General features: G+C 52.0%; 91 protein-coding genes and 1 pseudogene (1 of these 92 running past the window's edge). 50 read left to right on the top strand and 42 right to left on the bottom strand.

Annotation, left to right across the window (positions count from 1 at the left end):
* On the bottom strand, positions 1-729 hold the 5' portion of the coding sequence (locus tag KVT28_RS08425) for a LacI family DNA-binding transcriptional regulator (RefSeq protein WP_217547673.1). 285 nt of this gene lie to the left of the window's left edge; only the first 729 of its 1014 coding nucleotides appear in the window; it begins with the start codon at positions 727-729; the stop codon falls past the left edge of the window.
* 405 nt (positions 730-1134) lie between these two features.
* Between KVT28_RS08425 and KVT28_RS08420 the strand changes: the two genes are divergently transcribed.
* The 3 genes from KVT28_RS08420 (at position 1135) to KVT28_RS08410 (ending at position 3704) form a co-directional block, all read left to right on the top strand.
* A complete protein-coding gene (locus tag KVT28_RS08420; RefSeq protein ID WP_101761123.1) occupies positions 1135-2313 on the top strand; it encodes a Gfo/Idh/MocA family protein in 1179 nt (392 codons plus the stop codon).
* A gap of 8 nt (positions 2314-2321) precedes the next feature.
* Complete coding sequence (locus tag KVT28_RS08415) at positions 2322-3263, top strand: sugar phosphate isomerase/epimerase (protein ID WP_101761122.1); 942 nt, start codon at positions 2322-2324, stop codon at positions 3261-3263.
* Positions 3264-3359: 96 nt separating this feature from the next.
* Complete coding sequence (locus tag KVT28_RS08410; protein WP_101761121.1) at positions 3360-3704, top strand: helix-turn-helix transcriptional regulator; 345 nt, start codon at positions 3360-3362, stop codon at positions 3702-3704.
* Here the strand turns inward: KVT28_RS08410 and KVT28_RS08405 are convergent.
* The 3 genes from KVT28_RS08405 to KVT28_RS08395 form a co-directional block, all read right to left on the bottom strand.
* The gene (locus KVT28_RS08405) at positions 3697-4887 is read right to left on the bottom strand and encodes an MFS transporter (RefSeq protein ID WP_101761120.1); all 1191 of its coding nucleotides are present in this window, start codon (positions 4885-4887) and stop codon (positions 3697-3699) included. The genes KVT28_RS08410 and KVT28_RS08405 overlap by 8 nt on opposite strands.
* A 131-nt stretch (positions 4888-5018) precedes the next feature.
* A complete protein-coding gene (locus KVT28_RS08400) occupies positions 5019-5327 on the bottom strand; it encodes a CcdB family protein (RefSeq protein ID WP_137387189.1) in 309 nt (102 codons plus the stop codon).
* Positions 5328-5329: 2 nt separating this feature from the next.
* On the bottom strand, positions 5330-5569 hold the full coding sequence (locus tag KVT28_RS08395) for a type II toxin-antitoxin system CcdA family antitoxin (RefSeq protein ID WP_101761118.1): 240 nt from the start codon (positions 5567-5569) through the stop codon (positions 5330-5332).
* Between the two features lie 185 nt (positions 5570-5754).
* Between KVT28_RS08395 and KVT28_RS08390 the strand changes: the two genes are divergently transcribed.
* Positions 5755-6288 (top strand): sterol desaturase family protein, encoded by a 534-nt coding sequence (locus KVT28_RS08390; protein ID WP_101761117.1) that lies wholly within the window; start codon positions 5755-5757, stop codon positions 6286-6288.
* On the opposite strand, the gene crtB is transcribed toward KVT28_RS08390, so the two are convergent.
* From crtB to KVT28_RS08365, 5 genes are read right to left on the bottom strand one after another with little or no spacing between them, the layout of a single operon-like run.
* Entirely contained in the window at positions 6227-7156 is a 930-nt protein-coding gene (gene crtB / locus KVT28_RS08385) for a 15-cis-phytoene synthase CrtB (RefSeq protein WP_217547671.1), read from the bottom strand. The two genes, KVT28_RS08390 and crtB, sit on opposite strands and share 62 nt — an antisense overlap.
* Complete coding sequence (locus KVT28_RS08380; protein ID WP_217547669.1) at positions 7153-8634, bottom strand: phytoene desaturase; 1482 nt, start codon at positions 8632-8634, stop codon at positions 7153-7155. Before KVT28_RS08380 ends, crtB begins: the two co-directional genes overlap by 4 nt.
* On the bottom strand, positions 8631-9797 hold the full coding sequence (crtY, locus tag KVT28_RS08375; protein WP_217547666.1) for a lycopene beta-cyclase CrtY: 1167 nt from the start codon (positions 9795-9797) through the stop codon (positions 8631-8633). Before crtY ends, KVT28_RS08380 begins: the two co-directional genes overlap by 4 nt.
* Positions 9797-11074: a glycosyltransferase gene (locus KVT28_RS08370; RefSeq protein WP_217547664.1), complete on the bottom strand. Its 1278-nt coding sequence runs from the start codon at positions 11072-11074 to the stop codon at positions 9797-9799. The genes crtY and KVT28_RS08370 overlap by 1 nt, the downstream gene beginning before the upstream one ends.
* A 14-nt stretch (positions 11075-11088) precedes the next feature.
* On the bottom strand, positions 11089-11994 hold the full coding sequence (locus KVT28_RS08365; RefSeq protein WP_217547662.1) for a polyprenyl synthetase family protein: 906 nt from the start codon (positions 11992-11994) through the stop codon (positions 11089-11091).
* Positions 11995-12226: 232 nt separating this feature from the next.
* Between KVT28_RS08365 and KVT28_RS08360 the strand changes: the two genes are divergently transcribed.
* Both KVT28_RS08360 and KVT28_RS08355 read left to right on the top strand, forming a co-directional pair.
* Positions 12227-13168: a 2-hydroxyacid dehydrogenase gene (locus tag KVT28_RS08360; protein WP_217547660.1), complete on the top strand. Its 942-nt coding sequence runs from the start codon at positions 12227-12229 to the stop codon at positions 13166-13168.
* Positions 13169-13286: 118 nt separating this feature from the next.
* Positions 13287-14468 (top strand): FAD-binding oxidoreductase, encoded by a 1182-nt coding sequence (locus tag KVT28_RS08355; protein ID WP_192235485.1) that lies wholly within the window; start codon positions 13287-13289, stop codon positions 14466-14468.
* A gap of 40 nt (positions 14469-14508) precedes the next feature.
* Here the strand turns inward: KVT28_RS08355 and KVT28_RS08350 are convergent, their stop codons facing one another.
* Entirely contained in the window at positions 14509-15936 is a 1428-nt protein-coding gene (locus KVT28_RS08350; RefSeq protein ID WP_225608264.1) for a trehalose-6-phosphate synthase, read from the bottom strand.
* 441 nt (positions 15937-16377) lie between these two features.
* Here KVT28_RS08350 and KVT28_RS08345 point away from each other — a divergent pair, with 441 nt between their 5' ends.
* Positions 16378-16869 carry a GNAT family N-acetyltransferase gene (locus KVT28_RS08345; RefSeq protein WP_110867007.1) on the top strand — a complete coding sequence of 164 codons (492 nt, stop codon included), beginning with the start codon at positions 16378-16380 and terminating at the stop codon, positions 16867-16869.
* Positions 16870-16971: 102 nt separating this feature from the next.
* Here KVT28_RS08345 and KVT28_RS08340 read toward each other — a convergent pair whose 3' ends face one another.
* Entirely contained in the window at positions 16972-17679 is a 708-nt protein-coding gene (locus tag KVT28_RS08340; RefSeq protein WP_217548509.1) for a phage antirepressor KilAC domain-containing protein, read from the bottom strand.
* A 337-nt stretch (positions 17680-18016) separates the two neighbouring features.
* On the opposite strand from KVT28_RS08340, the gene KVT28_RS08335 reads away from it, so the two are divergent.
* Complete coding sequence (locus KVT28_RS08335; RefSeq protein ID WP_217547657.1) at positions 18017-19009, top strand: glycosyltransferase family 32 protein; 993 nt, start codon at positions 18017-18019, stop codon at positions 19007-19009.
* A 4-nt stretch (positions 19010-19013) separates the two neighbouring features.
* On the opposite strand, the gene KVT28_RS08330 is transcribed toward KVT28_RS08335, so the two are convergent.
* Positions 19014-19868 (bottom strand): helix-turn-helix transcriptional regulator, encoded by an 855-nt coding sequence (locus KVT28_RS08330; protein WP_137387201.1) that lies wholly within the window; start codon positions 19866-19868, stop codon positions 19014-19016.
* Between the two features lie 115 nt (positions 19869-19983).
* Between KVT28_RS08330 and KVT28_RS08325 the strand changes: the two genes are divergently transcribed.
* The gene (locus tag KVT28_RS08325) at positions 19984-21393 is read left to right on the top strand and encodes an MFS transporter (RefSeq protein ID WP_110867003.1); all 1410 of its coding nucleotides are present in this window, start codon (positions 19984-19986) and stop codon (positions 21391-21393) included.
* Between the two features lie 214 nt (positions 21394-21607).
* A complete protein-coding gene (bamA, locus tag KVT28_RS08320; protein ID WP_217547655.1) occupies positions 21608-24040 on the top strand; it encodes an outer membrane protein assembly factor BamA in 2433 nt (810 codons plus the stop codon).
* 407 nt (positions 24041-24447) lie between these two features.
* Here bamA and KVT28_RS08315 read toward each other — a convergent pair whose 3' ends face one another.
* The 5 genes from KVT28_RS08315 to KVT28_RS08295 are packed head-to-tail and all read right to left on the bottom strand — an operon-like array spanning position 24448 to position 29475.
* Positions 24448-25533 (bottom strand): ABC transporter ATP-binding protein, encoded by a 1086-nt coding sequence (locus tag KVT28_RS08315; RefSeq protein WP_217547653.1) that lies wholly within the window; start codon positions 25531-25533, stop codon positions 24448-24450.
* Between the two features lie 3 nt (positions 25534-25536).
* Entirely contained in the window at positions 25537-26481 is a 945-nt protein-coding gene (locus KVT28_RS08310; protein ID WP_137387440.1) for a carbohydrate kinase family protein, read from the bottom strand.
* On the bottom strand, positions 26481-27320 hold the full coding sequence (locus tag KVT28_RS08305; protein WP_064739810.1) for a carbohydrate ABC transporter permease: 840 nt from the start codon (positions 27318-27320) through the stop codon (positions 26481-26483). Before KVT28_RS08305 ends, KVT28_RS08310 begins: the two co-directional genes overlap by 1 nt.
* On the bottom strand, positions 27310-28218 hold the full coding sequence (locus tag KVT28_RS08300; RefSeq protein ID WP_064739811.1) for a carbohydrate ABC transporter permease: 909 nt from the start codon (positions 28216-28218) through the stop codon (positions 27310-27312). Before KVT28_RS08300 ends, KVT28_RS08305 begins: the two co-directional genes overlap by 11 nt.
* A gap of 9 nt (positions 28219-28227) precedes the next feature.
* Positions 28228-29475, bottom strand: coding sequence for an extracellular solute-binding protein (locus KVT28_RS08295; RefSeq protein ID WP_137387206.1), 1248 nt, complete (start codon positions 29473-29475; stop codon positions 28228-28230).
* 797 nt (positions 29476-30272) lie between these two features.
* Here KVT28_RS08295 and KVT28_RS08290 point away from each other — a divergent pair.
* On the top strand, positions 30273-30710 hold the full coding sequence (locus KVT28_RS08290) for a VOC family protein (protein WP_217547650.1): 438 nt from the start codon (positions 30273-30275) through the stop codon (positions 30708-30710).
* 182 nt (positions 30711-30892) lie between these two features.
* On the opposite strand, the gene KVT28_RS08285 is transcribed toward KVT28_RS08290, so the two are convergent.
* A complete protein-coding gene (locus KVT28_RS08285) occupies positions 30893-31909 on the bottom strand; it encodes a CitMHS family transporter (RefSeq protein ID WP_368734925.1) in 1017 nt (338 codons plus the stop codon).
* 559 nt (positions 31910-32468) lie between these two features.
* Between KVT28_RS08285 and KVT28_RS08280 the strand changes: the two genes are divergently transcribed.
* From KVT28_RS08280 to KVT28_RS08260, 5 genes are read left to right on the top strand one after another with little or no spacing between them, the layout of a single operon-like run.
* Positions 32469-33755 carry an MFS transporter gene (locus KVT28_RS08280; RefSeq protein WP_217548504.1) on the top strand — a complete coding sequence of 429 codons (1287 nt, stop codon included), beginning with the start codon at positions 32469-32471 and terminating at the stop codon, positions 33753-33755.
* Between the two features lie 17 nt (positions 33756-33772).
* Complete coding sequence (locus KVT28_RS08275; RefSeq protein WP_217547648.1) at positions 33773-34936, top strand: mandelate racemase/muconate lactonizing enzyme family protein; 1164 nt, start codon at positions 33773-33775, stop codon at positions 34934-34936.
* Positions 34930-35826, top strand: a complete 897-nt coding sequence (locus KVT28_RS08270) for a dihydrodipicolinate synthase family protein (RefSeq protein WP_217547645.1) — start codon at positions 34930-34932, stop codon at positions 35824-35826. Before KVT28_RS08275 ends, KVT28_RS08270 begins: the two co-directional genes overlap by 7 nt.
* A complete protein-coding gene (locus tag KVT28_RS08265; protein ID WP_101761097.1) occupies positions 35823-36719 on the top strand; it encodes a 2-dehydro-3-deoxygalactonokinase in 897 nt (298 codons plus the stop codon). Before KVT28_RS08270 ends, KVT28_RS08265 begins: the two co-directional genes overlap by 4 nt.
* Entirely contained in the window at positions 36709-37305 is a 597-nt protein-coding gene (locus KVT28_RS08260; protein WP_101761096.1) for a 2-dehydro-3-deoxyphosphogluconate aldolase, read from the top strand. The genes KVT28_RS08265 and KVT28_RS08260 overlap by 11 nt, the downstream gene beginning before the upstream one ends.
* Here the strand turns inward: KVT28_RS08260 and KVT28_RS08255 are convergent.
* Positions 37282-37977 (bottom strand): helix-turn-helix domain-containing protein, encoded by a 696-nt coding sequence (locus tag KVT28_RS08255; RefSeq protein WP_101761095.1) that lies wholly within the window; start codon positions 37975-37977, stop codon positions 37282-37284. The two genes, KVT28_RS08260 and KVT28_RS08255, sit on opposite strands and share 24 nt — an antisense overlap.
* Positions 37978-38499: 522 nt before the next feature.
* Entirely contained in the window at positions 38500-39156 is a 657-nt protein-coding gene (locus tag KVT28_RS08250; RefSeq protein ID WP_101761094.1) for a hypothetical protein, read from the bottom strand.
* 298 nt (positions 39157-39454) lie between these two features.
* Between KVT28_RS08250 and KVT28_RS08245 the strand changes: the two genes are divergently transcribed.
* Positions 39455-39895, top strand: a complete 441-nt coding sequence (locus KVT28_RS08245) for a GNAT family N-acetyltransferase (RefSeq protein ID WP_101761092.1) — start codon at positions 39455-39457, stop codon at positions 39893-39895.
* Between the two features lie 194 nt (positions 39896-40089).
* Here the strand turns inward: KVT28_RS08245 and KVT28_RS08240 are convergent, their stop codons facing one another.
* Positions 40090-40491, bottom strand: coding sequence for a helix-turn-helix domain-containing protein (locus tag KVT28_RS08240; RefSeq protein ID WP_101761091.1), 402 nt, complete (start codon positions 40489-40491; stop codon positions 40090-40092).
* 85 nt (positions 40492-40576) lie between these two features.
* Between KVT28_RS08240 and KVT28_RS08235 the strand changes: the two genes are divergently transcribed.
* Positions 40577-41512 (top strand): aromatic alcohol reductase, encoded by a 936-nt coding sequence (locus KVT28_RS08235; protein ID WP_101761090.1) that lies wholly within the window; start codon positions 40577-40579, stop codon positions 41510-41512.
* A 343-nt stretch (positions 41513-41855) separates the two neighbouring features.
* On the opposite strand, the gene KVT28_RS08230 is transcribed toward KVT28_RS08235, so the two are convergent.
* Entirely contained in the window at positions 41856-42782 is a 927-nt protein-coding gene (locus tag KVT28_RS08230) for a LysR family transcriptional regulator (protein ID WP_101761089.1), read from the bottom strand.
* 182 nt (positions 42783-42964) lie between these two features.
* On the opposite strand from KVT28_RS08230, the gene KVT28_RS08225 reads away from it, so the two are divergent.
* From KVT28_RS08225 to KVT28_RS27755, 5 genes and pseudogenes are all read left to right on the top strand, one after another.
* Positions 42965-44128 (top strand): mandelate racemase/muconate lactonizing enzyme family protein, encoded by a 1164-nt coding sequence (locus KVT28_RS08225; RefSeq protein ID WP_217547643.1) that lies wholly within the window; start codon positions 42965-42967, stop codon positions 44126-44128.
* A 79-nt stretch (positions 44129-44207) separates the two neighbouring features.
* Complete coding sequence (locus KVT28_RS08220) at positions 44208-45053, top strand: fumarylacetoacetate hydrolase family protein (protein WP_217547640.1); 846 nt, start codon at positions 44208-44210, stop codon at positions 45051-45053.
* 84 nt (positions 45054-45137) lie between these two features.
* Positions 45138-46481, top strand: a complete 1344-nt coding sequence (locus KVT28_RS08215) for an MFS transporter (RefSeq protein ID WP_217547637.1) — start codon at positions 45138-45140, stop codon at positions 46479-46481.
* 377 nt (positions 46482-46858) lie between these two features.
* Entirely contained in the window at positions 46859-47392 is a 534-nt protein-coding gene (locus tag KVT28_RS08210; RefSeq protein ID WP_217547635.1) for a hypothetical protein, read from the top strand.
* A gap of 299 nt (positions 47393-47691) precedes the next feature.
* Positions 47692-47883, top strand: a pseudogene (locus tag KVT28_RS27755) (barstar family protein); the annotation flags it as partial.
* Positions 47884-48189: 306 nt separating this feature from the next.
* On the opposite strand, the gene KVT28_RS08200 reads toward KVT28_RS27755, so the two are convergent.
* Genes KVT28_RS08200 through budA form a run of 3 tightly spaced genes read right to left on the bottom strand, consistent with a single transcriptional unit; the run spans position 48190 to position 51456 of the window.
* Complete coding sequence (locus tag KVT28_RS08200; RefSeq protein WP_217548502.1) at positions 48190-48963, bottom strand: (S)-acetoin forming diacetyl reductase; 774 nt, start codon at positions 48961-48963, stop codon at positions 48190-48192.
* Between the two features lie 16 nt (positions 48964-48979).
* The gene (gene alsS, locus KVT28_RS08195) at positions 48980-50659 is read right to left on the bottom strand and encodes an acetolactate synthase AlsS (protein WP_217547633.1); all 1680 of its coding nucleotides are present in this window, start codon (positions 50657-50659) and stop codon (positions 48980-48982) included.
* Between the two features lie 14 nt (positions 50660-50673).
* Entirely contained in the window at positions 50674-51456 is a 783-nt protein-coding gene (gene budA, locus KVT28_RS08190) for an acetolactate decarboxylase (RefSeq protein WP_110868381.1), read from the bottom strand.
* Positions 51457-51560: 104 nt separating this feature from the next.
* Between budA and KVT28_RS08185 the strand changes: the two genes are divergently transcribed.
* Positions 51561-52439 carry a LysR family transcriptional regulator gene (locus KVT28_RS08185; RefSeq protein WP_217547631.1) on the top strand — a complete coding sequence of 293 codons (879 nt, stop codon included), beginning with the start codon at positions 51561-51563 and terminating at the stop codon, positions 52437-52439.
* A gap of 64 nt (positions 52440-52503) precedes the next feature.
* Here the strand turns inward: KVT28_RS08185 and KVT28_RS08180 are convergent, their stop codons facing one another.
* Complete coding sequence (locus KVT28_RS08180) at positions 52504-52743, bottom strand: transcriptional regulator (protein ID WP_137387215.1); 240 nt, start codon at positions 52741-52743, stop codon at positions 52504-52506.
* A 346-nt stretch (positions 52744-53089) separates the two neighbouring features.
* Between KVT28_RS08180 and KVT28_RS08175 the strand changes: the two genes are divergently transcribed.
* The 6 genes from KVT28_RS08175 (at position 53090) to KVT28_RS08150 (ending at position 60639) form a co-directional block, all read left to right on the top strand.
* Entirely contained in the window at positions 53090-53296 is a 207-nt protein-coding gene (locus tag KVT28_RS08175; RefSeq protein WP_192413387.1) for a DUF3606 domain-containing protein, read from the top strand.
* A gap of 644 nt (positions 53297-53940) precedes the next feature.
* A complete protein-coding gene (locus KVT28_RS08170) occupies positions 53941-56250 on the top strand; it encodes an FdhF/YdeP family oxidoreductase (RefSeq protein ID WP_101761077.1) in 2310 nt (769 codons plus the stop codon).
* 352 nt (positions 56251-56602) lie between these two features.
* Positions 56603-57646: a catalase family peroxidase gene (locus tag KVT28_RS08165; protein WP_217548500.1), complete on the top strand. Its 1044-nt coding sequence runs from the start codon at positions 56603-56605 to the stop codon at positions 57644-57646.
* Positions 57646-58227, top strand: a complete 582-nt coding sequence (locus KVT28_RS08160; RefSeq protein WP_101761075.1) for a cytochrome b — start codon at positions 57646-57648, stop codon at positions 58225-58227. Before KVT28_RS08165 ends, KVT28_RS08160 begins: the two co-directional genes overlap by 1 nt.
* Positions 58228-58281: 54 nt before the next feature.
* A complete protein-coding gene (locus KVT28_RS08155) occupies positions 58282-58872 on the top strand; it encodes a TetR/AcrR family transcriptional regulator (RefSeq protein WP_101761074.1) in 591 nt (196 codons plus the stop codon).
* A 1200-nt stretch (positions 58873-60072) separates the two neighbouring features.
* Positions 60073-60639, top strand: coding sequence for a DUF308 domain-containing protein (locus tag KVT28_RS08150; RefSeq protein ID WP_101761761.1), 567 nt, complete (start codon positions 60073-60075; stop codon positions 60637-60639).
* A gap of 89 nt (positions 60640-60728) precedes the next feature.
* On the opposite strand, the gene KVT28_RS08145 is transcribed toward KVT28_RS08150, so the two are convergent.
* On the bottom strand, positions 60729-61589 hold the full coding sequence (locus tag KVT28_RS08145; protein WP_217547628.1) for a LysR family transcriptional regulator: 861 nt from the start codon (positions 61587-61589) through the stop codon (positions 60729-60731).
* 128 nt (positions 61590-61717) lie between these two features.
* Here KVT28_RS08145 and KVT28_RS08140 point away from each other — a divergent pair, with 128 nt between their 5' ends.
* The 6 genes from KVT28_RS08140 (at position 61718) to KVT28_RS08115 (ending at position 69905) form a co-directional block, all read left to right on the top strand.
* Complete coding sequence (locus KVT28_RS08140; protein WP_217547626.1) at positions 61718-62464, top strand: SDR family NAD(P)-dependent oxidoreductase; 747 nt, start codon at positions 61718-61720, stop codon at positions 62462-62464.
* 117 nt (positions 62465-62581) lie between these two features.
* Complete coding sequence (locus KVT28_RS08135) at positions 62582-64039, top strand: MFS transporter (RefSeq protein WP_217547624.1); 1458 nt, start codon at positions 62582-62584, stop codon at positions 64037-64039.
* Positions 64040-64401: 362 nt separating this feature from the next.
* The gene (locus KVT28_RS08130; RefSeq protein ID WP_101761070.1) at positions 64402-64785 is read left to right on the top strand and encodes a Rid family hydrolase; all 384 of its coding nucleotides are present in this window, start codon (positions 64402-64404) and stop codon (positions 64783-64785) included.
* A gap of 133 nt (positions 64786-64918) precedes the next feature.
* Positions 64919-66079 (top strand): IS30 family transposase, encoded by a 1161-nt coding sequence (locus KVT28_RS08125; protein ID WP_101761069.1) that lies wholly within the window; start codon positions 64919-64921, stop codon positions 66077-66079.
* Positions 66080-66556: 477 nt separating this feature from the next.
* Positions 66557-67810, top strand: coding sequence for a sensor domain-containing diguanylate cyclase (locus KVT28_RS08120; RefSeq protein WP_217547621.1), 1254 nt, complete (start codon positions 66557-66559; stop codon positions 67808-67810).
* A 550-nt stretch (positions 67811-68360) separates the two neighbouring features.
* Positions 68361-69905, top strand: coding sequence for a methyl-accepting chemotaxis protein (locus KVT28_RS08115; protein ID WP_110866706.1), 1545 nt, complete (start codon positions 68361-68363; stop codon positions 69903-69905).
* A 361-nt stretch (positions 69906-70266) separates the two neighbouring features.
* On the opposite strand, the gene KVT28_RS08110 is transcribed toward KVT28_RS08115, so the two are convergent.
* Complete coding sequence (locus KVT28_RS08110) at positions 70267-73383, bottom strand: multidrug efflux RND transporter permease subunit (protein WP_217547619.1); 3117 nt, start codon at positions 73381-73383, stop codon at positions 70267-70269.
* 46 nt (positions 73384-73429) lie between these two features.
* Complete coding sequence (locus KVT28_RS08105) at positions 73430-74320, bottom strand: ABC transporter six-transmembrane domain-containing protein (RefSeq protein WP_110866708.1); 891 nt, start codon at positions 74318-74320, stop codon at positions 73430-73432.
* A gap of 86 nt (positions 74321-74406) precedes the next feature.
* Here KVT28_RS08105 and KVT28_RS08100 point away from each other — a divergent pair, with 86 nt between their 5' ends.
* Positions 74407-74988 carry a TetR/AcrR family transcriptional regulator gene (locus KVT28_RS08100; RefSeq protein WP_217547616.1) on the top strand — a complete coding sequence of 194 codons (582 nt, stop codon included), beginning with the start codon at positions 74407-74409 and terminating at the stop codon, positions 74986-74988.
* 463 nt (positions 74989-75451) lie between these two features.
* Entirely contained in the window at positions 75452-76621 is a 1170-nt protein-coding gene (locus tag KVT28_RS08095) for an ROK family transcriptional regulator (RefSeq protein WP_137387222.1), read from the top strand.
* Positions 76622-76629: 8 nt separating this feature from the next.
* Here the strand turns inward: KVT28_RS08095 and KVT28_RS08090 are convergent, their stop codons facing one another.
* Entirely contained in the window at positions 76630-78057 is a 1428-nt protein-coding gene (locus KVT28_RS08090) for an amino acid permease (RefSeq protein WP_277975105.1), read from the bottom strand.
* A 492-nt stretch (positions 78058-78549) separates the two neighbouring features.
* Here KVT28_RS08090 and KVT28_RS08085 point away from each other — a divergent pair, with 492 nt between their 5' ends.
* Positions 78550-79824 (top strand): Glu/Leu/Phe/Val dehydrogenase, encoded by a 1275-nt coding sequence (locus KVT28_RS08085; protein WP_217547614.1) that lies wholly within the window; start codon positions 78550-78552, stop codon positions 79822-79824.
* A gap of 75 nt (positions 79825-79899) precedes the next feature.
* Here KVT28_RS08085 and KVT28_RS08080 read toward each other — a convergent pair whose 3' ends face one another.
* On the bottom strand, positions 79900-80190 hold the full coding sequence (locus tag KVT28_RS08080; RefSeq protein ID WP_101761060.1) for a hypothetical protein: 291 nt from the start codon (positions 80188-80190) through the stop codon (positions 79900-79902).
* A gap of 362 nt (positions 80191-80552) precedes the next feature.
* Between KVT28_RS08080 and KVT28_RS08075 the strand changes: the two genes are divergently transcribed.
* Both KVT28_RS08075 and KVT28_RS08070 read left to right on the top strand, forming a co-directional pair.
* Positions 80553-80765: a hypothetical protein gene (locus KVT28_RS08075; protein ID WP_101761059.1), complete on the top strand. Its 213-nt coding sequence runs from the start codon at positions 80553-80555 to the stop codon at positions 80763-80765.
* Positions 80766-80900: 135 nt separating this feature from the next.
* On the top strand, positions 80901-81293 hold the full coding sequence (locus KVT28_RS08070; protein WP_254633486.1) for a tautomerase family protein: 393 nt from the start codon (positions 80901-80903) through the stop codon (positions 81291-81293).
* Between the two features lie 101 nt (positions 81294-81394).
* On the opposite strand, the gene KVT28_RS08065 is transcribed toward KVT28_RS08070, so the two are convergent.
* Genes KVT28_RS08065 through KVT28_RS08055 form a run of 3 tightly spaced genes read right to left on the bottom strand, consistent with a single transcriptional unit; the run spans position 81395 to position 85781 of the window.
* Positions 81395-83197: an ABC transporter ATP-binding protein gene (locus tag KVT28_RS08065; RefSeq protein ID WP_217547611.1), complete on the bottom strand. Its 1803-nt coding sequence runs from the start codon at positions 83195-83197 to the stop codon at positions 81395-81397.
* Entirely contained in the window at positions 83194-84636 is a 1443-nt protein-coding gene (locus KVT28_RS08060; RefSeq protein ID WP_101761057.1) for a M81 family metallopeptidase, read from the bottom strand. The genes KVT28_RS08065 and KVT28_RS08060 overlap by 4 nt, the downstream gene beginning before the upstream one ends.
* A gap of 11 nt (positions 84637-84647) precedes the next feature.
* The gene (locus KVT28_RS08055; RefSeq protein WP_101761056.1) at positions 84648-85781 is read right to left on the bottom strand and encodes an ROK family transcriptional regulator; all 1134 of its coding nucleotides are present in this window, start codon (positions 85779-85781) and stop codon (positions 84648-84650) included.
* Between the two features lie 201 nt (positions 85782-85982).
* Between KVT28_RS08055 and KVT28_RS08050 the strand changes: the two genes are divergently transcribed.
* From KVT28_RS08050 to KVT28_RS08030, 5 genes are all read left to right on the top strand, one after another.
* A complete protein-coding gene (locus KVT28_RS08050; RefSeq protein WP_101761055.1) occupies positions 85983-87518 on the top strand; it encodes an ABC transporter substrate-binding protein in 1536 nt (511 codons plus the stop codon).
* Between the two features lie 18 nt (positions 87519-87536).
* A complete protein-coding gene (locus KVT28_RS08045; RefSeq protein ID WP_101761054.1) occupies positions 87537-88457 on the top strand; it encodes an ABC transporter permease in 921 nt (306 codons plus the stop codon).
* The gene (locus KVT28_RS08040; RefSeq protein WP_101761053.1) at positions 88457-89323 is read left to right on the top strand and encodes an ABC transporter permease; all 867 of its coding nucleotides are present in this window, start codon (positions 88457-88459) and stop codon (positions 89321-89323) included. Before KVT28_RS08045 ends, KVT28_RS08040 begins: the two co-directional genes overlap by 1 nt.
* Positions 89320-90264 carry an ROK family protein gene (locus tag KVT28_RS08035; RefSeq protein WP_101761052.1) on the top strand — a complete coding sequence of 315 codons (945 nt, stop codon included), beginning with the start codon at positions 89320-89322 and terminating at the stop codon, positions 90262-90264. The genes KVT28_RS08040 and KVT28_RS08035 overlap by 4 nt, the downstream gene beginning before the upstream one ends.
* A 148-nt stretch (positions 90265-90412) precedes the next feature.
* The gene (locus tag KVT28_RS08030) at positions 90413-91645 is read left to right on the top strand and encodes an MFS transporter (RefSeq protein WP_101761051.1); all 1233 of its coding nucleotides are present in this window, start codon (positions 90413-90415) and stop codon (positions 91643-91645) included.
* 103 nt (positions 91646-91748) lie between these two features.
* On the opposite strand, the gene KVT28_RS08025 is transcribed toward KVT28_RS08030, so the two are convergent.
* The gene (locus tag KVT28_RS08025; RefSeq protein ID WP_101761050.1) at positions 91749-92624 is read right to left on the bottom strand and encodes a LysR family transcriptional regulator; all 876 of its coding nucleotides are present in this window, start codon (positions 92622-92624) and stop codon (positions 91749-91751) included.
* Positions 92625-92747: 123 nt separating this feature from the next.
* Here KVT28_RS08025 and KVT28_RS08020 point away from each other — a divergent pair, with 123 nt between their 5' ends.
* Complete coding sequence (locus KVT28_RS08020) at positions 92748-93473, top strand: pirin family protein (protein ID WP_101761049.1); 726 nt, start codon at positions 92748-92750, stop codon at positions 93471-93473.
* Positions 93474-93698: 225 nt separating this feature from the next.
* Here KVT28_RS08020 and KVT28_RS08015 read toward each other — a convergent pair whose 3' ends face one another.
* Complete coding sequence (locus KVT28_RS08015) at positions 93699-97937, bottom strand: Ig-like domain-containing protein (RefSeq protein WP_217547608.1); 4239 nt, start codon at positions 97935-97937, stop codon at positions 93699-93701.
* A 137-nt stretch (positions 97938-98074) separates the two neighbouring features.
* Between KVT28_RS08015 and KVT28_RS08010 the strand changes: the two genes are divergently transcribed.
* Positions 98075-98710 (top strand): response regulator transcription factor, encoded by a 636-nt coding sequence (locus KVT28_RS08010; protein ID WP_101761047.1) that lies wholly within the window; start codon positions 98075-98077, stop codon positions 98708-98710.
* On the top strand, positions 98703-102284 hold the full coding sequence (locus tag KVT28_RS08005) for a transporter substrate-binding domain-containing protein (protein ID WP_254633485.1): 3582 nt from the start codon (positions 98703-98705) through the stop codon (positions 102282-102284). The genes KVT28_RS08010 and KVT28_RS08005 overlap by 8 nt, the downstream gene beginning before the upstream one ends.
* 69 nt (positions 102285-102353) lie before the next feature.
* On the opposite strand, the gene KVT28_RS08000 is transcribed toward KVT28_RS08005, so the two are convergent.
* Entirely contained in the window at positions 102354-102977 is a 624-nt protein-coding gene (locus KVT28_RS08000; protein WP_101761046.1) for a response regulator transcription factor, read from the bottom strand.
* A gap of 120 nt (positions 102978-103097) precedes the next feature.
* The gene (locus KVT28_RS07995) at positions 103098-106646 is read right to left on the bottom strand and encodes a transporter substrate-binding domain-containing protein (RefSeq protein WP_217547606.1); all 3549 of its coding nucleotides are present in this window, start codon (positions 106644-106646) and stop codon (positions 103098-103100) included.
* Between the two features lie 325 nt (positions 106647-106971).
* Here KVT28_RS07995 and KVT28_RS07990 point away from each other — a divergent pair, with 325 nt between their 5' ends.
* Positions 106972-107673 carry a response regulator transcription factor gene (locus tag KVT28_RS07990; RefSeq protein ID WP_101761044.1) on the top strand — a complete coding sequence of 234 codons (702 nt, stop codon included), beginning with the start codon at positions 106972-106974 and terminating at the stop codon, positions 107671-107673.
* A gap of 39 nt (positions 107674-107712) precedes the next feature.
* Here the strand turns inward: KVT28_RS07990 and KVT28_RS07985 are convergent, their stop codons facing one another.
* The 4 genes from KVT28_RS07985 to KVT28_RS07970 form a co-directional block, all read right to left on the bottom strand.
* Positions 107713-108975, bottom strand: a complete 1263-nt coding sequence (locus tag KVT28_RS07985; protein WP_217547603.1) for a hypothetical protein — start codon at positions 108973-108975, stop codon at positions 107713-107715.
* 142 nt (positions 108976-109117) lie between these two features.
* Positions 109118-109342 carry a hypothetical protein gene (locus KVT28_RS07980; protein ID WP_146001280.1) on the bottom strand — a complete coding sequence of 75 codons (225 nt, stop codon included), beginning with the start codon at positions 109340-109342 and terminating at the stop codon, positions 109118-109120.
* 178 nt (positions 109343-109520) lie between these two features.
* Positions 109521-113303 carry an Ig-like domain-containing protein gene (locus tag KVT28_RS07975; protein WP_217547601.1) on the bottom strand — a complete coding sequence of 1261 codons (3783 nt, stop codon included), beginning with the start codon at positions 113301-113303 and terminating at the stop codon, positions 109521-109523.
* A 187-nt stretch (positions 113304-113490) separates the two neighbouring features.
* Positions 113491-115343, bottom strand: a 1853-nt coding sequence (locus KVT28_RS07970) for an Ig-like domain-containing protein (RefSeq protein ID WP_254633484.1), incomplete at its 5' end; no start/stop codon positions are given.

The raw sequence follows: 115343 nt of genomic DNA, 5'->3' as shown, positions 1-115343 counted from the left end.
GTGCGCGTTGAGATACTCAGTCAACGCCGCGTAGCTGCGTTCGCGGGCGTATTCACCGGCGGTGAGCAGCACTTCCAGCGCCAGGCCAGCTTGGTTCAGCGCAAGTTGCAGACCTTCCAAACGCAACGTGTGATGGCTGCTGGTGGCCGGGCCCATCATGTACCCGATGCGCGTATAACCTTGCGCCAGCAGCAGTTCGCCCAGCTGTTTGCCCGCCTGCAAGCCATCGATATTGACCACTTCAATATCCGGCTCGTCATTGTTACGGCACACCTGCACCAGCGGAATGTGGTGCATTTCACGCGCCACGGCGACCAGCTCATCACTCAGCACCGTGCCGAGAAACAGCATGCCATCGACCTGCAGCTGATCGGCCAGCGACAGCACCGCGCGGTAGTTTTCACCGCTACCAATATTCAGCAGCAGCGCCATGTAGCCGCGCTGCTGTAGCTGGCGGGTGACGGTGTCGAGCATCAGCATCGAGTGCGGATTTTTCAGCTCGTCGATCACCACGCCAATAATCTGTGTCTTCTTCTGCGACAGGCTGCGGGCCAGCAGGTTAGGGCGATAACCCAGCTCGGTGGCAATCGCGATTACGCGTTCGCGCGCTTTCTCGGAAATTGACGCGCCGGGCGTAAAGGCACGCGATACCGTCCATTTCGAGACGCCAGCCAGTCTTGCCACATCGCTGGCGGTGGCTTTGTGAGATTTTGCGGTTGGTTTACTCATAGCACCTGCATAGGGGAAAAAGCGGAGACCCCCAGCATTGAACGTGAAACCCAACGGAAAATAAACACCTAAGCGCACGCAATTGGCGTAAAGCGCGACAAATAACCCTATTTTTAGGATGTTGCGATTATGTTTGATCTTTGCACCCGATTGCAACGTTTTTTGCAATCGGGTGCATTTCATTAACTTTTTGTGATCGATTTCGCTGATTTGCACTTTGCCAGATTGACTAAAAAGTCGTCTTAGCTGACATTTTGCTCACCACTACAAAGCAAATCTCATTTTTATCTAACGTGTGTCGCTTAATTTGCACCCGGTAGCAAATAGTAAAACAGCTAAAATTTAATCTCTGACCTCTTACCTCAAACCATTTTGCACCCGAGTGCAAAATAAACAGGAGTTGTTATGCTCATCGGTGAAAAGAGTATTCCACGCCCACTGCGCTGGGCCATGATCGGTGGCGGCCGTCTCAGCCAGGTGGGTTATAAACACCGTTGCGGTGCGCTGCGTGATAACACGGCGTATCAGATGGTGGCCAGCGCCTTTGATATCGATGCCGAGCGTGGCCGCGATTTCGGTGTCAACTTAGGGCTCGATGCGGATCGCTGCTACGCCACTTATCAGCAGCTGCTGGCCGAAGAGGCGAAGCGTGAAGATGGCGTTGAAGTGGTGTCCATTGCCACGCCAAACGGCACCCATTTTGAGATCACCAAAGCGGCATTAAATGCCGGTATTCACGTCATTTGTGAAAAGCCGCTGTTCTTCACTACCGCCGAAGCGCTGGAAATTAAAGCATTAGCGGCGAAAAAAGGGCTGATCGTTGGCGTGACCTACGGTTTCTCCGGCCATCCGCTGCTGATGCAGATGCGGGCGATGATCGCCAACGGCGAAATTGGTGATGTGCGCATGGTGGAGCTGCAATACACCCACGGCTTCAGCGCCAATGACAGCGCCGACAAATTTAGCGAAGCGCAAAAATGGCGCGTCGATCCTAAGATTGCCGGTCCGTCTTTTGTGCTCGGCGATATCTCGACGCACACCTTCTACATCTCCCAGCTGGTGTTGCCAGAACTGAAAGTGAAATCGCTGCTGTGCGATCGCCAAAGCTTCATTCCGTCGCGCGCGCCGTTGGAAGATAACGCCATGGTGCTGATGCATTACGACAACGGCGCGGTAGGGCGCATGTGGGCCTCATCAATTAATGCCGGTTCGATGGACAGCCAAAGTATTCGCGTGATTGGTTCGCGCGCAAGCCTGGAGTGGAGCGACTACAACCCAGGCGAGCTGAAATATGAAGTGCAAGGCCAGCCGAATCAGATTATGCATCACGGCATGCCGTACCTGCATGAAAGCGCCCTGGCCGATGAACGCCTGGGCGCGCTGCACACTGAAGGCCTGGCGGAATCCTGGGCCAATATCTATCTGAAATTTGCTATCGCCATCCACGCCACCCAACAGGGCGACCAAACCACGCTTGATAACCTGATCTATCCCGATATTAACGCCGGAATTGAAGGTGTGCGCTGGATTGAAAACTGCGTGCGTTCTGCGGACAACGGCGCGAGCTGGGTTAACTACGAATAAGGATTGCCATGAAACTTTCGTTTTGTACCGATAGCCTGGGTCATCTGCCGTTTGAACAGATGCTGGATAAGTTGCTGGAGCTAGGTGTTTACGGCGTTGAGATGACGACCGGCGGCTGGTCACCAGCGCCGCATCTGCGTACCGAAGCGTTGCTTGGCAGCGCCACGCAGCGTCAACAGTTGTTGCAGGCGCTGGAGAGCCGCGGCATGTCGATTGCGGCGCTGAATGTGTCGGGTAATCCGCTCGATCCAGGCGAATTAGGCAACAAACATAAGCGCGATACGGAAAACGCGCTGGCGCTGGCCGGAGAACTGGGGGTGAAGAAAATCGTCATGATGAGCGGCTTGCCGCCCGCCAGCCCGCACGACACCATTCCAAACTGGATCACTTACACCGTAAGCTGGCCGCCGACGCTGAAAAACTGCCTCGATTATCAGTGGAATGAAGTGGCGATCCCTTACTGGCTAGGGCTGGTGCAACGCGCTAAAGAGAGCGGTGTGGAGAAATTCGCGCTGGAGAATTTCAGTTCGATGCTGGTGTGGAATCCGGAAACCTTGTTCCGTCTGCGCGACGCGGTGGGTGAGATGGTGGGACTCAACCTCGATCCCAGCCATCTGCTGTGGATGGGCGCGGACCCGATTGCAGCAGCACGCGCGCTCGGCCCGGCAATTCATCACTGTCACGGCAAAGATGTGCGTCTGGAGCGCGGGCTGGTGGATATCAATGGTCTGTTGGAAACCAAACCGGTAGAAGATGTCGCCAATCGCGCCTGGAACTATGTTGCCGTTGGTTGCGGCCAGGATCTGCAGTGGTGGAAAGAGTTCTTCTCGGTGGTACGCATGATGGGCTACAACGACTGGGTATCGCTGGAAATGGAAGATCTCACCATGTCGGTGGAAGCGGGCGTAACCTCCTCAATTGCGGCACTCAAGCAAACCCTTAGCCAGTAATGTCAAATTCACGGCGGGCAACCGCTCGCCGTGTTCTGTACATCGAGCCTTGCCTGCCTGATAATCCGTGGTTCACCCACTATTAAGAGGCACGCCATGCTGGAAAACCATCCACAGCGCGACGAAATCAGGCTGGAGAATGTGCTGGCGGCGTTGGGCAACCCGATGCGCATGACGGTAATCAGCATTCTGGCGGACGGCGGCGAACATACTTGCGGATCGCTGCTGAAAGGCGTCTCCAAATCCACGTTGACCCATCACTGGCGCGTACTGCGCGAGGGCGGCATTATCTGGCAGAAACCCTCTGGACGTGAAAACCTGCTGTCGTTGCGACGCGACGATCTCGATGCCCGTTTTCCGGGTCTGCTCGATTCGCTGTTAAGCGCCACCCAGCAAGATCCCCTGACCCGCACCACGCTGGATGATTTCCAGATTAAATAACCCGCGCACGCCCAGCCAGCGTAGCCACAATCATCTGCAACCCCGCAATCACCAACAGCAGCATCAGCGGCCACTGCCAGTTGCCGCTGACATCATGCAGCAGGCCAAAACAGAGCGGGCCCAGCGCCGCTAATCCGTAACCGACGCACTGTGCCATGCCCGACAATTTCGAAGCCTGCAAATGATCATGGGTGCGCAGATTAAACAGCGACAGGCAAATCACCATTGATGCACCGGCGCCCAGTCCCGCCAGAATCAGCCACGGCAGTGCGTATTGCGGTGCCATTAACAGTCCCGCGACGGCGATAAAAATCGATAGCGATGCGAGAAAACCAATCATCCGCTGGTCGTGCATTTTTTTCAGTGCGCTCATGCAGGCCAGGTTCGAAACGATGGCCACAATCTGATAGACAAACAGCATGCCACCCGCTTCCAGCTGGCTAATGCCGCTGTCTTGCGCAAAAGGCGTAAACCAGCCGATCAAGGTGTAGAACACCAACGACTGGCAGGCCATAAACAGCGAAACCTGCCAGCCTAAGGCCGCGCGCCACGGTGAGCGCGTTGATGCGCCGTTGGCGCTGTTTTTGGTCTGAGGCGCAGGTTTTTTCAGGTACGGCAGCCAGGCCAACAGAGCGATAATCGCCGGAATCAGCCACACCGCTAATGAGAGTCGCCAACCCGCGCGACTCAGCTCTGCCAGCGGCACCACCACGCCCGATGCAATGCTGGCGGTGATCGCCATGGTCATCGCGTACAAGCCAACATATCGCGCGGTGTGTTCGGTGAAATCACGCTTAATCAGCGGCGGCAGCAGCACGTTGGCCGCCGCAATCCCCGAGCTCAGGATGATCGTTCCCACCCACAACGCATTTTCACTGCCGCTGATACGCAGAATCGATCCCAGCGTGATGAGCAGCAATGCGCCCCATAAACTGCGCTCAAGACCAAAACGGTTGCCGAACCATGCTGCGGGTGGCGCTAAGGTAGCGAACATCAATAGCGGCAAGAAGTTGATCACGCCCGCCGCACTGGCGCTCAAGCCAAACGTCAGACGGATGTTTTCCAGCACCGGGCCAACCGCGGTAATAGGCGTGCGCAAGTTGGCCGCTGTCAGCAGCAGTAAGAACAGGAAAAAACCAGAACGACGCAGAGCAGGATTCGCAGATAAAACGGTATGGGTCATATTTTCGCACCATAGCAATGAGGCAGAGCGAGTCTGCTTATGGTGCGTTGGTTGACGTTAACGCTTACGCAGCGGCGATTAACTGCTGAAAGGAGGGCAATACTAACGAGGGGCTTTTAGGATGTAAAGTATCAAAACCCATCAAAGACAAAATCAACCGAGTCTTTAATCCGCTGGCGATACACACGTGCATCCATCACCTGATCGCCTAGAAGCGACACGCGCACACTGGCCATTTCGTGAGTCATGACCAGAAATTCCTCGCCTTCAACCTTGATTACCGGATTAAGTCGTTCAACTTGCTTTTTTTTAAACTGGTTTAGAGGGTAGAGCGGGATAACGATTCGTGACGCCAGTTCGCCGATAATCTCACTTTGAACGTCTACCAGATAAGGGTACTCGCTGTTCCTATTGGTATTGCGATAAATAAAATATTGCATGTCTAAAACGTCCTGTATTCATCCGACAATAAACCGTGTTCTTCGGTTATGCGATTGAGTTCCTGCAAACCTTCACTGTTTTCACGCTTCCATCTTTCCGCTTCGGTTATGCGAATTTCATGTTGCAAAGCTTTAGATAGGATGGCGGATAAATTGAGCCCTGCTTCTCTAGCCTGCTCGAGTAATGCAGGTTCAAGTGTCACACTGACAGTTTTTTTTTGTCTTACGGCTGTAGAAGGCATAAATCCCCCGTGTAGTTAACACGTGTATAAATCAGTGTGTTGAGTATGGGTGAAATCTGCGCTCTCTGCAATGCAGCTTTCTTAACGTGCTATGGACTTTTAAAATTTCTAAACATGGTAAACCTTGCGCCATCGCTCATCCGCGTCCACCTTTAGTATTTCCCTTTTCCACAAATGGACGAACAATGATCTGGTTATGGAACGTGCTTATCTTGCTGGCAACCGTGGTGGTGATGGAAATCGTCGCGGCGCTGTCGCATAAATACATCATGCACGGCTGGGGTTGGGGCTGGCATTTGTCGCATCACGAACCGCACAGCGGCAAGTTTGAACTTAACGATTTGTATGCGGTGGTGTTTGCGGTGCTGGCGATCGTGCTGATCTATGTCGGCGTGCAAGGCATGTGGCCGCTGCAGTGGATTGGTGCCGGGATGACGACCTACGGCGCGCTTTACTTCATGGTGCACGATGGCCTGGTGCATCAACGCTGGCCGTTTCGCTATATCCCGCGCAAAGGCTATCTCAAGCGCTTATACATGGCGCACCGCATGCATCATGCAGTGCGCGGGCGTGAAGGCTGCGTGTCGTTTGGTTTCCTCTACGCGCCACCGCTCAATAAGCTGCAAGCCACGCTGCGTCAGCGCCACGGGAGAAAAATCAACGAGGACGCTGCCACAGACCAGCCGGACGTGGCGCCGGACGAGCCACACGCGAAGTGATCGCCAGGCCGGCCCCTTTCACCAGCAGCGCCAGTTTTTCGCTGCGGCTGGTGCGCTGTCGTGAATCCCAGGCGTGAACACCGGCGTGCTGAACTTTCACCCCGATTTCGCGATAAACACCGCGTGCCGTCGCGATGGCCCACGCCGAGCGCAGCGGCAAACCCGGCAAGCCGAACCGCGCCGAGTGATAATAGGGTTCCGCTTCCGTCACTAAACGCGCAGCCAGCGTGGCCAGCGCCGCACGATGTTGCGGTGCTGTCAGCGTATCGGCGCGTAATCCCGCCTGATCGAGCCAGGCTTGCGGCAGATAGCAGCGACCATTTTCGGCATCTTCGACGATATCGCGCGCAATGTTAGTAAGCTGGAACGCCAGCCCTAAATCGCAGGCGTGATCGAGCACCGCTTCGTCGCGCACGCCCATTACGCGCGCCATCATCAAACCGACTACGCCCGCGACGTGATAGCAGTAACGCAGCGTGTCGTCGAAACTCGTATAGTGTTCGTCGCGCGCATCCATGGCGAAGCCTTCCAGATGATCAAACGCCAGCTGTTGCGGCAGTTGATGAATAAGCGCCACTTCCTGAAACGCCCTAAACGCCGGTTCATCCATGTGCGCGCCGCTGTAGGCGCGGCGGGTTTCAATCTGCAGATGCTGCATGCGTGCCTGTGCATCTTCGACGGCATGCTGCGTGCCGCCTTCGCCCAGCGTTTGCCCATCAATCACATCATCGCAATGACGACACCATGCATACAGCATCAGCGTGCTGCGGCGTGTCGGTGCATCAAACAGCCTGGCGGCGGTGGCGAAACTCTTCGAGCCCACCGCCATGGTTTGTGTCACTTGCTCGAGTAAAGGCTGTCGATTCATTCGGCGCGATCCTCCAGCATCAGCTGAGCGGTGGCCTTGGCGGAACCAATTACGCCGGGCACGCCCGCGCCTGGATGCGTACCCGCACCCACCAGATAGAGATTGCTGATATCGGCATCGCGGTTATGCGGTCGGAACCAGGCGCTTTGCGTCAAAATTGGCTCCAGCGAAAATGCCGAGCCGTGATGAGCATGCAGCGTGTCGCGAAAATCAAACGGCGTAAACATTCTGTGTGTTACTAATTGCTGACGTAATCCCGGCATGTAGTGCTGCTCCAGATAAGCAAAAATTCGATCGCGCAAGCGCGGTCCTTCCTGTTGCCAGTCGATGTCAGCGGTGCCGAGATGCGGCACCGGCGCTAACACATAAAAGCTGCCGCAGCCGGGTGGTGCCAGTGACGGATCGCTGCTGCAGGGCGCGTGCAGGTAGAGTGAAAAATCCTCCGCCAGTTGGCTGCTATTAAAAATCTCATCAATCAATTCGCGATAGCGCGGACCAAAACAGACGGTATGATGCGCGAGCTGTTCATGCGGCTGATTGAGGCCAAAATAGAGCACAAACAGAGAGTTGCTCATGCGCTTACGCTTCAGCGATGTCGCACGTTTCATTGCTAGAGGATGATGGCGCAGAAGTTTGTTGTAGGTATGCACCACGTCGGCATTGGAGGCTACGGCTGCGGCATCGAAGCGTCGTCCATCCTTTAACTGGACGCCGCTAATACGATTTTCATTGGTTTCCAGCTGGCTCACTTCGGCATTCAGTAACAGCTCGCCACCCAGATCCTCAAACAGTCGCGCCATGCCCTTCACCAGCGCGCCGGTGCCGCCGCGCGGAAACCATACGCCCCATTCACGTTCCAGCGCATGAATTAAGGTATAGATTGATGACGTTGCAAAAGGATTACCGCCCACCAGCAATGAGTGGAAGGAAAACGCCTGCCGCAGGTGATCGTCCTGAATAAATTTCGCCACCATGCTGTAGACGCTGCGCCACGCCTGCAAACGTCCCAGCTGCGGTGCAACACGCAGCATGTCCCGCACCTGCAGAAACGGCACCGTGCCGAGTTTCAGATAACCCTCTTTGAATACCTCGCGCGAATAAGCGAGGAACTGACGATAGCCCGCGACGTCCTGTGGATTGAAGGTAGCGATCTGCTGCTCCAGCAGCGGCTGATTGTTGTCGTAGTCGAGCTGTTTGCCATCTTCCCAACACAGGCGATAGAAGGGCGTGACCGGCATCAGCTCGACGTAATCGCTTAGCGATTTTCCCGCCAGCGTGAACAACTCTTCGATAGCGCTGGGATCGGTGATCACCGTGGGCCCGGCATCAAAGGTAAAGCCGCTATCTTCAAACACATAGGCGCGTCCGCCCGGTTTGTCGCGCTGCTCGAGTAAGGTGGTTGGTATGCCCGCCGCTTGCAGGCGAATCGCCAGCGCCAGGCCGCCAAAGCCTGCGCCAATCACATAAGTGCGTTTCATTTTTTCTTCCCTGGTTCGACAGAATTCAACAGCGCGTGCAGCGCTTCACCGATGGGCACCGGCGGCTTGCCGCACAGAATCCGCGCTTTATCATGCAGACGAAGTTGTCCGGCGTAAAAACGGCTGATTAACCCGGCATTGAGCCGGTAAAAACGTTGCATTACACGCCAGCGCTGCTGCGGCTTACCGGCCAAAAACAGCATGCGGTTCAGCAGGCGGAAAAATCGCTGCTCGCGCCACTGCTGACGGGCAAAGCGTTCGATGTGTTGACTGAGCGTGCGGGCATCGGTGGGCAACAGCGTGGCTACCAACTCCGCCAGCGCCACGGCGGACGGCAAAGAATAACCGGTTGTCGCATGAAACAGTCCGGCGCGCAGGCCGCTGCATGGCTGGCCGCGCTGCTGTTGCCAGAATCGATCAATATTGCCGCTCAGGGTAATCGGTAATATGCCGTGCTCTTCACGCAGCAGTGTGCCAGGCCGCCAACCTTGCTGTTTGGCGTAGTCAGCGATGTGCTGACGAGCGGAGTTCTCCGCCAGCGTAGGTTGATTAACGTAATGCGTATCTTCAATCAGTAACCGATCGGCGCTGAGCGGCAGCGTGTAAACAAAACGATAGCCCGCTTGTTGATCGACGGTGGCATCCATCAGAATCGGCTGCTGCAGGCCGTGCGGCTGCGCCAGCTGCCACTCTTGTCCAAGAAACACCTGATAACCCAGTTGCAGATGCGGCGTTGGCTGCAGGCCGCGGCCATCAATCACCACCTGCGCATCAAGTTCACGCCCATCCGCCAGCGTCACCTGTGTGGGTTTTACCTGTTTAACGGCAGCATCTGTCCACAGATCGTCACCCATCGCCGCGAGTAGATGCCGGGCAAAATCGCCTGACGCGATGGAACAATAATCCCCGTCCAGGTTGCGGCGCAACGCGGGAAAACGCACCTGATAGCCAGGCCAACGCGCCGTGATCAGCGGCTGCAGCCAGCGCAGCTGATCGGCGCTAAGATCGCTCTGATGAAATGACCAGGTATGATTGCCTGCCGGATGTGCGTCGCTCTCCAGCAACAGGCATTTGAGCTGCGGCTTCAGTTGGCGCAGACGTAGCGCAATCAAACCGTTTGCCAGTCCGGCACCGACCAGAATCACATCGTAGTGCGCACGCATCAGGTGGCCTCCGCCAGCACAACTTGTTGCTGGCACAGCGCTTGTTCGACGATGTCGGCCGCACGCTGGCAACCGCCTGCGCGCTGCAACTGTGCCTGTATCGCTGACATCCGTAACGCGTAGCGATCGTCGGTAAGTAATTGTCGCAGATGCTGCTCCAGTTGATGAATGCGGTTAAAGCGCGATGCGCGCCGTCCAATGCCATGCCACTCAATGCGCGCTGCCACGCCGGGTTGATCAAAGGCAATGGGCAGCGCCAGCATCGGCGTACCGCATTCCAGCGCTTCCAGCGCGCTGTTTAATCCGGCATGAGTAATAAAAAGCTGCGCGTGTTGCAGGGCGGCACGTTGATCGACAAAATCCGTCACCCACGCCGCACCAGCCAGTTGCAACTTGTGCACCTGATCGGCGTTCAATCCCCCACAATGAGCGATCACCAGCGAAAGTTGCTGGCGGCGGCACGCCTGTGCCAGATGCAAAAACAGGCGGAAGCGATGGCCTTGCAGCGTACCCAGCGAGGCGTAAACCACCGGCTGGCGCAGCGCCGGCCAGGGCGCATTGAGCGGCGCTGCCGCAAGCGGCGCACGCAGTTGTCCGACGGCGTGATAGCAGGCCGGCAGTTGCTGACGCGGAAAATCAAAGGCGGGCACCATCTGGCTGATTTGTGCCAGCGGCGAAAGGCACTGATGCAATCCGCGCCGCTCCGTCAAATTGAACGCCCGCGCGTGTTTGAGGATGACGTCGCCGTGGCGACGCATGATGCGATCATAGATATCGCTGCTGGCCTGAAAACGTTTCAGCGCTTTTTCATCCTGAGCATAACGGAAGGGCATCACCGCCAGCGGAATGCCGGCTTCACGGTTGACCGGTAGGGCGCAGGCCACCGAAACAAACGGCAGATGCAGCGCTTCAGCGACTAATCCGCCTGCTGCTTCCATTTCATCAGCGATCACACCATCAATGTTCAACGATTTCAGTACCGCTGGCAGTTCTCGGCACAGCATATCGGTGCAGGAGGCGAGATCGTTGATTACGCGAAACAGCGACAGGCCGCCCGGCGAAGCCAGCCGATGCAGCACGGGCGCCAGCGAACCGGCCGGATGCGTTTGCTGGCCTACTGCAACGAAATTAATGCGTTCGTCGCTGAGCAAAGTGCGGGCGTCGGCTTGCTGGATGAAGGTGATGCGATGGCCACGCGCCAGCAGCGTTTGTGCTAACGCCTGCAACGCGTGAAAGTGGCTGTAAAGCGGCGGCGCGATCACCGCAAAGTGGCCCAACGGCTTAGCCGCGCTCAGTTGAACATCGCTAGCTGTTGATTAAACAGCGCGTGCATGTATTGGCGAGTGGCGATGCCGCGATGGCAGGCGCAGGCAAGGTGTGCATCGGCACTGCGCAGATGATCGCGCAGACGACGTTCTGCGCCGTCAGCCCCGAGCATCTGTACCAGCGTGGATTTACCCTGATCCTGATGCACATCTTTGCCGGTGTGTTTGCAGCTGTCGGCGAGGTCGTCGAGCAGCTGAAACGCCTGGCCCAGATCCTGAGCAAAGAAGCTAAGACGTTGCCGCACCTGCGGTGAAGCGTCAGCGGCAATCGCCGCCATTTGCAGCGTGGCGCGAAACAGCACGCTGGTTTTCAGTTCATTGGTCAAGGCGATCGCTTCCGGACTGCGGCTCTGGGTGCCGTCGTGCAGATCCTGAAACTGCCCTTGCACTAATCCCTGCAGGCCCACGGCGGCGGAGAGTTCGGCAATCGCTTCAGATTTGTGCACCGCAGGCAAATCGGGTGCGATGGCAATCACTTCAAATGCGCGGCTCAGCAGCGCGACGGCGGCGAGAATCGCCACGTTTTCACCAAACTCGCGATGCACGGTGGGACGACCACGGCGCATTTGCGCGTTATCCATTGACGGGATGTCATCCAAAATCAGCGATGCCGCGTGCACCATTTCCACGGCACAGGCGAGATCGAGAATGCCATTTTGCGTCAGCTCGCAACCCATATCGCGCGCTGCCAGCATCAGTAATAAAGGACGGATGCGCTTGCCCTGCGCCAGCGTACCGGCACGCATCGCGGCACGCACGCGATCGCTTTGCTGTCCTGCAGGCAGTAAATGTTCGAGATGCGCCTGTAAAATTTGCTGCAGCTGAAGCAGTTCGCTTGTCTGATGCGCTGTGCTATCGACATGGGTGGTCATAATGGCTATCCATGGTTGATGAAATTATTATGCTTTTTGATTAACCGTAGACTGCGTAAGGTAAGTTTGCCAGCGAGGGCCTTGACTTTGTAGCGTGCGCCTTCATACGCACCAGGTAAACATCGTAATAATACTATGCGTGATCTTATCAGCGAAAAAAGTAACAGCAACGCCGTAACATAAATAACTCCGTTAGGCTGGTGGTCAATAAATACCGCTAATGGAACATAAAATGACGAATACCAAACCTGCCGTGCTGATTATTCAGCCGCTAATGCCGCAGTTAGATGAAAAGCTCACGCAACATTTCCATTGCCATCGTTTATATGAGCAGCATGACGCAATGCTATTTATCCAGCAGCATGGCAAAGCGATCAATGCCATCGTTACGCGCGGCGATGTCGGGGTGGAAACGGCACTGCTGGAGCAACTGCCGGAGTGTAAAGTCATTGCTGTATTCGGTGTCGGCACCGATCGTATTGACCTGAAATACACTGCCGAAAACGATATTCAGGTCAGCATCACCCGCGACATTTTGACTGACGATGTTGCCGATTTGGCAATGACAATGACGCTGGCGTTCTCGCGTAATTTGGTCGCTTACCATCAGTTTGCGAAATCCGGGGCATGGGAAAATAACGGCGTCGAACTCTCCAGCCGCGCCAGCGGAAAAAGAATTGGCATCGCCGGGTTAGGCGCGATTGGCTTAGCCATCGCGCGCCGTGCCGAAGCCTTTGGTATGGAAGTGGCGTATACCGCGCGTTCGGCGAAAGACGTCAGCTATAAGCGCTGCGATACGATCGAACAACTCGCCACCTTTAGCGATTTTCTGGTGCTGGCACTGCCGGGCAGCAAAGAGAATGTGCAACTGGTCAACGCGAAGGTGCTGGCGGCGCTCGGCAAAGAGGGCGTAGTGATCAATATTGCGCGTGGCACAGTAATCAATGAACCCGATCTGATCGTTGCACTGCAGCAGGGAATCATTAAAGGGGCGGCGCTGGATGTTTATCCGGATGAGCCAAAAATTAATCCCGCGCTGCGTAAACTAAATAATGTGCTATTAACGCCGCATATTGCCAGCGCAACTCACGAAACGCGTGCGCAAATGACCAATAATGTGCTGGAGAATTTACGGGCCTATTTTGCCGATGGGAAGATTCTGACATCGGTATAATTTAAGCATCCGGATTAAGACGAAATTCTTATATCCTGCGTAATAATCCCTATTTAGCGATAGCAATTTTCGTTCAGCCAGGCTGTTATGATATCGGCACTTAATTCAGGAGCCCATTATGACAGCACAGAAAATTGCAATTATTGGCGGCGGCGTTATCGGATTAGCGGTGGCGCGCGCCTTAGCGCTGCAGGGCGTTGAAGTCACCGTTTTCGAACAGCAGCACATTGGCGCGGGCACCAGCAGCACGACGTTTGCCTGGGTAAACTCCAATGGCAAACAGCCGCGCAGTTATCACCTGCTTAATGCGCTCTCGATGGAAGAGCACCTCAAACTGCAGCAAGCGCAGCCGAACGGATTGCGCTGGCTGGAAACTGGCGGTACATGGGAGTGGGCCGCCGAGGGCGATGCGCAGCAACGTTTGCTGCAGCGTGCCACGTCGTTGCAATCGGCGGGTTATGCGGCACGTGAAGTGTCGCCAGCAGATGTGCTGCGCGATATTCCGGAGCTGCGGGCGCAGGCCATCAGCGGCAGCGTGTGGCATTTCCCGACAGAATCGGTGCTGCATCCGGCGCTCTATCTGGCGCGCTTATGGTCAGAAGCCAAAGCGCGCGGTGCGGTGCTGTACCAGCATCAGCGTATCAATAGCATCAGTGAAAGTGCCGATCGGGTTACGCTGCAGCTGGAAAATGGCGAGCAGTGGCAGGGCGATCGTATTGTGTTAGCCACCGGACGCTGGGCCAATCAGCTGCTAAATTCACTGGGACTCAATCTGGCGTTGCTGGATACCAGCAAACCGAACGCGGTGGCTTGTAGTTTCCTGGTGCGCACCGCGCCGCAGCCGTTATCGCTCAATGCCAATCTCATCTCTCCGCAACTTAACGTACGCCCGGACGGCGGCGGACGTTTGCTGCTGCAAGCCTTAGAGTTGGATCACCTGGCCGATTCTGCTGCGCCACCCTCAATCACCAGCGATATCGCCGCGCAGTTCCGCGAGCGTTATCACGCGCTGTTTGCGGATGCGGGCGAGTTGCAGATTGAACAGATTGTGGTGGGGCAACGCGCACGACCTGCCGATGGTTTACCGGCGCTGGGCTATGTCACCGCGCATCATCGCGTGTATGTGGCGGTGACACACAGCGGTATCACCCTTTCGCCATTGATTGGCAAGCTGGTGGCTGAAGAGCTGATCGGTGATGTGGCAAGTGAGCTGCTGAGCGATTTCCGTCCGCAGCGTCTGCTGGGCAAAAGCGTGGAAGCGTTTGCGCCCATTAAGCGTAATTTCCCGGCGGCGCAATAACGCGATGATTGCCGTTCGCAGGCGGCCTCATCCATTTGCATCAATAACGCAGTCGCCCACTGAAACCATTCGAAATTATCGCACCTGATTTCAGGGTTAAATCGCATTCCTGTTCTCGCGGCTGCAGCGCGTTAATGAAGCTATCGGCCCATTTGTGGCAATCATGCAGATGCAGGTTTTTTAGCAGGCTGGCGTGACGTTCGCGACGCACCGAAAGCGGCATGATAAGCGCGGTATGAATGGCATCGGCGATGGCATCGGGATCGTAAGGATTGACCAACAGTGCGCCCTGCATCTGTTCGGCGGCGCCGGCAAACTGCGACAGAATCAGCACGCCGGGATTAGCGTGATCCTGCACCGCCACATAGGTTTTCGCCATCAAACTCATCCCGGCTATCAGCGGTGTGACCAACGCCACACGCGCTGCACGGTAAAATCCGCACAGTTCTTCATGTGAATAATGGTTGCTCAAATAACGCACCGGATACCAGTTCAGCTCGCCATGCACGCCGTTCATTTCGCCACAGCGGGTTTCCAAATCGCGCGATAACTCTTTAATGCGATGGCTGTAACCTGACGCCGCTGAAGCCAGTTGCACCATGGAAAACTTGTGGTGATACTCCTCGTGTTGACGCAGTAAAACTTCTATGGCGCTGATGCGGTAGGGCGTGCCGGTGCTGTCGTCAAAATGGCCACCGCTGAGGATCAGATTCTCCGGTAAGGTTGCGCGACATTGCTGCTCCATATACTGGCAGCTGTTGCTTTCAGCTAGCGCGCTGGTTTCCACGGTATCAATGCCTACCGGGAATACGCCTACGCGAATCTGACGGCCGTGGATACGCAGCGTGTAAGGCGTTAGACGCTCGCAACGGAAGCGGGATTCAATCCAGGCGGTGAAATTGTTCATGTCTTGGGTGGTCTGAAAGCCAATTAAGTCGGCGCACAATAATGCATCGGCCAGATAGCGCCAGTTCGGCACCGATTCAAAAGATTGTCCTGCTGGGAAAGGCTGATGGAAAAAGAAGCCGATACGATTTATCAGGCCGGCATCGCGCAGCATTTTAATGCTGGGAATCAGGTGATAATCCTGCAACCAAATATCATCATCGGGCATGGCATATTCACTGATGGCGCGCGTATAGGTTTCATTCAGTTTCATATAACCGATTTGGCTGCTGGTGGAAAAACGCGCCATGTCGGGGCGCTGATGAAATACCGGCCACAATCCCTGATGAATATATTGATGATAACCTTCTTCATATTCTGCTTTGGTTAAGCGAAATGTCAGCGTGTCGAATGCTTTGCCGCTAGTAAAATTCAGCTCACGATGAGGTTCAGTGGTAAATGATTCAAACTCGCCACTCCATTTCACCCACATGCCACCGCGACGCGTCAATATGCTTTCATAAATGTTAGAAAGCGTTGAGTGATTATTTTGATTGTGTGATACCAAAATCAAGCCTGACATAGTTTTGACCCGTTGCTTAATCTGCCCATGAATCATTGGCAGAGAATTTAAAAAAGGTTGGCGCAGTATAAATTGCAGCATGCCGCTCATGATTTACGCTCACAGGCGTTAATGGACCGGTGCGTGTTGACCGCTGACGTTATGCGGATGAACCGCTATTAGTGAGTTCGATACTTTTCATCTCGCGCTACCTCTCCGAATCCTTCAGGGCTGTCGATGAAATTAATCTAACCGACCAACCCGTAAAAATGTCGTAAAAAAGACGCTGAGAGTTATAAAAATTTAATAGATTTTATTTACAACCAGGATAAATGTTGGCGTTAATTTTTTTGATCACTTTAGATGGCGACTTTAATGGTTTGAGGGGAGTACTTATGCGCAAAGACACATTCGGCCTGTTAGAATGACCGCCGTTCATAGAGGAATCTAAGAGGTTTAATCGTGTCAACGTTAGTATTTAGAGAAGCCAGGCTGGCAGATGTGGATCGCTGTTACGCGATTGAAATTGAGGCTTACGAAGGTGATGAAGCCGCCACGCGTGAAAAAATTGCTACCCGCATTGCGCAGTATCCACAGGGATTTTTATGTCTGGAAACCGATGGCAAGGTGATTGGTTTTATCAACGCCGGTTGTGCGTGGGAGGTGGTGATGTCGGATGAAGCGTTCAAAGAGTTAATCGGCCACGATCCGGCAGCACCCAACGCCGTGATTATGTCGGTGGTGCTTGATCCCGCTTATCAGGGCAAAGGTTATGCGTCGCTGCTGATGCGCCAGTTTATCGAGCTGATGAAGAAAATGGACAAGCGAACCATTCATCTGATGTGCAAAACCCAGCACGTTGAGCTGTATAAAAAATGGGGCTATCAGTACATCAAACCGTCTGAGTCAGACCACGGTGGCATGGCGTGGCATGAGATGCTGATGAAACTGTAATTCAACAGGTAAATATAACGCTAAGCATTCAATGATCGCACATTCCCTGGCGGCGCGATTTATCGCGCAATAAATTACGCCGCTAGGACACCTGCGCACACTTTATGCAGCCACACCTTTCGGCTGAGCCGACAGATGTCCCGCCCATAAACTGGCCACCCATTTCACGCCTTTGGCGGTGAAACGCGCTTGGGAGAAAGCATGCTGATTCTCGCCACGTCCGGAGCGCAGGGTGAAATATCCCGCCTGTATATGGTGCTGCTGCGGTGCCAGCGTGCCTTTTTCGCGATACATGATGTTGCGTTCTAACAAAAACTCACGAAACTCAGTTTCCTTTACCTTCAACATCTTGCACAGCTGACGAAAGCCGAGCGAATCTTCGATCTCGACAAAGCGATCAAAAAATTCAGCCTTAGGGGCCGACAACGCAAGTTGCTGCTCAGCCGCACGGCGCTGCTCAAATTGCTCCGCCCAGGCGCGGGCCGCTTCCGCCGGATTGGTGAAATCAGGCAGATGAGTAAACTGTTCACGCTGCTGCCAGAGATCGAGTAATTCCGCAGTGAAGCCAGGCGAAAGCCGGGCAACGGCAAGTAATGAATCGCGCTTGTTAAGATGAAACTCCTGACGCACTTCACCCTGATGCTCATAGAGAGTAACCGTCAAAGGCTGGGAAAGACGCTGTGCGGTTTCCAAGCTTTTCACCAGGCGCTTCACTTCGCCGTGCGTAATGCCCGTGACATGGGCAATTTCGCGGCTGCTCATCATCATTGATGCATTCAAAGCAGACAGACTTTCCGTTGAGATCATCATCATTATCACCTCTTGCAGACTTACTCAGCCTCGTGGCTGTTGAATAAGTATACGCAACACTGTTTATATATCCAGTATTATTTTTAACCGTTCACTTAAGATGTTCGGCTTTGCGTAACGTTTCACAAAGCCAGATCCCGCACACCCGGCGTTCTACGTATTCTCTTAAAGTGAGGTTTTAGCGGTTTATTAAATTGTCGCGCTGAGTGCTGTTTGATAATTTTGAGCCAATTTTCCGGGCTTTTGTCGGCTTTCTGCAGCATTAGGTGCAGGGCTGATGTGTGCCTTTTTTAACAGCAATAAGTAGTTAACTGGCGGCTGTGCTGCTGGAGAAACGATGAAAAAGAATAAATTTAAAACCCATTTGGTTTCACTAGGTTTACTGGCGGAAAAAAAGCTGACCAAACGCAGAACGCTGCCCGATTACAATCCTGCCGCAGAGCAGGATATCAATTTAGTTGCACGCCAGACCGCGCCCGCTGCCATTCCGCGTCAGATTTGGATGTACTGGGAAAGTGAAACGCTACCGGAAGAAGTGCAGATTTTTGTCGATAAAATCGTGCGCGAAAACCCCGGCTATCAGGTAATCGTCATCAATAACCTGAATATTCAGCACTATCTGCCCGATCTGCACTTCGTGCATCAGGATATGCGTCCTTCACATAAAAGTGACGTAATCCGGCTGGAACTGCTGTATCGCTATGGCGGAATCTGGATGGATGCCACCATCATTCTCAACCGCACGATGGACGAATTGTTAGCGTTGAATGTTAACGATGGTTATGACTTGATCGCCTTTTATCGCGACAGTTCGACGCTGGATAAAGCCTATCCGGTGATTGAATCCTGGTTCCTGGCCGCGCCAAAAAATAACGCCTTTATTGCGCGCTGGTTGCACTTTTTCCGCCCGATTGTTGAAGTGGGCGCCGACGAGTTTTTCCGTCGTTTGCTCGCGCTGCCCAATTACGAAACTATTGTTCAGGGCATCACGCCACCAGATTATTTGGTGGTGTATATCGCGCAGCAGCAGGCGCTGCGTGAGAACAATCAGTACAACTTCTATTTGCGTAAATGCGAAGCCAGCGCGTTGCTATATCAAAGCCTGGTGGAGTGGCGTCCGGTGAAGCTGAGCCGCATGCTGATGGTCGATCGTCTGCCGGCCGTCTTGCCGCCGCTGACCAAACTGACGGGATTTGATCGTAAATATCTCGACACCAACCTGAAATATGGCGTGGTGAACAAAGACAGCTTGTTGGGTCAGATTCTGTTAAACAGCCAGAAGGGCGCCCGCCCGCAGACACCGGTTCCGGCACTGACGGGCAAGGCATAACGCATCACGGATTGATCAACTGCTGGAGTGCCGCGGCGCTGATTTCATCGTCCGGCACATACACCAGCAGGCGATCGCCGTTGCGTGACGCGGACCACCAGTTATTTTGCCGCAGCGTCATTTCACCCACTTCGTCGCGGTAAAAACGTTTTACGCGATTTTCCACCTGGCCCAATTCATAACGCTGCCAGGTGTGCGCAAACTCATCTGAACTGTTTAGCAAGCGGGCAAGAAAGCTTTCCCAGTGTGGATCGCCAAGGTGCTCGCCCATCTGCCCGCGAAACATCGCCACCATCTGCGGCATCACTTCATCCCAGTCATTCAGCGCTTTGCGCCAGGTTGGGTGGTTGAAGGCCAGCCAGATGCAGTTGCGATCTTCAGGCGCGATCTCGGCTAGATCCACGCCCATCAAGGCACACCACGCAGCGTTGTAACCGAGAATATCAAAGCGCGGCGTCTCAATAATCGCCGGTAACTGGATCGCATCGAGCATCTGCTGATTGTGCGCGGCAATTTTGCAGCAGGCGGCTACCACGCGCACCGAGGGCAATGCGTGCCCGGCGAGCGAAAACAGGTGCTGCGTTTCCACATCGTTGCACTGCAACGCGCTAGCGATCGCCGTCAGGGTTTTCGGCGAGGCTTTGATATCGCGTCCCTGTTCCAGCCACGTATACCAGGTCACGCCAACATCCGCTAACTGCGCGACTTCTTCACGGCGTAAACCCGGCGTGCGACGATGGCGCATGCGGGGTAAACCGAGTCGATTGGGATCGAGATTTTCCCGGCGCGTGCGCAGAAAGGTGCCGAGTAATTTACGGTTGTTTTGTTCGGTGGTAACAGGCGCGGATGCCAGGCTCATAAGCAGATCCTTCGACAAGACGGGTAGTGTTTATACCATGATAATCAAGAACTGGTACCCGTTTAACGGTTAGGTGATGCTATGCCGTACTGACAGCAAAAACAAGGTAAAACCGATGCAGACATCGCAACTTCAACGCACAGGATTGATGGTCCTGCTTGCCGGGCAACTGCTGCCCATGATTGATTTTTCTATCGTTAACGTAGCGTTAGACGCGATGGCCCACACGCTGCAGGCCACGGCGATTGAGCTGGCGCTGATCGTCGCGGTCTACGGCATTGCCTTTGCCATCTGCCTGGCGATGGGCGGACGGCTCGGCGATAACTACGGTCGCCGTCGCGTGTTCCTTGCCGGAGTAGGGATCTTCGGTATTGCATCTTTATTATGCGGCATCGCCAACAGCGTTGGCCTGTTGATGTTTGCCCGCGCGCTGCAAGGCGTGGGCGCGGCCTTTATCGTGCCGCAAATCCTCGCCACGCTGCACATCACGCTGAAGGGCAGAGCGCATGCGCGCGCCATCGGTTTGTATGGCGGCATTGGCGGGCTGGCCTTTATCATCGGTCAGGTGTTGGGCGGATTTCTCATCAAAGCGGATATCGGCGGCTACGGCTGGCGCAGCGTTTTCCTGATTAACCTGCCAATTTGCCTGTTTGTGCTGATCACCGCGCGCCGCTTTGTGCCGGAGACGCAGAACACGCAGCGCGTACCGGTGGATATTAGCGGAACCTTGCTGCTGGCGGGCGCGATTGGTTGCCTGATGCTGGCACTGGCGCTTGGTCCGCTGCTGCATTGGTCGTGGCCGTGCATCTTGCTGCTGGTGCTGTTCCCGCTGTTTCTGCATCGTCTGCGCCAGAGTTCGCTGCGTTTGGAAGCGGCCAACGGCGCGCCGCTGTTGCCGCCTTCACTACTGCGTCTGCCGAGCGTGCGTTTTGGCCTGACGCTGGCGGTGCTGTTCTTCTCCTGCTGGAGCGGCTTTATGTTCTCTGTGGCACTGACGCTGCAGGCCGGTTTAGGGCTGACGGCGTTTCAATCCGGGAATGCGTTTATCGCGCTTGGCGTGGCCTATTTTATCGGGGCGATGCAATCCACGCGCATCGTCGAGCGTTTAGGTAAGCGCGGCGCCTTATTGATGGGCTGCGGTATTCAGATGGTTGGATTGGTGGCCCTTATCGCCACGCTGCAACTCGCCTGGCCGCAGGTCGGTATTTTCACCCTAATTCCCGCCACGGTGCTGATTGGCTTTGGTCAGTCGTTTATCGTCAGCACCTTCTACCGCATTGGCATGAGCGGCGTGCCGCATCATCAGGCGGGCGCGGGCAGCGCGGTGCTGTCGACGGTTCAGCAATCGGCGTTAGGTTTAGGCCCGATGCTGCTGGGCGGTGTATTCACGCAGATTTATACGCACGGCAATCATCTGGCGGCAATCACCGGTACGCTCGGCGTTGAGTTGGTGATGATGGCATTGCTGGTGATCTTCACCAGCCTCAATCGCCGTACGTTTCAGCCGGTAACGGCAGAAGGGTAATTCTTATGCGGGGATTTTGGCAGGAGCGATGCAGCTTATTGTAAAACAACCGAAAATCCGCGGGTCGCGATGAATTTACCTTTGGCTCAGCGGTCTTTTTTCCGGAACATATCGCCGCAGTTAACGGGCTGAACCTCGTGTTCAGCCCGTTTTTATGTGGTGCGGAAGCAAGGCGCTTGAATCAGGCACAGGAAAAACGGCAGGCTCACAACAGATGAAGAAGATGTTAACCGGGTTACTTTTAATGGTAACCACCACTGCCTTTGGTGCAGATGATTTCACCCTAAAGGATATTCACTTTGCTGGGCTTCAGCGCGTCGCACCCGGCGCGGCGTTGCTGCATATGCCGCTGCGTGTTGGCGATCGCGTCAATGATGATGATATTCGCCACAGCATCCGCGCGCTGTTCGCCACCGGCAATTTTGACGATGTGCAGGTGCTGCGTGACGGGGATGCGCTGCTTGTCAAAGTCAAAGAGCGCCCGGCGATTGCCAGCATCTCATTCTCTGGTAACAAAGCGATTAAAGAGGATCAGCTCAAGCAAAACCTTGATGCCTCGGGCGTGCGCGTGGGTGAAGCGCTGGACCGCACCACGCTATCGGATATGGAAAAAGGGCTGGAAGATTTCTACTTCAGCGCCGGGAAATATACCGCCAGCGTCAAAGCGGTCGTCACGCCGTTGCCGCGCAACCGTGTCGATCTGAAGTTCATTTTCACCGAAGGCGTGTCGGCGAAAATTCAGCAGATCAACATTGTCGGCAACCACGCTTTTTCCGCTGATGAACTGATCTCGCATTTCCAGCTGCGCGACGATGTGCCGTGGTGGAATTTGATCGCCGATCAGAAATACCAGAAACAGAAACTCTCAGGCGATTTAGAGACGCTACGCAGTTATTATCTCGATCGCGGTTACGCACGCTTTAACCTCGATTCCACACAAGTCAGTTTAACGCCGGATAAAAAGCATATTTACGTCACGATAAATATTCATGAAGGCGATGTTTATCATGTTAGCGGCGTAACGCTGAGCGGAAATATGGCCGGCTATTCCGCCGAAATTGAAAAACTGGCGCACATGCCGGCGGGCAGCTTATACAGCGGGGCAAAAATCAGCCAAAACGAAGAGGCGATTAAAAGCCTGCTCGGTCGTTACGGCTATGCGTTCCCGCAGGTGAATACGCAATCGGAAATAGACGACAGCGATAAAACCGTGCAGCTACACGTGAATGTCGATGCCGGGCGGCGCTTCTCAGTGCGACAGGTGCGTTTCTCGGGCAATGACACCTCGAAAGATGCGGTGCTGCGTCGTGAAATGCGTCAGATGGAAGGCGCATGGCTGGCGAGCAATCAGGTGGAGCAGGGCAAGGCGCGCCTTAATCGTACCGGTTATTTCGAAAGCGTAGATGTTGATACGCAGCGCGTGCCGGGCAGCCCGGATCAGGTGGACGTGGTGTACAAAGTGAAGGAGCGCAATACCGGCACCTTCAACGTTGGACTGGGTTACGGCACCGACAGCGGCATCAGTTATCAGCTTGGTGTCAGCCAGGATAACTGGATGGGTACCGGCAATACCGTGAGTTTTAGCGGCACGAAAAACAGCTATCAAACCTATGTCGAAATCGCCGCTACCGATCCCTATTTCACCGTGGATGGCGTGAGTCTTGGCGGCAAACTGTTCTACAACGATTACAGCGCGGAAGATAACGATCTTTCCGAATACACGCTGAAAAGCTTCGGCGCGAGTAGCACGTTAAGCTTCCCAATCGGCGAAAACAGCAGCGTGAACAGCGGGCTGGATTACGTCTATAACCGCGTCAGCAATATGGCACCGCAGGTAGCAATGTGGCGCTATCTGGGTTCGCAGGGCATTCATCCAAAAGTCATCACCAGCGATGACGACGATGACGACGCCACCGTGGCGGACAAATTTACCGCCAACGATTTCTTCTGGAACATAGGCTGGAGCTACAACTCGCTGGATCGCGGCTTCTTCCCTACCTCGGGCGTGAGCGCAGGTTTCAACACCAAAGTGACCATTCCAGGTTCCACCAACAGTTATTACAAAAGCACGTTGACCGCAAACGGCTACGTGCCGCTGAGCAGCGACCATCGCTGGGTGCTAATGGGCCGCAGTAAAGCCGGTTACGCCGACGGTTTAGGCGGCAAAGAAGTGCCGTTCTACGATAACTTCTATGCCGGCGGCTCCAGTTCGGTACGCGGATTCTCCTCCAACACCATCGGGCCAAAAGCCGCCTATTACCGCTGCAGCGGCAGCGAAAGCAGTTACGGTGCTTGCCCGGTGGAGAAATCGGATGATGCGGTGGGCGGTAATGCGATGGCGGTGGTGAGCGCGGAGCTGATTGTCCCTACGCCGTTTATCAGCGAGCGCTATGCCGATGCGCTGCGCACTTCATTGTTTGTTGATGCCGGCACCGTATGGGATACCGGCTGGCAGAATACCGCAGCCACTAAAGCGGCGGGGATTCCCGATTATGGCGATCCCAGCCAGATTCGCGTGTCGAGTGGCGTGGCCTTGCAATGGCAGTCACCGCTGGGTCCGCTGGTGTTTTCGTATGCGTTGCCGATTAAAAAATATGAGGGCGATAAGTCGGAGCAGTTCCAGTTTAATATTGGTAAAACCTGGTAGATGTATTTAATTCGTTAAAGGTTGAGAGGAGTTTTACATTATCTTTAAACGGTTAAGACGGAATAAAATAGCCAGCAGAGTACAATAGCCGTTGTGAAATGCTTAAGGAATGAGTGTTCGCCAATATCGTTGTTATGCATGTGATAAATTGTATTTCGCCACCCAGGTTTGGGTGGCTTTTTTATTTGTTAGGTAAAAACGTGCGTTTCAGTCGGAAAAGGCGGGCGTTGCGTAAAGACGGCGTGAATACATCCCTGTAGCCTCGGCCGCCGCATCCTTGCGGCGGACGCTTTACTCCACTGTCCACCTTTTCCTCCTTGATGGCGATTCATTGCGGTTTTCCAAATCGTACCATCAACAGCGATGTTCATCTCAACGGGTTGGCCTTTTCTGGCCTGAGCACCAACCTAGAGCGACTCAGCCAACCTCAGCCCCGTCTCCGCATCAAACAGATGAATCTTCTCGGGGTTGAAGCCGAGCATAATGCTCTCGCCGCTCACCGCCGTGTGGCGACCGGCAATCTGCATATGCAACGGCTGACCGTGCCATTCGAGATGCAACAATGTGGATTCGCCGGTGATCTCCACCACTTTCACCAATGCTGCGGCGTTGCTGCTGGCTTCCAGCAGATCGTGCGGGCGCACCCCGAGCGTCACGACTGCGCCAGCACGTTCGCGCGCTGCCGCTTGCCAACGCGCGGGCAACGGCTGCCACAGATCCTGGCACTGCACGCCGGGCACGCCATCGCGGGCAATCAGCTGTGCCGGTAACAGGTTCATCGGCGGTGAGCCGATAAAGCGTGCGACAAAGGTATCCGCCGGACGGTCGTAAATCGCCAGCGGCGCGCCTTGCTGCACGATGCGGCCATCCTTCATCACCACAATTTGGTCGGCCAGCGTCATCGCCTCAACCTGATCGTGCGTCACATAAACCATGGTGGTTTTGAAACGCTGATGCAGCGATTTGATCTCGGCGCGTAGCTCCATACGCAGCTGCGCATCGAGGTTCGACAGCGGCTCATCGAACAGGAACACTTTGGGATTTCGCACCATCGCGCGGCCCATCGCCACGCGTTGACGCTGTCCGCCTGACAGTGCACGCGGATAGCGTTGCAGCAGCTTATCGATGCCAAGAATTCCGGCGATACGCGCAATTTTAGTGTGCTGCTCCTCGCGCTTCACCTTCTTCACCTGCATGTGGAACGCCAGATTCTCCGCCACGGTTAAGTGCGGATAGAGCGCATAGCTCTGAAACACCATGGCGATATCGCGATCGGCTGGATCGCGGTCGTTGATTTGCACTTTGTCCATCAGGATCGCGCCATCCGACAAGCTCTCCAACCCGGCCAGCAAGCGCAACAGCGTCGATTTTCCGCAGCCGGATGGGCCAACCAGCACGGTAAAACTGCCGTCAGGAATGGTGAGATCGAGCGGATGCAGCACCGACTGTTTTGCGTAGCGTTTGGCCACTTTTACGAGTTCAACACTGGCCATAATTTAAAACTCCTGGGAAAGTTGCAGTTGATGCCAGTCGGGGTAACGACGCGGCAAGGTGCTGATAGCCAGTGACGCCACCGAAATCCCCCATTGCAAAGCCGTGGTGAGATCTTGCTGATGCAGCAGGGCGGTGAGAAATCCGGCGTTGAAACTGTCGCCCGCGCCGATGGTATCCACCACCGTGACCGGACGCGCAGGCTGACTCACTGAATGATCTACCTGCCAGCAGCGCGCGCCCTTCGGGCCACATTTCACCACGCAGCCGCCGCGTCCGCTCAGCTGTTGCGCCAGCATTTGCGCGCTGGCGGGCAAGTCGTCTGACGCCGCCAATCCCAGCGTTTCCACTTCATTGAGCAACAGCCAGTCGCACAGCGGCAGCCAATGCGTGACCTGCTGACGGACTTCGTTTGTCCAGCCCTGCGGCGGCCAGCCGGTATCGACGGCGGTGACAAAGCCGCGCTGCTGTAACTCGGCGAGGAGCGCAGGATAATCGTCATACAGATGCAGACACAAAAAGGTGCCGCACAGCAGCACGATATCGCCGTCAGATGCGGTAGCCGGCAGTTGATCCAGCACATCCTGCGCGGTGAGTTGCACAATATGGCCGAGATTACTCAGGAAAGAGCGTTCGTGATCCGAATGCGTCACGCCAACGGTAAGCGAGGTTTCGCAGCTGTAGCGCGTCCAGTGCGCAGCGCTGTGCGGAAAATGACTTGCCAGCCAGGCGCTCAGGCCATCATTGCCCTGATTGGCGACCGCGCGATGGCGCACCTGCATCGCTTCCAGCGCCAGCGCGCAGTTGCCCGCCGAACCGCCAGGACGCAGTTCGCTGTGATTCAGCATCACTTCAGTACCGCGCTGCGGCCAGTTATCCAGCGTGCCCATGATCAAATCGACATTAATGTTGCCCACCACATACAGCGTGGCGGTGAGTTTCTGCTCCATCATCCTTTGCTCCCGCCACTGGCAAGGCCGCTAACCAGCGTCTTCTGCAGCCAGATGGCAATAAACAGCGGTGGCACCGACGCCAGAATGCCGACGGCAGCGATCAAGCCATCATCGGTGGCGCGTCCGGCGGTAAATCCGGCAATGGTGACCGGTAAGGTTTGTGCGGCGATATTGCTGGTAAACAGCAGCGCATAGAAAAATTCGTCCCACGCCAGCAGCCAGCCAAACAGTGCGGCGGCCCCCAACACCGGCTTCGCCAGCGGCAGCGTAATGCGTAACAGCACTTGCCAGACGCGCAGGCCGTCGAGCCGCGCCGCCTGCTCAATATCCTGCGGCAGCGTATCGAACTGGTTTTTCAGCATCCAGGTAAGGAACGGCAGAATCAGCGAGCAGTAAACAATGATCAATCCGGGCCGCGTGTTGAGCAGATCGAACTGCTGCAACAGGAAGTAGAGCGGCAACACGAATGCCACCGGCGGCACCATATAGATGGCAAGCGAGGCAAACAGCCAGCCGTCGCGCCCGCGGTAGCGCGAGAAGCTGAACGCTGCCGGAATGGCCAGCAGTAAGCAGATGATTGTCGCGCCGGTGGCCACTAAAAGGCTGTTGCCGAGTGCATGCAGAAACAGTACGCCCGGCTGGCCCGGCTCCAGCGACAGCAGCTTGCCGTAGCGGGTGAAATCCCACTGGCGCGGCAGCCACTCCAGCGGTACGCGGGTGAGATCGCTGGCGGCGCTGACGCTCATCAAAAACAGCCAGCCCATCGGCGCTAACACTGAGAACGCCACCAGCAGCGCGGCGGCGTATTTACCGACATGGCGCAATTTAACCTTCATGAGCGCTTCCTTTGCGGCGCTGGCGCCACAGTAACAACATGTAAAGCGTGATCAGCACCGCGCACAGCAAGGTCATCAACATCGCGTAGGCCGCGCCGCTGCCAGCACGCAGGTAGCTAAACGACTCCTGATACACGTAAAAACTCAGGGTTTTGGTGCTATCGACCGGACCGCCGCGCGTCATTACGTAGATGATGTCGAAAATTTTGAAGGCGTCGATGGTGCGCAGCACCAGCGCCACGCTGAGCGGGCCAACAATCGCCGGGAAGGTGATAGCACGAAAACGCCGCCACGCCGATGCGCCATCCAGCCGTGCGGCTTCGAACAGATCGTCGGGGATCGATTGCAGCGCCGCCAGCACCAGTAAGGTCACCAGCGGATAGTTTTTCCAGATATCGGCGAACATCACCGCGTTGAGCGCCGAATCCGGCGAACCCAGCCAGCTGCGATAGCCATCAATGATCCCTAACTGCGTCAGCAGGGCGTTGATGCTGCCGTAATCCGGGTTGAAATTCAGACGCCACATCATGGCGTTAACGATGGTCGGCAGCGCCCACGGCAGAATCACCAGCACGCGCAGCACGTTGCGACCGGCGAATTTCTGGTTCAGCAACAGCGCTACCAGCACGCCGATCACGCCTTCAATCGCCACCGACACCACGGTGAAATAGAGCGTGCGCCATAGCGAACTGCGGAAATCCGCATCGGTGATGGCGAACAGATAATTTTCAAAGCCAATCCAGCCCGGCGCTTCACCGCTGCCGATCAGGGCGGCATCGGTGAAACTCAGCCAGATGGTGCGTAACAGCGGCCATGCGGTGAGCAATAGCATCACCAACAACATGGGTGCCAGCAGCACCCATGCCTGCCGTTGTTCGCGTTGACGCAAACTCAGCATTGTTGCCCCTTAGCGCAGACGCGCCGCACTCTTATCTACCGCTTGCAGCGCGGCATCTGGCGTTGCGCTGCCCACCAGCACCTGCTGCAACTGCTGCTGCAGCGTGTTGGAGAGACGCGAATAGTCAGCCGTTTCCGGACGCGACAGCATCACGTTAAGCGATTTATCCGCCGCCGCGATCAGGCTTTCCTGGTTTTTCAGCACCGCCGGATCCTGATACGAGCTTTTCCAGATCGGCAGACTCAGCGTGGCGTATTGGTTCTGTACCGGCTGTGAAGTCATGTAGCGAATGTATTGCCATGCCTGATCCGCATGCGTGCTGCCTTTAGTGATGCCAAGGCCCATCGAACCGTTTACCGCACCGAATTTGCCCGGCGCATCGCCTGGCGCGGGAACGATGCCCACCTGGCCGGCGACCTTACTTTGTTTAGGATCGTTGGCCATGTTGTACATGTAGGTCCAGTTGAGCGCGAAAGCTGCATCGCCATTGGAGAAGGCTTTACGCACATCCTCTTCCAGATATTCGCGTGAAGCCGGATTGCTCAAGCCTTCATCCAGCGAGCTTTTCATCAGCTTCACCGCTTGCAGCGAGGCCGGGGAGGAGAAATCGAGTTTGTCGTTGTTATAGAACTTGCCACCGAAACCTGATACCAGCGTGGTGTAATCGCACACCAGCGCTTCCGCCTGCGACCAGCTCCACACCAGCGGATATTTCACGATGTTTTTCTGCTTGATGATGCGCGCATCATCCATCACCTGCTGCCAGGTTTGCGGCGGGGTGGTGATACCGGCTTTTTCCAGCATCGCTTTGTTGTAATAGAGATATTTGGTATCGAGGATCCACGGCATGCCGAGGGTTTTGCCTTTGAACTCAACGGTGTTCATTGCGCCGGAGAAAATCTGGCCTTTTTCATCAGCGCTGATGCGGCTGCTGACGTCCTGCAACAGATCGAACTTAGTGAATTCTGCCGGCCAGATGGCATCGAACAGCACCACATCGTAGCCGTTACCGCCCGCGCCACGCGCCGCAACAATTTTGTCATGCAGCGCTTCATACGGCACAAACTCAAGATTAACCTGCACGTCTGGGTGCGTTTTCTGAAACGCCTGCGTCATGGCGCGGATATCATTTTCGCTATACGCCGCCTGCGTCATAAACAATGCATTCAACGTGGTTGCCGCTGCCGCGCTGCCTACGCTGGCTAACAGAACCGCTGCAAAACATCCTTTTATGACTGGGTTGAATCGGATTTTCATGGTGTTTTCCGCCTTGATGCAAAAAGAGGGTGTTTTATTAAATCAATTTGATGGATTTAATAACGCGCACAGGTTGTCAGGTTGCTGCGGCTGACATCGGTTAGCTAAAGCAATTGACGTGCCAGGGCATAAATCTCGTTTGCCGCTGGACACTACTTTGCACAGATTTTCGCCGCTGTCAGGTAAACAGATTGTAAAATGTGTGGCCGATCATAGATATTCATGTGGTTTTAAAAAGGAGGACAGTTGTGAAAAGTGCCGATCAGCTTTTTGCCGAATGCATTGTTTAGGTGCAGTTGCGTTGGGGCTTGCTGCATGAAAGCGCATCTCTTAACGGCGAAATGCCGTTATCAGTAGCTGGTTAGGATGAGATTTTCAGCTCATAATACAGCCAAAAGCGGACGTCAAAATGATGACGGCTTAGGTAGTTCTGTCACATCAAACATAACATCGCATCTTGAAACTAAGCACCATCTGCTGCTGGCGTTCCCTGATGAAAAACCAGAGTTCACTGTCCTTCCTCCGAACTTAAAGCAACCTGAGCTTTTCCAGTAGCATTCTGCTTATCCTCAAATGTTCCTACCGTATGCTCTCTTTCAACATAAAAGTGCTTCACTGAATCGCTGCAGCCCCTTTGCGCGATTGGAAATTAGAGACCGCTTTGAGCGAAAAGAGGATATTCGCAATTTATCGATAGGATGCAGGCTTGTAAAACGTTCGCGCATTTATGGTGTAGAAATAAAGCATTCTTTTTATATAGTTGGCTGATGGAATTTCAAAACTCAGTAGGTAATCACATGATCTTAAGTGTCAATCACGTTGGTTTTTCAGTTAAAAATATTGAAGACTCATTATTATTCTGGACTCAGATTCTTGGCGGTAAATTATTACGTGAAGGAAAAATGTCTGGGCCTATAATCGATGAGGTTACAGGTGCAAGGGGAGCTGATGTACGGATGGCTTTGCTTGAACTGGCTGATATCCGAATTGAATTACTCCAATACAATAACATTGAGCAGCCAGAAGAACCTTCAGCGCCCTATATCCCAGGCTACGCTCACCTTGCTTTTATGGTTGAGGATCTTGATAGGCTCTTAGGCAAAGTATCGGACTACGGTTGGAAGACGCCGGGTAAACCTCAAACAGTGCCGTCAGGACCCATGCAGGGTACCAGAGTAATATATTTACAAAGTCCTGATGGTCAGACGCTTGAATTAATGGAACGCAGCCAATGAGACCCACATATTATTAGCTGTTATCCTTTAATTAAAACCGTGATGTTTGCAAAGCCCGCTTAGTGAAAAGAGCGGACGACGCGAGCCCAATGTCTGGTTTTAGCGAAAAGCGTACATTAACGCTGCCCTTATAAATAATAAGGGCAGCGTTAAATCACAGCGAATTAATTAACGTGTATAGATCAGTTGTGTAACGGTAATGTGCCAAGCACGATGGCGCCTGACAGCATGCACAATACTGTCCCCACCGCCCATTTAAGGCTTGCGCGCTGATTCAGCCCGTAATCCAGATTAAGAATGCCGACAAGAAGGTAAGTTGACGCAACAAGCGGGCTGAGCAGATGAACAGGTTGTCCAATCAATGAAGCAACGGCCATCTGCATAGGCGAGATTCCGTAGCTTGTCGCTGTCTGCGCAAGAATGGGTAAAACGCCAAAATAGAACGCATCGTTTGTCATGAAGAAGGTGAACGGCATGCTGATCAGCGCCGTGAGGATGCCGAGCCAGGGGCCGGCTGAGGCTGGCAGTGAATTTACAAGACTGTTAGACATGGCATCTACCATACCTGTTCCGGACAGGATGCCGGTAAAAATACCTGCTGCAAAAATGAGAGAAACAATGGCAAGCACGTTCTCTGCATGTTTGGCAAGGAGCTCCTTCTGATGCTTCAGGTTAGGGAAATTCACTAGCATCGCCACTGCAAAGGCGATCATAAACAGTGTTGCCATAGGAAGTATGCCCAGAATTAACATAACCAGTAGGGCAATGGTCAGCGCTGAATTAAAGAGATAACGATAATTAGTTACAGATGTAAGCTGCCCGGTCTCTTCACTCAGATCGATTTTAATCACCCCAAGCCGGCGACGTTCGCGCAGTCCAAAAATAACGGCAACCAGCACTACCCAGGCAAGGCCACAGATCATAATGGGCAGAAGCAGCATAAAGAGCTCTCCAACGTCTACCTTCATGGCGCTGGCAGCGCGCGCTGTTGGTCCTCCCCACGGGAGCATGTTCATTACGCCGATTGAAAGCAGCAGTACGGTGGCCATGTACTGAAGCTTTATTCCCAGCCGACGATACAGTGGAAGAAGTGCTGCCGTACAGATGAGATAGGTGGTGGCACCATCGCCGTCGAGCGCCACGCTGATACCAAGGATAGCAGTGCCGATCATCACTTTAAGCGGATCGCCTTTTACAATACGAACAATGAGACGGATAAAAGGATCAAAAAGCCCGGCGTCCCGATAGGTTCAGGATCATGGATGTAGTCACCATCAGCTACACTAAGGGCATCAAAATAGGTATCTCTGTTCTGGAACTGTGTGAATCTTCCGCACATAGGTTGTTCCTCCTTATGGAAGGATAGCTCGTTTAGCGCTGTTTCAATGACGAGGAGATATGTGCTGACACCATATGTTTCGATTCGGTTTTTTGGTGGACTGACATGAAATATACGCATTGAATAAAACCGCCGGCAGCATAGGCAAAGCTTTGGGATTATACGTAATGGCTTGGTCTGATAACTATAAACCCGGCTTACATTAAGCGCTTTGAAAGGGATCTCTTCTCTGCTTCACTATGTGAAGCAACTGCCGGATTTGTTCTTTGATTGGCTTCACGCTATCTCTCATCGCCGGCGCAATATCTCATCAAAATTCATACGCTAACTTCCAAGACATGACGCGCCTTCCTATGGCGCGACATTTACCCTCTGGAGGTCGTATGGAGAATTCAACCCGTCAGTATGGCGGTGAGTACATGGCGACAAAAACCAATAATCCGCCAAAGCGTACTGCCAAAATCATGATGGCAGCCGGGATTGGTCATTTTATCGAGTGGTTCGATTTTGGCTTATATGGGACCCTGGCGGCGATTATTGCCAGTAACTTCTTTGTCAGTTCTGACCCTGCTACCGCACTTCTGAAATCTTTTGCTGTATTTGGATCCGGCTTTTTAATGCGTCCGCTGGGCGGCTTCTTTTTCGGTTCCATGGGCGATCGTCTGGGACGGCGCAAAGTGTTGGTGACGGTAATTGTCATCACCTCAATATCTACATTTGTGATGGGCATTCTGCCGACCTGGCATCAGGTGGGAATTGTCGCACCGGTGCTGTTGGTGATGACTCGATTAGTACAAGGATTCGCCGCGGGTGGTGAGAGTTCCGGCGTAATTACCTATCTGGCAGAAAGCGCTGAGCCGCATCGTCGCGCCACGCTTACCTGCTGGAGTGAGAACTTCAGTTTCATGGCGTTTGTTTGCGGCTCTGGACTGGTGCTGCTGTTGACCTATTGGTTGGGTGAGACGGCAATGAATGACTGGGGATGGCGCATTCCTTTCCTGCTCGCAGCACCGCTCGGATTGGGTGGGTTATATATGCGCCGCAACATGGAAGATTCGGCTGAATTTCACAAGTTAAAAGCCACCGGCAAAATCGAAAAATCGCCACTGCGCACTGCCTTGAAAACCTCATTGTCGGCGTTGCTGTTTTGTACCGGTTTCGTCGTGATCAAAGCGGTCAGCAGCTGGGTGCTGCAATCCTTTATGCCCGGCTATTTGTCTACGCATCTGCACTACAGCCGTACTGATTCTTATCTCATCACCACGCTGGGCTTACTGAGCGTCGCTATTTCCATGCCAATCACGGGCTACTTGTCTGATAGATGGGGACGACGGCCGCTGATGCTGGTGGCATGCGCTGGTTTCATCCTGTTGACCTATCCCGCCATGCTGCTAATGACACAGGGATCGGTGGGCAGCTCTATCGCGGCAATGAGTGTATTGGGTGTGTGTGTTGCGTTGTTTAACGGTGGCTGTGGCGCAGCAATGGTCGAACTGTTCCCCACAGCGATTCGCTATGGCGGCATCGCGATGTCCTACAACCTGACTGTGGCGGTGTTTGGCGGTGTAACACCCCTGGCATCCGCCAGCCTGATCTCCTTAACGGGAGATCCGCTGTCACCCGCCTGGTACGTGATGATCACCGCACTAATTTCATTCATTGCAGTGTGGTTTGCAAAAGAAACTGCCGGAAAAGTGTTGGATTAATGGAAACTGGAGCCTTTATGCACATAACGAAAGTGGAGTGTTTCCCACTCAAAATCACCCCGGAACATGCCTACCTCGGCGGTAAGCCGGACGGAACCGGTCCGGATTATTACTATCGTTCAGAATACCGCTGCGTCTACTCACGCAAGATGGAAACCTGCCTGGTGAAAATTACCAGTAGCGAAGGGCATATAGGGTGGGGAGAAGCCCTGGCGCCGGTGGTGCCTCAGGTGATCGCAGAACTGATTAAGCAGCTATTCGCGCCATTGTTGATAGGGGAATCACCATTCTCAAGCAGCGTGCTCAACTCAAAAATGTATGACTCCATGCGCGATCGTGGACATACCGGTGGTTATCATATCGACGCTATTGCAGGTGTGGATATCGCATTGTGGGATCTCAAGGGCAAAATTCTTGGTCTCCCGGTCCATCAACTACTCGGCGGTGCCTTTCGCGATGTGATCCCTTGCTATGTCTCGGGTTTACCTGAGCCTGATATTGAAAGCCGCAGCCGCCTCGCCAGGCAATGGAAGGAGAAAGGCTTTAATGCCGTTAAGTTAGCTCTGGGCTACGGCGTGCGAGAAGACATTAAAAATATTCGAGCCATTCGTGAAACGCTCGGCGATGAGGCGCAAGTCTTCATTGATGCGCACTGGAATTACGGTGTGGCAGACGCTACTGATTTAGCAGCGCAACTGCACGCGCTGGGCGTCGGCTTTCTCGAAGCACCACTGCTGCCAGAAGATATCGCTGGCCATCGCGAATTACGTGCCAAAAGTGCGGTCAGCATTGCGTTAGGTGAAACCGAGCGTACGCGTTATCAATTCAAAGCAGTGATTGAACAGCGCGCTGCAGATATCCTTCAGCCCGATGTCGGCAGAACCGGCATTAGCGAGCTGATGCATATCGCGTCGCTGGCCGAAACATGGAATTTACGTGTGGCACCGCATTTAAGCGTGGGTCTAGGTCCTTGCATCGCCGCATCGATCCATGTTGCCGCCGCCATACCCAACCTGTTTATGCTCGAATATCAGCCGCCAGTTTTTGCCATCGCTAATCAACTGCTCAAGCAGCCACTGATTTGCGAACGCGGTGAGTATCACCTGCCGCAGGGCGCAGGGTTAGGCATTGAAATTGATGAAGATCGCGTGCGCGACGTGATGATGGAGGCTGCATGTTAAAAGGTAACATACCCATTCTCGCCACGGCATTTGATGAGCAGGGCCAGCTGGATTTGGCATCCATTGAACGTCTGGTGAAATTTCTGCTGCAACAAGGCATTGATGGTCTTGCATTGTTTGGCAATGCTTCCGAAGGCTACGCCTTAACGCAGGATGAAAAGCAGATCCTGTTCTTTTGCGTCAAAAGGCTGGTGGGGGATTTACCGCTGGTGGCTGCTGCTGGCGGTGCTTCATCCGCTGTTGCCATTGAAGAGATCAACCGGGTGCATCGCTGGGGAGCTCAGGTGGCGATGGTCAATCCGCCTTCGGTGGTTAAGCCCGGTCCGGAGGAGATCTATCACTTCTGGCGAGACATATGTCAGGCCTGCGAAATCGATATCATGATCCAGGACGCACCTCTGATGACGGGCGTTAACATTCCCGTTTCGACGCTGGTGCGTTTGTGTCAGGACTTTCCCGCCATCAGGTATATCAAAGTGGAACAACCGCCGACGACGTTGAAAATCACTGCGTTAAAACAGGCGCTTGGAGATAGCGTAGGCCTGTTTGGCGGCTTGAACGCAGGTTTCCTCTTTGAGGAGTTATGCCGTGGTGTAACGGGCACCATGCCTGCTTGCGAATTCCCGGACGTGATTAATGCCATCCTGGCGGCATGGCAGCAAGATCGTCAGGAAGCGCAAGCGCTGTTTTATCGCTATCTACCTTTCCTGCGCTATGGAGTGCAACCGGGGATCGGGGTAGCCATACATAAAACAGTGCTGCATCAGGCAGGGATTTTTGCCAGCGATTATGTACGTGAGCCGGCGAAAAGTCTGGATGACGCCACGCGTCGGGAATTGAAAGAGATCACGGATTTCCTGCCTCTCGCCGTGTTAGGAGGACGTCCATGAACTATATCGCGGTGGATTGGGGTACCAGCAACTTTCGCGCCCTCAGCGTGCGCGATGGCGTAGTGATTAAATCTGTGCAAGACAGCTGCGGCGTCGGCAAGTGCCAGCGCTCAGCGTTGCCTGAGATTTTAAAGCAGCAGCTGCATCGGCTAGAGGATGCTTACGATGAACAAATACCCGTGCTGCTCTGCGGCATGATTGGCAGCAATATCGGTATTGCTGACGCCGGTTACCTCAATATGCCACTTAGTTTTTCGCAACTACTGGGTAAAGGCCTGGAACTGCCGGGTATCCTGCCAAATCCGCTGACCATACGGCCCGGTATTTGCGATAAACGAGTGAATGAGATCTGCCGTGGTGAAGAGATGCAACTGGCGGGTGCGCTCACGCTTTCTGATGCCTCCACATTCGCCGCCGTCGGCACCCACAGCAAATGGCTGTGGGTTGAACGCTCGCAGCAGCAGGTCACTGAGATGCAGACCTTGATGACTGGCGAACTTTATCATTTGTTACTCAATCAATCCGTGGTGGGTAAAGGGTTGCCGGAGCAAGTTCACTCACCGGCCGCTTTTCAGGCGGGTGTCGAAACCGCGCTATCAGTGGTGCATGATAAAGTTGAACTGGTGACGGAACTGTTTCGCTGCCGGGGCCGTTATATTCTTGGTGCTTTGGCTGAGGAACAGGCCGCTTCCTGGCTTTCCGGATTGCTCATTGGATACGAAGTTGCATGCGGACACCCTGGCGGCAATAAAACGGTATGCTTTATTGGTAGTGAAATGCTTTTGCCACATTACCAGTTGGCATGTGAGGTTTTGCATCGTCGTTATGAACTCTTAGCTGCTGAAGACGCAATCATTGCCGGATTAAATGGGGTATTTAGTTATGGTGGATAATCAGCAAATCATCGCTATCCTCCGCGGGATAACGCCAGAAGACGCAGTGCCGCATATTGCCTGCCTGGTTGAGCAGGGCATTCATCGTATAGAAATCACTACCAATTCACCTAACTGGGAAATCAGCCTGCGACAAGTCCGCCATCGCTTTGGGAATGATATCCAGCTTGGCGTGGGAACTGTCACCACAGAAGATCAGGTGCAGCGCAGTTTTGCAGCCGCTGCGGATTTTATTCTGACTCCTAATTTAAACCCGGCTGTGATTGCGCAGGCTAAACTATATGGACTTGTAGTGTACGCGGGGGTGTTTTCGCCGAGTGAAATATTCACTGCTATCGATCTGGGAGTGGATGTGATGAAAGTTTTTCCGGCCTGTTCGCTACCGAAAAATTACCCTCAACTGGTGAAAGGTCCACTCTCTCAGCCCGTAAGCTTTTCAGCCGTGGGCGGGGTAGGGGTGGAGAATGCAGCTGAGTTCCTGCGTTATTACGACAGTGTGGGACTGGGTTCTACGCTATATAAAACCGGGCAGCTCGTGTCTGAGACAGCTGCTCGTTGCGAGTTACTGCTGCAGCATCGGCAGTGATTCTCCGCTAATTTTCTTCGCTGCCGACGTAAGGTACAAACGTAAGCTCTCAATATCCATTTTTTCACTGCTGATATTCGATAGTGCGATCGCTGCCTGCATGCCGGGAATATTACATGCCAGACGGTAATCTCCCGCACCAAAATTTTTGGCAAACACCTGATGCCGACGCGACTCGTCAATATCATTTCTCAGCAGTTGATAATCGTGGATACCAATCTGGCTGATAATCTCTTCGTCGCTCATCGCTGATAGAAGCTTAATGCCGATCACCGAATCATGGACCGGATAGGACTCATAATTGCCTATGGCACGCGCAATACTCTTTCCGCCGCGGGTATGAATCAAATAGACCACCTTATTTCCACTTAGAACACCGATCACGATGGAGATGGCGTGATTCCCGCTCTCTTCAAGTAAGTCCATTACCGCATTGTAAAATGCTGAATTGTGAATCGCGTGAGCCGACAAGCGGTGGATACCGATACCTAAACTGTATTTGCGGTTGGCATCGCGCTGTACCATATCCAATGTCAGCAAGGTCTGTATCAATCGCGTAACCTTAGCTGAATCCAGTCCAAGCTCCCGTCCCATTTCACGAATTCCATGCGGACGAGTCGCTGTCGCAAGTAAGTTCAGGCAGCGGAAAGCATCGTATACTGTGCTATTCATAGATGGCCTCATTGATAACTATGGTTTGAAAATGATAAATCCTATTGTTTCAGCGTGATATGAATTCAGAAAGAGATTGTGATGCACGTAAGAAGAAAGCATTAAGAGGGATAACCAGCTTAACAACCCCGGCTCATCAATATTAGTTAGAACCGCATAGCAAATGGTGAATAATGCTCCATTCGAAAGCCCGCTACATGCCATAAAATGACACTGATCAAAAATAATAATTTAACTGGCATGTGACGTATTAATCCACTTGTTATTTTTTGAGCTATGCCATAAAACCGAATAGGAGGGCAGCCCCTCTTAAATTAGAAGGATAAATATCATGGGTCTTAAACCTGGTCCAAAACCAATAGCTAAATCGACAGGAAAGCCTGATCAGCGTCGGCGTGACAACAAAGATACTCCCGGAAATACTCCAGGATTAAAACCTAGTAAATCCACTGGGAAATAATAATATGGGAGGGTGATAAAGGTTAACTCCCTCCTATTCCCTAATTAATGGACACTCGCATCTTAAATCCTCCCACTTATAAATCGCTGTCCCCTAGGCACATCACTCACTCTTTTCAAAAAATCTCCAATCGAAGCCTCAATAACTGGCACACTAAGCGCCTCAGCATCAACAACCATCCGTAGCCCATGCCCATAAGCGAACCCCGGCAGAAATTGATAACTACAACATACATCCTGCTGTTCATCTTGTCCTATTTCCTGCTCACGCTTCTCAACAAACTGCCAAAATGTCAGCCCACCAAAAATCGCATAAGCCTGTTTTTCTCGGTGTAGAAAGGTACGGCTAACGATTTTGCCTTTGCTATTCACATTGGGAGTTGTTTCATATCGCGCCTCTTCTTCTTGTTCCTGCTGACTGAGCATCGCCCAGGTTTCATTGAATGCGCGATCATGTACCGCATCTTGAAATGCCAACTTAGCTGTAATGATTTCAGCGTTCCAGAGATCGGCGGGATCGCGGCCGACAAAATAGATATCACTCCATGCCCAAGTATGGTCAGGGTTATCTTTGTAGTATTGAATATCGCAATCATCATAGAACAACCCGCCACAACGCTGACGTTCACGATAGATACGGTTTTTAAGCTCGATGACTTTTTTACGACGCTGACGACGAGAAAGGGAAATGAAGGGGCGGTGTTTGTTGAAAGGCGACATGGAAACTCCTTAACCGGTAACGCTAATGCGGCTGGAAGCAGTCCAGCCGCATAGGCTAGCAAAAGGCGAGGTTGAGGAACAGTCGTCACGGAAAGAAAATTTAACTGTGCACCACCACGGTAATCCCTTCATCCGCATGCAGTTAGACAAAGTATCGGCTGCGCATAGGTCGCTGCAACCTCGGGAAATCCGCTATGAGCGAACAGCGGACATAATTAGCTACCTTAAACTTTATATTCCGTTGATTTTATTTTGACATTATTATGAAAATTATTTTGTCATACATGGAGTTAGACTAATGAGTATCTACGTAAGAACAGCTCAACTCTCTGATATCGAGGGTATGTTCGACGTCAGAACATCGGTAATGGAGAATCACCTGAGTCGTGAAGAGATGCGGCAGATGGGTATTACCGAAGGCGTCGTAGGCGATATGATTGAAAAAAGTCTTTGCGCATGGGTTGCGACTGAAAATAACAAAATTATTGGCTTCTCCATGATTTTGCCGGATGAAGGCTGTCTATTTGCAGCCTTTGTTCTGCCTGAATATGAAGGCAAAGGAATAGGTCGCAGGCTTGTTAGGCTAGCTGAGCAGGAGTTATTCCAACATCATGAGATTGCCTGGTTGGAAACCGATAAAAATAGTCGAGCGGCGAAATTTTATATGCAGCTCGGTTGGGGTAATGAAACAGATCTCAATGGCACTGACATCAAATTAGAGAAATCTCGTGGCGTTTAATTCACAGCAATTTTAATCGATGCCCGCTTCTGGCACAAAGCGGACATGCTCGCGTGGCAAGGTCTACTATGAGCGAGAAGCAGACCTATCGGCTCTCAATGTAGGCTGCAATATCACGTTGCAGCTTTCTTGAAGAGAGTTTTAACATGCAAAAATTCCTCAAGTCTCTTTTTGCCATGTTGTCACCAAAAGATTCAATCATCGTCATACTGTGCTCTTGTTTCCCGGAAATAGCTTGCGGATGTAATAATCCAAGACCATAAAGGTAGCATCCGCAGAAGCATTTCTTTTCCCATATCTGTAATTGCATAAACCACCCGGGGCAACTTTTCCTCATAATCATAGCGAGATATAAGCCCGTCCCGCTCCAGATGTCGCAGTGTTCGCGTCAGCATTCTTTGAGTGACACTCGTAAGGTAGCGGCGTAACTCTCCGTAACGAAGAGGTCCGTTAGTACCAAGAATATGCAGCACGCCTAGCGACCAGCGATTACCTGCATGAGCCAGGATCTCACGTTTTAGGCCCTCATCATCGTTGCTTAATTCCTCACAAAATTCCCTGGAAAATTGCAACAGTGCTTCCCGCTCAGACTCCATATCACCTCCGGTATCATGCGTGTGCCTAATTGAACCAGGTCATGTCAGCTGTCAGGATGACGTTTTAATACAACAGGAAGCAACAATGAATACTGAAAAGAAACCTAAAGATACTGTTTTAGTACTCGGTGCAGGCGAGCTTGGTATTCAGGTATTGAGAGCGATGAGCAATAAAGTGCAGGAACATACCGATGTAAAAATTAGCGTGTTACTCAGAAGCGAAGCCGCTTATGCCATTTCTGGCTCGCGCAAGGCACGGCTGGATGAACTGACGAAACTTGGAATCGCTGTAGTAGAGGGCGATCTGCAGGAAAACAGTATTGATGAACTGAGTGAACTATTTGCTGCTTTCGACGCCGTCATCAACTGCAGTGGTTTTGTCGGCGGGCCAGGAACACAGATAAAAATTACGCAGGCGGTATTCAAAGCGGCTGTAGCCCGCTACTTCCCATGGCAATTTGGCGTTGATTATGACGTAGTGGGTAAAGGCAGCGGTCAACAAGTTTGGGATGAACAGCTCGAAGTTCGCCACCTTTTACGCCAGCAAAACGCAACATCGTGGGTCATCGTATCCACAGGCATTTTTACCAGCTATTTGTTTGAGCCCGGTTTTGGTGTGATTGACGCGCAAAGTAAAACCGTCTGTGCTCTAGGAGACTGGAAGCACGCGGTAACGCTAACCACACCAGAAGACATTGGCAAGCTGACTGCGGACATTTTCTTCCATCAGCCCACTTTCAAAAACGAGATTGTCTATATTGCAGGTGATACGCTGACTTACAGCGAGCTTGCGGATTTAATGAGTGCTTACTGGGGCATCAAATTAAACAGAAAATTACTGGACAGGCAACAGCTTCAGGGTGATGCGCAGCACAATCCGCAAGATATTGGTGCAAATTACCGAATTGCTTTCGCACGGCCAGACGGCGTAGCCTGGAGTAAGCGCAATACTTACAATCACCGTCAGAGAATTTCAACTACAACGGCCAGTCAATGGCTGGCAAAACAGCACGGCATGTAGCACTCCGGTACTGTTAAGCTCTATTTTAAGCAGTGCAGAACAAAATCAGATGCCGACGTTGTGAATATCTATTGCTCTTGTCTTCAGAGAAAAAAAGCCACTGCAATTTTGCTGAAATTGCGGTTTACCCACCTATCCATAGAGCCAGAGCTTAAAATGAAAGCCCTAATATATTTAGGGCCCGCCTTCGCCCTAAATCAATTCTTCAACGTCTGCTTTTGGCACAAAGCGGACTGACTTGGATGCAAGGTCCGCTATGAGCGAATAACGGACATTTAAGAAGTCAAAGCCGGAAAAAATTTATTCGTATCGCACTTAGTGTTGTGAGCCGCCTTTTCCCCGACTAAATCTGACCGTCTACGAAAATTTCCCACAGCTCTTCAACTGCACGAGACATTCTTGCCGCAGGGCGGAAAAGCCGGATATCAATGGGCACCCAGAGGCCGCTGTCTTTACCCGCAGCAACGGCAATCTCGCCAGCATCAACATCCGGTGCAGCCAGCGTTTCCGGTAGCCATGCGATGCCGTCACCCGCCCTGACCATAGCCAGAAGCGTTGCAGCAAGATCGGCGGTGAAGGCTATATCCATACCTCGCCTGGCACGGTTGACCTGTGACGTATTTGATAGGATCCGGCCAAGTCCGGACTCAGCAGAAAACGAAAGAAACGGAAATTTCCGCCCTCCTGTTGCCTGCCAGATAGGCTCACGGGTTGCAGTATCACAACGTGAGTAAGGCAGTAATGTTTCCTGCCCAAGTCGGACGCTGAGGTATTTGGACTGGTCCAAGTTAATGTGCATGTGAGGGTGGTAATAGCAGAGAAGAAACTGGGCATCACCTTTTTCAATCATCCGTTCACATGCGCTTAGCGTGTCAGACAGCAGGCGGAATGAGCCGAAACGTGCAATTTTCTCGTTGTTACGCATCAGTGCAGGAAAAAAAGAAAATGAAAGGGAGTGCGTTGCCGAAAAAATAACGTCAGGCCGGGTTTCTCCTGCTGCCTCGATAGCTTCACTTCTCAGGGTGTAAAGCGCACGAATGAGATCAGGTATTTGCGTAACGAAAATTTCCCCCGCCCGCGTCAGACTGACGCCACGTCGGTTTCTTTCGAACAATGGCGTTCCCAGCCACTCCTCAAGGGAAACAATCCTCCGGCTGAATGCAGGCTGTGTCACATATCGTGAAGCTGCTGCACGTGAAAAATTAAGTGACTGCGCCAGCGCAACGCAGTCCTCAAGCCATGTTAACTCTAAGTGATGCCGATTTTGCATTACAACCTGCCTCTTTGGCATTAGAACAGCATGTGAGAACTGCTTAGGATGGGTATCAGAAAGGACGAAATGGTCCTTAGGTACGACGAAAATGCATTATGCCAATAAGTATGTGGCATGACATAACACATTTTTTGGCAAACATATCTGACCGATCCCGACTGAGAACTTCCGGAGAGAACATGCGTATCCTTGACGTTGTTGAAATTACCAAACCGATTGCTTCCCCTATCCGTAATGCGTACATCGATTTCAGTAAAATGACGGCGAGCCTGGTGGCCGTTGTGACTGACGTTGAGGTAGATGGACGCCGCGTGGTGGGATACGGGTTTAACTCTAACGGCCGTTATGGTCAGGGCGGCCTTATCCGCGAACGCTTCCGCGATCGTATCCTGCAAGCTGAACCCGATAGCCTGCTGAATGGCAAAGGTGACAACCTGGATCCGCATAAAATCTGGGACGTAATGATGAGCAATGAAAAGCCGGGCGGTCACGGTGAACGTTCGGTCGCCGTAGGCACGCTGGACATGGCCACCTGGGATGCCACGGCAAAAATCGCCAATAAACCGCTGTTTCGCCTGCTGGCAGAAATGAAAGGGGTTGAAGCCAATCCACGTGTCTTCGTCTATGCGGCCGGTGGTTATTATTATCCTGGTAAAGACCTGAGCGCACTGCGCCAGGAAATGCGCGGCTATCTTAACCGTGGTTATAACGTTGTAAAAATGAAAATTGGTGGCGCATCGCTTGAAGAAGATCGTCGCCGCATTGAGGCGGTTCTTGACGAAATCGGCAGTGAAGCCCGCCTGGCAGTGGATGCTAACGGCCGCTTCGATCTGGAAACCGGGATTGCCTACGCTAAGATGCTGCGCGAATACCCGCTCTTCTGGTACGAAGAGGTTGGCGATCCACTTGATTATTCCCTTCAGGCTGCGCTGTCAGAATTTTACCCGGGCTCAATGGCAACTGGTGAAAACCTTTTTTCACATCAGGATGCGCGCAATCTGCTGCGTTATGGCGGTATGCGCCCGGATCGTGATTACCTGCAGTTTGACTGCGCGCTCTCTTACGGCTTGGTTGAGTATCTGCGCACGCTGGACGTGCTGGAACAGTTCGGCTGGTCACCGTCACGCTGCGTTCCGCACGGCGGCCATCAGATGTCCCTGAACATTGCTGCGGGTCTCGGTCTGGGCGGGAACGAAAGCTATCCAGACCTGTTCCAGCCATACGGTGGCTTCCCGGATTCTGTGAAGGTTGAGGATGGCCACATCATCATGCCGGAACTGCCGGGCATCGGTTTCGAAGGCAAATCCGACCTTATTAAAGAAATGCGTGCGCTAGCGGAATAATTTCAGCCGGGTATATCGATTTCCTTAATCACTTATTGTGCCTCCCGGTGCAGAACCGGAGGCACCGCGGAAACTTCCTATGAAACTTTTAAGTTACCTGACGCCTGATGGATATAGAAGTTACGGCATCCTGAAGTTTGAAGGGATTATAGATTTAAGAAGCCGGACCGATATAGACACTCCTGACCTGAAAAGCTTTATCCGGGAGAAAGGAGTAGCCACTGCCGATAACTATATCAATGCAGACGTTGATTATCAGTTGTCTGAGATTACTTTTTTACCGGTGATTGAAAATCCGGGGAAAATACTGTGTGTGGGAATGAACTATCAGGATAAGCGAACGGAATTCAGCATTACTACTGATGCACCGACAATATTCATTCGTTTTTCAGATTCTCAGACCGCCCACCTCGGAGAAATCGTTAAGCCAGCCCAGAGCGATCAACTAGATTACGAGGGTGAGCTTGTCATTATCATCGGGAAGTCCGGTCTTAATATCTCTGAAGCAGAAGCGGCGGACTATATTGCCGGCTACTCCTGCTACATGGACGGTTCTGTACGCGACTGGCAACATACCTGGTTCACCGCCGGTAAAAACTGGAGCAAGACGGGTGGCTTCGGTCCGTGGCTGGTGACCAGTGATGATGTTACTGATCCGCAAAATCTCCTGCTTAAAACCTGGCTGAATGGCGAAATTGTCCAGCAGGACAGCACCGCGAATATGGTTCATAAGATAAATAAAATTATCAGCTATATGAGCACATTTACTCAACTTTCTCCTGGGGATGTCATTCTTACGGGATCGCCAGGCGGCGTGGGGCGCTCGCGTAATCCACCGCTTTTTCTTAATGACGGTGATGTCATTGAGGTCGAAATAGAATCTATCGGGCGACTTACTAACTATGTCGTCTCACCATCAAAATAATAAAAATCTGAACTGGCTGATATTTAAAAGGAGCTGAAATCAGCATTTCCTCCCCCTACATAAGTACCAAATGAGGAAGTTATCATGAGTGACAATGCTCTCCGCGGTAATACCATTATCGGCAGAAAACGCTGGACGATAATATTACCCGCCGTCTTTATTATGTACACCATATCATTCTTTGACCGGGTCAATATCGGTATGGCGCTGCCGCACATCACGGCTGAAATGGGGCTCAGTCCGGTTGAAGCTGGCTGGCTTGGCGGCGCATTTGCATGGGGCTATGTGGCTACGCAGTTTACCGCGGGATGGCTGGCGCTCCGCTTTGGTTCGCGAAGGATCATTGGCATCAGCCTGTTTCTGTTTGGTGCCTGCGCCATGCTGACCGGTCTGACGCGGAACTTCAGCGAGCTGGTTGCTATCCGTTTCTTCCTGGGGCTGGCCGAAGGTCCCATTCAGGCCGCCACGGCGATGTTTTTAGCGCAATGGTTTATGAAACCGGAGCGAGGACGGGCTTTTGGTATCTGGAACCTGAGCCTGGGCGCCGGCGCGTTTCTGGCAGGTCCGATTTCCGGCTGGATTCTGGCACATCATGACTGGCGTTTGATGATGGTCATTGAGGGCGCGCCGGCGTGGCTATTTTGCATCATCTGGTTTTATCTGGTTCCCAAAAGCATTCAGGCTGCAAGCTGGCTCAGCGCAGGTGACCGTGACCACATCCAGAAAGACCTGGCTGCCGAACAGTCAAACTATGTGAAAGAGAAATCAGACCCGTGGTGGACCATTCTGAAGATACCCGCGCTCTGGCTGATGCTTATTGGTTACTCACTGCATAGCATGCTGGCTTACGGCTTCACGTTGTGGCTGCCGACGGCGCTTAAAGGTTACGGCACGCTCAGTGAATTTATGGTCGGACTGATTAGCGGCTTGCCGTTCCTGATGACTATGGTCGGCATCTGGTACATCACCCGACGCTCCGATAAATACAACCAGGAACGACGTCTGCACGCAGCGATCCCAACAGTTTTGTGTGGTATTGCGCTGTCGGCTGCGGCGTTTGTCCCTCTCTCTTATTACTGGGTGCAGATTGCCCTGTTTATGTTCGTCGGCCTGACGATGAAGATGCTTGTTCCGCTGGTTTATGTGCGGCTCACGGAAATTCTGCCCACCCGTAAAGCGGTACCCGCAGTGGCTTTTGTTGGCGCTTGCAGTAACTTCATCGGACAGTTTGGCGGGCCACTTGTCGCCGGGTACCTCAAACATCTGGGTGGCGGAACGGATATGACGCTGGCATGGAGTGTGCTGGGAATTTTCTCCATTGTGGGCGGAATACTGTTTGCTCTGGCCGTAGGGAACACAGAGAGCGTCTGGAATATCAGACAGGCGTTCCGGGTTTCGTCACGCCGGCACCTTCCCGCCGGAGATTAACGCATGCCAGCCTGTGACCTCTGCGGTAAACAGGCTGGCATTTTCTGGATTTGATTTTTGCGACATGAGAAGGGAATGAGGCTTTATTTCAGGGAATCTCTAGCATGTTATTTAGGGACAGGGCGCACACTTAGCCAGCAAAACCGGCTCAAAATCAATCAGGTCATAAATTCCTGCGGATATTCAATGCTCCATCTGGGACCCTATCTCCACGGAGACGGTAACGACAGTAAATGTGCGACTACGTTAGCCGTTCATGGAACCCGGAGAGACCCCCTGACTGAACACGGCATTACCATAAATGATGAGGAAGGGGCTCAATTTGCGGTTATAAATGGTCTGAACAGCGCCTCTCTGGTCATATCGGTCAGTGAACTATGAATGCTCACCTTTTTGGTCTAAGCCGCATAGAGACCTTCCGTCAGCTTATTCCGGCCATTGGCGTACTTAAAAGTGGTGGGGTGGTATCGGATTTGCAGCTGTCTGCAGTATTCGGCAGTCCATTTGAGGGAAGAGCAAACGACGCCATGGTTCTTCAGCTTGTTGATTATTTTTGTCTGCTGGGAATTGAAGGCGTAACACTTCGGGATTCTTCGGGGGCAGCCTCTCCCGCTGAGACGGCTGCGCTCTGCCGCCGCATTGTTCAACTTTATCCCCATTTGACGGTCACACTTCATCTTAATGATGCGACTGGCCTTGCCGCGCAGATCAGGCGTGCTGCTGCTGATGAGGGAATAGTGCGTTTTGGCCTCACCGGAAGGGAACTGGCTTTGCCCGGAAATATGAATATGGACCTGCACATCGGTACATCTTTACGGTACATAGCTGAAGTTGAAAGCTATGGTTTCAACACCGGAATTAATGCTGAGAATCTTAGCCAGATTATGCAATTTGGATCAGTAAATATCTAATGAGTTTCATCAGAGCCCGTTTAGGTTTATAAAAAAATATGTCCGCTTTTGGCACAAAGCAGAAGACCGTCTTAGACAAGGTCCGCTTAGAGCGAATTGCGGAAGTTGACAATTGTAAAAACGGTCAAGGTTGACATCTTTTGTATTTTCGTGAGTTGATTTGCAGGTAGAAAGTTAAAGTGAGTGAACAGAAAATGAGAGTTAATGAATTTTATTTGGATGGAGCATGCGTCCTATATGAAAAAGAATTTCATTCTATTATTTCTTTATCTTTAAACTTTTGACCCTACTATGGCAAAAATCTTGATGCATTGTGGGACCGCCTTAGCACTGATATTGAAAGGCCAGTAAAAATAATATGGCTGAATTCTGATCTATCCAGAGGGGGGCTTGGCAATTATTTCGACAAAATAATCGAGGTTTTTGAAAGGGTAAAACTGCAAGATCTGAATTTCAATTGGGAAGAAAAATTCGATTATGAATTGAAATAGCCCGTGCTAGCAGGGCTTTGGTCTGCTCCGCATTAGCCAATGCAATACGGGCTTCACAATGTCCGCTTCTGGCACAAATCTACCTTTAGAGAATCCATGTCCACTATGGGCGAAACCCGATATATGTGGGTTGCTATTTGACCAACCTTGTTTAGGTGGCTACTTTCGGACTGCACCAATCACGGTATCCGGCTGCATCAGTCCTGAAAAATCCCTGGAAGGTAGGCGCTGGGCGGAGACAGGCGGGCAAAAGTGCATGATTAATAGCTTACCCACACGGCAGTATGGGTAAGCACGATCCGTGAATCAGTTGAATACCATTCCGCCGTCGATCAGTAGCGATTGGCCGGTCATGTAGTCGGAATCCGGTCCCGCCAGAAATGCGACGCATGCGGCCACATCTTCCGGTTCAGATAGCCGGCCCAAAGTAATACGTTTTGCAAATTCCTGCGTCCCAAAGCCAACCGGTTTACCCGCCGCTTGTGAAATTTGCCTGTCGATCGATTCCCACATGGGGGTTTTGACAATACCCGGACAGAAGGCATTGACCGTAATGCCTTTCGACGCAAGATCTTTAGCCGCTGTCTGCGTCAGCCCGCGAACGGCAAATTTGCTGGAGCTATAAACTGCCAGCTCCGGATTGCCAACATGTCCTGCCTGAGAGCAGGCATTAATGATTTTGCCACCGTGCTTCTCCGCGGAAAAAGCGCTGATCGCCGCCTGCATCCCCCAAATCACACCCTTAACGTTGACGTTATAAACCTTATCAACGATCTCCTCGGTGATATCGGTAATCGGTGTTGATGGCGCAATACCGGCGTTGTTCACGATGACGTTGAAATCACCCAGCGCATGGCGCGCTTCTTCAACGGCGTGAAAAACGTTATCGCGTTGGGTGACATCAACCTGCAGCGCGATAGCCTTTCCTCCTGATGTGACAATCTCATCAGCGACATGCTGCGCCGTTTCAAGATTGAAATCCGCGATGGCTACGGAAAAGCCGTCTTTTGCCAGGCGTAAGGCAATGGCTGCGCCAATGCCCTGTCCGGCGCCGGTTACAAACGCAACTCTGTTTTTCATAATCATATCCTTTCAATTAGAGAATTTGACTCAGGTGTAACTGACTCATCAGTAGCGGGTTATCGCTGTAGTCGACCGGAATTGCGACCACAGCGGGGCCGCTGACATCCATTGCTTTGCGCAATGTTGGCTCAATTTCTGCCGCACTGTTAACGGAGAAGCCGGCTGCGCCAAAGGCTTCGGCATAGGCTTTAAAATCCACCGGACCGAAACTGACGCCTGAAATTCGCTGATACTTTTTCTCTTCCTGCATGGCGACCATGTTGTAGGCGTTATCAACCCAAATGATGTGCAGGATATTGGCCTTCAGCCTGACGGCAGTTTCCAGTTCCATGCTTGATTGCAAAAATCCGCCGTCCCCGGACACCGATACCACCTTGCGTGAAGGATCAACCAGCCAGGCACCAATAGCCCAAGGTAGGGCGACACCCATGGTCTGTTGACCATTAGAGATCATGATTTGGCGCGCACGGAAGCTATACAGATAGCGCGCTATCCAGATATGAAAGCTTCCCATATCAACGGTAAGGCTGATGTCAGAGTTAATGATGTCTTGCATCGCATGCACGATGCGCAGGGGATGCAGCGCAAATTGATTTAAGCTGGCACCTTGCATCGCCAGTAATTGCCGTTGCTGCTGGCGGTCTTCCAGTACAGCGGCTGCAGCGTGACTTAGCGTTAATGGTGAGAGGATACGGGCGGCAATCTTGCATACGGTCTGCGCAATGTCGCCTACCAGTTCAGCGTCGGGCTGGTAGCGGTTATCCGTATCAGCCGGTAGCACATCAATATGTACCAGGATGGCTTTGCCGCTGTTCCACATTGCCGGCTCATACTCAACCGGGCTATAACCGATAGTGATGATCAGGTCCGCCTGCTGTAATAACCGGTCTCCAGCCTGGTTGTTAAATAATCCAACCCGTCCGGCAAACCTTGAGAAGTGCTCCTGTCTGACTGCGCCTGCAGCCTGGTAAGTACTGGTCACGGGGATCTGGCTTTTTGACAGCAGTTCATGGATTGCGGCGCTGTTTTCTGGTTGGCTGGCCATCAGGCCCAGCAGGATAACCGGATTTTTTGCCCGGCTGATGTCCTGGCTGACAGCCTCAATTAGGGCATCGGGGGCCGCGCCCAACTTAACGTGTCCACTGTTTTGCAAAGGGCTGCCGGAAACCGGCTGATCAACAATATCCTGCGGCAGGCTGATAAAGGCACCTCCACCGCGTCCGTTTTCTGCATAACGAAATGCGTTAGAGACACATTCGGTCAGCGCGGAGGGGGCGGTGACCTCAACAGCATATTTCGTTACCGGACGAAACATCGACACGGTATCCAGGCTCTGGTGAACCTGTTTGGCGCTATCCGATCGTTTTACCGCTCCGCCAATGGCCACCACCGGATCGCCTTCGCTGGTGGCGGTTGCCATGCCGGTAACCAGATTCGAGCAGCCTGGTCCGGAGGTCACAAGTGCAACACCGGCATGTCCCGTAAGTCGGCCTACCGCTGCGGCCATAAAGGCAGCATTTGCCTCATGCCTGACAGGAATGAGCTGAATGGGAGAATCCAATAATGAATCAAACACTTTGTCGATTTTGGCTCCGGGGATGCCAAACACGTGGTTTACGCCTTGTGCTTCAAGCTGCGCGACCACGAGATCGGCGCCGCTGTTCCAGTGGGTGTGGGTTTTTAACGTTTTCATATTGCCCCCTATTGTTAGCTTTCGACGGCGCGAATGGCTTCATCAAGATTGTGCGGCGTGAGCTCTGCCTGAAGAAATTCGGTATCCCGGGGAAGATCAATGACAAGCTTGTTAATGGAGCCAAAGGTTAGCGTTCCCTCCTTCAGCACATAATCGAGGATGTGCCCACCGCCTTGCCGGTCATCCGTAATAAAGTGCTCGTGATAACCCGCCACGTTGATTCCCTGCATGTACTGGGGCGTACGGAAGCCAATCAGTTCACCCTGCGTCTCTTTAAATGCGAAGGTTGGCTGATCGCCCAGCACTTCCGGCATCGAGCGATAAGGGCGACATTGGCAGGGAACGGTTCGAGTCCGTACGGCATGAAAGCGACCACTGATGCGCATGGCACAGAATTGGTTATCTGAAGTGATTTTGCTGTCGATAACCTGATGAACCTCTTCTCGCGTGGCGGTTTCGGTAAAGCGGTGGCGATGTTCAGGTTTGAAAAAAGTCATCACAGCAAACGGCGTTTGTTGCTCGGGCTGGGCAGGATTGGCGCTGCCATCGGAGCGTAACTGATAGACCTTGCTGTCGAAGGCAATGAGTTCTCCATCCAGCTGGTTGAACGTACCCAGGCCAAAATCGCCTTTCTTTAACAGATCGGACACCGTGGTGGATCCTTCATAGACACCGCTCAGCAGCGCGCTCATCAGTGAAGTCTGATAGATAACCTTTTCTGGTGAATCATCATGGAGTTTAAAGACGGTTTCTTTCAGCTGTTCCTCGCATGAACAGGCAGATACAAAATTACACATTTGCCACCTCGCAAACCAATAGTTAAGCCGTGTTAATATCATGGTGGGCTTTTTGGCTTAACGAATCCAATAGCGAAACCTGTTAACTTTGAGACGTTTTTGATATGGAACTTCGCCATCTGCGTTATTTTGTTGCTGTCGCCGAGACGCTTCATTTCACCCGCGCTGCAGAAATGCTCGGCATTTCTCAGCCACCGCTGAGCCAGCAAATACAGCGGCTGGAACATGAGATTGGGACACCATTGCTGAAACGCCTGACGCGCGGCGTTGAACTCACCGAGGCGGGAAGGGCATTCCTAAATGACGCCACTGAGATTGTGCAGCTGGCCGACCATGCGCTTGAGAAAGCCCGTGGTATGGCGCGGGGTATAAGCGGACAGATGTCGCTCGGGTTTGCCAGTTCTGTCGCTTTCGGGGCACCCGTGTTTGACCTTCTTCAGCGTTTTAGAGCGCGTTATCCGGCAATGGAACTCATTGCCAGGGAAGAGAATATGGCTTTGCTGATGCAGGATCTGCGGGATGGGTTGCTTGATGCGGCGTTTATTCGTTTGCCGTGTGAAAGCAGCAAAGCGTTCAATTTGAAAGTCATCGCTACCGAAAGAATGATGATTGCGTTACCTGCGGGCCATGCATGTAGCTCCTCTGGCACCATTGCATTAGCGCAGTTGGTGGACGAAACATTGATTATGTTTCCGCGTGAAGTCGCTCCCAGCCTGTATGAGCTCATCGTAAGCACCTGTCTGCGCGCGGGGTTCACCACAACACGATTTATTCAGGCTCCCCAAATCACCTCGTCTCTCGGCATGGTCGGAGCAGGTTGCGGCATCGCGTTGGTACCAGAGTCCATGTGCTGTGTGAACAACCCGCATGTTACGTTTTGCGAAATAGAGAATAACACCCTGTTTACCGATATCGCCTTTGCCTGGCGGCGCAACAACCCCTCCAGGACGGTGATGCATCTACTCAGTTTGATTAGCCAGTGATACGGCTAACTCTGTGACATTGATGCAGTGCTTGATCTTTATCGAATGACACGGACAAGGCAGCTTACTTTTTTTGGTGCGACACCAGTGCAAAGTAAGGATGTTGACCAGCCAGCAACAATAACAATTCATATTCGCCCTGGCTGAGCTGTCCTGGATTCTTCGCAGACTCTTTCGACTGCCAAACACGCAGGCTAAGATCGAAACGCTCAGCGGCACTCTGTTGTGAAAGGCCAGCGGCAAGCCTGAGATCACGGATATTATGCTGTACGGCCACGGGCCGCTCTAAAAGTTGATTTCTCAAAGAAAACTCCTTAAATACGGGATGGAGTGAATTTGGGTATATCGCTCTCCCGCCTCTAAACATCACGTTAACTTGACCAGGATGCAGTGTTTTAATTTTCTCATTTATCAGAGGCTTAATAAGAAGAAATGAAAATAATTATTTTTTAGTTTAATGAAATAGATATTGTTAACACACGTCAGAATAAATCGCTGGCCTCGCCAGGATTACTCTCCTTTTTTATCCCCACCTCAACAGCAGGAATATTCCTCTATTTTATCCAGGATGATTGTTCAATATAGGGAATGTATTGCGCTGGCAAGCGTCACGCCGGGCGTTCCTGCATAAAACAAAAAGGATAAAAATAATGAAAAACCGTGAATACATTCAGCGGCGTATTCCCGCAGACCTCAGTCAGGTAGAGATACGCGAGCAGTGGCAAATCACGTTCTGGACTCTGAAGTTAAGCACCACACAAGACCGACTGAGTCAGGCCCTGCGCGAAGTCGGGCCAGATCTGGAGAGCGTGCGCGCGTGGCTTGAGACAACCCCCACTTCTCGCCCAAAACGTTAGTGCCGGTCAACCGTAAACCACCCCCGTGAGGGTGGCGAACGGACCTTGTGGTAGCGAAGTGCTGCTTATACATGCCCGCGATAACTTGCGGCGCGTCGTAAACCTGCCCAACAAAAGCGTGTGTGCATAAGGTTTTCCCCGGTGTTGTCACTATAAATAAGAATTTTTATCATTTATGTATATTGTGTGCTTTATAATAGCGCGCTATTTATGTAGCTTTTTTATTGTGACAGTTAGCTGGAAAAAGTAAAACGTTTGCAAGATGAAATAAATGTATCGTCATTAGATAATTATTTCGTTAAAGAAAGTACAAATGGCTGCTTTCCCGATGGGACACTCTTTACGTTCCAGAATAATCAGTCAGGTACGCCTTCCTTAAGCGGCAATACACTTCCACTGAGTGGATAGATCGAAATTCCGGTCGTTACTCTTTGCTAGCCACATAGAGGAATGAATTTAAAAAGTAACCAATTGATAACCAGCGTGGGAGATCTGTTTTTTTTTGCTACCTTCAAACTATCCATAACATCAGTGGATGAAGGGATATTCAGGCTCAGGTAACACCTGCACATATCGCTGTTACGTTAAGCAACCTCCACAGGGGCTGCAGCATCATAAATTACATTCACGTGAGCCGAATTTGTATGAGCAAAAAAAATCATCGCACAGTACCAGGCGTACACCCCTATGATGGCCCGGCGGGCGGTTGGGGAGCACTTAAGGCAACCGCAATAGCCGTTAAAAACCAAATGGATACCTTAAAAGCGCCGCCTACGCTGATGCGCACTAATCAGCCCGATGGGTTTGATTGCCCCGGATGTGCCTGGCCGGATAAGGATCATGGCTCAACCTTCCAGTTCTGTGAAAATGGCGCTAAGGCGGTCACATGGGAAGCGACCACCAAGCGCGTTACGCCGGCATTTCTTGCCGAAAACACTATTACGTCGCTGCTACAGCGTTCCGATTATGAGCTGGAGGGATACGGCAGGTTAACCACGCCGTTGCGCTATGATGCAGCAAGCGACACCTTCATCGAAGTGAGCTGGGAAGAGGCTTTTACGCGTATTGCCAATAAGTTAGCTGCACTGCCGCCAGATGAGGTTGAGTTCTATACCTCCGGTCGCGCATCAAACGAGGCGGCCTATTTGTTCCAGCTTTTTGCCCGGGAGTATGGTACTAACAATTTTCCTGATTGTTCAAATATGTGCCACGAGGCAACCAGCGTAGGTTTGCCTCAGTCGATTGGGATCGGTAAGGGCACCGTATCACTGGACGATTTCGATAGCGCAGAGCTTATTCTCTCAATGGGTCATAATCCAGGAACCAATCATCCGCGCATGATGGGAACGCTGCACGAGCTGGCGCGCCGTAACGTACCGATTATCGTGTTTAATCCGCTGCGCGAACGCGCGCTTGAGCGTTTTGCCGACCCGCAGAATGTCATGGAGATGGCAACCAACAGCTCAACCGATATCGCGTCAACGTATTATTTGGTCCGTGCCGGTGGCGATTCGGCTGCGCTTAAAGGTATCGCCAAAGCGGTGCTGGCGATTGAGGCTGAAACCGGTACGGCACTGGATCATGACTTTATCCGCGAGCACACAGAAGGGTTTGAGCGCTTCGCGGCGGACATCGAAGCCACATCCTGGGCATTAATCGAGCAAGACTCTGGCCTGAAGCAGGCAGATCTCAGGCGCGTCGCTGAAGCTTACGTCAAATCGAATGCCACTATCCTGACGTATGGTATGGGCATTACACAGCACAACCGCGGTACGGATAATGTGCGCCTGTTGGTCAATCTGCTGCTAATGCGAGGCAATATAGGTAAACCCGGCGCAGGCGTTTGTCCGTTACGAGGACACTCCAACGTGCAGGGTAACCGTACCGTGGGGATAACTGAGAAACCGTCGTCCGATTTTCTCAATAAGCTGGAAAACGTGTTTGGATTTACACCACCGTCGCATCATGGTCATGATGCGGTGCAGGCGATGAAAGCGATAGTCGATAAGCAGTCGAAGGCGCTCATTTGCCTCGGAGGAAATTTTGCCGTGGCGCTGCCCGATTCAGACGTGACCTTTCCGGCGATGCGTGAACTTGAACTCAGTGTTCACATCGCGACCAAGTTGAACCGTACTCATCTTCTGACCGGGAAAGAGACACTACTGCTGCCGTGCCTTGGCCGTACCGAACTGGATGAGCAGTCTGGCAATCGCCAGTCGGTCACTGTTGAAGATTCCATGTCGATGGTGCACGCCTCTTCCGGAAAGTTGAAGCCAGCGTCGCCGCTGCTGCGTTCTGAACCGGCCATTGTTGCCGGGATGGCCATCGCGGCTCTGCCGAGAACGCGGGTTAACTGGAATGAGTTGATAGCCGATTACGATCTCATCCGCGACCTGATCGAAAAAACCATACCCGGATTCGATGATTACAATGCCCGCATTCGCCAACCCGGTGGTTTTCAGATGCCACTGCCGCCGCGGGATCGCATCTGGCCGACCCCGAGCGGTAAAGCGATGTTTTCGCTTTATCAAGGCACGCATGAAGACTTGACGGTGCCGGGTGACGATGTGCTACGTCTGATTACGCTTCGCAGTCACGATCAATACAACACGACGATTTACGCCATGGATGATCGCTACCGCGGAGTATTTGGCCGCCGTGATGTCCTGTTTATGTGTGACTTTGATCTGGAACGTCTGGGGCTTGAGCACGGGGATGTTGTGGATCTGGAGTCAGCAGTGCCGGGCTACCGTATGCGTCTGGAATCCATGACGGTAATTCGCTATGCCATCTCACAAGGATCGATTGGAGCCTATTATCCGGAGGCTAACGTCCTTATCCCGCTGGATTACATCGACAAGGAGAGCGGTACGCCATCGTATAAATCTGCGCCGGTACGTATCACGCTGCGGTCACGCGACGTTGTCACTCCGCAGGCTGTTGAATCCCATTAAAGTGAAAATAAGGCAGGCTTGCCTGCCTTCTGATTGCCACAACCGTGGCAAAAGAGGCTCCAGTTTGCAATGTCTTGAGGTCTGCTATGAGTGAGGAGCAGAGCCCTCATTGTAAGGACAGCAATTGTTTGCGGGAACGGGGCCACTCCAGAATGTGAACAAGCCGGTATGACATGGAGGTGACAGCGACTTATGAAAGGAGGAATAATTGTTTGACAGTGCAGCCTACCTACTAGTAGATTTATCGAGCGTCTTACATGACTTCTGAATGTCATCCAGTTATTAAAAGCAAAATCTTAATGATTACGCCCGGATGAACAGTGAACTAAATTCTGCAATGTTGAGTGTTTTCATGAATAAACCTTTTCTTTCTGTCGGTCATAAAATAGTGCGCTTGGCGATAATAATTGTGATCCCATTACTGGTGATCGCCTTGTTCGTGTGGGCGGGCGGGTGGCTGGATACTGGCAGGCTGACATCGGATAAGCTGATTACTGCCTTAGAAAAATCTAATGGCAATCACCCGGGTTATCGCCGTAATCATGCAAAGGGCGTCTGTATCCTGGGGGATTTTTCTGCCAACGGTAACGCCAGCGCCTTGTCACGTGCGGCACTGTTTGCCTCAGGCGTTACGCCCGTGGTGGGCCGTTTAGCTATCGCAGGCGGAAATCCGAATGCGCCTGATTATGCAGTACCGATACGCAGTATGGCGCTGGCTTTCTATCAGAAAAATGGTGAACAGTGGCGCACAGGCATGAATGCAATGCCTTTTTTTCCGGTACAAAGCGTGCAGGGCTTCTATGACCTGCAAACCGCCACGCTACCGGATACAAAAACCGGTAAACCTGATCCAGCCAGAATGCAGGCTTTTGTACGTCAGCATCCAGAGATCAAACCTTTCTTTGCCTGGGCAAAGCAATATGTTCCCTCTTCCAGCTGGGTCCGCGATCAATTTAACAGTTTGAACGCCTTTAATTTCATTGATAAAGAGGGCCATTCCCACCTGGTGCGCTGGAGTATGGTGCCGCACGCTGACTATCAGGCGATGGATGAAAATGAGAAAAACGACGCCAATTTCTTGCAGCGTGATTTACAGCAGCGGCTAGCGAACGGGCCGCAGAAATGGGATCTGATGGTTACAGTGGCGGGCTCTGGTGATAAAGGCAATGACGCATCGATTGGCTGGCCTGCCGATCGTCAGGTGATTAATGCCGGAACGCTGACAATTAATAAGACAACGGCACAACAGCAGGGCGTTTGTAACGACATTAACTATGACCCGCTGATTTTACCTGATGGTATTACGGCTTCGGATGACCCGCTTCTTAATGCCCGCTCATCCGCTTACGCTAAATCCTATAATGCACGCACTCATGAACAGGCCGGAGCCCACTGATGAAACATAACAACACTTTTCACCCGGCACTGCGCGTACTTCACTGGGTGATGGCTGCGGCTATTATGGCCATGTTATTTATTGGTGTCGCAATGGTATCCACGGTTTCATCATTGCACGGCCTGCTGGTTGCGATTCATAAGCCGCTGGGTTTGATGATTTTAATGCTGGTCATTGTGCGGCTTTGGCTGCGATTCAGCACTGCTAAGCCAGCACTTCCAGCCACGCTGTCTGCCTGGCAGAAATTCTTAGCGCATCTGTCTCATTGGGCACTGTATGCCATGATGCTGTCTCAGCCCCTGATCGGTTGGGCGATGCTGTCAGCGGCGGGGTATCCCGTCACACTGGGTCATGTTGTGCTGCCGCCCATTGTTCCGATCAGCAACAACGCTTATGCCATTTTACGTCCGCTTCACAGCCTGGTAGCAATGGCGCTTTTCATCACTGTTATGTTGCATCTTGCCGCAGCTCTGTACCACGCTTTGATTCTGCGCGACGGCGTATTTAGCAGTATGGCGGGTGCATATAAACGCAAACGCTTGACGCGCGGTGCGCTTGACAATCCGGCTGACGCTGAGTAGGTTCGTGGCCGTTTATCGATTTGCAGTTATTTTACCGTTGCTGCTGGAGCAAGCATGAGTACAGAACGTTCACAGAAAGCCGAAGAGATTATGCACCACACCAGAATTCTGCTGACAGCAGGCGGTTATAACAGCTTCAGTTATGCTGATTTAGCCGAGCGGGTGCAGATTCGTAAGTCGAGTATTCACCACCATTTCCCTGGCAAAGCGGATCTGGTTCAGGCAGTCGTGAGTGATTATCGACAGCAGGCACAAGCAGGAATGGCGGCAACCAGCCAGCATTTCTCTGGTGATGCATTAGGTGAAATTAACAGCTACGTGAATTTCTGGGCGACCTGCATACGTGAGAACAATTCTCCTTTCTGCATTTGCGTGATGCTGGCTGTTGAATTAACGATTTTACCTAAAGAAGTGGCTAAGGAAGTCAGTGGGCATTTCAACGATCTCACTAACTGGCTCACTGATGTACTGAGCAGAGGTGAAAAAAATGGCGTTTTTATTCTACGGGAAAGTGCAGCTACAGAGGCCAAATCGCTAATGGCTACGGTGCATGGTGCAATTATATCTTCGCGTGCCTTTAATAACGCTGATGTATTTCAGCAAATTGTCGAGCCAGTGATTAAAAGATTAACGAAAACCAGCTGAAGTAACTCAGACAATAAAACGTTACTAGCCGAACTCTTCAAGTGTTCGGCTACTCGGGCTGAAATAGTTGATGGGCAGTCTTTGTACCGGTTAGATATTTAAACATTAGAGCGATTTAGTTGACTGGATTTCGTGATGTTGAATGAAATATCCGGATCATACAAAGAATAACTGCAAGTGGCATTGTAGTAACTCAGCCTATCTTCTAGTAGGTATGTAATGCAGTGTTTGTCCGTACTAATGTAAGCATGATTTGGAGGAAGTGATATAGCCAGCGAAGACTTTGATTGAGGCTATTTCAATGTGACTTTACTTTGATGGAGAAATTATTAATGAACACTATCCGCGCTTTGCATTCAATGCCGGACCTGGCAGCATTAAACATAGAAAGAATGAATTCCCGATCTTCTGTTACCACTGCGTCAGGTTTTCAGCCCTTTTTACAGACTCAGCTCAAACTCTCCGGAAATTCTGGATTGAATGAGTCAGCAGTATTAAAGCAATCGATCAGTATGCCACCTCACCTGGCAGACATCGACTCGCTGGTTGCTCAACTACTCGCTAGCAGGAAGATGTTATTACAGCCATTCAGGTCAGTTTCTTTTTCAGGAAAACAGTATTGTGAACACCTTAGACAACGTAGCGTAACTTGCGGTTTTTGCAGGGAGATAGCTGACGTCAGTAAGGCGGAATATGTTCCTGAATCCTTTTCTGATTCGTGTGTGATAATGAACAAAAAACATCCTGAAGTACGCAGAGATCCCTGCAGTTATTCACTTAATACCGATTTCAAATATGAATGTCAGCAAACGATTCCGGTTGCTGTGATGGCGCCTTTAACCTACTTTTTTATCGGGATTTTTCCTGACTTAGTCCGGAGCTCTGTGTCAGGTTACATAAGGCAGCCCTTGCGTTTACGCAGACTACGTAGGTTAGACAGAACAGGTTACCGCCAGAATGCTTGCGACCTAAACCTATATCGTTAATCCAAGACTGTATAAAAAATTAAGATTAATTTTTTGACACAGTGTCGTTTTTTTATCGAGCAACATTTTTATACGCTCTGTTTTTCCTTAAAAAGCGTGTTTTTATAAGCTTTACACATTTTGTTAATCCTACGACTGATTAATTGCCGACTCTAATTCGGCCATCAATCGTCTGGAATATTCTGTGAAGTCCAACCTATTTCGGAGAATCATAATGAAATCCAATTTCGCTACATCTACCTACATTCAAAATCAATGGCTTCAAGCTTATTATTATATCCGTGCTGCAGGTTCAATTGTCTGGATTGCACTTGCGCTATTCATTGGCAAACACAATCCCATAGTTGGTGCCATTCTGCTTGTTTTGTATCCTACATGGGACGCATTCGCCAATTATCTTGATGCAAGACAGTCAGGGGGCTTAGCACTAAACCCACCCCAAAAATTTAACTTTATCGTTAGCCTGGTGGTCGCAGCGGCTATTATCTGGGCTCTTTCTATCAGCATGAATACAACCATTAAAGTCTTTGGAATATGGGCGATTTTTTCTGGTGTATTGCAGCTTTCTGCTTCCATCCGTCGCTGGAAAAATTCAAATGGACAATGGGCTATGGTCTTGAGTGGAGCACAATCTGCATTGGCGGGTGTGTTTATGTTTAAACAGGCGAGTAGTAATGCTGCTCTGGATGTCACCACGGTTGCACCTTACGCCGCTTTTGGTGTTCTCTATTTCCTGATTTCAGCCATCACACTGACCATAAAGAATGGGCGTAAAAAATAAAGCTGCCTGCTGAGCGTTCAGGAAAAATGGTGTGACTATTAGTATTTAATGGGCGGCTTAGGGCGAACTTGATAACCCGGCACATCAGGCTATTCCTGTTCTGAAGCTAACATAATATCTGCGATATCCAGCAATGCGCGCAGGCGATCCATATGACGAAGATCCTGATGGTAGCCGACCCAGATGTCTCTTGAAGGGGGAATGTCAGGCATTTCAATACGCTGCAGCCCGGTGGTGGCATCACCCAAAGGCCGTGGCAGCACGGCTACGCCCATCCCCCGCTGACACATCTGCGCCTGAACCGCGCGGCTTGTGCTTTTAAAGGCAGGTTTTGACTGCGGGAAATGATCAAGAAGCCATGAGACGTCAGGAAAATGTGACTGCCCAGTATTCATCAGGATCAGCCCCACCGAAGAGGGGGCTGTGAGCAGTGCCTGTGCATTCTGTGGCGTGCCATAAAGTGCGTAGGGCACACGCATCAAACGGCGCTGAACAATATTCGGATCGGTAAAAGGTACGATGCGAAACGCGATGTCGGCATCACGGCGCGACAGATCGAGCAGGCGGTAACCTGCAATAATTTCCGGCACAATCGCCGGATGACGACGTGTCAATTCACTCAGCACGGGGGCCAGCACATAGTTAGTGAACCATTCTGCTGATGATATTCTCAGTATTCCTTCAAGGCGATCGTGATTGCCTGCCAGACGACGTTCCATGGCAAGCGCGGAATTTTCCATCGCTTCTGCTAGCTTCATGATCCCGTCTCCGGCATCTGTCAGCACCAATCCCTCCGTTGTCCGGCGAAACAGCGCCTGCTGCGCTTCATCCTCAAGCGCCTTGATACGGCGTCCTACTGTAGGATGACTTACGCCCAGACTCAGGGCTGCTTTCCCGAAAGAGCCGTTACGCATGACCGCAAGCAATACCTGAACATCCCCCCAATCCATGCTTCGATCCCACCGTTCAAAAATGAACATCCAATATACAAAAGTGTCAGTTCTCAAACAACTTTGCAGGCATCACCATGGCTTCTTTAATTCGTCGCCTCAGGTGACACGAACAGGAAGCTGAGATTATGCATAAATTAAAAGACAAAGTTGCTCTGGTTACCGGAGGTTCAAAAGGTATCGGAGCAGGTATAGCCCGTCAGCTGGCAGCTGATGGCGCCAGGGTTATCGTCAATTACGTCTCAGATAGAGACGCTGCTGAAAAGGTTGTTGTCGATATTAAAGCCACCAAGGGTGAGGCTGTGGCAGTCGCAGCGGATGTCACCAGTCAGACTGAGGTCGAGGCACTAATTAATACCAGCATTGCTCTTTTCGGGCGGCTCGACATCGTGGTGAACAACGCCGGTGTTTACCAGTTCGCCAAAATTGAAGAGAGCACTGAAGCGCTGTACCGCAGGCAATTTGATATCAATGTGCTTGGACCCTTGTTAGTAAGCGCCGCGGCCGCACCGCACCTGGGTCACGGCAGCAGCATCATCAATATCAGTTCATTCGTCACCCGAGTCTTTATTGCTGAAAGTGCCATCTACAGCGGTGCTAAGGGGGCGATTGATGCCATTACCGGTGTGCTTTCACTTGAGCTCGGTCCCCGGGGAATTCGCGTGAATGCGGTCAATCCGGGCCTGATCGAAACGGAAGGAAGCCATAGCGCAGGCGCAATAGGCTCGGACTTCCAAACCTGGAATGAAGAGCAAACGCCGCTTGGCCGTGTAGGTCAGGTGGAGGACGTCGCCCCAATCGTCTCATTTCTCGCCTCCGATGAGGCCAGATGGATCACTGGGGAGATTATTTTGGCTTCCGGCGGCATGCGCTGATCGGAGCGGTGTTGCGTTTCCCGGAGGCGGCCTCACCTTCACTGATTGGTCAACTGCGCATTCTGCGATGACCACACATCCCTAACAGGGACCGTACCGTTCCATAAGGAGTGATCTATGTCGGCACATAGCATCCTGCAAGCCGAGCCACGCCGTTGGACTATGTTTGTCATTTTATTGGTAGGTGCATTTTTGCCGCCGCTCGATTTTTTTATCGTTAATGTGGCACTGCCTGCTATTCATAATGAATTGAGCACATCTTCCTCAGCGGAACAGCTGGTCATTTCATCGTACGCCGCTGTGTATGCCGTGACATTAATCACCGGAGGTCGCCTGGGCGATATTTATGGTCGGGGAAAAATGTTCTTTCTTGGGCTGATAGGTTTTACCGCGGCATCATTGCTGTGTGGTTTTGCCTGGTCATCCTGGATACTGATTGCTGGACGCATATTACAGGGCGCCACGGCCGCCATTATGGCTCCTCAGGCGCTCGCCGCCGTGCAGGCCATTTTCCCCGAAGCGGAGCGACCCTTAGCGCTCAACATATATGGAGCCGTGTTTGGTCTGGCCTCCGTTATTGGACAGGTTCTGGGCGGCATTCTGATATCAGCCGATCTCTTCCACCTTGGATGGCGGACAATTTTTCTCGTTAATCTGCCTGTGACGCTACTGGTGATTCTCTTTGGCCTGCCGCTGCTGAAAGAAACACGGGCGCGAGCTGCTCAGCGACTTGATCCCGTTGGCACACTGCTGGCCACATTAACGCTGAGTACACTGATTGTGCCGCTAATAGAAGGGCGTGAGGCGGGGTGGCCCTGGTGGACGTGGCTGTTATTTTTTGCTTTCCCGCTGCTGGCCTCACTGTTATGGCGATATGAGCACCACCTCAGTCGCAAAGGGGGATCGCCACTGCTCAACCCGAGCGTATTACGTGCGCCAGGGCTGGGACAGGGACTTATGATTGTTTTATTGTTTTATTCAATCGGCGCGTTCTTTCTTCTGTTTTCTGTCTATCTGCAGAGTGCCTTACATTTAAATGCCTTGGTTTCAGGCACGCTTTTTCTACCCTTTGGTGTCGGCTTTCTCATTGGTCCGTTACTGACACCGTATCTGAGGCAATATGCCGGGAATTACCTTAGCGCCATCGGAATGGGATGTGAAACCGCAGGTTTGGCAGGTATGGCAGGATTGATCGCTACGACGATGCCCGGTCACTCTCCCGCGATGCTGCCGCTCGCCATGCTGCTTTTCCTGACTGGGCTGGGGCAGGGGCTGGCGATGCCAACTCTGGTGCGGATGGTGACAGGCCGGGTCGCGCCACAGTTTTCAGGTATGATTGCTGGCGTAACCAGCTCGACATTACAAATTAGCACTGCGTTAAGTGTCGCGGTTATCGGCGGCATTTTTTACAGCATGCTGGGGAACGGTAACAGCGTCGCAATAATTACCCATGCTTTTATCGTCGCGCTTCTGACGATGGCTATCTGCCTGGCTGTAGGGGCAGGGTTAAGTATCAGGCTAATTCGGCGCTCCTTTGATCGCTCCATGACTCCGGATGGCTTATCTCAAAGGTAACGCGACAGTTCTCAGCTGACGGTAAGCGCCATATAATTAGGCAGCAAGCTGAGAACTTTTTTTATTTTTAGTTTCCTGACAGGCTGTTCAGTTTCTGCAGTTAATATGCACAACGATAATTCTTCGTTTTGCACGTACTTCAGGCAGATTATTTATTTTATCGTATCAGGGATTCATTCGGTATTCATGAATGAATCGTGACATAAGAGTCGTCCGCTACTGGCACAATAAGGATATGCGCGCATGGCAATATCTTCTATGCTCAATGAGCAATGGGTGGATAGGTTGAACATCCTGAGCGCTGAGAGCATTTAATGTTGTAAATGCTGACATTTATTAACTCATCAACTGGTGATGAAATTATGAAAAAATCTATCGTCCCTGAAGAATTTCAACACTATTTCGATGATTGGCACTTTTCCCCCGTTATCGAAGCAGATGGCACAGTATATCTTTCCGGTGTTACCGCAGCACGAAGAGATAAACCTATAAGTAAGCATCCTGAAGAACAATTTCATGATGCCTTTTATAAGCTTGGCGTTTATTTAAATGCCGCTGGTTTAAACTATGAACACATACTTGAGATGACCACTTTCCACATTGACCTCAAAAAACATATCGACGTTTTTTCCAGAGTAAAAGATGAGTATGTAAAGGCGCCATATCCAGCTTGGTCAGCTATAGGCGTGTCAGAGTTCATTCCTGAGAATGCCCTTGTGGAAATGCGGATTGTGGCCAAAAGATAGTTTTAGGCGTGGGCACTAAAATAATAGTTGTGTCGGTTTCTGGCATTAAGCGGACCGGTATGTCAGGTCCGCTATGAGCTGTGAGTTCAACGGGTCGATGCAACGCTATCCTTAATCAAGGGGGGGCGTTGCCATGAAACGAAGAACTCGGATTAACTACACGCCAGAGCAGAAGACGATTATCTGGGACAGATATAAGCAAGGTGATTCCCTGCATGATATCGCCAGAATGTTCGACAGATATCATTCTTCTATTATGCCCACTATCCACCAGACTGGTGGATACCGCCCCCCTGTCCGAAAGCGGCATCCGTTAGCGCTTTCACTTGATGAAAGAGAGGAAATATCCAGAGCGCTGGTAGCAAAAATCAGCATCAGGGCGATCGCAAACAAACTATCGAGAGCCCCCCCAACGATTAGCCGGGAGATAAAGAGGCACGGTGGTGCAAATCAATACCGTGCATCAAAAGCGGATACTGCTGCGTGGGAAAATGCTCTGAGACCAAAACCTTGCAAGCTAATTGAAAGACCCACACTGTGTAAAATCATCGCAGAGAAGATGCATCAGGACTGGTCGCCGGAACAAATCACCGGTTGGCTGAAACGCTGTTATCCGGATAATCAGGAAATGCATGTGTCACACGAAACGATATATAAAACGCTTTTTATACAAACCCGAGGTGCATTAAAAAAAGAACTGCAGCAATGCCTCAGAAGCGGAAGAGTCGTGCGTAGATCCAGAACATCATCGCTTAAAGGGAAAGGATTAGGGTCAATCCCGAATACGATCTCTATCAGCGAAAGGCCACCTGAAGCCGCCGACAGAGCCATACCAGGTCACTGGGAAGGTGACCTGATCCAGGGCTCTAAAAACTCCTATATCGTCACCCTCGTAGAACGTCATTCCCGTTTTGTTATGCTGGCCAGGATCAGGGACAACAAGACCATAACGGTTATATCTGCACTCATCAAACAAGCCCGGGAATTACCTGCTGAGCTTTATAAAACATTAACATGGGACCGGGGTGCTGAAATGACTAACCACACCCGGTTTACTGTAGCCACAGATATCCAGGTTTACTTCTGCGATCCCCAATCCCCCTGGCAACGCGGCTCCAATGAAAATACAAACAGATTGCTTAGGCAGTATTTTCCAAAAGGAACTGACCTATCGGTTCACAGCCAAGAAAGACTAAACAGCGTTGCCAGACAGCTCAACGAAAGACCGAGAAAAACGCTAGACTATGAATCACCCGCAGAGCGTTTTAACCAATGTGTTGCATCCATCAGTTGAACTCACAGCACAAAGCCGACATGCACACTGCACGATCCACTTTAACCGCGAAGCGGGTCACGTGTTAACAGCTCGGAGAGCGATGAGAAGAAAGCAAAGTATGATGACTCAATACTCACCTATATTTGCCCGACTGAAGACGGAGCGTTGAATATTGCCTATGCATTTTCAGTCGCGCCCACGCGTATGGCATGAGCATCATATGTCGCTGGATAATACCTGCTCGATAAAAAGCACGAAGCGAAACGCCGTGTCGAGGTCGGCGATGTTTAATGCGGGTCACTAAAGATCCTGAACTCATCAGCCGATAAACAGAGATCAGCTTTTGCGGCCCTAAGATGCCTGATAACAGGCTCTGGCAGCTCTGCGATGGAAAACTTGACGTTATCATTATCAGGCACTTTTTTAGCACCTGATGGGTTTTAGCAGCAGAAATAAATGTGTTCAGCATCATCGGCAAACAACGGAATCACCAGCATGAATATCGCGATCAAACCCACACTTTCTGCCGTTTGGTCGACGGATGCACGGGGCATTTGCATTGCCAGCCAGGAAAGCCCTGAAGGCTTATTGCCACTACTTAAAGGCATAACCCTTTGTGAGTGGCTTAGCCTTGCGCTGGTAGAGGAAGATGCAAAAATCGCGATGCAGCTGACAGCGGCATTAGAGTTTAAGACGCCATTTAATATAGAGGTGCCGATCAAGTGTCTGGATGGAACGATGCGCCATGTGATTGTTTCAGGTCTGCCGGCATGCCAACCAGGTGATTCTCATACACAGTTTAGCGGCTTCGTTTTAGATGTTACCGGACAGCGCAAAGCCCTTCAGGACGCGCTGCGTACGGCGACAGAATATCGTCTGTTGATAGAAAACAGTACTGATCTGATCGCCCACTGTGATGCGGATGGTCGGTACGTTTCGATCTCTCCTTCGTATAGCGAAATGATAGGCTGGTCAGCCGATGAAATGGTGGGCCAGCTGGTGGTGGATTTCCTGCATATCGACGATCAAAAGCCTGCTGCGGCAGTTCTGGCAAATATCTTCAACGGTGCTGAGTTACCAGACGTCGTCGAGGTGCGCAAGCGGCATCGTAACGGTCACTACATTACACTTGGCACTAAGGCCTGTGGCGTAAGCGATCCCTCTACAGGTAAAAATATCGGAGCAGTGCTGGTTTCGCGTGACATCACCCGGGATAAAGAAAAGATGTTGATGCTTGAGCTGCTCGCGACCCGCGACACCTTAACCGGACTGCCAAACCGAGCCTGGATCAACGACAAAGTGCAATCCATGCTTACGCACGTAGAAGATCCTGCGTATACGACTGTCCTGTTTATCGATCTGAATGGATTCAAAGCAGTTAACGATTCGATGGGGCACGCAATAGGGGATATGTTGCTGCAGCAGGTAAGCGAACGGCTACAAAGTTGCATGCGCCAGGGCGACTCGTTAGCACGCCAGGGAGGAGACGAGTTTGTCGTGGCAGCAACGTGCAGTAGTCATGATGCTGCAGCCGCTATTGCACTGCGCCTCATAGACGGCCTGAAAGATCCTTTTGCTATCAATGGCGTAGAAGTAAAGATCGGCGCATCGATTGGCATCAGCCTGGCACGATTTGGGACAAAAACGGTAAAAACCTTATTTGAAAATGCCGATACAGCGATGTATCAGGCTAAAGCACGACGTGATGGGTCATATCAATTTTTCCAACCTGATACGCTGCCAATGTGAGATTAAGCCAGCCCGTTTCACATGCTCTCTTCGGCGCTCAACTTCTTTTCCATTTAGCATGATCTTCAAGTATGCGATGAAGCAGGCCAGAGGAGGGCATGCCGCTCGCCGTTACCACGGTGAGGGCAAAATAGGCCAGACTTTCAGTATGATTATGGCGTTTACTGGTATTACAGGAAGCTATCGTTTCCTTTTCAATCCAATCTGAGTAGTGGTAAGAGCGCAACATAAGTTAAATTTTTTTCGAAGTAAGCGTGTTTTTAAAACACGCTTCGTTTTTAAAATAATGTAACTAAAAAAATCTAAAATGTTTTCCCTAAAATAAAGGTTAATTTAAATTGAGTTATTTATGGAGTTAAATTAAACCTAAGCATTTAAAAATGCCAAATTTAACTTAAGTTATCCTTGGTAACTCAAGTAGTTCTTATAATTTCCGTGCGTGATAAATTTGAGTGAAGCCCTTATTAATTTGCCGCACAGGCAGGGTTAATTTCACTGTCTATAATTCCTCTTCTTCGGCAATGCATCTTGAACTTTTAGAGAATTATAAATGAAAATATCTACACGTCTGGCTGCGGGTTTCAGTCTGCTCATTATTCTTTTCGTATTGTGCACGGGGATTGCTCTGAACGCATTATGGCAGGCGCGGGATGGGATGGAAGATACGGTCAATAACAAGATGAAGCGCTTTACGCTGGTTCAGGATATGCGGGGAATTGCTCGAGATATGGCCATTGCCGTTCGCAACCTGGCTTTACTGAGCGATCCCGTAGAAATGCAGCCTGAATGGCAAAGATTAATCTCGCAGCAGAAAAATTATATTGAGAAGCGCCGTGAGCTGGTGGATAGCATGAGGATCAATGTTTCCTCTCACGGGAAGGAGGCTCTTGAAAAAGTCGTTGCCTCTGAGAGCGCCGCGATGGAGACGTTAATGATCGCAGGTCAAATGGGACTCGATAACCGTCAGCAAGAAGCAACGGTTTACCTCATGAAAACTGCGCGACCGGCGCAACAGGCATTAATGGGATCGCTGGATGCGCTAACAAACATCGAAATGACACTCAGCAAGGATACGATGGCTGAGAACAGTGCATCCACGACACGTACAGCGTTTATTTTATTAATAATGGCGGCGCTCTCGGTGATTATTTCTGTGGTGACCGGTTATTTAATCGTACGTGTACTGATGCGTCAGCTAGGCGGCGAGCCCGCCCAGGCACAGGCACTGGCGGCAGCCATCGCCGCGGGGAATCTGACAACCTCAATAACCTTGCGCCGTAACGATAAACACAGCCTACTGGCATCGTTAGATCGTATGCAGGAGAGTTTACGTGGACTGGTATCACAAATTAAAGACTCGGCTGGATCCGTTGCTTTAGCCGCTGATGAGATATCAAAAGGCAACACTGAACTTTCATCGCGTACTGAACAGCAGGCCGCTGCGCTTCAGGAAACGGCCGCGAGTATGGAGCAACTCACGGCAACGGTGAAAAGTAATACTGCAGGTGCACAGCAGACGGCACAAGTTGCACGTGGGACAGCAGAGCTGGCGCGAGCTGGCGAGGCGGATGTGCAGAAAATGTCGGATACGATGAACGAGATTTCTCTCAGCGCGACAAAAGTGAGGGATATTACTTCCGTCATTGAAAGCATTGCCTTCCAGACCAATATTCTTGCACTCAATGCCGCCGTTGAAGCTGCTCGCGCCGGTGAAGAAGGAAGGGGATTTGCCGTGGTTGCCGGTGAAGTCAGAACGTTAGCACAACGAAGTGCGACTGCTGCACGGGATATCAAACAACTCATTGAGCAGGCCGTAGGGCAGGTGGAAAGTGGTGTGAACGTGGCGACTGGAACCGGGCAGAGCATCATGAAAATCGTCAGCATGGTAGGTGAACTCGCGGATGCGATGGACGAGATATCTCTGGCTTCTTCCGAACAAATGCAGGGAATTTCACAGGTCAGCATTGCCGTCAGCCAAATGGATGGCGTAACGCAGAACAATGCTGCATTGGTTGAAGAGTCCTCCTCTGCGTCGCAAGAGCTTTCTGCTCAGGCACATGCTTTACGAGGCATGGTTGAAGCGTTCCAGGTTTAATATTTTCATTCACATTGGGGCTCTTATTTAATCTGGGCCCCGCATTGTTTGATTTCTTTTCGTTCGACTCCGTGTGAAAACAGCCTCAGGTAAGCTTACTCTGTGGCTCTTCCTGTTAAGGATGGGTCGCTGAGATGGCGCTAAATACCTTTTCAGTGACGATGGCCGGGTATTATCGAAATATGAACTGCTCAGTTAACAATAAACACGATACCAACAATGTCCGCTCCTGCCAAAGTGGACGCTGTGCATGACAGCGTCCACTATGAGCGAAAAGTGGGTCGTCGCGTTTAAAGCAGGGTTTATTAACATTGTCGATGAATGGCAATGCAATCAACTCAGGATTGCCTGGGCTTAGCATTCAGCCTTTATTTACCCTTTTCAGCAAGCCGCTAAGTTTTTGCACAGCCGATGTGATAATCACAAAAAATACGGGCACAAAGAAGATGGCCAGCAGCGTACCGCTAAGCATCCCGCCGAACACGCCTGTGCCAATCGCATTCTGGGTGCTCTTACTGGCACCGTTTGCCATCATCAGGGGAACCACACCAAGAGTAAAAGCCAGTGACGTCATGATAATTGGCCGCAGGCGTAGTCGGGCTGCTTGCTTCGTTGCCTCAAGCAGCGGTTCACCCTGCGCATAAAGTTGTCGCGCAAACTCTACAATGAGGATGGCGTTTTTGGTTGAAAGCCCGATTAGTGTGATCATACCGACCTTGAAAAAAACATCGTTGGACATACCTGCGAGAAATACCGCCAGTAGAGCGCCAGCCATACCCAGCGGAACGACAAGTATTACTGAAAGCGGTACTGACCAGCTCTCATACAGCGCGGCAAGCACCAGGAAAACAATAAGAACGGATAAGGCGATCAACAGCGGCATTTGAGCCGCTGAGCTACGTTCCTGCAGCGAGGTGCCAGTCCACTCGGCGTAATAGCCTGCTGGAAGAGAAGCGGCAAGTCGGTCCATTTCAGCCATCGCTGCCCCGCTGGAGTAACCAGCAGCGGCGCTGCCAGTGATTTTAATCGCCGGATAGCCCTGATAACGACTGAGCTGCTGCGGCGACTGGGTCCAGTCCGTCGAGATAAAGGCCGACAGCGGCACCATCTCACCCGAGGCATTCCTGACGTAAAGCTTGAGTAAATCTGCCAGCTGCATACGGTAACGGGAGTCCGCCTGCACAATAACCTGTTGTACTCGCCCGTTATCTACGTAGTCATTGACGTAGTTTGAGCCAATCGCGACTGACAGCATCTGATTAATGTCGTCAAAGCTGACGCCCATTGCCTGCGCTTTTTCTCTATCTACCTCAAGAGTGGCACTTACACCCGCAGGTAAACCCTCAATGTAGACATCACTGACCACGCCACTGTTATTGGCTTTCTCCGTTAGCTCTGAGGCTGTCTGCAACAATGCTGTAAAACCGCGGCCGGCACGATCTTCGAGGTAGAGGTCAAAACCCGATGAAGTCCCCATATCAGAAATCGCGGGCGGCATCAGGCTCATTACCGTTGCGGCGGGATCGTCATTCATCTTCGTCTGGACAAAATTTGCTTCACCATCAGCGGTTGCGCCTTGCCGTTCGCCCCATTCTTTCAGGGTGGTAAAGGCCATCGCGGTGTTCGGACCGGATCCGGAAAAACCAAAGCCAAAGATGGAGATATTACTGGCAATGCCGGGCCTTTCCATGATCGTTTTTTCAAGCCGATCAACCACATGACGGGTTCTTTCTTGTGTGGCATCTGACGGCAACTGGATCGATGTCATAAAGTAGCCCTGATCGTCTTCAGGGATAAAAGATGAAGGCAGCGCCAGATAGGCAGCAAAAATCACCGCACTCAGCATGGCATAAATCAGCATGACGCGGCCGCCACGGCGCAGCGTGGCGTGCAATGCCCGCTCATAGCTTGTCGTTAGGGCACTGAAGCGGCGGTTAAACACGCCTGCAAAGCCTTTCTTATCTACGCCGTGCTGCGCAATCGGCTTCAGCAGGGAAGCACACAGTGCAGGGGTCATCGTCAGCGCAAGAAAAGCCGAGACCAAAATGGAAACAGCCATCGAAAGTGTGAACTGCCGATAGATGACGCCAACCGAGCCGGTGGCGAATCCCATGGGAATAAATACGGCGGTAAGCACCAGCGTAATACCGATAATCGCTGGTGTAATCTCGCGCATCGACTCACGTGTTGCTTCTTTTGGCGACAGGCCTTTTTCAGCTATCAGGCGCTCAACGCTCTCCACTACCACAATCGCATCGTCAACAATGATGCCGATAGCCAGCACCATGCCAAACATGGTCAGCACATTAATGGAAAATCCGCTCATCAGCATTACGGTAAAAGTGCCGAGCAGCGCCACCGGCGCGACAATTGCCGGAATAAAGGTATAGCGCAGATTCTGCAGAAATAGCAGCATCACCAGGAATACCAGCACCATGGCTTCAATAAAAGTGTGGATGACTTTCTCAATCGACAGCTTCACAAACGGCGCGGTATCAAACGGCACCGAGAACGCCATGCCCTGCGGCAGCACCGTTGAGAGTTCATTTAGCCGAGAACGCACGCCCTCCGCTGTGCTGACGGCATTGGCACCCGGCATCAGCTGGATCGCTGCGGCAGTAGCCGCATGGCCGTTTTCACGAATCGCGTACGCGTAGCTCTGTAGACCCTGTTCCACGCGCGCCACGTCAGCCAGCCGGACGCGCGAACCGTTACTTAGCGCCTTAAGCGTAATGTTGCGGAACTCTTCCTCAGAACTGAGCTGCCCTCGTACGTTAAGCGGGTAGGTCACAGCTTGTCCGGGCTGCGCCGGTTCATCGCCGATTCTGCCCGGCGAGACCTGGGCGTTCTGCTGGCTTAGCGCGGTGGTAACGTCGCTGACCGAGAGCTTATAGTTAAATAGTTTGACCGGGTCCAGCCATACGCGCATTGCTTTCTCAGCGCCGAACAGCTGTACTTTGCCAACGCCTGGCACGCGGCGTAGTTCCTCAAAAACGTTACGCGCAAAATAGTCGCTCAGGTCCTGTTCGCTGAATCGACCCGAGGGCGAGCGCAACCCGACGATCATCAGAAATCCCGCGTTGGCCGCCTCCACGTTCAGACCGTTCTGACGTACGGTCAGCGGCAGCCGGGATTCAACCACCTTGATTTTGTTCTGCACATCAACCTGAGCGAGCTTGATGTCCGTTCCGGGTTTAAAGGTCACTGTAATGCTGGCAGTGCCTGACGTATCACTTGAAGACTCGAAGTAGAGGATGTCGTCAACGCTGGAGATTTCTCTCTCGATCAACGAAATGACCGACTCATTCATCGTTGCTGGCGTGGCGCCGGGATAGGTCACCGTAATGCTGACGCTCGGAGGAGCCACAGCGGGGTACTGCGCCACGGGCAACCGCGGAATGGCAATTATGCCTGCCAGTACAATAAACAGGGCGATAACCCATGCAAAAACAGGCCTTTCAATAAAAAATTGCGGCATCGGAATATCCGGGAATAAGCAGTAAAATTTGCAGTGTGCGTTAGGATCAGATTTGTTCCGTATGGACGCGGCGGCCGATATCACTCAGCTGGGAGTATTTCTCCAGCAGTTGAGGGCCATTATCCAGGCTGGTAGCGAACATCCACATATAGGTCATGACCGAATAAATGTGCCCGGCACTGATCCCCGTTGTCTGCGTCATCCAGATAATGGTCAGACTAAATAGCATGGCGACAAGCACGCCGATTGACAGATATCCCATTGCCTCGCGATCGGAGAGGCGTATGCGTAATCTGGCGAGCGTGGAGTAATGTCGCTGTAAAGATAACGATGTCGCCCTGCTAACAAAATCAACCTCTTTTTCCAGCCGATTATTGAGTTTGTTATAGAGCACTTCATTTTTACGGGCAAAACCAGGCAGGAAACAGGCCAGTAAAGCCAGGATGACCAAACAGGCAATACCCGCCCAGAATTCGATAATCAGCAACATCACTGCGGCACCCATCATCGAAAACAGCGAAGTGATGAGCATAGGAAAGTGCAGTTCAAAAAAATCAACAAACTCTCTCGACAACACAACCCGTGCTGCAACGGTTGAATGATTAAAGTTATTTTTACGTTGAGTCTTAATCACGGATACGGCCAGGGCCGCATAAATTCTGGCAAAAGTGCGGGTATCAACGCTTCTGCGCGCTGCACCCAGACACCAGATAAATAAGATCAATACGCCATAGAGCATCGCATTTATCGTCTGCCCGGACATGATGGCGTTAATGGAGACGCCAGCCAGAATCGGATACAACAGATAAGTGACGTTTTCGGCAACGACCAATAAAAAAGTAAAGAACAGCTTTTTGCGGTAGCGGTTAGCCAGTGATTTCAGCGTGCCGGAGGCGCTTGTGGTCGGGGAGATAGCCTTTATATTTTCAGTGTTCATGAGTGGTACTTCTGTTAAAATAGAGCAAGTGCTCAATAATGGTATATGTTATTTGAGCAACTGCTCAAAGTCAACTGAGGTAAGAGATGAACGCTAAATCTGAGCTAATGAAAGAGAAAATTCTTAATGCGGTTATTGAGTTATTTACAGAGAAGGGTATTGATAAGGTTAAAACGCGAGATGTAACAGAGTATCTGGGCCTGTCACGAAGCCATATTTACCATTATTTTAAAGACTGGCAGTCGCTGAGTCTCGCGGCAGTAACAAGTTTTATCAATGCAGAAATCAAGGAATTTCGTCTCATCATTCAGCCTTTATCCGCCAGGCAAAAATTGCAGGAATTTATTAACGGGATGATTACCGATGCCCCCGACCCGACCCGTAAATTATATGGTTCCTTATGGTTACTCTCTACCCATGACGAAGCTTACGCGAGTCTGATGCAAACCTTTCTGGATGAGTGGCATGAGGTGCTGGCAAACATTATTCAGACAGGCATGGACGAGCAGTCGTTCCGAATTGTTGATGTGCACCGCGTAGCGCGCCAGTTGGATGCAATGCTGTTTGGTTATAGTGAGCAGATCTTAACCCTGCCATCTAAAGGCTTAGTAGAGCAGGCGAAGGAAGATATCGACGATTTTATCCATAGAAACATACTGACATGCTGATAAAACATTAATTTAGCGTGACGGCCCTGAACTGCAAGGATGGAGCGGTCAAGACTTAGGGGCGGCAGAAGCGTTTTGCTTCAACTCTGTCTCCTGCAAGCCCCCGGATGGATATGTTTAAATTATGAAGTGGGCTATTAAACGGAAAATTAGCTGTACCAGCAACATCCACTGCTGGGATTAACCAAATACAAATACAGCGCCATGCCCGTTCATCAATTATTTCAGACGACAACTCATTCATTCGTAACAGGCGCGGTTTTCGCATCGTTGTTAATTGGCCTGGTAGCCGTGTCAGGTTGGTTTTTTATCAAATAAGCGTTGGGATGGTCACCAAGGGTTAAAATTATCGACATCCCCGCCTCAACCATTCACCTGCCTGAAAGGGTTGTAAAATGTGTGTACGATCAGGGATATTGATGCGGCTATTCGCAGCGCAGGTGACGAAAGGGAAGGGATCAAGGTGAAAACGTCGGGAACCAATCTGGAACACGCACGGGCGCACAATCGCCGCGTGATCATTGAAGCTATTCGCCTGCACGGCGAATTGACCCGCGCCGAGCTGGCTCGTCTCACCGCGCTGACGCCGCAAACCGTGTCAAATATTGTGGCAGAGCTGGAGCAGGCCGAACTGCTCACCAGTCGCGCGCCGCGCAAACAAGGACGCGGGCAACCGGCAATTCCGGTGACGCTTAATCCCGCCAGCGCCTTTTCGATCGGCATCCATCTTGATCACCAAACGTTGCTGATTGTGCTGGTGGATCTCACCGGCGAAATTCATTTCCGCCGCCTGATTCTGGTACAAAAACCCCAGCCGGATGCCACATTAGCGCGCATCGCCGACGTGCTCAGCGAAATTAAAACGCAGCTGGGCGATCGCTGGCAGAAAGTGCTGGGCATTGGCGTGGTGATGCCCGGTCCGTTTGGTGTTGAGGGCATCTCTTCAATGGGGCCGACCACGCTGCACGGCTGGGAACAGGTGGACATCGAAGCCAAACTCGCCGCGATGAGCGGCGTGCCGGTGACGTTGGAAAACGATGCCACGGTGGCAGCAATTGGTGAGCGCTTTCATGGCGTCGCGCGTCAGCTCAATTCGTTTGTCTATCTCTACATCGGCACCGGTTTGGGCGCTGGCATCATCATGGATGGCCACGTCTATAGCGGCCATGCGCATAACGCCGGCGAAGTCGGGCATGTGGTGGTGGAGCCGGGCGGACGTGAATGTTACTGCGGCAACCACGGCTGTTTAGAACGCTATGTTTCACTGCAGGCGGCGTACGAGTTTTGCGGGCTCGATCCGATGACCGCTTTGCCGGAAGATTTGCTGGAAGTCGATCCGGCGCTGTTCGATAAATGGATCGATAGCGTGTTAACGCCGCTGCGTCAGGCGATTAACCTGCTGGAATGCATCTTCGATGCCGAAAGCGTGATAATCGGCGGCATGATGCCTGCGGTGCTGCTGGATAAAATCATGCGTCGCCTGCCGCCGCTCTATCAGTCAGTGCGCGGTCGCTACCTCACCGGAACACGCGTAAAGATCGGTATGACCGGCAGCGATACCGCCGCGCTGGGTGCCGCCGCGCTGCCGATTTTTGACGAGTTCAATCCACAGTTTAACGTGTTGATGAAGTAGCGGCCTGATCATGCCGCGACCTTCACTGCCGTTTTCCGCTTCTCCTTCATCTTCCAGCACAGCCACAGCGCAATGAACCACACCGGCGAAGCGGCTAGCGCGGCGAGCGTGTCGGAATCAAATATCATGATCACTACCGAAAACAGGAAGAACATCAGCGTCGCCCACGCCATCATCCTGCCGCCGGGCATCTTAAATTTGGATTTTTGATGCAGATCCGGACGCTGCCGGCGGTACACCAGATAAGAGACCAGAATCATACCCCAGCAATAGATCACCAGAATGGCGGCCAGCGTCGAAACGATGGTGAACAGTGTTGTCACATTCGGCACCAGGAACAGCAGCAAGGTGCCGCTCAGCATGCAGAAGCAGGAGAACAGCAGGCTTCGCAGCGGGATACGCGTGGTGCGTGAAAGAATACGAAACTGCCAGTGCGCATGCTTCTCGATCGATAAGCCGTATAACATGCGGGTGCTGGAGTAGACGCCGCTATTGGCGGAAGACATCGCCGAGGTGAGTGCGACGAAATTAATGATCGCTGCCGCCGCAGGCAAGCCGGCTTTGGCAAACAGCGTCACGAACGGGCTGGTATCCGGCGATACCCCTTGCCAGGACGTCACCGCGATGATCACCATCATCGAGAGCAAGTAGAAAATCACAATCCGCAGCGGCAGAGAGTTGATCGCGCGCGGCAAAATTTTCTCGGGATCGCGCGTTTCTGCCGTCATGGTGCCGAGCAGCTCAATGCCGGTGTAAGAGAAAATCGCGATCTGGAAACCAGCCAGAAAACCGGTGATGCCATGCGGCATGAACACCGCAGGATCGGTGAGGTTGTGCACCGAGGCTTTAACGCCATCCGGCGAGGTCCAGCCGGTAAATACCATCCATCCGCCGGTGATGATCAGCGCGATGATGGTGATCACTTTGATCAGCGCAAACCAGAATTCAGCTTCACCAAAAGCCTTCACCGACAACATGTTAAACAGACACAAAATACCGAGGGTAAATAACGCGGGTATCCACGCCGACATTTCCGGGAACCAATACTGCATATACGCGCCGCATACCACCACATCGGCGATGCAGGTCACCACCCAACTTAGCCAGTACGACCAACCGAGAAAGAAGCTGGCTTTAGGGCCGAGATAATCACTGACAAAATCGGCAAACGAGCGATAGTCGAGCCGGCTAAGCAGCACTTCCCCCATTGCCCGCATCACCATATAGCTAAAAAAACCCACCAATAGGTAGATGATTAATATCGAGGTTCCGGCTACCGCAATATTGCGTCCCGCGCCCATAAACAGCCCGGTACCGATCGATCCGCCCAGCGCGATCATCTGAATATGGCGTTCGCTCAGCCCTCGCTGCAGTTTTTGCGGGGCGTCGTGAGCCCGAGCAGGCTGAATCTGCCCTTGTGTAGGTTTGTTAGACACAATGATTCCTTCAGTCTGGCGAAAAGACGCATGACGATGCCTGCCCGCAAGCATCAATGGCAAATATGGGTTGAACCTTAAAGAGGCACGTTTAAATAGATGAAAGAAAAACGAAATTAATAAAACGCTAATTCATGATGGAGGTTTCCAGCTGGGTTTTACTCATCGTGGTGGCGAGTGTTAACAAAGTCAATGCGGAAAAATAACAGTTTATTCACTTTTTGATGACCATCAAAGAACTGAAAAATAGGGATAAAATCAAAATTTATGCAATTAAGTGCATAATTAATGCATGGATATGCGCCATATGTGGCTCTTTTTTAATGCTTAGTTATTCATTTATTCAGGCATTTTTGTGTCGAAAAAGTTAAACCCCTCTTATTTGGCCTGACCCGCTTGTCTGAAAAGGTGTTAAATTACTTTCCGTCTAGTGCAATGCATTACCTTTCCACGTCTTTTCAATATAAATAACTCTGAACCTACAGGCTTCTCATGGAAAAGTTATCTTACGCTTCTGAAAGCAGTACATCTCCCTGGACTACCTACCTGAGCCAAATTGACCGTGTTGCGCCTCATCTTGGTGAATTGTCTCGCTGGATAGAAACCCTGCGTCACCCCAAAAGAGCACTGATTGTCGACATCCCGGTGCAGATGGATGACGGCTCGATTCGCCACTTCGAAGGCTATCGCGTACAGCACAATCTCTCACGCGGGCCGGGCAAAGGGGGCGTGCGTTACCATCCTGCTGTCGATTTGAATGAAGTGATGGCGCTATCCGCCTGGATGACCATCAAGTGTGCGGCGGTTAACCTGCCTTATGGCGGCGCCAAAGGCGGCATCCGTGTCGATCCGCACTCGCTGTCTGAAGGTGAACTGGAGCGATTAACCCGCCGCTACACCAGTGAAATCGGCCTGATTATTGGCCCGCAGAAAGATATTCCCGCACCCGATGTCGGCACCAATGGCAAAGTGATGGCGTGGATGATGGATACCTACTCCATGAATCACGGCACCACCATTACCGGTGTGGTCACCGGTAAACCGATCCATCTTGGCGGCTCGTTAGGGCGTGAGAAAGCGACGGGGCGTGGCGTATTTATTACCGGTCGGGAAGTGGCACAACGCTCCAATATCACCATTGAAGGCGCACGCGTGGCGCTGCAGGGCTTTGGTAATGTCGGTAGCGAAGCCGCGCGTCTGTTCGCCGAAGCCGGTGCGCGTGTGGTGGTGATTCAGGATCACACCGCAACCTTACTCAACGAAGGCGGTATTGACTTAGCCGCGTTGACTGCATGGCAGATCGAACATAAACAGATTGCTGGCTTCCCTGGCGCGCGAGAGATCGACAGAGAGCAGTTCTGGACCACCGCCATGGATATTCTGATCCCGGCGGCGCTGGAAGGACAAATTACCCGCGAGCGCGCAGAAGTTATTAGTGCCAAACTGGTACTGGAAGGGGCAAACGGCCCAACTTATCCGGATGCAGATGATATGCTCGCGAGTCGCGGCGTGCAGGTGGTGCCAGACGTAATCTGTAACGCTGGCGGGGTAACGGTGAGTTACTTCGAATGGGTGCAGGATATGGCGAGTTTCTTCTGGAGCGAAGATGAGATTAACCAGCGTATGGACCGCATCATGACCCAAGCCATGGTTCACGTTTGGGACAAGGCCGCCGAAAAGCGCTGCTCGCTGCGCACTGCCGCTTATATCGTTGCCTGCGAACGTATTTTACTGGCACGTAAAGATCGCGGTATTTATCCGGGCTAATTAATTATATTTTAAGTTTGTTTAAATTAAAGGATAAACGCCTTCGTAGTGGGCAGAGGGCGTTTATCTTCGCTATTAAGCGAGGTTTACGCCGCGTAAACCTGACCAGCACCTTGCGGCGGATTGAGTAATCATCACCGAAGGATCCTCACTGAACTCGCTCACCAAAGTCACCACCCGGTCGGTTAAACTCCTTATATTCTCGCTGCCTACATAAACGTATTCATTGGTGGGTAACACATAAGTGTAGCCTTTCTCGCACACCAAGCTACGCGCGAAACCATTCTCAAGCATCGCATAGAGCAATTCAATTTGCGCGCCAGCGGTGGGTTCTTTCAATTCGATACGGATAGTATAACTGAGCATGATATTATCTCCGGTGGCTTAATTTAAGTTTACTTAAGTTTAATTGACCAGAAATGAATTTCATTTTTTTAAGATAAATCTTAGCGCGAATTTATAAGTGATGACCGCCGTTAACAGTAAATACTGGCCCTATTAAGCGCAGCGACAAAAAGGGTTAAATAATAGTTATTAAATTACTCTTTTATTACGTTCGGCTTAAATAAGTTTATTTTTAATTAAAGACAGCCGACTCCACGCAGACTATAATTATTTTATGGCTCACTTTGGGCTGATTACTAAAAAGTGTACAAATAGTATCCGCAACGGGCGATTTTAAAGATTTTTATTAATTAGTATTTATCTCTGCCCATGAGGAGTAGCGGATGAACTTAAGCATCACGGATTTTTATGTCTTTAGTCAGGCAGATACAGAAGGGTGCTGCAATCTACACCGCGATAGTTGCCGCCTGGCTCCTGCCTATGATAATCGTGTGTTCATGGGATCATTTTATTCTCCTGACCATGCCTGGCAATATTTCCACACGCATTATCCCAACAGCCGAGCGGTATTTTGCTTGTTATGCATGAAAGAATAATGTGTGAAAAACCTTCTGCCTGAAAAATAGCGGCAGAAGGTTGTATTTAACTTTAACGAGCAGGACAGAAACTGGCCAGCAATGGATGTTTTACCCGCTAGCACAACGCATCTAAGCCGTTCCAACCTCACTGTGATGAATATAGCCTGCCACCGCACGCCGCGTAAGCTGCCCCAGCATCTGCTGCGCACCATCTGCTGCATTGTGCTGACACAGTGCGATGCCCATATTTCCCGCCGCGGGCAGCAACGCATTCAGGTGATTGAATCGCTGGCGGCGCCGCGCTTTATCTACGATCGCCATTATCTCAGCGGTGGTCGTAGCGATCGCTATGTGTTGCTGAACATTGTGGCAGGCAAACCGCGCAGCGCGGAACAGAAGCGGGCAACCTATCGGGTGTTGAGTGAACGGCTGCAACAGCGGCTCAATCTCGATCCCAATGATTTAATGATCATCATCCAGCAAACCCAGCCCGAAGACTGGAGTTTTAGCGGCGGGAAGATGTTGGATTTGGGGATGATAGTTTAAAACCGCACAAATCGTAGCGGCGCGGTATATCGCGCATTGGTGCATAAACTTCATGCGTAATAAATCGCGCCGCTACAGCGTGTACGCTTTGTAAAAAGCAGTCATTCCATTACCCAATGCCCCTCACTCACCTCACGATAACGTCGCGCTTCGGGCACAAATCCCAATGCACGCACCGGGCTTTTCAGCTCGCTGATGTCAATCTGGCGCTTCACATGACGGCGCGCCGGATCGGGCACCGGCACCGACGACAGCAATTTACGCGTGTAATCATGCTGCGGATTTTCAAATATTGCCGCGCGCGGGCCGATCTCGACGATTTCACCCAGCAGCATCACCGCCACGCGATGACTGATGCGCTCAACCACCGCCATATCGTGGGAAATAAACAGATACGACAAGCCAAGGCTCTGTTGCAGGTCGAGCAGCAGATTGATGATTTGCGCTTTCACCGTGACATCCAGCGCCGACACCGATTCATCGGCGATGATCATTTTTGGATCAAGCATCAATGCGCGAGCGATGCAGATACGCTGGCGCTGGCCGCCGGAAAATTCGTGCGGATAGCGTTTCATCATGTCAGCGGATAACCCGACGCGCTCCATCAGCGAGGCGGCTTTCGTGCGCGCCTCGGTTTTGCTGCCTAAGCGATGTTGCAGAAAAGGCTCGGTCAGCGCTTCCAGCACCGACATGCGCGGATTGAGGCTGGCAAACGGATCCTGAAAAATCATCTGCATGGCGCGGCGCAAAGTGCGCAGCTCATGAGCAGAAAGATTCAGTACGTCGTAACCATCAAAGGCCACTTCACCCGCGTCGGGTGTGACGAGGCGCGTCAGTGAACGTCCGGTGGTGGATTTTCCACAGCCCGATTCACCAACCAGCGACAAGGTTTCGCCCGGCATTAGATCAAACGAGATGTTCTCCACCGCATGTACCGCGCCGGTTTTGCGGCTGAATACGCCTTCGTGGATGCTGAAGCGGGTGCTGAGATTTTTAACCGACAGCAGCGGCTGCTGCGATGTCGATACAGCGTTGGTCTCAGATGCGTCGCGCTGGTCAAAGGAAAACTTACGCGGTCCAGCAATGCCGCGCATCGCGCCAAGCTGCGGCACGGTCGCAATCAGCGTGCGGGTGTAATCCGCAGCGGGCGCGGAAAAAATCGCGGCGGTGGTGCCGGTTTCCATCACATCGCCTTGATACATCACCAGCGTGCGATCCGACACCTCTGCCACCACGCCCATATCGTGGGTGATAAACAGCACCGCCGTGCCTTCCTCTTCCTGCAACGTCTTAATCAGGTCAAGAATCTGCCCCTGAATGGTGACGTCCAGCGCGGTGGTCGGTTCATCGGCAATCAGCAGTTTTGGCCGCAGCGCCAGCGCCATCGCAATCATCACGCGCTGGCGCATGCCACCGGAAAAGTGGTGCGGATAATCATTGAAGCGTTTCGCCGCGTTGGGAATACGCACTTTCTCCAGCAGCCGAATGGTCTCTTCACGCGCGACGCGTTTACTGATTTTGCGGTGATTGATCAGCGCCTCAGCAATTTGATTGCCGATGGTGAACGACGGATTCAGGCTGGTCATCGGCTCCTGAAAAATCATCGCCACCGCATTGCCGCGAATGTCACGCATGGCGGATTCGCTCAGCGTCAGCAGATCGACGCCGTTCAGCAGCACTTTGCCGCTGACGCGCGCGTGGCGCATGTTGAGTAAGCGCATGATCGCCATCGAGGTGACGCTTTTCCCCGAACCGGATTCACCGACAATCGCCAGCGTTTCACCGGCATTAACGGTGAGCGACAGGTTCTTCACCACCTCGCGCCAGTGATCCTCAACGCGAAAGGCGACGGTCAGATTTTCGATGCGCAGCACCGGTTCGACTGCTGAAGCGGGCGCGTTCATTTCGCTGCCATAAAGCGTGCCGATAAGTGGCTAACCGGCAGATAAGTGAAATCGGTATCGAACGGATAGGCGGGCTGCAATTTGCGCTTGCGAGTTAAGCGTTCCACATATTGATCAACCACGCCTTCCGACAGCGCCATCAGGTTGGGATTGGCCAGGGGTGCCAGCTCCGGCGACAGATAACCGGACTTCACTACCACGATTTTGGCCGCTGCGGGATCGAGGCCGAGCAGGGCGAAATCCGCCAGGTTGTGATAAGGACGGCGACGGTCGGCGACCACCAGCGTAATGCCGCCGGTTTGCAGCAGCGCCTGTTTCGCCAGCGAACGCGCATCATCGCTGAGATGTTTCACCACAAATTCGGCCTGCACTTTGCCGCCGGCCGGATCGAGTGAAGCGCCAACATTCAGCGTTAAGCTTGCGCCAACGCCAGCAGCAAAGGCCGCGTCAGTGGCCGGTTTATCGGTGATACCAGCCACGATCACCTGCTGCGCACCCTGGCGAATCAGTTCCGCCAACACATCCGCGCGATCGCCGACGCCGCCGCCGGTGGGATTATCCCCAGAATCAGCCAGAATCACCGGCGCGGTTTCGCTGGCGATGGCCATGCTGACGCACTCTTCAATGCTGCCGGTGACGCAGCCAAAACTAAATTCATCGCGCGCCTGCCAGTAAGCCAGCGCCAGTTTAGCCGCCTGTTCCGCCAGCACATCGGCATCGGTGCCGGTCATGATCGCGGCGGCGGTGGCGCGCGGTTCATCGGCCCAGACGTAACCGACCATCAGCGACGCATCCCAGACGTGCTCCAGCTGGTTTATCGCGGGCAAACGGGCATACAAACTTTTGGCGGGTTCATCTTCGGTGCTGGTGCGTTCACCGGGTAACACCACCGGAATCGGCGCCCACACCACGCCGGGTTTGACGCCGGTTTGCAGGCTTTTCACCAGCATCGATACCGAGCGGCGCATGGTCTCTTCGACATCGATGTGCGGCGCAGTGCGATAGGTCGAGAACATATCGATGGCATCAATGATGCGTTGCGTAACGTTGCCGTGCAGATCGTAGCTAACGGTGATCGGGCACTCCGCGCCGACCAGCTCGCGCGTGGCGCTGATCCAGTCGCCTTCGGCATCTTCCATGCCTTCAACATAAACCGCACCGTGCATCGCGAGATAAACGCCATCCACCGGCAAATGTGCCGCGAGGCGCGTCAGGAAATCCTGCTTAAAATCGTCGTAGGTGACGCGCGCCACCGGACCACCGGCGATGGCGCGCGCGTGGAAGGTCGGCAGAAACTCGGCATCATAATCCTGCAAAAAGGCGAAATAAGGATTGGTGGTCAGTTCATCCCCGCGCACGATGCGGAAGTCGTCGGCATAATTCAGCACCGGATTATAAGTACTGCACTCAGTATGAATGCCACCAAAAGCAATGCGCATAGCAGCCTCCGCTAGTCGGGTAAGTGAATGATAAAACGATACGCCGCCACACTGGCTGCGGCTCTGGCCCAGCTCTCTTCGTTGATCACCATGCTGGCGATCGGTGTTTTGCCGATAATCGACGGCAGCACATGGCTGTCGATGGCCTGCATCACCACGGTTTTAAGCAATCCATCAAACGCATTGGGCTGATGCGCAATCACAATCAACTCGGGATCGTTCATCTGGATAATATTGGCGATGGATAAGCCCAGCGCATGACCGGCCTGATGCAAAATGGCAATCGCCGCGCTGTTACCTTTCACCGCCAGCGCTTCCAGTTCGGTAATCGATTCACATTCCAGCGCTTTATCACGCACGCTTTCGCGGATGGCGGTTAACGAGGCCAGCGTATCGAGGCAGCCGCGTTTGCCGCAGCGGCAGGGACGTCCGCCGGGCTCGATGGTGCAGTGGGCGATTTCACCGGCAGCGCCGTGCGCGCCCCGATGCAGTTGGCCCTGAAAGAAATGCGCCGACCCAATGCCATCACCGTGCGAAATCAGGGTGAAGTTGCGCGCCTTTTTTGCCACGCCGAAAATCTTCTCGCTCACCGCCAGCGCTTTGGCATCGTTTTCTAACGACACTTCCAGCCCGGTTTGCTGTTTCAGCAGTTCCGCCAGCGGCACGTTCTTCCAGCCCAGCAGCGCCGACTGCACGCAAATCGCCTGATGTTCATCGACAAAGCCGGAAAGCGTCACGCCCAGGCCAATCAGCTGATCCTGCGTAATTGATTTCTGCGCAATCAGGTCCGGGATCGCCGCCGCAATGGTTTTGGCCAGCTGCGGCGGATCGAGATTCAACGGCATCTGGGTGGCGGCCAGCGTGCGGCCGTGCATATCAATCAGCACCAATACCACGCGTTCGTCCAGCAGCGAGGCACCGAGAAAATAGGCGCTGTCGGCACGCATTTTTAATAACACCGATGGGCGACCCTGGCCGCTGGATTCCGGAATACTCTCTTCCAGCAATCCGGCCTGCAGCATCTCTTTCACCAGCGTGCTAATTGCGGCTTTGCTTAATTTCATTTTTTCCGCAAGCACGGTGCGGCTCATGCCATGCGACGCAATAAGTAAGCGCAGAATTTGTTGCTGGTGGGCATTGAGCATTGAAGTTCTCACAGCGTTAGCACTATGCGCTGACAATAATAAGGACAGAAAACAAATACAACGCTATTTAGTTAAATTTCTGAATGTAGATCTGATTATAAGTAAATTATATGAACCAACCTATTGGCTTTTGTTTGGTGAGTGTGGCTTATATAGCGTGGATATTTCACCGATCGTTTCAATGATTCATTGAGGGCCTTCATGGAAAGCAAAAATAAGCATTTCAAGGTACTGACGCTGGCCGGCTGTTTACTGGCGTCGATGGCGAGCGCCTCCGTTTTTGCCAGCCAGCTGGTGATCATGCAGAACGAACCACCGCGCAGCATGGATCCTGGCAACCAAACCGCGACCTTCACCGGCACGGTGCTGGACCCAATGTACGAAGGCCTGACGCGTCTCGGTGATGACGGCAAAATCATTCCGGCATTGGCATTATCCTGGACATCCGATGACAGCGGACTTAACTGGACCTTTACCCTGCGACCCAATGTGAAATTCCACGACGGCACGCCCTTTAATGCCGATGCGGTAGTGGAAAACTTCCAGCGTCATTTAAATACGCAGCGCGGTTTAGCGGGTAGTGGGAAAATTCGCACCTTTATTCAGGACGTGAAGAAAAAAGACGAACTTACCGTCACGTTTCAGCTGAAAAAAATTAATCCGGCTTTTTTAACTGTTTTAGCCTCCGGCCCAGGATTAATGGTGAGCCCAAAAGCGGACAAGGCGGGCAGTATTAACAATAAAGCCGACGGCACCGGGCCTTATAAACTGGTGCAGTACAAATCCGGTGAATATGTACTTGAACAAAAGAATCCCGACTATTGGGGGAAATCTTCCGGTCCGGATGAAATTAAATGGACGTGGAGCAGCGAGCCTTCAGTGATGAATATGGCGCTGCAATCGGGTCAGGTTGATATTATTAACCCGGTGCCGCCGCAGTTTGCCGGCATGTTAAAAAACAACGCCAACGTAAATCTTAAACAGTCGCCGGGCGCGGCGGTGTTCTGGGTCGATCTCAATACCCAAAGCAAAGCGCTGAGCGATGTGCGCGTGCGTCAGGCGCTGAATTTCGCCACCGACCAGCAGGCGCTGGTGAAAGCCATCATGTTTGGTTATGCGCAACCGGCAAACTCCGCGTTGGCACCGGTCGATCCCAACTACGACAATAGCTTGCATAACTATCCGTACGATCTGCAAAAAGCCAAAGATCTGCTGAAAGCGGCGGGCTATGCCGACGGTTTCCCGATGTCGATTGCGGTGCAGGCGCCGGATGCGCGTACCGCACAAGTGCTGCAGGGCATGTGGAGCAAAATCGGCGTGAAACTTAACGTGCGCCAGATGGAGAGCGGCGTGTGGACCAAAGCAGCATTTGCTGATGGCAAAGAGAAAGCCGCGCAGGGCACCGATGCGGTGCTGGCGTCCTGGTCTTCCGGTTTATATGGCTCGGATCTGCAGCTGCGTCCGCTGTATCACACCAGCAGCTTTGCGCCGGGCGGGGCTAATCTGGGCTTCTTCAGCGACAAGCAAACCGATGATCTGATCGATACCGCCGCATCCACACTCGACGATGCCAAACGCAAAGATCTCTATTTCCAGGCGCAAAAACAGATCAGCGGATTAGCGCCGCAGGTGTTGCTGTTCTATCAGGACGATCTCTATGCCGCACGTAAAAATATCAGCGGCGTGGTTATGCAGCCGGGCGGACAAATCGTCGTGCGCGACGCAGTGAAGCAATAACCTCATGGCTGATGTGATATGAAAGCGTACGTCGCAAAAAAGGTGCTTTCGCTGCCGTTAATTATTTTCGGCGTGTCGATTATCGTGTTTATCGCCATCCGCGCGCTGCCGGGCGATCCGGCGCGGCTAATGGCGGGACCGGAAGCGCCGCAGGAAGCGGTGGACAGTATGCGCGTGCGGCTGGGGCTCGATCAGCCGCTGCCGCTGCAATATGTCAGGTTCGCGGCGGAAGCGCTGCACGGCAACCTTGGCTTGTCGTTGCAGTCGCAGCGTCCGGTGATGACGGAGATCAGCGAGCGTTTGCCGTACACCTTATCGCTGGCGGCGCTGGCGTATCTGCTGGCGATTGCGATAGGTGTTCCGGCGGGCATGACCGGCGCCATTTATCGCCAGCGTATTCCGGATCAAATCGTGATGGTGCTGACCATTGCCGGTGCGTCGATTGCCAACTTTTGGCTGGCGCTACTGGCGATGAATTACTTCGCGGTCGAGTTGGGCTGGTTACCGCTGCTGGGCGCCGATTCGTGGAAAAACTACATCATGCCCACGGTTACGCTGGCAATCCTGCCGATGGCGATGATCGCCCGCATGACGCGTTCCAGCATGCTGGATGTGCTGAGTCAGGATTACATCCGTACCGCCAAAGCCAAGGGATTATCCTCCGCCAGCATTAACTGGAAGCATGCGCTGCGAAATGCACTGATCCCGATTGTCACCATTGTGGCGCTCAACTTCGGCAGCTTGATTGGCGGCGCGGTGGTCACTGAATCGGTGTTCAATTGGCCGGGCATTGGCCGCTTGCTGGTGGACTCGGTGCGCTACCGCGATTATCCGGTGATTCAGGGCGTGACGCTGGTGGCCGTGACTGGCGTGGTGCTGATGAATCTGGTGGGCGAAATCCTGATTGGCTTGCTCAATCCAAAAATAAGGTTCGACTGATGAACAGCATTGATACTTCCGTGCTGCCGCCGCGTTCGCGCAGCCGACACCTGATCAGCACTTTACTGGCAAATCCGTCCATTGCCATCGGCGGTGCGTTAGTGCTGCTGGTGGTGCTCGCTGCTGCGCTGGCTCCGCTGATTACCCATTGGGATCCAGTGGATCAGGATCTGCTCAACACCTTGCAAGCGCCATCGGCCGCGCACTGGTTTGGCACCGACGATTATGGCCGCGATCTTTTTTCGCGCGTGATTTACGGCGCGCGTATCACGCTGTTTGAAGTGAGCCTCAGCGTCGCGATCTCCATGGTGATCGGTATTCCGCTCGGCATCATTTCCGGCTTAGCGGGATGCAAGATGGATGCGCTGATCATGTGGGTAATGGATATCATCTTCGCCTTTCCCGGCATCGTGCTGGCGATTTTGATCGTTAGCGTGCTCGGCGAAGGACTGACCAATATGCTGATCGCCATTTCGCTGTTTTCGATTCCGGTGTATGCGCGTCTGAGCCGCAACCTGACGCTGGGCCTGAAGAACATGGAGTACATCGAAGCGGCGCATATGCTCGGGGTGCGCTATCCGCGCATCATTACGCACTACATTCTGCGCAACTCAATTGGACCGCTGATTGTGCAATCCACGCTGACGGCGGGCGCGGTGGTGCTGTCCGCCGCCAGTTTGTCCTTCCTCGGTTTAGGCGTGCAGCCACCGATGCCGGAGTGGGGCACCATGATGAGCGATGGGCGCAACTTCCTCGGCCTGAATATTTATGTGTCACTCTTCCCCGGATTGGCGATTTTGATTACCGTGCTGGGCTTCAATGTGTTGGGCGACGGTTTGCGTGATGTGATGGATAAACGTTTATGAGAAGACAATCTGCGGTGATTTGCCTCGATCTGGGCGGCTCTTTTATCAAGCTAGGCGTGATGAATGCGCAGGATCAATTAATCCTGCTCGATCAGCATAAAATTCCGGCTACCAGCTGGGACGATTTCACCGCGCTGGTTAGTCGCATGATAGCCCAGCATCACCTGCAGTTTACCGCCAGCAGTGCGGTAGCGATCTCCACCGCGGGCATTGTGGCACCCGACTCTGGCGAGATATTTGCCAGCAATATTCCCGCGTTTCACCAGCGCAGTTTGGCGAACGAGTTGGGTGCGCTGCTGCAACGCCAGGTGATTGTGCATAACGATGCCGACTGCTTCACGCTGGCGGAAGCGCTGGCGGGCGCGGGAAAAGGTCACAAAGTGGTGTTTGGCGCGATTCTGGGTTCGGGCGTTGGCGGCGGATTGGTGGCAGATGGCCGCATCATTACCGGGCAAAACGGATTGACCGGCGAATGGGGACATGGGCCAATCACATTAACCGAAGTGGAGATTGATGGCGTCACGCGGCGACTGCCGCGTAAGGCGTGTCCATGCGGGCAAAAGGGCTGTCTCGACAGCTACGGCGGTGCGCGCGGGCTGGAAAATCTGCATCAGACGTTGCATGACCGCACGGCGAGCAGCGTTGAGATTATCGAATGCTGGCAGCAGCAGGATGCGCTGGCGCAGCAAACCGTTCAGGCATGGCTGCAAATTGTCGGTCAGCCGCTGGCATACACCATCAATATCACCGGCGCGTCGCGCGTGGCGGTGGGCGGCGGATTGGCATCGGTGGCTCCGCTGATCGCGGCGTTAGATGAGGTGGTGCAGGGTTACGTATTGCGCCGCACCGTACATCGTCTGGTGGTGCCAGGTGAGTTCGCGCATCACGGCGGCATGATGGGCGCAGCGCTGTTGGCGCTGCAGAATACGCACACTCTGTAGCGGGGCGATTTATCGCGCAATGAATTGCGCCGCTACGGAAGCGGGATTTTGCGCTATCATAAGCCGCTCACTCTGCTCAGTCCTGACGATGATTGTTTCAGGCAATCACGATCCTGACTGAGTTCTTCACTTGCGGTTCGGAAAACTCATGTCATCAGTACAACCCCAACTTACTCAGCTGCCGGATGAGGCATCGCTGCCGCGTCAGAGCGTGCTAAAAGCTTTGTTCGCGCTCGGCACCGGCGGCTTTGCCATTGGTACCGGCGAATTCGTCATTATGGGACTGCTGCCTGATGCAGCCAAAGGTCTCAACGTATCGATCCCCTCGGCCGGGCATCTCATCAGCATCTATGCGCTGGGCGTGGTGATTGGTGCGCCGCTGCTGGCGGTGCTGGGCGCGCGCGCTTCACGTCGTAATTTCCTGATGACGCTAATGGGCCTGTTTGCCGCCGGCAACCTGCTGAGCGCCATAGCGCCGGGATACTACTCGATGCTGCTGGCGCGTTTCCTCGCCGGTTTCCCACATGGCACCTTCTTCGGCGTGGCGGCGCTGGTCGCAGCCGGTTTGGTTGAACGGCGCAAACGCGCGCAAGCGGTCTCGATGGTGCTGTTCGGCCTGACCATCGCCAACTTACTCGGCGTGCCCGCCGTCACCGCTATCGGCCAATGGTTTGGCTGGCGCGATGCCTTTGCCATTGTCGGCGGTCTGGCGCTGGTGACCTTGCTGCTGATCTGGCTGTGGGTGCCAAACGTAGCGGGCGACAAAAATGCCAGCCCGCTGCGCGAATTGTCGGCGCTGACGCGCAAACAGGTACTGCTGACGCTGGCGATTGGCGCGGTGGGCAGCGGCGGTTTGTTTTCGGTGTTTAGCTACGTGAAGCCGACCATGACCGAACTGGCGCAGATGCCGGTGAGCTGGATCCCGGCGGTGCTGGCGTTATTTGGTTTAGGCATGATCATCGGTAACATCGCTGGCGGTCGTCTGGCCGATCGCGGCATTGAAAAGACCATCCGCATTTTGCTGATCTGGTCATTTTTGGTGCTCAGCGCCTTCGTATTTGCCGCGCATTATGCGCTGGCAGGTGCCATCAACGTCATGCTGGTGGGCACCATGGTGGCGCTGGCGGCGGTGTTGCAGATCCGTTTGATGGATGTTGCCGGTGATGCACAAACCATGGCGGCGGCAATGAACCATTCGGCGTTTAACCTCGCTAACGCGCTCGGTGCATGGCTGGGCGGCGTGACCATTTCCGCTGGTCTGGGATGGCAATCCACCGGTTGGGTGGGCGCGATTCTGGCGGTGTTGGGTCTGCTGATCCACGCGGTGGCGATGCGCGATGCGCGCCGTAAATCGATTACCTTCGCGCACGAAAGTCATTAACACCCTACCTACCGTAGCGGCGCGATATATTACGTATTGCCGGGCTGGGCACATTGCCGCCCTTAATATGCGCAATAGATCGCGCCGCAAGGGTAATTAATTATTACGCCAACTTCTGCTGCAAAAATGTCATAAACACCCGATTGATCTCACTGCGCTGACGGTGCTGCGGATAGAGCGCATTGAGATGGAGCGAGGTCGGCTGCCACTCTTCCAGCACCTTCACCAGCTCACCGCTCGCCAGCGCTGGTGCCACAATAAACTCTGGCAGCATAATCAGACCCAATCCGGCCACTGCTGCGTCGCGCAGCATTTCCCCGTTATTACTCACCATCGGCCCATGCACACTAATCACTTTGCGCTGGTCGCCGTTAAACAGTTCCCAGCCGGTCTGGCTTTCGCGCCCGTAGCGCAGACACAAATGTTCGCTCAGCTCCTCCGGCGTTCGCGGTGCGCCTGCGCCCTGCAGGTAGGAAGGGCTGCCGCAGATCACGCGGCGAAACTCGCCCAGTCGCCTGGCGATCAAACTCGAATCTGGCAGCGTACCGATGCGAATCGCCATATCAAATCCTTCACCCACCATATCGACATGCCGATCCGCCAGTTCAACCTGAAACTGCAAACCCGAATGCTGGCTGAGAAACTCGGCAATAAACGGCGACAAATGGCTGATACCAAACGACATCGGCACGCTCAGGCGGAAGCTGCCCTGCAGCACCTGACGACGCCCCGATACCGCCAGCTCGGCTTCCTGCACATCATCAAGAATGCGCTGCGCGTGCTGCGCAAACAGCTGGCCGTTATCGGTTACCGACAACTTCCGCGTGTTGCGATTCAGCAGCCGCGCGCCAAGCGATTCCTCCAGCGCGGCGATGCGGCGGCTGACATACTGCTTCGACAGCATCAGCTGTTCGGCGGCAGCGGTGAAGTTGCCGGCTTTGATGACGGCTACATAAATACGGAGATCTTCAATCTGCATATTGTCCACTTATCGGTGACAGTCATTGTCATTTTGACGCATTGTTAGGCAAATCAGTTTACGTATACTTGTTTGCAACGGGAAGGGCAATCGCCCCCCAACAGCAAATTTGAGGAGCAGACCATGATTGAACAACGCCTGTCAGAACAACGCGGAGTGGGTGACCACGGTTGGTTGAACTCGCATCATACGTTCTCTTTTGCCAGTTACTGGGATCCAAAACAAACCGGCTTCTCAGATTTGCTGGTGATCAATGATGACCGCGTTGCACCGGGTCGCGGTTTTGGTGCGCATCCGCACAACAACATGGAGATCATCTCCTACGTGCTGGAAGGCGCGCTGGAGCATAAAGATTCCATGGGCACCGGTTCGGTGATTGTGCCGGGTGATGTGCAGCTAATGAGCGCCGGCAGCGGCGTCACGCACAGCGAGTTTAACCACTCGAAAACGGACAACGTGCACTTCCTGCAGATCTGGATCGTGCCTGGCGAGCGTAATTCGCCTCCCGGTTATCAGCAGATTTCAGTGGCGGAACGTGACAAACGCGGTCAGCTGCGCCTGATTATTTCGCCGGCAGGGGATAACGGTTCACTCAGCGTGCGTCAGGATATTCGCGTTTATGCCGGACTGTTCGACGGTGTCGAGCAGCAAACCTTCGCGTTGGATGCCGATCGTTACGCCTATATTCACGTGGCTCGCGGCAGCATCGAAGTGAACGGCGTGAAGTTCAAAGAGGGCGACGGTGCACGCGTTCGCAACGAAAGCGCGCTGCAGTTTGCTAACGGTGATGATGCGGAAGTGCTGGTGTTTGATCTGCGTCCGCTGGAAGTGAATCATCCACAGCGTTAATGATTAAAATGCCGTAAAGAGCAGTGCGATCTATCGCGCTGGTGATGGCGGGGGAACTTTACGCTGATGCTACCGAAGACGTGTGATGTTTCTCCCTCGAAATGGCGCAAACGTAAGCAGGAAGTCATTTGATTGGATAAGGAAGTAATTTTAACAACATGTTTTAGAAATAGGTTATTAAAAAAAAGGAGCCTTTAAGGCTCCTTTATAACCATGACTATATCATCATTTTATACATACGTATGATACCCCGGGCTCCATTCTCGGTCCTGTAGGTCCAGTATTTACACCGCTTAAGTCAGCGCTGTAGTTCCATTCTCCGCCGAGAGAGTAACGGATATTTGAAAATTCGACGGTAGGTGAAGAAGAACCTGAAAATCTTTTGAAATCACCGCCGTTGCTCAAAAACGATTCAATATCTGTGCGATTGGCAACGGTACCTCCGCGTAATGAACAAGCAGCAATTGCTGTAGACTCAACGTTAGTCAGCGCAAAACTATTTTGGGTCCAATACATTCGACCATTCAAAGAATAAACATTCATTATTGCAATGTTTTTGTTAAGCGATGTTCCATTAATCGTTGCAGTAATCACAGCTGTTTGCGCTGCAGGAGCATTAAGTAATACAGGTTGGAGTGTAATATTGGCGATACCATTGTCATCCGTCATTGAGTTGCTTCCACTGAGCATGCCATTGACTGCACCCCATGTAACACTCGTACTGTTGATTGGATTTCCGTGAGCATCACGAATCGTTACACGCAACTCGGTAGAATCTTCGTTATTACCTACAATCTGTTCTTTTACAGAATCGATGGCAGCCACTCTGGCCGTCGCTGCGTCCGCAACAAACGTAACTGGATTCGCGTTAGTAGCAACAGCATTCACTGTTGCTGTCACTGTAGCTAGCTCGGCGACAGTGTGGCGCAATTCAATAGTTGCTTTACCATCCGGTCCGGTCAACGCGCTGGCACTGCTTAAGGTGCCTTTAGTGGTGCTCCAGCTCACGCTGTGATTCGCCACAAGGTTGCCGTTGGCGTCTTTCACCAGTGCGGTATAGGTCGCCATGTCGATATTGTTGGCTACCACCGTGGTTTTATCCACGCTCAGATCGCCACTGCTGATGACAGCGGTGCTACCGTCAGCCGTAAAGCTGACCGCTGAGGCGGAGGCTGTGCTGCCGCTGCCGGGTGTTGCGGTCACGGTAGCGCTGCCTGCTGTTGGTGAAGTTAGCGTAATGGTCGCTTTACCGTCTGCGCCGGTGTTGCTGGTCGGGGCGCTTAGGTTGCCGAGGTTTTTGCCCCAGCTCACCGTAATGCCAGATACCGGATTGCCGCTTGCATCTCTAACCTGTGCTGTGTAAGTCACCGCTTCAGTGCCGTTCGCTAACGCCGTAGTTTTATCTGCTGTCAGGTCGCCGCTGCCAATTTGTGCGCTGCTGCTGTCGGCGGTGACGGTTACCTGCGGAGCATTAACCGCCGCGTTGCCGTTCACTTGCGCTTTAACCTGGGCGATGCCCGCGGTTGTGCCGGTCAGTCGAATGGTCGCCGCGCCGCTAGCGTTGGTGGTGCTGCTTGCTGCATTGAGGCTACCGCGATCGGTGCTCCAGCTGACGTTCTGGCCCGCTAACGGGTTGCCGTTGGCGTCTTTGACGATGGCGGTGAAGGTTGCCGCATCTGCGTTGTTGCCGACGATGCTGCTCTTGTCCACAGTCAGGTCGCCGCTGCCAATCTGTGCGCTCGCGGCATCGGCAATAAAGCTAACCTGCGGTGCATTTACAGCGGGTTTGCCAGTAAGGCTGGCGGTAACCTGTGCCGCCGCTGCCTGTAACGATGTCAGAATAATCGTGGCCTGACCGTTAGCATCGGTGATGCTGGACGCTGCGTTCAGATTGCCGACGCTGGTCAGCCAGTTAACCGTCTGGCCAGCCAATGGATTGCCGTTGGCGTCCTTCACCATGGCGGTGTAAATAATGCCATCTGTACCATTCGCGGTAGCGCTAGCTTTATTCACAGTGAGATCGTTCTGACCAATGCCACCACTAGCAGCGTCAGCACCAAAACTGACGACGGGTGCGCTCACTGATGCACGGCCTTCTGGTGTTGCAGAAGTCTGCACCATCTGCGCAGCGGTGCTCGACAGCGTAATGGTCGCTTTACCGTCTGTGCCGCTAACACTGCTGCTACCGGACAAGCTGCCGCCGTTAGCCGACCAGTCAACGCGTACATCGGAGACAAGGTTGCCATTGGCATCTTTAATCACGGCTATAAAGGTCACTTTATCGCTGCCATCAGCGACTGCACTGATGCGGTCAACTGTCAGGTCGTTTTCGGCCAGGGTTGCGGTATTCTTATCGGCTATAAATGTTGCGTTAACTTTGGCACTGCCATTGTTCGCCGTGTTTGCGGTCACACTAACGGTTTCCGCAACTTTGCTGATGAACTGCACCGTAACGTAACCGTTTTGATCGCTAACAGCGGCCAGGCTGCTGCCTGGCGCAACTTGTGCGGAGCCGCTCAAGGCAAATGTCACTGCCACGCCGGCCACCGGGTTACCCGTGGCATCCGTCACGCGAGCCTGAGCGCTGTTAATCGCGCTGGCATTCGCCACGGCGTTGTCAGCAATCAGTTTTAAATCACCCTCTTTAACCTGTGCGGAAGCGGCGTCGCTGATCTGATTCACTGCGACGGAATGCAGAGCGATTTCACCCAGTGTCGCGGTTAAAACTGCCAGCATCGGGCGTGTACCTGAGGTTAGCGTTACGGTGTAAACACCATTGGCCTGTTCAGTGACATCACTGATTGAGGCCGATTTTGCCGTTACCGCTTTAGATTTGGCTTTTGCTTTCAACAGCGGAGTGTTGGCCTGTTCCTCTTTCAACGTCACGGCAATGTCCGCTGCCATCCCGGTAACAGGAGTGCCGGTTTCGTCATTCAGTGTAAAGCTGACAATTGAGGTTGTTGTACCATCGGCCAGAATGGTTTCAGGCGAAGCGGCGACGACACTTTTTTCAGCGCTTACCTGAGGACGGGTTACGGTAACCATGGTTGCGGCGACTTTAGAGGCATTATTGCGTGCATCATAAGCCACACCACTCAGCGGCCAGCTGTTTATTGCACCCGCGCTGTATTTCGGCAGCATCAACTGATACTTTCCGCCACTGAGGTCCTGCATTTTGCCACCGGCAGCCACAATAGATGCGTCATTCCAGACGATTTTCGCCAGGGCGTATTTACTCGTGAGTTGATAATTCACGGGCACGGTTTTGCCGCTTTGGCCGCTAATCTCTTTCGGCAGCACCAGATCAATCAGTTGCTGTTTGCGGTATTCGAGCACAATGTTGTTGTTACGCTCAACCAGATCCATCCCGCTGCCTGCCAGCGTACGTTTCATATTTACAGCTGAGGTGTCGAAGTGGCTCGCCAGCGATTGACCGAGCTGATAAGTAAGCTGCAGACCAAAACGAGTATCATTCTGGCTACCACCGCGTTTATGGTCGGCGGTGAAGGAGAGTAGTGGGACGGGCGTGTAACTCAGGCCAGCAGTAATTGCATCAGGGTTTTTTTGGCGCTTGTCTTTACCGTATAGCGCAACCTCGTTGCCGTAGTATTTTTCATACATCAGGCGGCCACCGATAGCAGCGTAGGCGGGAAGCCAGGCTTCAGCACGTAAATCAAAGCCGTTGGCCGGACGCGCATCGTAATCTTCCACATCACCTGAGTTGCGCCAATCGCTGAGGCGGTAATAGCCATTACCAGACAGTTTAAGGTAGTCACGCCACGCTTCAACACCACTTCCCAGACGCTTATGATCCCGGCTGAAATTCTGATCATAAAAGGCGTTATAGCCAATCATCCAGTCACCAATGAAATGGCGCTGGCCGAGGCCAAAGTTGCCAGTGATTTGCCCATCAACGTTGCGCACACCGTTTTGTGTGAATAATAAGCGCTCAGGAGTTTTGTATAGTGGCAGTAATAAATCTACTGCGCCAGCTCGCGGTCTAAAGTGACTATCGGTACCGAACTCAACGCGTGCGGTGCCGAAATTGTTTAACCACTGCTGCAATTCCTGCGAAGCCATGCCAGTAGTTTGTTGGACGGCATAACCATTAAGGCTACCCGACTGCACAGCCTGGCCGAAGACACTGGCGTGTTGTGCAGTGCCGCTAAGCATATGTTCTTCAGCAGGCTGCTTTGATGCGGCATTAACCGTCACGGCGTAAAAAGGTGTGAGTGCCATTCCGGCCTGTACGGCTATTTGTAGATAAATCATATGGCGTGCCCAGGTTGGGCAAGCGGTTGAGTTTTGCGACGTAGTCTTCACCAGGATATTCCATAAATAAGTTAATCGGGACTGACAGAAAATACTGACGGTAAGATTAATAAATATGGGATTGGACAACGCCAGGCCGCGTCTTGGATCAATCCGTCGAAGAGCGTTAAATAAGGAACGATTATTAGACATAAAAAGGTCTTAATATCCGGCCCGGTCTTGGATTGTTTGTATAGCGCTGTATTTGAGTTTTTTCACTCAAGCGAAAGCATAAAAAAAGGTATTGTTCATGCCTTGTTTGCACATACTGATTATTACATAGAGGCAATATGCTTAAAATTCTATTGGTCGACGATCATCCGGTAATCCGTTACGCGGTGCGGATGCTGGTTGAACAAAGCGGCAATACGGTGCTAGCCGAGACCGAGAATGGTGCCGATGCGTTGCGCTTAACGCGAGAGTTACGCCCGGATATTGTTTTACTGGATATCGGTTTGCCTAAAATTGACGGTTTCCAGGTGATTGAACATTTACGCAATCAGACGCATTCACCAAAGATTTTAGTGTTAACGTCTCAGGCATCACCGCACTTTGCTCAGCGTTGTCAAAAAGCGGGGGCGAACGGCTTCATTACTAAAACTGAAGAGCTTTCAGGTTTAATTGAGGCGATCAATGTGGTGGGACGCGGCTATACTTACTATCCGCAACCGGGTTACATGGAAAACTGGACGGATAATGAACGCACTCCGGCGCAGGACAGCATGGTAATTGCGCAACTTTCCGATCGGGAAATGAGCGTTTTAACGGGCTTGGTCAGCGGCTTGAGTAACAAGGAAATCAGTATCAGGTTGGCGCTGAGTGAGAAAACCATTAGCACGTATAAACATCGCTTGAAAATGAAACTCAATGCGCGTTCCATTATTGACTTAATTGACTTTGCCCGTAGGAATCAACTGATTGAATAAACGTCTCTGCTCAATACTGCTAAGTTTGCTCTTGATGGTGCCTGTCTCCGTCTTTTCAGAGCAGATGGACCATCTTAACTTGCTGACGCATACGTCCTTGAACGATATCAAGCCATTGGCGTTGACGCCTGATCAGCGTCAGTGGCTTCAGCAAAAAAAGGTACTGAGAATGGGCGTTTTTGCTTATGACTCGCCTCCTTATAGCCTCATTACATTGCCTGATAATTACGAAGGATTGAATGCGGACTATATCAGCATCATAGGTAAGAAACTGGGGTTGGAGGTTCAATTAGTCATTTTTCAAAAAGCGGAAGAACGATTACGTGCGCTCAGAAATAATGAAATCGACGTTATTCCTAACAGCACCGCGCAGTATAATTCTCCAGGAATAGTATTTAGTGAACCTTATAATATCGAATATCCCATTCTGGCAGTCAGCAATGGAATGAAGGCTGGATTGCCTGCCGATCTTGATAATTTTTCAGTAGCTGTCGCTGCAGGCTACTGGCCACTTAATGAACTGAAAAAAATATATCCTAAGGCCATTTTCAAAATTTATGATAATTACCAGCAAGCACTCAGTGCTGTAGCGTTTGGGGATACGCAAGTTTATCTGGGGCCGAGTTTTTTGGTGAGTCGTAATTTCATTAATAATTTACGCATTGAACGATTTTCTCTTCTGCCTCCGCGCAACACAAGTTTTTCTCTTAATAAATCCTCCCCGCTAGCAGAACTCATTAACTCTGCTTTGAATGCTGTTCCAGTTGAAAAAAAACAGGAAATGCAAGAAGCGTGGATGTCTAACGAGTTGAGACGAATCAATCAGCCACTGGACTTAACTAAAGAGGAAAGAAATTGGATCAGCCATAATCCTAATGTGAGTGTTCTCCTTTATGGAAGGGATAATTTGGCACCAGTAGCTTTTATTGATAGTGATGGTACGCTGCGCGGAATTGCTACCGACGTTTTAAATATCGTTACCATCAAGACTGGCCTGAAATTTAATTTCAAAGCCGTATCTACATTGGGTGAGTTGGAAAAACGAATTCATTCTCACGATGATGATATGGTGGCTGCTATGACACCCAGTAACGAACGTGCTGGTCAGATGCTGTTCACTTACCCCTACATTCGTACGGCTTTTTCTCTTATAACTAATAAGAAAAATAATGAAGTTAAAAATATTTCTGATTTGCGCGGGAAAAAACTTGGGATACTTAAGGGGGCGGCGTTAATAAACTTTATAAGTGAAAACTATCCTGAAATTAAATTAGTGATCTTCGATAACGATGAGAAGATGTTCAGTAGCGCAGCGAATAATAGCGTTGACGCTATTGTAGGCTTATTAATAACCTCGGATTATAAAATTAGCCTTGGCTATCGAGAACGTTTGAAAGTAGTCAACGTGATTGGCTCTGGTGCTGCGTTTGTGTCATTTGCTTTAGGGAAGGATAAGCCGGAACTAAAAAGCATTCTCAATAAAGTATTGATAAGTCTGCCGCCTGAGGAGCTTTCAATAATGGCCAACCGTTGGCGGCCTAATAATTTATTAATAGTAGATGATTTCTGGGGGCGCAATCGCATCTTGCTGATTACCCTTACTTCATCGCTTTTAGTCATTCTTCTCTTCGTCGTTATACGAAGCATATGGCTGCGAAAGAGTGCTTCGCTGGCCGCCGCTCAGGCGCAGATGCTTGAAAAATTGCTAAATGATGTTCCTTTCCCCATCAGTCTGCGTGATTTACAAGGCCGCTTAACCTATTGCAATCAGTATTATCTTTCTCTGGTTAACGTTCCTTTTAACGATATCAAAGGAACGCTACTGACCGATCATCCAAGAAATATCACTTATGAGCAGGCAGAATTTTTTCAACAGAAGGCTGACGAAGTTATCGCTTCATCATTACCGTATATTGAGGATATAGAAGTTTCTATTGTAGATCAGCATGACAATGAGCAGAAAAAGATTACTGCTAATATCTGGATGCTCCCATGGCGTGATGGGGCCGGAAAAGTGATTGGTGTGGTTGGAGGCTTATGGGATGTGTCAGAACGGGCCACGCTGTTACAACAACTATCTGAAGCTTCCGACCGCGCTGAAGCCTCGAATCGCGCCAAATCTACTTTCCTTTCAACCATGAGCCATGAAATTCGCACACCGATGAATGCGATTATTGGCATGCTGGATATGGCGATCAAAAAAGGTCGTCAAGGTCAGCAGGATCTTCAAGCGCTTGAAGTTGCACAGCAGTCAGCCGAAGGGCTGGTAGGATTGATAGGGGATATTTTAGATCTGTCACGAGTGGAAGGAGGAGAATTAGAATTCCGTCCGCAGCGAATTAATCTCGGGATGCTAATCAATCAGTTGTTAGTTATTTTTAACGGATTGGCCATCGATAAGAATATTCTTCTGCATAAAAACTTCCCTTCTGAAGCGATTCCCGATGTGATGGGGGATCCGCTACGTATTAAACAAGTGTTGTCTAATGTGTTGGGTAATGCGATTAAATTTACCGACACCGGTGGTGTGACTTTAGATCTTCGCCAGGAAATTCGGGAGGATGGCAAAACTATATGTTATACCATTGATGTTACAGACAGCGGTATTGGCATTGACGAAAGTCAGCAGGCTAAGTTATTCCAGCCATTTTCACAGGCAGATAATCGCCGCGCAGGTACCGGTCTCGGTCTATTTATCAGCCGTAATTTATGTAAGGTGATGGGCGGTGATTTAACTTTATACAGTGTGCAATATCAGGGAACACGTGTTCGAGCGGAAATCGTGTTAACGATTGCAGAAGCCATTGATACGGTTCCGGAAAAGTTTGCAACCAATACGGATAGTACTGAAGAAAATAGTAAGCAGCTTAGTGTACTGGTGGTTGATGATAACGCTGCAAACCGTATGTTATTAGCTAAACAACTCGCCTGGTTAGGTCACCATGCTCATATTGCCGAGGGGGGTGAGGAGGCGATTGAATTATGGCGACAACAAACCTTTGATGTCATTATTACTGATTGTAATATGCCGCGCATGAATGGCTATCAGTTCACACAATTTATACGTGAAAATGAGCGAATCAAAGGAATGCAGCCTGTATGGATACTTGGCTTCACCGCAAACGCGATGCATGAAATTATTGAGCGCTGCCTGGCTTCAGGCATGAATGGTTGCTTGTTCAAGCCTTGCACTATTAATAGTTTGTCTGATGCGTTAAATAAACGTGGAAAACTTAACGTCGCTGCAGACCAAATCAATCTATCCACATTAACCTCACAGGATAACGTATTACAGCAGGAGCTCATGCACCGCTTAGAAACCAGCCTGCGAGAAGATTATATTTCAATGACGGAAGCTGTTGCGCATCAGAATTGGGTTTTACTCGCTGACCTTTCCCATCGCGTCATGGGAAGTGTACGGATTATGCGTGAATCGAAATTAGCAGAAGCCTGTCAGCAAGTTGAGACTGCCTGTCTCGCGATTCCTCTGGATGTTCCAGCTTGCTACAAAAAATGGCAACAACTTCAACAGCAGATTGAAAGTTGGCTTGCTAACGTGGCTTCGGAAAAATAAAAATGTTAGCAGAGCGGAACAGGCATTTCCCTGGCAATAATCACTTTATTGATGCCGCCGCCCTGTTATTTAAAAACCATGGCGGCGTGCAATATCCATAATTTCTCGGACATCATTAGTCTTAAATTTATCCATGATATTACGCTTGTATGTACTGATGGTTTTATTACTGAGACTCATCTCGTTCGCGATGGTTTTATTCGTTTTACCTGCACCAATTTCACGTAACACCTGCATTTCACGTCCAGTCAGGCTGCGTAACAGTGACGCAGCCTGGGATGTGAAATGGTCGTTTGACCTCTCATGCTGAATATCAATTAGCAGCGAGCGGTGCTGTGGCGGCTTGCGCAAGATATCAAACAGTTCATCCAGAGGCTGACTTTTACTGAGATAGGCCATCCAGATTAGACGATGTCCGCGAAGAATATGATACACACTCTCGGAGCTGGCAAAGATAACAATCTGGATACCTTTTAAAAGGCTTTTTACTTTACACAGCTTGGTCAGATACTCCTCTTTCATTAATGACGGATCCATGATGACAAAATCCGGACTTAATAATAAAATCGCGCGAATCAGTTCATCTGGGTCAGTTGTGCCACCTACCACCTCAAAATTTTGTTGAGTTAATAAATGTTTAAGTCCGGCGATCAATACCGGATTGTTATCATAGATAACAATTTTTTTGGTCATAGCCTTGTCCTCATGTTGGCTCTCTAATAGCCAAACATATTCCAGTGATAATAAATACAGGACCCTTCCTGGGTCGGTTGAAATTTTTCAATATAATGCAGAAACAGTCCTGGAAACCTTTTATTCTAACTTCCTGGTCAGTATTGCTTTTGTTCGTTCGAGTTCCTTGAAAAGTGTTTCCGCAAGGGATTCAATTACCTCTGCCGTGAGATGCTGCCCACAGGCTTTTTCCACGGCCTCGCAAGAAGAGTAAAATTCATCATCATGAAGTAATGTTGCTGCGCCTTTGAGGCGGTGCGCTACACGTCCCACGAGCACAAAATCTTGTGCTGCTAGCGCATCGCGCAATTGCGCTTCATCCTCAACATTTATCTGCATCATCTCGCGCAATGTTTCAGGGTCATCTGTTATTGATTTCTGCGCTGTAACGTTTATCGGATTGAGCTCGCTGAAATAGCGTTGCAGTACCGTTAGTAAGGCGGCAGGAGAGAGCGGTTTTATCAGACATTCATTCATGCCGGCAGACAGGCATCGCGTGGTAATTTCAAAACCCGTCATAGCGGTAAGGCCAAAGATGGGCAAAGCAGGCATTTCAAGGCGTTGCTCTTCTTCACGTATCAATCTTGTAAGACTAAAGCCATCAATGACGGGCATAGTGCAGTCAGTAATGATGAGATCCAGCGTTGCGCCTTGCTGCTGCCATAATTCCAGCGCTTGTTCGCCGTTGTTAGCTTGCAAAGTATGATGTCCCCAGCCTTCGAGTTGCTGCTGCAATGCGCGACGACCTGGCGGATAATCGTCGACAATCAAGATGTTCAATACTCTCGCCGCTTGCGATTGCGTGGTCGGGCGACTATCCAAAGAGGGTTTGGCGTTAAAATAAAAGCTGATGGTTGTACCTTCATCAGCATCGCTTTCAATACTCAATTCTGCACCGTTTGCACTTGCCATTACCTGGCAAGCTGACAAATTCATACCCGTTTCTTGCCAGCCCGTTTTTACATGTTCTGGCTCTGCAACCCGCTGATCGTCGGCATTGATTTCTCCTTCATTGGAGACTTCAATCACCAGAGGAACGTTTTCATCGTCATCCTGGCGTCCCTGATACACCGCAACGGAGATGATTCTTCCCTGACTATGCTTAATGGCATTACGTAAAAGGCTTGAGAAAATACGAATAATTAACAGGGAATCAGCTTCAAAGCGCGGTGTATTGAGTGCTGTCTCTACCTCCAGCGTGAGTCCTTTTTCTTCCAACTGCTGACGATATAAAGCCACTGTGCTCTCAATAAGCTGCGGCAGATTCACGCTACGCACCATACCTCGCAGAGTCAGATTATCCGCGCGGAAAATATCAAAGACATCACCTATCAAAGACAATAAATTTACCGCTGACTCCCAGATTAGCGGTAAGTTTTCACCCGTTGGTTCACCCTGCTGCTGATTCTGTATTTCAAATTCAAGTAAGCCGATCATGGCATTCAATGGGGTTCGAACTTCATGACCCATGGTTTGCATAAATGCCGCTTTACTGCGATTAGCCTGCTCCAAATCCTCTTTAACCTGTTTTAAACCGGCAATCAGTGCCTCTTTCTCTGTAACATCCAGCCAGCCGCCGACTAAACCGCCAATTTCACCGCGATTATCGCGCCATGGCACCGTCCACCCTTCAAGATAATGCTGTTCATTATCGAAGAGAAAAGGTCCAGACCACAGTTGCGGCTCACCTTTTTTCAGTGCTTGCTGATATTGCTTTTCAAGTTTTACAGCGGTTTCCGCATCCATGCTGCTAATTTCGGTGATGCGTATCCCTTTGTGTTGCTGACCGTCAAGTTTGACAGTGTCACTCCAGTGCTGGTTGCAATCCATCAGTCGGCCTTCTGTATCACGCACATACAGGGCCACGGGCGCATTGTCGATTAGCGCGCGAGTGAAATTGTATTGATCAGTTAAAGCTTCCTTAGCTTGCTTTCCACGTTTAAGCGCGGCGCGTAAGCGGCGTATCCACAGAGTGCTAATTAATAAAGTAAGTGCCGCGACGCTGCCAGAAACCAGAGTTAAGCCGAGTTGCCTATCACTTACGCCCGGTACAAGGGAGTTATTACGTTGATGCCATGAGGTTGTAAGCTCAATCACATTTTCTGGCGGCAAATCAGCCAGGGCTTTATTAATAATCTGTAGAGGAATAGAGGGCGAGTGATCGGCATTAATCACAAGGTGCGCTGTTGAGATCGGTACCGATATCGCAATCTGCCATTCATTGTCACCCTCGGAATCAACCAGGTAGCGCGCAACGATTTGCGGCGCGATAAATCCCCGTACCCGGTTGCTGCGTAACAACTCTGTCGCCTGATATAAGTCATCAGTGAGCGATAATTCAATCGAGGGATACCAGGTTTGCAGCCAGGATACCAATGGATTGTCGCGATTAATGGCTATTCTTTCGCCTTTGAGATTATCAAAGGAATCGGGTCGGCCATTTGATTGCTGCATCACCACCACCATTGGCGAGGTCATTAAGGTTGATCGCAATGCTGCATTCTCTTCAGGTTCTGCTAATCCTGCTAACAACCAGTTATTGGCCTGAAGCGCATCGGGATACGATTGCTGCAATGACATAATCGAATTTTTGTCATCGGCAACTAATAACCTGAAATTAAGGCCGTAGCGTTGTGTCAGGGTATCAAGCATGTCGACAATTAAACCAGCAGGCACACCATTTTTTAGGAAGCTGATGGGTGGCCGGCGGCTATCAATAATGACTTGAATGCGTTTGTCGGTGTGCAGCCAACGCTCTTCTTGTACGGTAAGGCCCAGCGGGTTGCGCGTAATGACCGCCTCGCGATTCAACCCCCAACCGGTAGCAATACGCATGCGTGACACTAATGGCATCTGTTGCAAGGTGCTATCAATGGCTGATAGCAACAGCGGGAGCTGTCGGTCCACGCCAAAACTTAAATTTAGATTGCGCAGGGCGGTACTGGGGGTAATTTTGAGTCCCGTCATGTGCTGATAGCGCATGAGGTAGTCGGCAGTGTTTTTATTCAGCCAAAGTGAATGGATTTGTCCATAGGAAACCGCATTCATGGCTTGATCAAAATCTTTGAAATAGCGCAGCAGGCTGCCTGAATAGTTTTCGCGCAACTGGACGGCATTCATACCGTCAGGAATGACACCCAAGGATAAATTTTCAAGAGATGAGGTGGTTGCATCATCGTTATCGCGTGTGATGACTACCGACTTATCGAGCAACCATGGCGCGGACGCTTTGGCGGCAGAGCTTGGCCAGCGCGTCGGGTTCCACATCGCGACCATATCAATATCATGGCGGCCCAGTGCTGCCATCGCGTCATTGCTGTCTTGATAATAGTGCAGGACAAATTTAACCTGGAGGCTATTTTCCAGCATGGCAAGGTAATCAGCTGCGATGCCCTGATACAGCCCATAGTTCATGCCATCGCCAATGGGGGGATGAGAGGGGCCCCAAACACCGACATCAATTTGCGCGTTATCTTTTAGCCATGCTTGTACATCCTCGCTGAGGGTGACATGCGGTGTATTCACCTGAATACGCGGATGCAGCAGCAGTTCCGCAGCGTATAACCATCCACTGAACATAAAAGAAGCGATAAACGTGACAACGTGAATAGTTCTTACGCGCTTATTCAAAACATTATCCTGATTCTAGAGGTTTAACATCTCATCAAAATAGATGAGCAAATTGCCATGGTAACAACAATATTTTTACAGCATAGTGGTAAATATCTGATCAGATGATTCCTGGTGCAGTAAAGTTTTACTTCACATTTTTTCAGCCTAAGCATTATTTCTGACTAAGATAAACAGTGCGCCAGGCAGTGTCCTGGTTAGCTGAGTTTTCTCACTTTTAGTCCATCCAAGACCTGGCTGGTAGGAATTGTCTTGCTACGACGTCAGACTGAACTCATCAAATTAACCGCACGCCATGTCGTGCTGACCTGTTCAGAGGCAAACTATGTCACTTTTTAATACAAAGAAGATTCGTATTGCACTGCTTGATGACCATCCTATTACCCGCCGCTCGCTGGAAGTTGTGACTGCCTCTGAAGCAGATATGGAAGTGGTAGGCAGTTTTGGTCACAGTCGTGATCTTCAAGCATTTCTCCGTAACAACAGCGTTGATGTGCTGATTCTGGATTACATTCTCAATCCAGACGAGCTTGACGGTTTATCTTTGATAAAACAGCTACGTGCGCACTACCCTGAACTGAAAATATTGCTCTCCTCGTCTATTGAAAGTATTGCGGTGATTCGCGCCGCCTTTTTAGCCGGTATTAAAGGCTATATCGGTAAACGTGAAGATGCCCCAGCTTATTTCAGTGCTATTCGAATGGTGTCAAGCGGTCAGCGCTATATGCCCTCAGACGTCGCGATTGCGCTCTCCATGGTGCCAACACGCAAACGCGATGAAAGCCTATTCGATGGATCTGAGCCAACTGGAGAGGCTGCGCCGATTGCTGAACTCAGTAAACTTTTGACCCAGCGTGAAGCCGAAGTGATTCGCTGTTATCTGGATGGTATGGAAATCATCGAAATTGCGGCCAAGCTAAAACGCAGTCGTAAAACCATTAGCGGCCATAAGCAAACCGGCATGAAAAAATTAGGACTTAGTTCAGATTTGGAATTGTTTAAATATCGCGATGATTTATTCCGCTAATATTTCAGATAAAAAGGCCTGTCTTAGACAGGCTTTTTTTTAAGTAAAGTCTGGACCCAATTGCAGTGGCTCAATCTGTGCTGTCTCAGCGAAAATCATCGGCATATCTGATGAATTTGCTTCCATGTTATGTGAAACATCCATCACCGCTTCTGCATTTAATAACACAGATTCAGAAGTTGGCATCACAGCGTGCTCTATCTCAGCGAACAATGATGGCTCGACATTCTGCAGTATCATCGATAACGCAATAGGGTGGATGGCTGGAGCAGTTGGTGGCGATGGCTCACTCTCGAGTTGGGCGAAATCAAAGGTCGGCTCTGCCAGCATTAAACTCATCTCTATCGGCAAGCCAACTTGTGGCGCAACCGGCATGACTATCACGTCATCCAGCCAGACATCAGCGGCACTTTTCGTATCACCCATTGGCACGATCGACATGCTTGCGTTACCGACATGAGGAGCCACAAACGCAACACGCAGAATGTAATTGTCACCCATGTGTACAACTTCCATGGGATGCGACTCGCCGTTAACGTTCAACATAAATTCCGAAGGCTGGGAGCCATCGGCGTTGTGAACTGACATCTGAAATTGATAGCTTTGGTCGGCAACCAGCGCCATTGATTGCGATAACACCGCTTGACCGTTAGCCAGATAATCAGCAGAGAAGTGCAACTGACCCTCTTCCAATACTTGATCAACACTTAAACCGCCGCCCAGGCTCCAGCCGCCTAACGTGCCATCATTAAAATCGGTGATAAGTGTAGGAGTGGGGGCGTTACTTTCAGCGACGGTTTGACTGGAGGAGACTTCAGGTAAAGTCATTGTTGCTGCATTCCCGTTTGAAAGGGGCGAAGGGGTTTGAGTCATAACGTCCGTTTCCGCATGCGCAGCGTTGAGCTGTATTGTCGGGGATTCAGCAACGATGGAATGCCCTTCGATTGGCGTAATTGATGCCTCTGCTGATGTTGGCTGCAACGCGGCAGTAACAGGTTCAACAACGGGCGCGTTTAAGCCAGCATTCAGTGTCATCGTGACACCTTCACCTTCCGGGATGAGTAAGGGCTGGTAAGATTCCACAGCGGTTGATTGAAAATCTTGAGCGAAATCGACGGTGTATAAAGTTTGCGCGCAGCCACTAAGATGGTGACGAAGCGTGTAATGTTCACCATGACGCTCTCTAAATTCAAGCTCGTCGAGCGAACTTTCGTTATCGGAATGTAATGCAATTAGCTCCTCTTCTGCCTCGCGTTCCGAGGGCAATGCTGAGCGCTGAGAGTGTTGAATGTTTTGTGCCATTTTTTAGCCTCACAAACGAATAAAACAGGCGCAATGGACACCTGCAATCATTGTAAATTGTACTAAAAATAAGCATGTTAGCCGTCAGGCCAGGTCTTGGTTGGGTCTTGGTTTTTGAACGCTAAGCCAGAAAAAATGAACTTTACATCCAAAAAATAGGGGGCAGTTGACCCAACATAAAAGGCGCTTCATCGCTATCAGGCATCGCGACCAGACTGTCACTCGGCGCTTTAGCGTAAGGAAGATGAAGACAGGCGCGGGTATCCAGATGTGAATCCGCCTTCAATCGAATAAACAATACCGAAGACAAAAACTTCTCTTTGCGGGCGGCAGCAGAATGGTCATAAGCAGTAGGGCAGCAGAACATGGGATTCTCCGAATTAATTAAAGTGGGAAAAGTCTGTGTATTTTGCCCATAATACCGCACTACCACGACAAGCCAGGTCTCGGATGAATTGTTAGAGCGATTATGTTATCAATTAAATTCAAGGCGAAAAAAACCCGCCATGAAGGCGGGTTTGGCAATTATCAGCAGAATGAAATCATTAGTGATTATCGAGGTTAACCGTAACGTTCTGCTGCACCAGCAGGTCGGCATCCAGACCGGAATGCTGATACACCTGATAGGTCACGCCGCCCACGATAACGTCGCCCGCGATGTTCCAGTTGCCGGTATCGGTGCCATCCGGCAACAGGTCAGAGAGGTTCACCACGTCGCCAGCGTCGCCGGTAATCATCATCTGTGAAGCACCGTCGTTGAGGAACAGGTCGTCGCCTCCCAATGAAAGAACGTCACCCAGCGACAGGGTCAGGGTATTATTGCCGTGTCCTTCCAGAGCCACATGATTGATCTCATCAGCATCAACACTTAGCTGAGAAAAATCGAGATGCTGCTCATCGAGGTTGATGCTTAATGATCCCTGATCGTAAATGAATACGGGGTCCGCCGCGGGGGTGTATTCATGAGAAAGAACCAGATTATCCAGACTGAAATCATTGCCCCAGTTTTCGGACTGATTATTAAACATGGTAATACGCACCGAACCATCCACGGTTGCAGTCCATGAACCGGACAGCGTAATCCACTGCCCGATGGTGTCGAGCGACGTAGGAGGAATTACATTATCCCCGTTGAAATTGACACCCAGAATACCGTTGGCTAAGTTCTGGGCATTATATACATCGAAGCTGAAGTGATAAGTTTCTCCCGCCTTAACAATAATGTCCTTCCATAAGAAGTCACCGCTTTGATCCACTAAGGTTGTCGGTGTATCAATCAAAAGCTGGCCTGGAACCTTGAATTTAGTATTCGTTGCGTGATCCCTTAATACCCAGCCATCCATATCATCATTAGTAAAGTCGGTGACGTTGGTTTCCAGACCAAAGCTTGGGTTGTTCTCGCTCAGATTTCCGGCTGCATCCTGAACCACCACGCTGAAAGTGCGATCGCCGCTAACGGGCGCCGAGTCAGATTTCCATGTCCACTTGCCATTTTCATCCGCCTGCGCAGAGCCAATTTGAGTGGTGCCATCCATGATGAGCACCACCGCATGGGCTTCTACACTGCCATCTGGGCCGCTTAGTGTGGGTACTGGGCCTTCCAGCGTAATATTTTTGGCAGCATCAGGAGCTTGGCTATCGACATTCAGCGCGAATGTATCGGTGCCGGTGGCGGTATTGCCCGCCGGATCTTTAACATCAATTCGCAGCGTCAGTGCCCCGTCATCCAGCGCTGCATCAGGTGTAATACTCCAGTTGCCGTTCTCATCCACCAGCGCCGATCCCAATGTCTGACCGCTGATGTCATCGACCAGATAAACGAGGTCGCCGTGCGCGCCAGTTCCACGGAACAGCGGATTTTTGTCGTTGCTGTAGCCGCCGTCACTGATGGCATCGCCGTTATTTTTTTCAACGCCGATGATGCTGACTGTATCCGGTGGCGTCACATCATAACTGATGGTGGTGCTGTCTGAGCGGTCGCTAACGTTGCCGGCGCTGTCTACTGCCTCGCTGCGGAAGGTGTATTCCCGCTCCTGCGTCAGGGTATAGTCAAATGACCATGCGCCGTTTTCGTCCGCCGTCACGCTGCCAATTGGCGTGCTGCCGTCATAAATGATGACGGTGGCGTGCGCTTCGGTCTGCCCATTCAGGCGGATATCCGACTGATTGATAGCGGGATCGGTGATGGCGCTACCATCCTGCAGGCCGACTCCAGGCGCGATAGGCGTAGTCGGTTTAGTGATATCAAAGTTGAATTCAATTGCTTCAGACAGGCCGCTGCTGTTGCCCGCCGGATCTTTTACTTCGGTCTGGAACGCGTAGTCGCGCTCTTCGGTCATGTTCGCCACCAGGCTCCAGTTGCCGCTGGCGTCGATGACTGCGGTACCCACCAGATTGCCGCCGTCCCGCAGGTAAACGGTGTCGCCCGGCTCGCCGGTGCCGCGGAAGGTCAGGTCACCGTTCACCGCGCTGCCGCTGGCGACCGGATTGCCCGCCGCGTCGGTCACGTCAGCCGATGTCTGCGCCGGCGGCGTAAAGTCCACTTCGAGGCCAAAGCCGTCGGATTTTTCGCTGACGTTGCCCGCCGGATCGGTGATCTCGGTGCGGAAGTCGTGGCTGCCACCCTCCAGATCGGAGACCGGGATCGACCAACTGCCATCCGCACCCACCAGCGCAGAACCAATCAGTTTGTCGCCGTCATACAGCTTAACCAGATCGCCTTCTTCCGCGCTGCCACTGAACACCAGATCGCTGACGTTGGTCACGTCGTCGGCGGTGAGCGGGTTGCCGCTGCCGTCGGTGACGCTGACGTCATCCATTGACGGCGTGGCCGGCGGCGTGGTGTCAAATTCAAAGCTGAAGTCTTCGGAGCGGCCCAGCTCTTCGCCTGACGGCGCGGTCACAATCAGGCCAATAACCTGCTCGCCCTGGTCGGTTTCGGGGATCACCAGCTCAAACTGCCACTCGCCGTTGTCACCGACCACCGCGGAGCCGGCGGGCTGGCCGTTGCGGATGATGGTGACGATGTCGCCGGGATTGCCGTTGCCGCCCATGTGCATCGGGTTGGTGTTGTAGGCGCCGCCGGGCTGCAACGGGTTGCCGTTGCCGTCGGTGAGTTCGCCGAAGGCTGGCACGTCAACCAGCGTGTCGTCGATGATCACCGGGCCGAGACCCACCGGCAGGCCGGCGTTACCAGCCGGGTCGACCACGATAACGGTGAAGTTGTGCTCGCCGTTGGCCAGCGCCGGGGAAGGGGTGAAGCTCCAGCTGCCGTCGGCGCCGACCAGCGCGCTGCCGATCAGCTCGCCGTTGTCGCGGATTTCCACGGTGGCGCCGGCCTCGGCCTTGCCGGAGAAGATCGGGCTGCGGTCATTGATGGTATCGCCGGCGGCAATGGCGCCCTGCGAGGCGCCTACGCCGTCGGCGATAACCAAATCAGAGACGCGCGCCGGGGCGGTGAGGTCAAGCTCAAATCCAAAGCCCGGTGAGCGCTCGCCTTCGACGCCGTCATGGTTCACTTCAGAGAAACTGAGGTCGTGCTGACCGGCGGCGAGGTTGCTTTCCGGCTGCCACTGCCAGCGGCCGCTGTCGTCGATAACGGTGCTGCCAATCAGCTGGCCGTTGTCATAGATGCGCACGACGTTGCCGGGCGTGCCGCAGCCGGCCATGACCGGGCGCGCGTCGTCGGTGGTGCCGCCGGCGCTGACCGGTCCGCCGACGCTGCCGACGCCGTCGGTGAGGGTGAAGCTGTTCATATCAACCGGCGCGGGAGCAGGGGCAGGCTCAGGCGGGTTATCGTCACCGCCTTTACCGCCACCGCCGCCGCCCGCTGCGGCAGCCACGCCGCCAAGCGCCAGCAGTCCGCCGATGGCGCCGGCAATCATCCAGCCCATGGACATGCCGCCCGCGGCTGCGCTTGCCAGGCTCAGGCCGCTGAGGCCATCGGTGGCGCTGCTGCTCATCAGCAGCGGGGTGGCCGCGCCGTCTTCCAGCATCATAAAGGCCTGCGAGTCGGTGCCTTCGGTAATGAAGGTGTGGTACTGGCCGTCGCTGCCCATGCCGGCGAGTTCAGCCTGATTGCCGTAGTAATCTTCAATAATCAGCGCGGGCTGGTCGTCGTTGTTATCGAGAAACACCTGCAGGTTTTTACCCGTGCGCTTGACGATGATGTGCTCGTTCACCGCGCCGTCTTTGCCGCTGGTGAAGAGGAATTTAGCGCCTTTGACGGCTTTCATGCGCACCGGTGCGCCGTTAGCGGCCTGCGCAAGCTCTGCGCTGCCGGTGATGTTTTTGCCTTCCACGATGATGACGTTGATAGGTGTACTCATAACTGACCTCAATAAAGTAAGAAAATAAAATGCACTGAGAGGGCGGGGAAAATTCCCACGCCGTAACTGAAGTGAATTGTGCGAAAAAGCTGAGGAAAAAAAGCCAGGCCGGGTCTGGGATGAAAAGTACAGGGCAAAAAAACCCGCCAGAAGGCGGGTTTTGAGGGGGTTGAGCAGGATTTAACTATCAGTGGTTATCGAGGTTAACCGTGACGTTCTGCTGCACCAGCAGGTCGGCATCCAGACCGGAGTGCTGATAAACCTGATAGGTCACGCCGCCCACGATGATGTCGCCTGCGTTGTTCCAGTCGCCCACGTCCGAGCCATCCGGCAGCAGGTCAGAAAGGTTCACCACGTCGCCAGCATTACCGGTGATCATCATCTGCGTCATACCGTCGTTGAGGAACAGGTCGTCGCCTCCCAATGAATGAACGTCACCCAGCGACAGGGCGAGGGTATTATTGCCGTGTCCTTCCAGCTCCACATGATTGATCTCATCAGTATCAATACTTAGCTGAGAAAAATCGAGATGCTGCTCATCGAGGTTGATGCTTAATGATCCCTGATCGTAAATGAATACTGGGTTCGCCGCGGGGGTATATTCATGAGAAAGAATCAGATTATCCAGACTGAAATCATTGCCCCAGTTTTCGGACTGATTATTAAACATGGTAATACGCACCGAACCATCCGCGGTTGCAGTCCATGAACCGGACAGCGTAATCCACTGCCCGATGGTGTCGAGCGACGTAGGAGGAATTACATTATCCCCGTTGAAATTGACACCCAGAATACCGTTGGCTAAGTTCAGGGCATTATATACATCGAAGCTAAAGTGATAAGTTTCTCCCGCTTTAACAATAATGTCCTTCCATAAGAAGTCACCGCTTTGATCCACTAAGGTTGTCGGTGTATCAATCGAAAGCTGGCCTGGAACACTGAATTTAGTATTCGTTGCGTGATCCCTTAATACCCAGCCATCCATATCATCATTAGTAAAGTCGGTGACGTTGGTTTTCAGACCAAAGCTTGGGTTGTTCTCGCTCAGATTTCCGGCTGCATCCTGAACCACTACGCTGAAAGTGCGATCGCCACTAACGGGCGCCGAGTCAGATTTCCATGTCCACTTGCCATTTTCATCCGCCTGCGCAGAGCCAATTTGAGTGGTGCCATCCATGATGAGCACCACCGCATGGGCTTCTACACTGCCATCTGGGCCGCTTAGTGTGGGAACTGGGCCTTCCAGCGTAACATTTTTGGCAGCATCAGCTTGGCTATCGACATTCAGCGCGAATGTATCGGTGCCGGTGGCGATGTTACCCGCCGGGTCGATGGCCTGCACGGTCAGCGTATGCGCGCCTTCGTCAAACTTATCGGCACCGGAATACTGCCAGCTCCACACGCCTGTGGTGATGTCGGCATAAACGCTGCCCACCGCCGTCGTGCCGTCGTAAATCGTGACCAGACTGCCTTTCTCAGCGCTGCCGCTGAGCAGCGGACGCGCATCGTTAGTCAGGCCGGTGCCGTCATTAATAATCGGGCCGACCGTGCCGCCGGTTACCGAATCGATGACGGTGGCCAGCACCGGCTTGGCAATCTGCGTATCCACGGTGATGACGAAGCTTTCAGACAGCACTGAGGTGTTGCCCGCCGGATCGACGGCCTGCACGGTCAGCGTATGCATGCCTTCGGTGAACTTATCGGTACCGGTGAACTGCCAGCTCCACGCACCGGTAGCGGCATCGGCGTAGACGCTGCCGATGGCGTTGATACCGTCATAAATGGTGATCAGGCTGCCTTTTTCCGCCGTGCCATTAAGCAGCGGACGTGCATCGTTGGTGAGGCCGGTGCCGTCGTTGGCAATGGCGCCGACCGTGCCGCCGCTTACCGCGTCGGTAACGGTCGCAATCACCGGCTGCGTAATCAGGGTATCGACGGTGATGGTGAAGGTGTCGGACAGCAAGGAAATGTTGCCCGCCGGATCGACGGCCTGCACGCTCAGCGTATGCGAGCCTTCGTCAAACTCATCGGCACCGGAAT

The organism is Pantoea sp. GbtcB22 (genome assembly GCF_019091025.1).
In the GTDB taxonomy this organism is placed as follows: Bacteria; Pseudomonadota; Gammaproteobacteria; order Enterobacterales; family Enterobacteriaceae; genus Pantoea; species Pantoea leporis.
The sequence above is the reverse complement of the archived record's forward strand: the minus strand, read 5'-3'. Positions and strand labels throughout refer to the sequence as shown.

Excerpts from the sequence above, each read along its gene's own strand:
- KVT28_RS08420 (WP_101761123.1), top strand. The coding sequence starts at position 1,135 with ATGCTCATCGGTGAAAAGAGTATTCCACGCCCACTGCGCTGGGCCATG.
- KVT28_RS08415 (WP_101761122.1), top strand. The coding sequence starts at position 2,322 with ATGAAACTTTCGTTTTGTACCGATAGCCTGGGTCATCTGCCGTTTGAA.
- KVT28_RS08410 (WP_101761121.1), top strand. The coding sequence starts at position 3,360 with ATGCTGGAAAACCATCCACAGCGCGACGAAATCAGGCTGGAGAATGTG.
- KVT28_RS08405 (WP_101761120.1), bottom strand. The coding sequence starts at position 4,887 with ATGACCCATACCGTTTTATCTGCGAATCCTGCTCTGCGTCGTTCTGGT.
- KVT28_RS08400 (WP_137387189.1), bottom strand. The coding sequence starts at position 5,327 with ATGCAATATTTTATTTATCGCAATACCAATAGGAACAGCGAGTACCCT.
- KVT28_RS08395 (WP_101761118.1), bottom strand. The coding sequence starts at position 5,569 with ATGCCTTCTACAGCCGTAAGACAAAAAAAAACTGTCAGTGTGACACTT.
- KVT28_RS08390 (WP_101761117.1), top strand. The coding sequence starts at position 5,755 with ATGATCTGGTTATGGAACGTGCTTATCTTGCTGGCAACCGTGGTGGTG.
- crtB (WP_217547671.1), bottom strand. The coding sequence starts at position 7,156 with ATGAATCGACAGCCTTTACTCGAGCAAGTGACACAAACCATGGCGGTG.
- KVT28_RS08380 (WP_217547669.1), bottom strand. The coding sequence starts at position 8,634 with ATGAAACGCACTTATGTGATTGGCGCAGGCTTTGGCGGCCTGGCGCTG.
- crtY (WP_217547666.1), bottom strand. The coding sequence starts at position 9,797 with ATGCGTGCGCACTACGATGTGATTCTGGTCGGTGCCGGACTGGCAAAC.
- KVT28_RS08365 (WP_217547662.1), bottom strand. The coding sequence starts at position 11,994 with ATGACCACCCATGTCGATAGCACAGCGCATCAGACAAGCGAACTGCTT.
- KVT28_RS08360 (WP_217547660.1), top strand. The coding sequence starts at position 12,227 with ATGACGAATACCAAACCTGCCGTGCTGATTATTCAGCCGCTAATGCCG.
- KVT28_RS08355 (WP_192235485.1), top strand. The coding sequence starts at position 13,287 with ATGACAGCACAGAAAATTGCAATTATTGGCGGCGGCGTTATCGGATTA.
- KVT28_RS08350 (WP_225608264.1), bottom strand. The coding sequence starts at position 15,936 with ATGTCAGGCTTGATTTTGGTATCACACAATCAAAATAATCACTCAACG.
- KVT28_RS08340 (WP_217548509.1), bottom strand. The coding sequence starts at position 17,679 with ATGATGATCTCAACGGAAAGTCTGTCTGCTTTGAATGCATCAATGATG.
- KVT28_RS08335 (WP_217547657.1), top strand. The coding sequence starts at position 18,017 with ATGAAAAAGAATAAATTTAAAACCCATTTGGTTTCACTAGGTTTACTG.
- KVT28_RS08330 (WP_137387201.1), bottom strand. The coding sequence starts at position 19,868 with ATGAGCCTGGCATCCGCGCCTGTTACCACCGAACAAAACAACCGTAAA.
- KVT28_RS08325 (WP_110867003.1), top strand. The coding sequence starts at position 19,984 with ATGCAGACATCGCAACTTCAACGCACAGGATTGATGGTCCTGCTTGCC.
- bamA (WP_217547655.1), top strand. The coding sequence starts at position 21,608 with ATGAAGAAGATGTTAACCGGGTTACTTTTAATGGTAACCACCACTGCC.
- KVT28_RS08315 (WP_217547653.1), bottom strand. The coding sequence starts at position 25,533 with ATGGCCAGTGTTGAACTCGTAAAAGTGGCCAAACGCTACGCAAAACAG.
- KVT28_RS08310 (WP_137387440.1), bottom strand. The coding sequence starts at position 26,481 with ATGGAGCAGAAACTCACCGCCACGCTGTATGTGGTGGGCAACATTAAT.
- KVT28_RS08305 (WP_064739810.1), bottom strand. The coding sequence starts at position 27,320 with ATGAAGGTTAAATTGCGCCATGTCGGTAAATACGCCGCCGCGCTGCTG.
- KVT28_RS08300 (WP_064739811.1), bottom strand. The coding sequence starts at position 28,218 with ATGCTGAGTTTGCGTCAACGCGAACAACGGCAGGCATGGGTGCTGCTG.
- KVT28_RS08295 (WP_137387206.1), bottom strand. The coding sequence starts at position 29,475 with ATGAAAATCCGATTCAACCCAGTCATAAAAGGATGTTTTGCAGCGGTT.
- KVT28_RS08290 (WP_217547650.1), top strand. The coding sequence starts at position 30,273 with ATGATCTTAAGTGTCAATCACGTTGGTTTTTCAGTTAAAAATATTGAA.
- KVT28_RS08280 (WP_217548504.1), top strand. The coding sequence starts at position 32,469 with ATGGCGACAAAAACCAATAATCCGCCAAAGCGTACTGCCAAAATCATG.
- KVT28_RS08275 (WP_217547648.1), top strand. The coding sequence starts at position 33,773 with ATGCACATAACGAAAGTGGAGTGTTTCCCACTCAAAATCACCCCGGAA.
- KVT28_RS08270 (WP_217547645.1), top strand. The coding sequence starts at position 34,930 with ATGTTAAAAGGTAACATACCCATTCTCGCCACGGCATTTGATGAGCAG.
- KVT28_RS08265 (WP_101761097.1), top strand. The coding sequence starts at position 35,823 with ATGAACTATATCGCGGTGGATTGGGGTACCAGCAACTTTCGCGCCCTC.
- KVT28_RS08260 (WP_101761096.1), top strand. The coding sequence starts at position 36,709 with ATGGTGGATAATCAGCAAATCATCGCTATCCTCCGCGGGATAACGCCA.
- KVT28_RS08255 (WP_101761095.1), bottom strand. The coding sequence starts at position 37,977 with ATGAATAGCACAGTATACGATGCTTTCCGCTGCCTGAACTTACTTGCG.
- KVT28_RS08250 (WP_101761094.1), bottom strand. The coding sequence starts at position 39,156 with ATGTCGCCTTTCAACAAACACCGCCCCTTCATTTCCCTTTCTCGTCGT.
- KVT28_RS08245 (WP_101761092.1), top strand. The coding sequence starts at position 39,455 with ATGAGTATCTACGTAAGAACAGCTCAACTCTCTGATATCGAGGGTATG.
- KVT28_RS08240 (WP_101761091.1), bottom strand. The coding sequence starts at position 40,491 with ATGGAGTCTGAGCGGGAAGCACTGTTGCAATTTTCCAGGGAATTTTGT.
- KVT28_RS08235 (WP_101761090.1), top strand. The coding sequence starts at position 40,577 with ATGAATACTGAAAAGAAACCTAAAGATACTGTTTTAGTACTCGGTGCA.
- KVT28_RS08230 (WP_101761089.1), bottom strand. The coding sequence starts at position 42,782 with ATGCAAAATCGGCATCACTTAGAGTTAACATGGCTTGAGGACTGCGTT.
- KVT28_RS08225 (WP_217547643.1), top strand. The coding sequence starts at position 42,965 with ATGCGTATCCTTGACGTTGTTGAAATTACCAAACCGATTGCTTCCCCT.
- KVT28_RS08220 (WP_217547640.1), top strand. The coding sequence starts at position 44,208 with ATGAAACTTTTAAGTTACCTGACGCCTGATGGATATAGAAGTTACGGC.
- KVT28_RS08215 (WP_217547637.1), top strand. The coding sequence starts at position 45,138 with ATGAGTGACAATGCTCTCCGCGGTAATACCATTATCGGCAGAAAACGC.
- KVT28_RS08210 (WP_217547635.1), top strand. The coding sequence starts at position 46,859 with ATGAATGCTCACCTTTTTGGTCTAAGCCGCATAGAGACCTTCCGTCAG.
- KVT28_RS08200 (WP_217548502.1), bottom strand. The coding sequence starts at position 48,963 with ATGAAAAACAGAGTTGCGTTTGTAACCGGCGCCGGACAGGGCATTGGC.
- alsS (WP_217547633.1), bottom strand. The coding sequence starts at position 50,659 with ATGAAAACGTTAAAAACCCACACCCACTGGAACAGCGGCGCCGATCTC.
- budA (WP_110868381.1), bottom strand. The coding sequence starts at position 51,456 with ATGTGTAATTTTGTATCTGCCTGTTCATGCGAGGAACAGCTGAAAGAA.
- KVT28_RS08185 (WP_217547631.1), top strand. The coding sequence starts at position 51,561 with ATGGAACTTCGCCATCTGCGTTATTTTGTTGCTGTCGCCGAGACGCTT.
- KVT28_RS08175 (WP_192413387.1), top strand. The coding sequence starts at position 53,090 with ATGAAAAACCGTGAATACATTCAGCGGCGTATTCCCGCAGACCTCAGT.
- KVT28_RS08170 (WP_101761077.1), top strand. The coding sequence starts at position 53,941 with ATGAGCAAAAAAAATCATCGCACAGTACCAGGCGTACACCCCTATGAT.
- KVT28_RS08165 (WP_217548500.1), top strand. The coding sequence starts at position 56,603 with ATGAATAAACCTTTTCTTTCTGTCGGTCATAAAATAGTGCGCTTGGCG.
- KVT28_RS08160 (WP_101761075.1), top strand. The coding sequence starts at position 57,646 with ATGAAACATAACAACACTTTTCACCCGGCACTGCGCGTACTTCACTGG.
- KVT28_RS08155 (WP_101761074.1), top strand. The coding sequence starts at position 58,282 with ATGAGTACAGAACGTTCACAGAAAGCCGAAGAGATTATGCACCACACC.
- KVT28_RS08150 (WP_101761761.1), top strand. The coding sequence starts at position 60,073 with ATGAAATCCAATTTCGCTACATCTACCTACATTCAAAATCAATGGCTT.
- KVT28_RS08145 (WP_217547628.1), bottom strand. The coding sequence starts at position 61,589 with ATGGATTGGGGGGATGTTCAGGTATTGCTTGCGGTCATGCGTAACGGC.
- KVT28_RS08140 (WP_217547626.1), top strand. The coding sequence starts at position 61,718 with ATGCATAAATTAAAAGACAAAGTTGCTCTGGTTACCGGAGGTTCAAAA.
- KVT28_RS08135 (WP_217547624.1), top strand. The coding sequence starts at position 62,582 with ATGTCGGCACATAGCATCCTGCAAGCCGAGCCACGCCGTTGGACTATG.
- KVT28_RS08130 (WP_101761070.1), top strand. The coding sequence starts at position 64,402 with ATGAAAAAATCTATCGTCCCTGAAGAATTTCAACACTATTTCGATGAT.
- KVT28_RS08125 (WP_101761069.1), top strand. The coding sequence starts at position 64,919 with ATGAAACGAAGAACTCGGATTAACTACACGCCAGAGCAGAAGACGATT.
- KVT28_RS08120 (WP_217547621.1), top strand. The coding sequence starts at position 66,557 with ATGAATATCGCGATCAAACCCACACTTTCTGCCGTTTGGTCGACGGAT.
- KVT28_RS08115 (WP_110866706.1), top strand. The coding sequence starts at position 68,361 with ATGAAAATATCTACACGTCTGGCTGCGGGTTTCAGTCTGCTCATTATT.
- KVT28_RS08110 (WP_217547619.1), bottom strand. The coding sequence starts at position 73,383 with ATGCCGCAATTTTTTATTGAAAGGCCTGTTTTTGCATGGGTTATCGCC.
- KVT28_RS08105 (WP_110866708.1), bottom strand. The coding sequence starts at position 74,320 with ATGAACACTGAAAATATAAAGGCTATCTCCCCGACCACAAGCGCCTCC.
- KVT28_RS08100 (WP_217547616.1), top strand. The coding sequence starts at position 74,407 with ATGAACGCTAAATCTGAGCTAATGAAAGAGAAAATTCTTAATGCGGTT.
- KVT28_RS08085 (WP_217547614.1), top strand. The coding sequence starts at position 78,550 with ATGGAAAAGTTATCTTACGCTTCTGAAAGCAGTACATCTCCCTGGACT.
- KVT28_RS08080 (WP_101761060.1), bottom strand. The coding sequence starts at position 80,190 with ATGCTCAGTTATACTATCCGTATCGAATTGAAAGAACCCACCGCTGGC.
- KVT28_RS08075 (WP_101761059.1), top strand. The coding sequence starts at position 80,553 with ATGAACTTAAGCATCACGGATTTTTATGTCTTTAGTCAGGCAGATACA.
- KVT28_RS08070 (WP_254633486.1), top strand. The coding sequence starts at position 80,901 with ATGAATATAGCCTGCCACCGCACGCCGCGTAAGCTGCCCCAGCATCTG.
- KVT28_RS08065 (WP_217547611.1), bottom strand. The coding sequence starts at position 83,197 with ATGAACGCGCCCGCTTCAGCAGTCGAACCGGTGCTGCGCATCGAAAAT.
- KVT28_RS08060 (WP_101761057.1), bottom strand. The coding sequence starts at position 84,636 with ATGCGCATTGCTTTTGGTGGCATTCATACTGAGTGCAGTACTTATAAT.
- KVT28_RS08055 (WP_101761056.1), bottom strand. The coding sequence starts at position 85,781 with ATGCTCAATGCCCACCAGCAACAAATTCTGCGCTTACTTATTGCGTCG.
- KVT28_RS08050 (WP_101761055.1), top strand. The coding sequence starts at position 85,983 with ATGGAAAGCAAAAATAAGCATTTCAAGGTACTGACGCTGGCCGGCTGT.
- KVT28_RS08045 (WP_101761054.1), top strand. The coding sequence starts at position 87,537 with ATGAAAGCGTACGTCGCAAAAAAGGTGCTTTCGCTGCCGTTAATTATT.
- KVT28_RS08040 (WP_101761053.1), top strand. The coding sequence starts at position 88,457 with ATGAACAGCATTGATACTTCCGTGCTGCCGCCGCGTTCGCGCAGCCGA.
- KVT28_RS08035 (WP_101761052.1), top strand. The coding sequence starts at position 89,320 with ATGAGAAGACAATCTGCGGTGATTTGCCTCGATCTGGGCGGCTCTTTT.
- KVT28_RS08030 (WP_101761051.1), top strand. The coding sequence starts at position 90,413 with ATGTCATCAGTACAACCCCAACTTACTCAGCTGCCGGATGAGGCATCG.
- KVT28_RS08025 (WP_101761050.1), bottom strand. The coding sequence starts at position 92,624 with ATGCAGATTGAAGATCTCCGTATTTATGTAGCCGTCATCAAAGCCGGC.
- KVT28_RS08020 (WP_101761049.1), top strand. The coding sequence starts at position 92,748 with ATGATTGAACAACGCCTGTCAGAACAACGCGGAGTGGGTGACCACGGT.
- KVT28_RS08015 (WP_217547608.1), bottom strand. The coding sequence starts at position 97,937 with ATGTCTAATAATCGTTCCTTATTTAACGCTCTTCGACGGATTGATCCA.
- KVT28_RS08010 (WP_101761047.1), top strand. The coding sequence starts at position 98,075 with ATGCTTAAAATTCTATTGGTCGACGATCATCCGGTAATCCGTTACGCG.
- KVT28_RS08000 (WP_101761046.1), bottom strand. The coding sequence starts at position 102,977 with ATGACCAAAAAAATTGTTATCTATGATAACAATCCGGTATTGATCGCC.
- KVT28_RS07990 (WP_101761044.1), top strand. The coding sequence starts at position 106,972 with ATGTCACTTTTTAATACAAAGAAGATTCGTATTGCACTGCTTGATGAC.
- KVT28_RS07985 (WP_217547603.1), bottom strand. The coding sequence starts at position 108,975 with ATGGCACAAAACATTCAACACTCTCAGCGCTCAGCATTGCCCTCGGAA.
- KVT28_RS07980 (WP_146001280.1), bottom strand. The coding sequence starts at position 109,342 with ATGTTCTGCTGCCCTACTGCTTATGACCATTCTGCTGCCGCCCGCAAA.
- KVT28_RS07975 (WP_217547601.1), bottom strand. The coding sequence starts at position 113,303 with ATGAGTACACCTATCAACGTCATCATCGTGGAAGGCAAAAACATCACC.